92 protein-coding genes, 1 other RNA gene and 1 pseudogene are annotated in these 112,160 nt (G+C 68.7%); 37 read left to right on the top strand and 57 right to left on the bottom strand.

What is annotated here, in order from left to right:
* Positions 1-85: 85 nt before the first annotated feature.
* The 5 genes from NLI01S_RS07980 to NLI01S_RS07960 form a co-directional block, all read right to left on the bottom strand.
* On the bottom strand, positions 86-1,180 hold the full coding sequence (locus NLI01S_RS07980) for an ABC transporter ATP-binding protein (protein ID WP_067601612.1): 1,095 nt from the start codon (positions 1,178-1,180) through the stop codon (positions 86-88).
* Positions 1,177-2,262 (bottom strand): ABC transporter ATP-binding protein, encoded by a 1,086-nt coding sequence (locus tag NLI01S_RS07975; protein WP_067601610.1) that lies wholly within the window; start codon positions 2,260-2,262, stop codon positions 1,177-1,179. The genes NLI01S_RS07980 and NLI01S_RS07975 overlap by 4 nt, the downstream gene beginning before the upstream one ends.
* 2 nt (positions 2,263-2,264) lie before the next feature.
* The gene (locus NLI01S_RS07970) at positions 2,265-3,278 is read right to left on the bottom strand and encodes an ABC transporter permease (RefSeq protein WP_067601608.1); all 1,014 of its coding nucleotides are present in this window, start codon (positions 3,276-3,278) and stop codon (positions 2,265-2,267) included.
* On the bottom strand, positions 3,278-4,282 hold the full coding sequence (locus NLI01S_RS07965) for an ABC transporter permease (RefSeq protein ID WP_067601606.1): 1,005 nt from the start codon (positions 4,280-4,282) through the stop codon (positions 3,278-3,280). The genes NLI01S_RS07970 and NLI01S_RS07965 overlap by 1 nt, the downstream gene beginning before the upstream one ends.
* Before the next feature lie 141 nt (positions 4,283-4,423).
* Positions 4,424-6,091 carry an ABC transporter substrate-binding protein gene (locus NLI01S_RS07960; protein ID WP_067601603.1) on the bottom strand — a complete coding sequence of 556 codons (1,668 nt, stop codon included), beginning with the start codon at positions 6,089-6,091 and terminating at the stop codon, positions 4,424-4,426.
* Positions 6,092-6,416: 325 nt separating this feature from the next.
* Here NLI01S_RS07960 and NLI01S_RS07955 point away from each other — a divergent pair, with 325 nt between their 5' ends.
* Complete coding sequence (locus NLI01S_RS07955) at positions 6,417-6,821, top strand: hypothetical protein (protein ID WP_067601600.1); 405 nt, start codon at positions 6,417-6,419, stop codon at positions 6,819-6,821.
* 79 nt (positions 6,822-6,900) lie between these two features.
* Here the strand turns inward: NLI01S_RS07955 and NLI01S_RS07950 are convergent, their stop codons facing one another.
* Both NLI01S_RS07950 and NLI01S_RS07945 read right to left on the bottom strand, forming a co-directional pair.
* Complete coding sequence (locus tag NLI01S_RS07950) at positions 6,901-7,395, bottom strand: hypothetical protein (protein WP_223809158.1); 495 nt, start codon at positions 7,393-7,395, stop codon at positions 6,901-6,903.
* Positions 7,396-7,490: 95 nt separating this feature from the next.
* Complete coding sequence (locus NLI01S_RS07945; RefSeq protein ID WP_067601597.1) at positions 7,491-8,006, bottom strand: gluconokinase; 516 nt, start codon at positions 8,004-8,006, stop codon at positions 7,491-7,493.
* A 133-nt stretch (positions 8,007-8,139) separates the two neighbouring features.
* On the opposite strand from NLI01S_RS07945, the gene NLI01S_RS07940 reads away from it, so the two are divergent.
* A complete protein-coding gene (locus NLI01S_RS07940; protein WP_067601594.1) occupies positions 8,140-8,850 on the top strand; it encodes a FadR/GntR family transcriptional regulator in 711 nt (236 codons plus the stop codon).
* 39 nt (positions 8,851-8,889) lie between these two features.
* Here the strand turns inward: NLI01S_RS07940 and NLI01S_RS07935 are convergent, their stop codons facing one another.
* Positions 8,890-10,266, bottom strand: a complete 1,377-nt coding sequence (locus NLI01S_RS07935; protein WP_067601591.1) for a GntP family permease — start codon at positions 10,264-10,266, stop codon at positions 8,890-8,892.
* A gap of 239 nt (positions 10,267-10,505) precedes the next feature.
* Between NLI01S_RS07935 and NLI01S_RS07930 the strand changes: the two genes are divergently transcribed.
* The 6 genes from NLI01S_RS07930 to NLI01S_RS07905 all read left to right on the top strand — a co-directional run bounded on the left by NLI01S_RS07930 (position 10,506) and on the right by NLI01S_RS07905 (position 16,969).
* Positions 10,506-11,057: a DUF7010 family protein gene (locus NLI01S_RS07930; RefSeq protein WP_067601588.1), complete on the top strand. Its 552-nt coding sequence runs from the start codon at positions 10,506-10,508 to the stop codon at positions 11,055-11,057.
* A 461-nt stretch (positions 11,058-11,518) separates the two neighbouring features.
* Entirely contained in the window at positions 11,519-12,154 is a 636-nt protein-coding gene (locus NLI01S_RS07925; protein ID WP_067601585.1) for a DJ-1/PfpI family protein, read from the top strand.
* Positions 12,155-12,261: 107 nt separating this feature from the next.
* Positions 12,262-13,266 (top strand): threonine aldolase family protein, encoded by a 1,005-nt coding sequence (locus NLI01S_RS07920; protein ID WP_067601581.1) that lies wholly within the window; start codon positions 12,262-12,264, stop codon positions 13,264-13,266.
* 147 nt (positions 13,267-13,413) lie between these two features.
* Positions 13,414-14,202 (top strand): IclR family transcriptional regulator, encoded by a 789-nt coding sequence (locus NLI01S_RS07915; protein WP_067601578.1) that lies wholly within the window; start codon positions 13,414-13,416, stop codon positions 14,200-14,202.
* 278 nt (positions 14,203-14,480) lie between these two features.
* Positions 14,481-15,977, top strand: coding sequence for a glycerol kinase GlpK (gene glpK, locus NLI01S_RS07910; RefSeq protein WP_067601629.1), 1,497 nt, complete (start codon positions 14,481-14,483; stop codon positions 15,975-15,977).
* 239 nt (positions 15,978-16,216) lie between these two features.
* On the top strand, positions 16,217-16,969 hold the full coding sequence (locus NLI01S_RS07905) for an MIP/aquaporin family protein (protein ID WP_067601575.1): 753 nt from the start codon (positions 16,217-16,219) through the stop codon (positions 16,967-16,969).
* 63 nt (positions 16,970-17,032) lie between these two features.
* On the opposite strand, the gene NLI01S_RS07900 is transcribed toward NLI01S_RS07905, so the two are convergent.
* Positions 17,033-17,887 (bottom strand): helix-turn-helix domain-containing protein, encoded by an 855-nt coding sequence (locus NLI01S_RS07900; RefSeq protein ID WP_067601572.1) that lies wholly within the window; start codon positions 17,885-17,887, stop codon positions 17,033-17,035.
* Positions 17,888-18,267: 380 nt separating this feature from the next.
* Between NLI01S_RS07900 and NLI01S_RS07895 the strand changes: the two genes are divergently transcribed.
* On the top strand, positions 18,268-19,833 hold the full coding sequence (locus tag NLI01S_RS07895) for a glycerol-3-phosphate dehydrogenase/oxidase (RefSeq protein ID WP_067601569.1): 1,566 nt from the start codon (positions 18,268-18,270) through the stop codon (positions 19,831-19,833).
* A 186-nt stretch (positions 19,834-20,019) separates the two neighbouring features.
* Here the strand turns inward: NLI01S_RS07895 and NLI01S_RS07890 are convergent, their stop codons facing one another.
* From NLI01S_RS07890 to NLI01S_RS07840, 11 genes are all read right to left on the bottom strand, one after another.
* Positions 20,020-20,223, bottom strand: coding sequence for a cold-shock protein (locus tag NLI01S_RS07890; RefSeq protein ID WP_067601566.1), 204 nt, complete (start codon positions 20,221-20,223; stop codon positions 20,020-20,022).
* Positions 20,224-20,500: 277 nt separating this feature from the next.
* Positions 20,501-23,011: a glycoside hydrolase family 2 protein gene (locus NLI01S_RS07885; RefSeq protein ID WP_067601564.1), complete on the bottom strand. Its 2,511-nt coding sequence runs from the start codon at positions 23,009-23,011 to the stop codon at positions 20,501-20,503.
* Between the two features lie 53 nt (positions 23,012-23,064).
* The gene (locus NLI01S_RS07880) at positions 23,065-23,976 is read right to left on the bottom strand and encodes an ABC transporter ATP-binding protein (protein ID WP_067601560.1); all 912 of its coding nucleotides are present in this window, start codon (positions 23,974-23,976) and stop codon (positions 23,065-23,067) included.
* A gap of 4 nt (positions 23,977-23,980) precedes the next feature.
* Complete coding sequence (locus tag NLI01S_RS07875; RefSeq protein ID WP_067601558.1) at positions 23,981-24,934, bottom strand: ABC transporter ATP-binding protein; 954 nt, start codon at positions 24,932-24,934, stop codon at positions 23,981-23,983.
* Entirely contained in the window at positions 24,934-25,842 is a 909-nt protein-coding gene (locus NLI01S_RS07870) for an ABC transporter permease (protein ID WP_067601555.1), read from the bottom strand. Before NLI01S_RS07870 ends, NLI01S_RS07875 begins: the two co-directional genes overlap by 1 nt.
* Positions 25,839-26,834 (bottom strand): ABC transporter permease, encoded by a 996-nt coding sequence (locus NLI01S_RS07865; RefSeq protein ID WP_067601552.1) that lies wholly within the window; start codon positions 26,832-26,834, stop codon positions 25,839-25,841. Before NLI01S_RS07865 ends, NLI01S_RS07870 begins: the two co-directional genes overlap by 4 nt.
* Positions 26,835-26,902: 68 nt before the next feature.
* The gene (locus tag NLI01S_RS07860) at positions 26,903-28,594 is read right to left on the bottom strand and encodes an ABC transporter substrate-binding protein (RefSeq protein WP_067601548.1); all 1,692 of its coding nucleotides are present in this window, start codon (positions 28,592-28,594) and stop codon (positions 26,903-26,905) included.
* A gap of 264 nt (positions 28,595-28,858) precedes the next feature.
* Positions 28,859-29,878, bottom strand: coding sequence for a LacI family DNA-binding transcriptional regulator (locus NLI01S_RS07855; protein ID WP_067601545.1), 1,020 nt, complete (start codon positions 29,876-29,878; stop codon positions 28,859-28,861).
* 150 nt (positions 29,879-30,028) lie between these two features.
* Positions 30,029-30,907, bottom strand: coding sequence for an Fpg/Nei family DNA glycosylase (locus tag NLI01S_RS07850; RefSeq protein ID WP_067601541.1), 879 nt, complete (start codon positions 30,905-30,907; stop codon positions 30,029-30,031).
* A gap of 138 nt (positions 30,908-31,045) precedes the next feature.
* Complete coding sequence (locus NLI01S_RS07845) at positions 31,046-34,183, bottom strand: DNA helicase (protein ID WP_067601539.1); 3,138 nt, start codon at positions 34,181-34,183, stop codon at positions 31,046-31,048.
* 144 nt (positions 34,184-34,327) lie between these two features.
* The gene (locus tag NLI01S_RS07840; protein WP_067601537.1) at positions 34,328-35,815 is read right to left on the bottom strand and encodes a PucR family transcriptional regulator; all 1,488 of its coding nucleotides are present in this window, start codon (positions 35,813-35,815) and stop codon (positions 34,328-34,330) included.
* A 171-nt stretch (positions 35,816-35,986) separates the two neighbouring features.
* On the opposite strand from NLI01S_RS07840, the gene gabT reads away from it, so the two are divergent.
* Positions 35,987-37,321 carry a 4-aminobutyrate--2-oxoglutarate transaminase gene (gabT, locus tag NLI01S_RS07835; protein WP_067601529.1) on the top strand — a complete coding sequence of 445 codons (1,335 nt, stop codon included), beginning with the start codon at positions 35,987-35,989 and terminating at the stop codon, positions 37,319-37,321.
* A gap of 13 nt (positions 37,322-37,334) precedes the next feature.
* On the opposite strand, the gene NLI01S_RS07830 is transcribed toward gabT, so the two are convergent.
* Positions 37,335-38,939, bottom strand: coding sequence for a PucR family transcriptional regulator (locus NLI01S_RS07830; protein WP_067601627.1), 1,605 nt, complete (start codon positions 38,937-38,939; stop codon positions 37,335-37,337).
* Positions 38,940-39,056: 117 nt separating this feature from the next.
* On the opposite strand from NLI01S_RS07830, the gene NLI01S_RS07825 reads away from it, so the two are divergent.
* Positions 39,057-40,343, top strand: a complete 1,287-nt coding sequence (locus NLI01S_RS07825; protein ID WP_067601525.1) for an aspartate aminotransferase family protein — start codon at positions 39,057-39,059, stop codon at positions 40,341-40,343.
* 26 nt (positions 40,344-40,369) lie between these two features.
* Positions 40,370-41,878 carry a CoA-acylating methylmalonate-semialdehyde dehydrogenase gene (locus NLI01S_RS07820; RefSeq protein WP_067601520.1) on the top strand — a complete coding sequence of 503 codons (1,509 nt, stop codon included), beginning with the start codon at positions 40,370-40,372 and terminating at the stop codon, positions 41,876-41,878.
* 259 nt (positions 41,879-42,137) lie between these two features.
* Here the strand turns inward: NLI01S_RS07820 and NLI01S_RS07815 are convergent, their stop codons facing one another.
* Together NLI01S_RS07815 and NLI01S_RS26275 are read right to left on the bottom strand one after the other, a co-directional pair.
* Positions 42,138-42,374: a hypothetical protein gene (locus tag NLI01S_RS07815; RefSeq protein WP_067601519.1), complete on the bottom strand. Its 237-nt coding sequence runs from the start codon at positions 42,372-42,374 to the stop codon at positions 42,138-42,140.
* A gap of 239 nt (positions 42,375-42,613) precedes the next feature.
* Positions 42,614-42,724, bottom strand: a pseudogene (locus NLI01S_RS26275) (hydrolase); the annotation flags it as partial.
* A gap of 279 nt (positions 42,725-43,003) precedes the next feature.
* Here NLI01S_RS26275 and NLI01S_RS07810 point away from each other — a divergent pair.
* Positions 43,004-43,858 carry an alpha/beta hydrolase gene (locus NLI01S_RS07810; protein ID WP_067601517.1) on the top strand — a complete coding sequence of 285 codons (855 nt, stop codon included), beginning with the start codon at positions 43,004-43,006 and terminating at the stop codon, positions 43,856-43,858.
* Positions 43,859-43,877: 19 nt separating this feature from the next.
* Here the strand turns inward: NLI01S_RS07810 and NLI01S_RS07805 are convergent, their stop codons facing one another.
* Together NLI01S_RS07805 and rlmN are read right to left on the bottom strand one after the other, a co-directional pair.
* Complete coding sequence (locus NLI01S_RS07805; RefSeq protein WP_067601514.1) at positions 43,878-44,351, bottom strand: hypothetical protein; 474 nt, start codon at positions 44,349-44,351, stop codon at positions 43,878-43,880.
* Positions 44,352-44,358: 7 nt separating this feature from the next.
* Positions 44,359-45,456, bottom strand: coding sequence for a 23S rRNA (adenine(2503)-C(2))-methyltransferase RlmN (gene rlmN, locus NLI01S_RS07800; RefSeq protein WP_067601511.1), 1,098 nt, complete (start codon positions 45,454-45,456; stop codon positions 44,359-44,361).
* Positions 45,457-45,678: 222 nt separating this feature from the next.
* Between rlmN and NLI01S_RS07795 the strand changes: the two genes are divergently transcribed.
* Entirely contained in the window at positions 45,679-46,764 is a 1,086-nt protein-coding gene (locus tag NLI01S_RS07795; RefSeq protein ID WP_067601625.1) for a suppressor of fused domain protein, read from the top strand.
* A gap of 99 nt (positions 46,765-46,863) precedes the next feature.
* Positions 46,864-48,102, top strand: a complete 1,239-nt coding sequence (locus NLI01S_RS07790; protein ID WP_067601501.1) for an MFS transporter — start codon at positions 46,864-46,866, stop codon at positions 48,100-48,102.
* Here the strand turns inward: NLI01S_RS07790 and NLI01S_RS07785 are convergent.
* A complete protein-coding gene (locus NLI01S_RS07785) occupies positions 48,085-48,486 on the bottom strand; it encodes a BlaI/MecI/CopY family transcriptional regulator (RefSeq protein ID WP_067601498.1) in 402 nt (133 codons plus the stop codon). The genes NLI01S_RS07790 and NLI01S_RS07785 overlap by 18 nt on opposite strands.
* Positions 48,487-49,020: 534 nt before the next feature.
* Between NLI01S_RS07785 and NLI01S_RS07780 the strand changes: the two genes are divergently transcribed.
* The 5 genes from NLI01S_RS07780 (at position 49,021) to NLI01S_RS07765 (ending at position 55,201) form a co-directional block, all read left to right on the top strand.
* Positions 49,021-52,653 carry a multifunctional oxoglutarate decarboxylase/oxoglutarate dehydrogenase thiamine pyrophosphate-binding subunit/dihydrolipoyllysine-residue succinyltransferase subunit gene (locus NLI01S_RS07780; RefSeq protein WP_067601495.1) on the top strand — a complete coding sequence of 1,211 codons (3,633 nt, stop codon included), beginning with the start codon at positions 49,021-49,023 and terminating at the stop codon, positions 52,651-52,653.
* Positions 52,654-52,667: 14 nt separating this feature from the next.
* Positions 52,668-52,844, top strand: coding sequence for a DUF6104 family protein (locus NLI01S_RS25980; protein WP_190318387.1), 177 nt, complete (start codon positions 52,668-52,670; stop codon positions 52,842-52,844).
* Between the two features lie 228 nt (positions 52,845-53,072).
* Entirely contained in the window at positions 53,073-53,927 is an 855-nt protein-coding gene (locus tag NLI01S_RS07775) for a DUF4097 family beta strand repeat-containing protein (protein ID WP_067601492.1), read from the top strand.
* Entirely contained in the window at positions 53,924-54,934 is a 1,011-nt protein-coding gene (locus NLI01S_RS07770; RefSeq protein WP_067601489.1) for a PadR family transcriptional regulator, read from the top strand. Before NLI01S_RS07775 ends, NLI01S_RS07770 begins: the two co-directional genes overlap by 4 nt.
* Positions 54,935-55,021: 87 nt before the next feature.
* The gene (locus NLI01S_RS07765) at positions 55,022-55,201 is read left to right on the top strand and encodes a hypothetical protein (RefSeq protein ID WP_067601486.1); all 180 of its coding nucleotides are present in this window, start codon (positions 55,022-55,024) and stop codon (positions 55,199-55,201) included.
* Positions 55,202-55,222: 21 nt separating this feature from the next.
* Here the strand turns inward: NLI01S_RS07765 and NLI01S_RS07760 are convergent, their stop codons facing one another.
* Together NLI01S_RS07760 and NLI01S_RS07755 are read right to left on the bottom strand one after the other, a co-directional pair.
* Positions 55,223-56,701, bottom strand: coding sequence for a serine hydrolase domain-containing protein (locus NLI01S_RS07760; RefSeq protein ID WP_223809157.1), 1,479 nt, complete (start codon positions 56,699-56,701; stop codon positions 55,223-55,225).
* A gap of 260 nt (positions 56,702-56,961) precedes the next feature.
* Positions 56,962-58,155: an NAD(P)-dependent malic enzyme gene (locus NLI01S_RS07755; protein ID WP_067601483.1), complete on the bottom strand. Its 1,194-nt coding sequence runs from the start codon at positions 58,153-58,155 to the stop codon at positions 56,962-56,964.
* Positions 58,156-58,535: 380 nt separating this feature from the next.
* Between NLI01S_RS07755 and NLI01S_RS07750 the strand changes: the two genes are divergently transcribed.
* The 7 genes from NLI01S_RS07750 to NLI01S_RS07720 all read left to right on the top strand — a co-directional run bounded on the left by NLI01S_RS07750 (position 58,536) and on the right by NLI01S_RS07720 (position 64,130).
* Entirely contained in the window at positions 58,536-59,444 is a 909-nt protein-coding gene (locus NLI01S_RS07750) for an ABC transporter substrate-binding protein (protein ID WP_067601482.1), read from the top strand.
* Positions 59,445-59,591: 147 nt separating this feature from the next.
* On the top strand, positions 59,592-60,551 hold the full coding sequence (locus NLI01S_RS07745) for an amino acid ABC transporter permease (protein WP_067601481.1): 960 nt from the start codon (positions 59,592-59,594) through the stop codon (positions 60,549-60,551).
* Entirely contained in the window at positions 60,551-61,363 is an 813-nt protein-coding gene (locus NLI01S_RS07740; RefSeq protein WP_067601473.1) for an amino acid ABC transporter ATP-binding protein, read from the top strand. Before NLI01S_RS07745 ends, NLI01S_RS07740 begins: the two co-directional genes overlap by 1 nt.
* A 221-nt stretch (positions 61,364-61,584) precedes the next feature.
* A complete protein-coding gene (locus NLI01S_RS07735) occupies positions 61,585-62,175 on the top strand; it encodes a class I SAM-dependent methyltransferase (protein ID WP_067601471.1) in 591 nt (196 codons plus the stop codon).
* A 112-nt stretch (positions 62,176-62,287) separates the two neighbouring features.
* Positions 62,288-62,779: a GNAT family N-acetyltransferase gene (locus NLI01S_RS07730; protein WP_067601468.1), complete on the top strand. Its 492-nt coding sequence runs from the start codon at positions 62,288-62,290 to the stop codon at positions 62,777-62,779.
* A gap of 125 nt (positions 62,780-62,904) precedes the next feature.
* A complete protein-coding gene (locus NLI01S_RS07725) occupies positions 62,905-63,330 on the top strand; it encodes an anti-sigma factor (protein ID WP_067601466.1) in 426 nt (141 codons plus the stop codon).
* A gap of 41 nt (positions 63,331-63,371) precedes the next feature.
* Positions 63,372-64,130, top strand: coding sequence for an RNA polymerase sigma factor SigF (locus NLI01S_RS07720; protein ID WP_190318389.1), 759 nt, complete (start codon positions 63,372-63,374; stop codon positions 64,128-64,130).
* A 60-nt stretch (positions 64,131-64,190) separates the two neighbouring features.
* Here the strand turns inward: NLI01S_RS07720 and NLI01S_RS07715 are convergent, their stop codons facing one another.
* Positions 64,191-64,601 (bottom strand): hypothetical protein, encoded by a 411-nt coding sequence (locus tag NLI01S_RS07715; RefSeq protein ID WP_067601462.1) that lies wholly within the window; start codon positions 64,599-64,601, stop codon positions 64,191-64,193.
* 85 nt (positions 64,602-64,686) lie between these two features.
* Between NLI01S_RS07715 and NLI01S_RS07710 the strand changes: the two genes are divergently transcribed.
* Positions 64,687-65,616: a diacylglycerol/lipid kinase family protein gene (locus tag NLI01S_RS07710; RefSeq protein ID WP_067601459.1), complete on the top strand. Its 930-nt coding sequence runs from the start codon at positions 64,687-64,689 to the stop codon at positions 65,614-65,616.
* Between the two features lie 271 nt (positions 65,617-65,887).
* Positions 65,888-66,148 carry a WhiB family transcriptional regulator gene (locus tag NLI01S_RS07705; protein ID WP_067601456.1) on the top strand — a complete coding sequence of 87 codons (261 nt, stop codon included), beginning with the start codon at positions 65,888-65,890 and terminating at the stop codon, positions 66,146-66,148.
* Between the two features lie 152 nt (positions 66,149-66,300).
* Here the strand turns inward: NLI01S_RS07705 and NLI01S_RS07700 are convergent, their stop codons facing one another.
* Complete coding sequence (locus NLI01S_RS07700) at positions 66,301-67,845, bottom strand: sensor histidine kinase (RefSeq protein ID WP_067601453.1); 1,545 nt, start codon at positions 67,843-67,845, stop codon at positions 66,301-66,303.
* 146 nt (positions 67,846-67,991) lie between these two features.
* Between NLI01S_RS07700 and NLI01S_RS07695 the strand changes: the two genes are divergently transcribed.
* Positions 67,992-68,732, top strand: coding sequence for a GntR family transcriptional regulator (locus tag NLI01S_RS07695; protein ID WP_067601450.1), 741 nt, complete (start codon positions 67,992-67,994; stop codon positions 68,730-68,732).
* Positions 68,733-68,763: 31 nt separating this feature from the next.
* On the opposite strand, the gene NLI01S_RS07690 is transcribed toward NLI01S_RS07695, so the two are convergent.
* From NLI01S_RS07690 to NLI01S_RS07675, 4 genes are all read right to left on the bottom strand, one after another.
* Entirely contained in the window at positions 68,764-70,098 is a 1,335-nt protein-coding gene (locus NLI01S_RS07690; protein ID WP_067601447.1) for an HD-GYP domain-containing protein, read from the bottom strand.
* The gene (locus tag NLI01S_RS07685; protein WP_190318388.1) at positions 70,098-71,453 is read right to left on the bottom strand and encodes an HD-GYP domain-containing protein; all 1,356 of its coding nucleotides are present in this window, start codon (positions 71,451-71,453) and stop codon (positions 70,098-70,100) included. Before NLI01S_RS07685 ends, NLI01S_RS07690 begins: the two co-directional genes overlap by 1 nt.
* 790 nt (positions 71,454-72,243) lie before the next feature.
* Positions 72,244-72,552 (bottom strand): mycothiol system anti-sigma-R factor, encoded by a 309-nt coding sequence (gene rsrA, locus NLI01S_RS07680; protein WP_067601442.1) that lies wholly within the window; start codon positions 72,550-72,552, stop codon positions 72,244-72,246.
* Positions 72,549-73,220, bottom strand: coding sequence for a sigma-70 family RNA polymerase sigma factor (locus NLI01S_RS07675; RefSeq protein ID WP_067601439.1), 672 nt, complete (start codon positions 73,218-73,220; stop codon positions 72,549-72,551). Before NLI01S_RS07675 ends, rsrA begins: the two co-directional genes overlap by 4 nt.
* Positions 73,221-73,575: 355 nt before the next feature.
* Between NLI01S_RS07675 and NLI01S_RS07670 the strand changes: the two genes are divergently transcribed.
* Entirely contained in the window at positions 73,576-74,400 is an 825-nt protein-coding gene (locus NLI01S_RS07670) for a class I SAM-dependent methyltransferase (protein WP_067601437.1), read from the top strand.
* Between the two features lie 10 nt (positions 74,401-74,410).
* Here the strand turns inward: NLI01S_RS07670 and NLI01S_RS07665 are convergent, their stop codons facing one another.
* From NLI01S_RS07665 to NLI01S_RS07630, 9 genes are all read right to left on the bottom strand, one after another.
* Positions 74,411-74,944 (bottom strand): hypothetical protein, encoded by a 534-nt coding sequence (locus NLI01S_RS07665; RefSeq protein ID WP_067601434.1) that lies wholly within the window; start codon positions 74,942-74,944, stop codon positions 74,411-74,413.
* A 90-nt stretch (positions 74,945-75,034) separates the two neighbouring features.
* Positions 75,035-76,702, bottom strand: a complete 1,668-nt coding sequence (thiC, locus tag NLI01S_RS07660; protein WP_084392387.1) for a phosphomethylpyrimidine synthase ThiC — start codon at positions 76,700-76,702, stop codon at positions 75,035-75,037.
* Between the two features lie 233 nt (positions 76,703-76,935).
* Positions 76,936-77,787 (bottom strand): SOS response-associated peptidase, encoded by an 852-nt coding sequence (locus tag NLI01S_RS07655; protein WP_067601427.1) that lies wholly within the window; start codon positions 77,785-77,787, stop codon positions 76,936-76,938.
* Positions 77,788-77,943: 156 nt separating this feature from the next.
* Entirely contained in the window at positions 77,944-78,993 is a 1,050-nt protein-coding gene (locus tag NLI01S_RS07650; protein WP_067601424.1) for a DUF3068 domain-containing protein, read from the bottom strand.
* Complete coding sequence (locus tag NLI01S_RS07645; RefSeq protein ID WP_067601421.1) at positions 78,990-83,468, bottom strand: alpha-(1->3)-arabinofuranosyltransferase; 4,479 nt, start codon at positions 83,466-83,468, stop codon at positions 78,990-78,992. The genes NLI01S_RS07650 and NLI01S_RS07645 overlap by 4 nt, the downstream gene beginning before the upstream one ends.
* Entirely contained in the window at positions 83,465-84,796 is a 1,332-nt protein-coding gene (locus NLI01S_RS07640) for a glycosyltransferase family 4 protein (protein WP_067601418.1), read from the bottom strand. Before NLI01S_RS07640 ends, NLI01S_RS07645 begins: the two co-directional genes overlap by 4 nt.
* Before the next feature lie 248 nt (positions 84,797-85,044).
* A complete protein-coding gene (locus NLI01S_RS25975; RefSeq protein ID WP_017542507.1) occupies positions 85,045-85,185 on the bottom strand; it encodes a hypothetical protein in 141 nt (46 codons plus the stop codon).
* A gap of 272 nt (positions 85,186-85,457) precedes the next feature.
* The gene (locus NLI01S_RS07635; RefSeq protein ID WP_067601415.1) at positions 85,458-87,257 is read right to left on the bottom strand and encodes a hypothetical protein; all 1,800 of its coding nucleotides are present in this window, start codon (positions 87,255-87,257) and stop codon (positions 85,458-85,460) included.
* Positions 87,257-89,134 (bottom strand): SGNH/GDSL hydrolase family protein, encoded by a 1,878-nt coding sequence (locus NLI01S_RS07630; RefSeq protein WP_067601405.1) that lies wholly within the window; start codon positions 89,132-89,134, stop codon positions 87,257-87,259. Before NLI01S_RS07630 ends, NLI01S_RS07635 begins: the two co-directional genes overlap by 1 nt.
* A gap of 191 nt (positions 89,135-89,325) precedes the next feature.
* Between NLI01S_RS07630 and NLI01S_RS07625 the strand changes: the two genes are divergently transcribed.
* Entirely contained in the window at positions 89,326-90,231 is a 906-nt protein-coding gene (locus tag NLI01S_RS07625; protein WP_067601403.1) for a hypothetical protein, read from the top strand.
* Positions 90,232-90,314: 83 nt separating this feature from the next.
* Here NLI01S_RS07625 and NLI01S_RS07620 read toward each other — a convergent pair whose 3' ends face one another.
* A complete protein-coding gene (locus NLI01S_RS07620; protein WP_067601400.1) occupies positions 90,315-90,830 on the bottom strand; it encodes an NADPH-dependent FMN reductase in 516 nt (171 codons plus the stop codon).
* Positions 90,831-91,464: 634 nt separating this feature from the next.
* Here NLI01S_RS07620 and nagA point away from each other — a divergent pair.
* The 4 genes from nagA (at position 91,465) to NLI01S_RS07600 (ending at position 94,027) form a co-directional block, all read left to right on the top strand.
* A complete protein-coding gene (gene nagA, locus NLI01S_RS07615; protein ID WP_067601397.1) occupies positions 91,465-92,598 on the top strand; it encodes an N-acetylglucosamine-6-phosphate deacetylase in 1,134 nt (377 codons plus the stop codon).
* Positions 92,599-92,700: 102 nt separating this feature from the next.
* A complete protein-coding gene (locus tag NLI01S_RS07610; protein ID WP_067601623.1) occupies positions 92,701-93,009 on the top strand; it encodes a hypothetical protein in 309 nt (102 codons plus the stop codon).
* Between the two features lie 135 nt (positions 93,010-93,144).
* Positions 93,145-93,651 carry an SRPBCC family protein gene (locus NLI01S_RS07605; RefSeq protein ID WP_067601394.1) on the top strand — a complete coding sequence of 169 codons (507 nt, stop codon included), beginning with the start codon at positions 93,145-93,147 and terminating at the stop codon, positions 93,649-93,651.
* Between the two features lie 97 nt (positions 93,652-93,748).
* Positions 93,749-94,027, top strand: a complete 279-nt coding sequence (locus NLI01S_RS07600) for a type II toxin-antitoxin system Phd/YefM family antitoxin (protein ID WP_067601392.1) — start codon at positions 93,749-93,751, stop codon at positions 94,025-94,027.
* 147 nt (positions 94,028-94,174) lie between these two features.
* On the opposite strand, the gene NLI01S_RS07595 is transcribed toward NLI01S_RS07600, so the two are convergent.
* The 3 genes from NLI01S_RS07595 to NLI01S_RS07585 all read right to left on the bottom strand — a co-directional run bounded on the left by NLI01S_RS07595 (position 94,175) and on the right by NLI01S_RS07585 (position 96,489).
* Positions 94,175-94,891, bottom strand: coding sequence for a DUF2812 domain-containing protein (locus tag NLI01S_RS07595; RefSeq protein WP_067601390.1), 717 nt, complete (start codon positions 94,889-94,891; stop codon positions 94,175-94,177).
* Entirely contained in the window at positions 94,888-95,220 is a 333-nt protein-coding gene (locus NLI01S_RS07590) for a PadR family transcriptional regulator (RefSeq protein ID WP_067601385.1), read from the bottom strand. The genes NLI01S_RS07595 and NLI01S_RS07590 overlap by 4 nt, the downstream gene beginning before the upstream one ends.
* 66 nt (positions 95,221-95,286) lie before the next feature.
* A complete protein-coding gene (locus NLI01S_RS07585) occupies positions 95,287-96,489 on the bottom strand; it encodes an MFS transporter (RefSeq protein WP_067601380.1) in 1,203 nt (400 codons plus the stop codon).
* 58 nt (positions 96,490-96,547) lie between these two features.
* On the opposite strand from NLI01S_RS07585, the gene NLI01S_RS07580 reads away from it, so the two are divergent.
* Positions 96,548-97,528, top strand: a complete 981-nt coding sequence (locus NLI01S_RS07580) for an ArsR/SmtB family transcription factor (protein WP_067601620.1) — start codon at positions 96,548-96,550, stop codon at positions 97,526-97,528.
* A gap of 141 nt (positions 97,529-97,669) precedes the next feature.
* On the opposite strand, the gene ssrA is transcribed toward NLI01S_RS07580, so the two are convergent.
* The 10 genes from ssrA to NLI01S_RS07530 form a co-directional block, all read right to left on the bottom strand.
* Positions 97,670-98,041, bottom strand: a transfer-messenger RNA (tmRNA) gene (gene ssrA / locus NLI01S_RS07575).
* A 386-nt stretch (positions 98,042-98,427) separates the two neighbouring features.
* Positions 98,428-100,380, bottom strand: coding sequence for a penicillin-binding transpeptidase domain-containing protein (locus NLI01S_RS07570; RefSeq protein WP_067601377.1), 1,953 nt, complete (start codon positions 100,378-100,380; stop codon positions 98,428-98,430).
* Between the two features lie 38 nt (positions 100,381-100,418).
* The gene (gene smpB, locus NLI01S_RS07565) at positions 100,419-100,883 is read right to left on the bottom strand and encodes an SsrA-binding protein SmpB (protein ID WP_067601371.1); all 465 of its coding nucleotides are present in this window, start codon (positions 100,881-100,883) and stop codon (positions 100,419-100,421) included.
* Positions 100,884-100,964: 81 nt separating this feature from the next.
* Entirely contained in the window at positions 100,965-101,876 is a 912-nt protein-coding gene (gene ftsX / locus NLI01S_RS07560) for a permease-like cell division protein FtsX (protein ID WP_223809155.1), read from the bottom strand.
* Positions 101,877-101,964: 88 nt separating this feature from the next.
* A complete protein-coding gene (ftsE, locus tag NLI01S_RS07555; protein ID WP_067601365.1) occupies positions 101,965-102,654 on the bottom strand; it encodes a cell division ATP-binding protein FtsE in 690 nt (229 codons plus the stop codon).
* A 373-nt stretch (positions 102,655-103,027) separates the two neighbouring features.
* Positions 103,028-104,140 (bottom strand): peptide chain release factor 2, encoded by a 1,113-nt coding sequence (prfB, locus tag NLI01S_RS07550; protein WP_067601363.1) that lies wholly within the window; start codon positions 104,138-104,140, stop codon positions 103,028-103,030.
* A 92-nt stretch (positions 104,141-104,232) separates the two neighbouring features.
* Entirely contained in the window at positions 104,233-109,107 is a 4,875-nt protein-coding gene (locus NLI01S_RS07545) for an NAD-glutamate dehydrogenase (protein ID WP_067601361.1), read from the bottom strand.
* Between the two features lie 527 nt (positions 109,108-109,634).
* Positions 109,635-110,330 carry an HAD family hydrolase gene (locus NLI01S_RS07540; RefSeq protein WP_067601359.1) on the bottom strand — a complete coding sequence of 232 codons (696 nt, stop codon included), beginning with the start codon at positions 110,328-110,330 and terminating at the stop codon, positions 109,635-109,637.
* 129 nt (positions 110,331-110,459) lie between these two features.
* Positions 110,460-110,918: a DUF6912 family protein gene (locus NLI01S_RS07535; protein WP_067601357.1), complete on the bottom strand. Its 459-nt coding sequence runs from the start codon at positions 110,916-110,918 to the stop codon at positions 110,460-110,462.
* Between the two features lie 79 nt (positions 110,919-110,997).
* Complete coding sequence (locus tag NLI01S_RS07530) at positions 110,998-111,657, bottom strand: HAD family hydrolase (protein WP_067601355.1); 660 nt, start codon at positions 111,655-111,657, stop codon at positions 110,998-111,000.
* Positions 111,658-112,160: the final 503 nt, after the last annotated feature.

Below are 112,160 nucleotides of genomic sequence, written 5' to 3'. Positions count from 1 at the left end.
ACACCACCCACCTGCCGGAACCCGCCGCACACGCGAACGCGCGGGCGCCCCCACCACGCCAGGACATCCGCGCGTTCGCGTTCACTCAACTCGCGCCGTGCACGATCCGATCCGCCCGTTCCTCGCTGGGCTGGATCTCACCGGACAGGATCTGCTCGGCGTAATGGCAGGCCACCCGGTGGGTGCCGCTCTTCAGCAGGCGCAGCTCGGGCCGCTCGGTGTCGCACAACTCCTCCTGGCGCCAGGGGCACCGGGTGTGGAACCGACAGCCGGTCGGCGGGTTCGCGGGCGAGGGCAGGTCGCCGGCGAGCAGGATCCGCTCGCGGGAGTCCTCGACCGTCGGATCGGGGACCGGCACCGCCGACATCAGCGAACGGGTGTAGGGGTGCATCGGGGTCTCGTACATCTCGTCGCTGGTGGCCTCTTCCACCAGCGCACCCAGGTACATCACTCCGACGACGTCGCTGACGTGCCGCACGACCGCGAGGTCGTGGGCGATCACCAGGTACGTCAGTCCCATCTCGTCCTGGAGTTCCTCCAGGAGGTTGAGCACCTGCGCCTGGATGGACACGTCCAGCGCGGACACGGGTTCGTCGCAGATGATCAGGTCCGGTTGGAGGACCAGCGCGCGGGCGATACCGATGCGCTGGCGCTGGCCCCCGGAGAACTCGTGCGGGTAGCGCTTGAGCGCCTTGGCGGACAGGCCCACCCGTTCCAGTGCGTCGACGATGCGGGCTCGCCGGTCCTCCCGGATCAGTCGCCGGCGTTCCTTGGCGCCGATGCCTTCGGAGATCTCCTCGGGCCCGCCGATGCCGTGGGTCTCCAGACCTTCCATGAGGATGGCGCCGACGGTCTGCCTCGGGTTGAGGCTGCCCAGCGGGTCCTGGAAGACCATCTGGAGGTTGGCGCGTTCGCGGCGCATGGACTCGGGGTCCAGTCCGGCGAGGTCACGCCCACCGAACCACACTTCGCCCTCGGTGATCTCGTTGAGGCGTAGGACGGCCCGGCCCAGGGTGGTCTTGCCGCAACCGGATTCGCCGACGAGGCCGTAGGTCTGGCCCTTCTCGACGTTCAGCGACACCCCGTCGACGGCTTGGACGTGCCCGATGGTGCGGTCGATGAGCACGCCGCGCTTGATCGGGAAGTGGACCTTGAGGTCCTTGATCTCCAGCAGGCTCATCCCCGCTCCTCCTCGTCTTCGTCGGCCACGGTCGGGCTGTCCAGGACCGCCCGGTCCGCCACCGCCGCGTGGTCGATGGGGTTGACGCAACGGTGAACGTGTCCGCCGTCGTCGCCGCCGTCACCCTTCTCCACGCTCACCAGCGGGGGCGGTCCCTGGAGGCACTCCATCGTGTAGTGGTCGCAGCGGGGCGCGAACGCGCAACCGTCCACCCAGGCGATGTTGTCGTTGGCCGAACCGCGCACCGGGGTGAGCGATTCCCCGCGTGGGGCGTCGAGTCTCGGAATGGACCCGAGCAGCCCCACGGTGTAGGGGTGCGTGGGGTCGGCGAACAACGGTTCGCGCGGCGCGGTCTCCACCGCCCGCCCGGCGTACAGGACGTTGATGTCGTCGCACAGCCCGGCCACCACGCCCAGGTCGTGGGTGATCATGAGCAGGGCGGTGCCCTCCTCGGTGACCAGGTCTTTGAGCAGTTCCAGGATCTGCGCCTGGATGGTGACGTCCAGGGCGGTGGTGGGCTCGTCCGCGATCATCAGGCGGGGCTTGCAGGCCACCGCCATGGCGATGAGCGCGCGCTGACGCATTCCACCGGACAGCTGGTGCGGATACTCGTCGAGCCGTCGGGTGGGGTCGGGGATGCCCACCCGGTACAGCAGGTCGGCGGCCTCCTTGCGGACGGCGACCCCGCGCATCCCCCGGTGCCGCTTGAGGATCTCGGTGACCTGCATGCCGATGGGGACCACCGGGTTGAGCGAGCTGAGCGGGTCCTGGAAGATCATCGCCATCTGGGATCCGCGCAGGTCCCGCAGGCGGCGCTGGGAGAGGCGAAGCAGGTCCGCCTCACCGTCGGGTAGCTGCATGACGGCGCTGCCACCGACCTTGACCCCGCGGTCCGGAAGGAGCCCCATCAGGGCCAGGGAGGTGACGCTCTTGCCACAGCCGGACTCGCCGACCAGACCCGTGACGCGGCCTTCCTCCAGGCTGAAGGAGACTCCGTCGACGGCGCGCGTTTCACCGGACCCGCGCCGGTGGAACACCACGGACAGCTCGTCCACCGCCAACAGCGGCGTGCTGGAACTCATGGTCACTTCCTCAACTTCGGGTCGAGCGCCTCACGCAGGGACTCTCCCAGGAGGGTGAAGCCGAGCGCGGTGATGATGATGCCCAGGGCCGGGTAGACGGCCAGGGCCGGAGCGCTGGACAGGAACCGTTGGGCCTCGGAGAGCATCGTGCCCCACTCCGGGAAGTTCGCGTCGGGGTTGCCCAGACCCAGGTAGGACAGGGCGGCCGCGTCGATGATGGCGGTCGCCAGGGTGAGCGTGGACTGGACGAGCACCGGCCCCATGGAGTTGGGCAGGATGTGCGTCAGGGCGATCTTGTGGCTGCGCACGCCCATGGCCTGCGCGGCCAGTACGTACTCGCGGTTGCCCTGGGAGATCATCGCGCCGCGCAGCAGCCGGGCGAAGATCGGGATTTGGGCGATACCGACCGCGAGCATGACGGTGGTCAGGCTGGGTCCGACGAGCGCGGCGACGGTGACGGCCAGCAGCAGGGACGGCAGCGCGAGCATCATGTCGATGACGCGCATGATGACGTTGTCGACCTGGCGCCCCCACCGGCCACCGAGGACCGTGCAGCCGCCGGCGACGCCGCCGAGCAGGGCACCGAACAGGAAGCCGACGAAGGTGGCGACCACACCGACCATGAGGGTCTGGCGGGCTCCGATCACCATGCGGGAGAACATGTCGCGGCCGAGGTGGTCCAGGCCCAACCAGTTCTCGGCGCGTGGTCCGACGAACTCGTTGCGGTTGGGGAAGACCTCGCTGCCCCAGGCCTGTGAGGTCGGGCTGTAGGGGGCGATGAGCGGTGAGAACAGCGCCACCAGCAAGAACATGACGACGATGATCGCGCCACTGATCGCCATGGGGCTGCGCCGCATGCGTCCGAAGGCCTCGCGCCAGACCCCGGCACCGTGGCCGTCGTCGCCCCGGTCGCCCATGAGTTCGGCGAGCCGGTCGACCTTGGCGGCCTTGCGCTTGTGGAGGGGCGTCTTCTCTTCGGTCTCGGAAGGGCTTTGGGAGCTCGGTGTCGTAGGCATCACTGGGCCCGCACTCTCGGGTCGAGGAGGCTGTACGAGATGTCGACCAGGAGGTTGATGAACACGTACATGGTGGCGATGAGCAGGATGAACCCGGTCAGGACCGGATAGTCGCGTTCCTGGGTGGCGATGTACACGAACGAACCGATGCCCGGGAAGGCGAACACGCTCTCGGTGAGGACGGCCCCCGCGAAGAGGCTGCCGGTGAGCAGACCGACGGCGGTGACCACCGGCAACAGGGCGTTGCGCAGCACGTGGCGGGTGCGGACCGTGGTCCGGTGCAGACCCTTGGCGTTGGCCGTGCGCACGTAGTCCTCTTCCATCACCTCCAGGACGCTCGCCCTGGTCATACGGGTGATGACGGCCAACGGGATGGACGCCAGCGCCAGCCCCGGCAGGGCCAGGTGGGCGAGCGCGTCCCAGACCACGTCCCATTCACGGGTCATGACACCGTCCAGGACGACGAATCCGGTGATGTCGGTGCGGGTGAGCCCCGGGGAGAGCCGGAAGGCCGAGGGGAACCACCCCATGCCCTCGGCGAAGACCACCTTGAGGATGAACGCGAGGAAGAAGACCGGGGTGCAGATGCCCAGGAGGGAACCGCCGACGGCGGCGAAGTCCAGGATGGTGCCGCGGCGGCGCGCGGCGAGGTAACCGAGCGGAAGTCCGATGATGACGGCGATGAGGATCGCGGTCACGCCCAGCTCGAACGTCGCCGGGAACCTGAGGAAGAACTCGTCCAGGACCGGACGTGAGGTCTGGAGCGATGTCCCGAGGTCGCCTTGGGCGATTCTGCGCAGGAAGGCCAGGTACTGAACCATGAGTGGTTCGTCCAGGCCGAGCGACCGCCGCAGCATCGCACGCTGTTCAGGGGTCGCGTCGTCGGGGAGGAGGGCGTACTCCGGCCCGCCCGGCAGCCGTTGGAGCCAGACGAACAGCAGGATCGACAGGCCACCCAGTGTCGGGATGAGCTGTAGGAGTCGCCTGACGATGAATCGCAGCACCTTCGCCGCCTTTCGCCAGTGGTGGAAGGTTCGGATGATCGGGGGATCGCCCCAGGGGAGGTGCGGCGACGGGGGGACACCGCCATGGGGCACCCGTGGTGCCGGGCCCGACCGGCGTGGCGGTCGGGCCCGGCGGAGGTACTACTTCCAGGAGGCTTCGCCGAAGTTCTCCTGCGTCAGCGGGCTGACGTTGGGCGGCTCGACGTCGGGCGAGAAGGCGATCGAGGGCGGGGAGCTGGAGATGGGCAGCCCCGGCAGGGCGTCCATGACCATCTCGTTGAGCTCCTGGTAACCGGCGACGCGCTCTTCCTCGTCGGGGTTGGTGCTCACCTCGGTCATCTTGTCGAAGAGCTCTTCCTCGTCCATGCCCCACGCGTCGTTGTGGGTGGAGAACCAGGTGCCGATGAAGTTGTAGGCGTCGTTGTAGTCACCGGTCCAGCCGAGCAGGTACATCGGGCAGTTGCCGCTGTCGACCTGGCCGGAGTAGACGGACCACTCGTAGGGGGTGGCCTCCACGGTGACGCCGACCTCCTGGAGGTCTTCGGTGATGACGTCGAAGATGTCCTTGGGGGCGGGCATGTACGGGCGGGTGACCTCGGTCGGGTAGCAGAACTCGACGTCGAAGCCGTCTTCGTACCCGGCGTCGGCGAGCATCTCGCGGGCCTTGTCCGGGTCGTAGTCGAAGGTCCGCACGTCCTCGGACCAACCGTCGAGGGTGTCCGGGTGGAACTGCGTGGCGACCTCGCCACCCTCGGGGAGGATGGTGTCGACGATGCGCTGGCGGTCCACCGCGTGGGAGAGGGCCTCACGGACCTCCATCTCGGCGAGCGCCTCGTGGCTCTCCTGCTGGTAGGCCATGTACAGGACGTTGAACACGTCACGGGTGGGCACCTGGAAACCGGCGTCCTCCAGCGGCGCGACGTCGGCCGGGGCGACCAGGTCGTAGCCCTGGATGTCACCGGCCTCCAGCGCCTGGCGGCGGGCGGTCTCGTCGGGGATGCTCCGCAGGATCATGGTCTCGAAGCCCGCCGGGTCGCCCCAGTAGTCGTCGTACCGGTTGAGGGTGACCTCGGCCTGGTCCTGGTTCCATTCCTCGACGGTGAACGGACCGGTGCCGGCGAGTGAGCCGGCGCTCTGGGCGAAGTCGGGGAGGCTCAGGTTGCCCTCTTCACCGGTGACCTCCTGGCCCTCCATGGTCTCCAGGGTGGTGGGGCTCATGATGCCGAAGGCGGCGAGGCTGAATCCACCGGGGAAGATCGAGGAGTACTCGGAGATCTCGATGACGGCGGTGAGCTCGTCCTCGGCGTCACAGGAGACGTAACGGGATTCTCCGGTGCTGTAGTCCTCGTCGGGCTCGGCGAATCCACCGAAGATCGACTGCCAGTAGTAGGACAGGTTGGAGCTCTGGTAGGCACCGGTCAGATTGTTCCAGCGATCGAAATTGGCGCAGACGACCTCGGCGTTGAATTCGTCGCCGTCGTGGAAGGTGACGTTGTCGCGGAGGTTGAAGGTCCAGACGGTGCCGTCCTCGGACTGATCCCAGGTCTCGGCGAGACCGCCGACGATTTCCGAACCACCGGATTCGTGGTCGAGAAGGGTTTCGAAGACCTGCCGGCTGTAACGGTAGGTCTCGCCGTCGTTGGTGAGGAAGGGATCCAGTGACGTGATGTCACCGGCGGCCCCGAAGACGAACGGCTGCTCGCCGTCGCCGGAGCCGCGGTCACTCTCCGCACAGGCTGTCGCCACCAGGGTGAGCGACGCCGCGACGGCCACGAGACCGAGCGGCTTTCGGGAAGACTTCGTGAACATGTGGTCCACCTCAGGGGGACGTGGGGTTGAGGCCCAGAACGATTGCTGTGGACCCTAAACCGGTTCACGAGCCCCTGGGAAGATAGACGGCTGGGTATTAATACAACCGTTTCAGATCTGTGCCGTGATCCATAGCTCGGTTTTTCGCGTCCAGGTGTTCAACTGTTCGGGATCTTAAAGGGTGCAACGGAAACCCGAATCCCATGACCCTGAGTACTCGCTTCAGTACATTCCCTCAAAGTTATCCGGTCATAGGATGATTTAACTTTTCCGACATGGTGTCCGTTTCGGACCAAGGACCCTTCGAGCGTCCTATGATCTGCGAATGGACACACCCCTGGACGACGCGTCCCTCACCGCGTTCCTCGAAGGTCAGGACAGCGCCTGGCTCACCGAACAGCTCATGCTGATCGCCGACGAGGACCCCATCACCCGCATCCGCCTGAGCGGTGCCGCCGGCGCGGAGAGCGCGGTCGAGGAGGCACGCGCCGTCGTGCTGTCCCTGGTCAACGCGCACCTGCCCGCCAAGAGCGAGGATGACGACGAGGAGGATGATCCCCTCCATCGCGCACTCGATCTCCTGGACGACCTCATCGACTACGGCTTCGAGGACGAGATCGGCGACGTCGCGGACGAGGCCCGGGAGGTGTACGTCGCCCGTCACGGCGAGGACGACGGCGAGCACTTGGCCCGACTGCACGTCCTGGCCGATGGCGAAGAGGACGACTGACCGGACATGGGGAAGGCCCGGCGGGGAACGGTTCGTTCAAAACCCGCCGGGCCCTTTGTCGAAGTGGAGTGGCCTGGTGCTACTCGTGGCACCAGCGACGCACGTTGGTGCTCCACAGCGCGATGTTGAGGACGATCGCGGAGAGCGCCGCCACGGTCCCCGCCAGCATCAGCGGGGTGTCGGCGAGCCAAGCCGCCAGGAACAGCGTGAACAGCGCGGTACCGAAGGCGAACAGTGAACCGATCTGGGAGGCCCGCCAGAGCACGTGACCGGCTCGACGGACCGGCAGTGCCAGCGCGACCAGGCCGAGGCCGACCAGGGCCGCCATCACGAGCAGCAGCCACAATTCGGTCGTCACGCTCGCGTGGACGCCTTCGGAAAGCATGCTCCCGACCAGGTAGGCGAGCAGGCCGTACAGGGCCGCGGCGACGAACATCAGGACACAGGTCTGACGCACGTCCAGCGGGGGACGCACTCCCGGGTGGGCCGGGGCCAGAAGGCTCTTCCGGGGCGGGGGCACCACGCTGAAGGGGCGGGACGCGGTGGCGGTGGGGGACGGTTGGGAGTCTTGCATGACGAACAGGGTCGCGTGCCGCGCCCCACTGCACAAGTGGAGTAATGCCACACAACGGACCGTGGCCGTGGCATGACGTAACGGAGCGGGACGGATCAGACCCCCGTGGCCCCCATCCGCTCCCCCACGTACTCCAGGGCCTGCGATGTCAGCGTGTCCAGGTCCTCGCGCACGTCGAGTTCCCGGCCGGCCTCGTCCGGGCCGAGCCGTTCCAGGGTCTGCATCTGGGAGAGCAGCAGCCCCGACGGCATGAAGTGGTCCTCTCGGGCGTCGAGCCTCTCCCAGATCACCTCCTGTGTTCCGTGCAGGTGGAGGAAGTGCACATCCGAGGCCCCGGCCCTCAGCAGGTCCCTGTAGTCGCGTTTGAGCGCCGAACAGGCCATCACGGTGGACTCGCCCAGGGCGTCGTTCGCACCGATCCAGCGGGCCAGTTCACGCAGCCATGGCCCACGGTCCTCGTCGGTCAGGGGCACCCCCGACTCCATCTTGCGGATGTTGGCCTCGGGGTGGAAGTCGTCGGCCTCGGCGAAGGGCAGCCCGAGACGGACCGCGACCCGCTGGGCCACACTCGTCTTGCCGCTACCGGACACACCCATGAAGACAAAGTGCATGGTCTCTCCGTCTCGTGGCCCGCCACTCGGCGGCACCACCAATAGTGTTATCAATCGTTCCCGTTAGGCTTCAGGCTGACCCCCGGCCCATAGCGGCCGAAGCAGCAGAACCGGGAAGTACGAGGGACCGCCGATGGGCACGACGCACCGCACGTTGCACAACCGGGTGCTGGCGGTGCTCGGCCCGGCGATCGCCGCGGGCGAGTACGCCTGCGGTCACACCTTCACGCTGAGCGGGTTGGAAGATGGATTCGGGGTCTCTCGGACGGTCGCCCGCGAGGCGGTGCGGGTCCTGGAGTCCATGGGCCTGGTGGTCAGCCGCCCCCGCACCGGCATCCGGGTCCGGCCCCGGCGCGACTGGAGCGTGTTCGACCCGCAGCTGATCCGCTGGCGCCTGGCCGGAGACGCCCGCATGGACCAGCTGCGATCCCTGAACGAACTGCGCGCGGCCGTGGAACCGGGCGCCGCGGCCCTGGCCGCCGAACGCGGCCCCGCCGACGAGCGGGCCCGGCTGGTGGTGCTGGCCGAACAGATGACACTGACCGGTCGGGCCGGCAAGCTCGACACGTTCATGGACCTGGACGTCACGTTCCACCGGCGCATCCTGGAACTGTCCGGCAACGAGATGCTGGCCGGGCTCTCGGACGTGGTGACCGAGGTCCTGGTCGGCCGCACCTCCTACGACCTGATGCCGCACCAGCCGCGCCCGGAGGCGTTGCGCCTGCACACGGCGGTGGCGCAGGCCATCCGGGACGGGCTGCCGGACGTGGCGGAGGCGGCGATGCGGGCCATCGTCACCGAGGTCTCCGACGCGTTGAAGGACACCCGCCCCCCGCAGGGGTGAGCCGCGTTCGGGTCGCCCGGCGACCATGGCCCGTTCCACCTACAGGACCAGGGACAGACCGAAGGCGAGCCCGAAGCCGATGAAGCCGATCAGGGTCTCCATCACGGTCCAGGTCTTGAGCGTGGTCTTGACGTCCATGCCCAGGAAGCGGCCGACCAGCCAGAAGCCGGAGTCGTTGACGTGCGACAGGGCCGTGGCTCCGGAGGCGATGGCGATCACGATCAGGGCCAGGTCGATGGAGCTCAGCCCCGAGGTGGCCTGCACCGCCGGGGCGATGAGGCCCGCGGCGGTGGTGATGGCGACGGTGGCCGAGCCCTGGGCGACGCGCAGGGCCAGGGCGATGATGAACGCCGCGAGGATGACCGGCATGCCCGTGGAATCCAGGCTGTCGGCGAGGGCGTCACCGATACCGCTGGTGCGCAGGACCCCGCCGAACATGCCGCCGGCGCCGGTGATGAGGATGATCGCGCAGACCGGGCCGAGCGCCCCGCCCACGATCTCCTCCACCCTGGTACGCGTGAAGCGGCCCTTGCTGAGCACGACCATCGCGTAGACGACGGTGATGAGCAGGGCGATGGGGGTCTCACCGACCAGGCGCATGACCTGCACCCACGTGGCTTCCTCGGGCACCGCGCCGGTGGCGGCGACGGTGGTGATACCGGTGTTGGCGAAGATCAGCAGCATCGGCAGGAGGAGGACGCTGATGACGGTCATCAGGTGCGGCGGGTTCTCGTGCTTGACCTCACCGTCGGACATGATGTCGTCCGGGACGGGGAGCTCCCAGCGCTTGCCCGCCCACAGGCCGAACAGGTAGCTGGCCAGGTACCAGGTGGGGATGGCCAGAAGGGCACCGATGAGCAGGGTCAGCCCCATGTCGGCGCCGATCTCGACGGCGGCGGTGACCGGACCGGGGTGCGGCGGGACGAACGCGTGCATCACCGCGAAGGCGCCGGCGGTGGGCAGGGCGTAGAGCAGCACGGAGCCGCCCACGCGACGGGCGACGCTGAAGACGATCGGCAGCATCACGACGAGGCCGACGTCGAAGAAGATCGGGAAGCCGAACAGCAGTGAGGCCACGCCCAGCGCCAGCGGGGCCCGCTTCTCGCCGAACAGCTTGATGAGGGCACCGGCCAGGACGGCCGCGCCACCGGTGATCTCCAGCAGACGGCCGATCATCACACCGAGGCCGACCAGGAGGGCGACGCTCGCGAGTGTTCCGCCGAAGCCGTCCAGGAGGGTGGGCACCACCCCGGCGACCGGGATGCCGGCGGCGAGCGCGGTGATCACGCTGACCAGCACGAGCGCGATGAAGGCGTGCAGTTTGAATCTGATGATCAGGAACAGCAGGAGCGCGATGGCGCCCGCCGCGATCCCGAGGAGGGGACCCGTGCCGTACACGGGTTCGAAGTTCTCCACGACGGAGCCTTCCACTGGGCGGGGTGGGACGTGGCGGACACCGAGTACCGCCTTGACCTGCTCTTGGACCAGGCTCCGAGAATGGTAATACCATTTGTGAGGTCCTGTGAACACACAGGTGAGGTTCTGTGACGGAGACGCAGGTCACAGGCCTGAAATCGGTGCTCGCGGGACGCGCCGGCCGGAACCGGCCCTGCTCACGGCAATGAAACGACACGCTCCGCCCGTAGGGTGATCGCGTGCCTGCGACCACAGAACCTCAGCTCCTGGACGACCGGATCCGACGCCAGGGGATCATCATCCTCAGCGTCTTCGCCTTCATCTGGGCTGTGGCGGGATGGGGGAACCTGAGTCAGGCCCCGCTCCTGGCCATGATCGTGTCCGCGTTGGTGTCCCTCCTGGTGATCCTCCAGGGGATTCGCTACGCGAGCCAGGGTCATCGACGACGCGAGCGCGTCCTTCCACGTTCGTGGAACCGCTGGGTGGGCGTGGTCAACATCACCCAGATCGTTCTGATCGCGGCGGCGGTGTTCGCCCTGGTGCGCACCGACCAGCTGATCTTCCTGCCGCCCACGATCGCGCTGATCGTGGGACTGCACTTCTTCCCCCTCGCCCCACTCTTCGATCAGAGGCAGTACCTCTGGACGGCGGCGGCCCTGTGCCTGCTGGCGATCGCCGGTTTCGTCGCCGTCCTCACCGGCGCGGCCCTGGAAATGGTCATCGCGGGCGTCTGCGTGAGCGCCGCCGTCGCCCTGTGGACGAGCGCGATCCTCATCGCCATCCGCAACTGACCCCTCAGCCGGCCACGCGCTCCCGCGACAGCGGGACACCCTCGCCCTCCAGGATTCGTCATTGATCCTGCTTTCTTAGTAATCGCAGCTTGGAATTCAGGGCGTGTGGGGCTCAGGAGACATTGCAGCGTCTGCTGAGCCCTTTTTCGTGTGCGCGACCGGAAAGGTCAGAGACTCGCCCATGGGTTGTCGTTCAAATCGGCGGCCAGGAAGAACCAGAAGAGCCCCGACATCCGCCGAAGCACGCATGCACCACGCGCTCACGGCCGGGCGTTTCCCCTACCGGCCTCCACCTCATCCCTACTTCCTCACCCTCCGTCATCTGGACAAGTTCCCACCCGAACCACCAGACCGGTATTTTCACGGCACCCACGAATAAAACCGAAAGCGAGCGCAGCCGCCACCAGAACCCTGGTATCCGTAAATTGACACCCCGCCCTTCCAGACTTCAACCTCTTGCCATGAACGCAGAGCTCCGCACCTCCCTCCACCTCGCTGTTTACGACCAGATGGCCGACTGGCAGTACGGCCACGCGGTCGCGCACGTGCGTTCGGGGTTGGGTCCACTCGGGCTCGGGAGCCGCGAAATCGTCACCGTGGGCCTGACCGGAGCGCCCGTGACCACCGCCGGTGGCCTCACCCTCCTGCCCGACCTCACGTTGCCGCAGCTCATCCCCTCCGCGAGCGCGATGCTGGTGCTCCCGGGATCGGAAGCGTGGGACCACTCCCCCGAGACCATGGCCCCGTTGGCCTCCGCCGCCGGCATCTTCCTCGACGCCGGGGTTCCGGTCGGGGCGATCGGATCGGCCACGGTCGGCCTCGCACGCGAAGGCCTCCTCGACTACCGGGACCACACCGGGGTGTGCCGACAGGATCTGGTCACGACCACCGGCTACGCGGGCGGTCACCGTTACCTGGCCCGACTGGCCGTCACCGACGGTGACCTGGTCACCGCCGCCGCGACGGCACCGGTCGAGTTCACCCGCGAGATCCTGGCCCGGCTGGACGGCCACGGCACCCGGACCTTGAACTCCTGGTACCGCCGCTACGCCCTGCACGACGGCGACGCCTCCCTGAGCCTGGCGGATGAGGGCTGATCCACACCGGGTGGGCAGGCCACCGCGACGGGGTCCCCAGTATCGTCATGGCCGTACCCACCTCTTCCGCGTCGCCGCGCCCACCTCAGCCACCCCGGGGGACCCTCATGATCGACCTGCGCTCGGACACCTTCACCCGCCCCACGAAGCGGATGCGCCTGGCCATGGCCGAGGCGGAGGTCGGCGACGACGTGTGGGGCGAGGACCCCACCGTGCGTGAGTTGGAGGAAGAGACGGCCGCCCTGCTCGGCAAGGAGGCCGCCCTCTACGTCACCTCCGGTCACATGGCCAACCAGCTGGGACTTTGGGTGTCGACCCGTAGCGGCGAGGAGGTGTGGGCGCACGAGAACCACCACCTCATCGGCGACGAACAGGGCGCGGCGGTCGTACTCTCCCGGGTCCTGCCGAGGCTGTACTCGGGTGATCCGTTCCCCGCACGGGAACTCCTCGACGGTTGGATCACCGGGCTGGGCGACGTGCACCGCGCGGATCCCGCACTGCTGTGGCTGGAGAACACCTTCTCCGGCCGGGTGGTGCCGTTGGCGGAACAGCGGCGGATCACCGGGTTCGCGCACGCCCACGGGTTGAAGGCGCACCTGGACGGAGCGCGACTGTGGAACGCCGCCGCACACCTGGAGGTGGAGCCGGCCGTGGTGGCAGAGGGCTTCGACACGGTTTCGGTGTGCTTCTCCAAGGGACTGGGCGCACCGGTGGGTTCGGCGGTGGCAGGCGACGCGGACACGATTCGGCGGGCCCGACGCGGTCGAAAGCTGCTCGGCGGCGGTATGCGTCAGGCGGGCGTCATCGCGGCGGGCGCCCTGTACGCGCTGCGCCACCACCGTGAACGCATGGTGGAGGACCACGAGCGGGCCACTCGCCTGGCCGAACTCCTGAGCGAGCTGTCCGGCCTGGAGGCGGTGGCGCGGACCAACATGGTGTTGGTGACCACCCCCGGGGGCGAGGCCGGCCGGTACGTGGAGGCGTTCGCCGCACAGGGGGTGCGCGCGTTGGGCGGTGGTGACCGGGTCCGGATGGTCGTGAGCCTGGAGATCACCGACAGCGACATCGAGGACGCGGCGAAGGCGGCAGCGAAGGCCGTCGCCGAGCTCTGATCGGAACCGACCGCAGGTCAGCGGCCCGGCCCCTCGGTACACTTGCCCGAATCCGCCGTGCACCCGGGGCCGGCAGGTGTCGAGCGTCACATCGCGTAGTAGCATCTGGCGTATGACATTGTCGTACTAGAGAGTGGTAGCACCGCAATGCCGGGAAGAATCCAGTCCATCGAACGCGCCGCCGCGATCCTGCGGTTGCTGGCCAGTGGAGCCCGGGGACTGAGCCTGGCCGAGATCTCCCGATCCCTCCAACTTCCCAAGGGCACGGCCCTGGGCATCCTTCGCACCCTGCAACACGTGGGGTTCGTGGAACAGGATCCGGAGTCGAGCCGCTATCGCCTGGGCGGGGGCATGCTCAGTCTGGGCACCCGCTACCTGGACGGCAACGAACTACGTACCCGGGCCCTGAACTGGGCCGACACCCTGGCCTCCCGCAGCGGGGAGAGCGTGCGCATCGGCACCCTGCACAAGCACCAGGTGCTGGTGGTGCACCACGTCTTCCGCCCCGACTCCTCCCGCCAGATCCTGGACGTGGGCACGTTGCTGCCGTTGCACGCGACGGCCATCGGCAAGGTCCTGATGGCCTTCGATCCCTTGGCGGCTCCGGAGGAGGTGGCCGCGGTGGAGACCGACTCCCCCGTGGAACTCACCGCCTTCACCCGTCACACGATCACCACCATGGCCGACCTGGAGGCGGGTCTGGACGAGATCCGAGAACAGGGCTGGGGATGGGAGGTGGAGGAACTCGTCGACGGCGAGGTGTCCATAGCCGCGCCCATCCGCGACCGGCGCGGAGTGACCGTCGGCGCGATCGGAGTGCGCGGCGCGGTCGAGCGTCTGCGTGACGAGACCGGTCGCCCCGACATGGAGCAGGTCTCCTACATCCGCGACGCTGCCCGAGCGGTCTCCCGCGACCTGGGTGTGACCCCGTACTGAGGTCCGGCACGAGCGCGCTCGCGGCCCCGTCGCACGAGCCGCGCTCACCGTGGTTTCCGGAGTGGTGTTCTTCTGGTGTCCGCCTTCGCCTGAGATGGTGGGTCTAGAGCTTGTGACTCACGCGACACGATTGCGTCACGTGCTCTTGACATGGGAAGGAAACACAGTCGAAACTAACGCCTAATCATACGTCATTGTCGTACGTCATGCGGGAATGGCCGCTGTAACGCATGTTCCGACCCCCCGTCCCCATCCACGTCCATCTGAAGGCGAGACCGATGAGCCAGCAGTACATCGCCGCGATCGACCAGGGCACCACGTCGAGCCGCTGCATCCTCTTCGACCAGGACGGGCGCATCGTCTCGGTCGATCAACGTGAGCACCGCCAGATCTTCCCCAAGCCGGGTTGGGTGGAGCACGACGCCCTGGAGATCTGGGACAACGTCGAGGCCGTCGTCCAAAAGTCGCTGGAAAAGAGCGACATCACCCCCGACCAGATCGCCGCCATCGGCATCACCAACCAGCGTGAGACCACGCTGATCTGGGACAAGGAGACCGGTGAGCCGGTCTACAACGCGATCGTCTGGCAGGACACCCGCACCGACGAGCTCGCCCGTGAACTCGGCGGCGAGGAGGGCCAGGACCGCTTCCGTCCCAAGTGCGGTCTGCCTCTGGCCACCTACTTCGCCGGCCCCAAGATCCGCTGGCTCCTCGACAACGTCGAGGGGGTCCGCGAGCGCGCCGACCGCGGTGAGCTGCTGTTCGGCACCATGGACACCTGGCTGATCTGGAAGCTGACCGGTAAGCACGTCACCGACGTCACCAATGCCAGCCGCACCATGCTGATGAACCTGGAGACCCTGGCCTGGGACGACGAGATCCTGGCGGCCATGGACATCCCGGCGAGCCTCCTGCCGGAGATCCGGTCCTCCTCCGAGGTCTACGGCGAGTCCACCGGCTACCTGGCCGGCACCCCGGTCGCCGCCTCGCTGGGCGACCAGCACGCAGCGCTGTTCGGTCAGACCTGCTTCGACCCGGGCGACGTCAAGGGCACCTACGGCACCGGCACGTTCCTGGTCATGAACACCGGTACCAAGCCCATCAAGTCCGAGAACGGGCTGCTCACCACCCTCGGCTACAAGATCGGGGACACCCCGGCGGTGTACGCGCTGGAGGGCTCCATCGCGGTCACCGGCTCCCTGGTTCAGTGGCTGCGCGACAGTCTCGGCCTGATCTCCTCCGCCCCGGAGATCGAGACCCTGGCCCGCACCGTGGACGACAACGGCGGTTGCTACATCGTTCCGGCCTTCTCCGGTCTGTTCGCCCCGCACTGGCGCAGCGACGCCCGCGGCGTCATCGCCGGTCTGACCGGTTACGTGAACAAGGGTCACATCGCGCGCGCCGTCCTGGAGGCCTCGGCCTGGCAGACCCGTGAGGTCGTCGACGCCATGAACGCCGACTCGCAGATCGATCTGACCACCCTGAAGGTCGACGGTGGCATGACCGCGGACAACCTGCTCATGCAGATCCTGTCCGACGTGCTCGACGCCGAGGTGGTGCGTCCGATGGTCGCCGAGACCACGTGTCTGGGCGCGGCCTACGCGGCCGGTCTGGCCGTGGGCTACTGGCCCGACATCGAGACGCTGCGCGCCAACTGGCACAAGGCCGCCGAATGGAACCCGAAGATGGATTCGTCGGTTCGTGAACGCGAGTACCACAACTGGAACAAGGCCGTTGAGCGCACCCTGGGTTGGGTCGAGCACGAGAACGCCTAAGCGTACGGGCGGACGCCCGTCGTCCCGCACCTCACGTATGACCGCGCCCCAAGGGGACAGAGCGAACTGGAACCCTTGGGGCGCGGATCCGGGACACCGACCAGGTGCCCACTCCCCATTCAAATGTGACGGGTGTGTCCGATTATGCCCGTGTCGGCGCGAATCCGCTGCGGTTCCCGCCACACCGGCCAGGTGACACCCGTGACCCGGCTGCCCCCGTCAAGGGGGCGGAGATCCCCATGGTCTATCTCGCAGAATTCATCGGAACAGCGATCCTCACCCTTCTCGGATGTGGTGTCGTCGCGGGCGTATCCCTCGCCCGGTCCAAGGCCCTGGGCGCGGGCTGGATCGTCGTGACCTTCGGCTGGGGCATGGCGGTCACGATGGCCATCTACGTCGTCGGCACCACCAGCGGCGCCCACATCAACCCGGCGGTCACGCTGGGCATGGCCAGCATCGGCGACTTCGAGTGGGCGCTGGTGCCCGGTTACATCGCCGCACAGATCGCCGGTGCCTTCGTCGGTGCCGTCCTGGTGTACCTGGCCTACCTCCCGCACTGGGAGCACACCGATGACCAGGACTCCAAACTGGGCGTGTTCGCCACGGCCCCGGCGGTGCGCAGGCCGCTCCTCAACCTGACCACGGAGATCATCGGCACCGCTCTGCTGCTCCTGGGCATCCTCGGCATCGGCGCCAACGCCGACGCCGTGTCCTCGGAGGGCGGCGTCATGCTGTCCGACCTGTTCGCCAACGGTCTGGCCCCGCTGATGGTGGGTCTGCTCGTGTTCGCGATCGGTCTGTCCCTGGGCGGCCCCACCGGGTACGCCATCAACCCGGCCCGTGACCTGGGCCCGCGTATCGCGCACGCCCTGCTGCCCATCGCAGGCAAGGGCCCCTCGGACTGGGGATACTCCTGGGTCCCGATCGTCGGCCCCATCATCGGTGCCGTGATCGGTTCCTGGATCTGGAAGCTGACCGGCTTCGGCGGCTGATCCCCAAGGGGGACCTCGACCGAAACGCCAAGGGGCGTCCGACCGCGATCGGGCGCCCCTCCCTCATGGGTCCAGGTGCACGTCGCGCAGGTACTCCAGGGTCTCCGTCGGGCGTAGGGCCACCAACCGTAGGTGGTCCACCAGGTTCTGGTAGCGGACCACCTCATCCGGTTCCTCCAGGTAGATGCCGTCGGTGACGGTCTCCAGAAAGACGACCGTGGGGTCGATGGGGTCGGGGAACTCCAACACCACGCACGATCCGCCGCTTCCGGGGTTGAGCCGGTCCGCGCGGGTCATCTGCACGGTGACGTTGGGGCGCCGCGCCATCTCCAGGAGGTGCTCGACCTGAACGTGCTTGGTCCGCGGGTGGTCCTTCAGCCGCAGCAGGGAACCCTCGTCGAAGATCGCCCACAGCCGGGGAGGATCCTGGTCCTCCAGGATTCGCTGACGGGTCATGCGGGCGTCGATGGCCCGCCGGATCTCCTGGGGTCCCGCCAGGCAGGCCTGGGCGTTGACCTTCATGTACTCGGGCACCTGGAGGAGCCCGGGGATCATGATGGGCTGCCAGGTGGTGATCGCGCTCGCCTCGGTCTCGAATCCGACGAAGCGTGCGGCCAGGACGTCGCGGTAACGGGTCCACCAGCCGCGTTCCAGGGACTGGCGGCACAGGTCGAGAATCTCGTCGTACTCGCGCCCCGGGCGGACCCGGCAGGCCTCCAGGACCGCCTTGACCTCGGTGACCGTGGGCCTCTTCTTCACCCCCGACTCGATGTTGGAGTAGGTGGACTTGGACAGACCGGCGTCGGCGGCTACCTCTTCGCCGGTCTTGCGCGCGGCGAGCCGGATCCGGCGGAGTTCGGCGGACAGGCGGCGTCGCCGGATGGTGGGAGAGTACCTAGTGGCCATGATGGGGCTCATCGTAGAACCGGGAACGCCCGCCCTGTAGGGCAATCCGCGGAACCCGGAATCCACGCTGTCATTCCGCTCCCGAAACCGGGATGTCGTCCTTCGAGAGGTTGGATTCCAGAACTCGAACCCGCGGAGGCCCTACAGGCCTCCAGTGTGCGACAATGTCGCATACCGTGCACCACTGGCGACACCCCCACTCCACCGTGTCACCTCAGCCTCTGGTGCAGCACCCCCCAACACCGCCGGGAAGGCGGAATTCAGAACAAGGGGCGGTCAACCTTGGGCGTCGTTCGGCATTGTCGTATTATGCAGTCGACACCAGCCTGAAACGCGGAGTCCGTTCAGGTACGTGCACCAGCCACCCCTCCCCAACGGACGGAGCACCAGCCATGAAGGCCGACACCCACCGCGCCACACCCGCATACCGGGCCCATACCCGCGAGGAACTCTCCCGCGGCACCTTCGACCTCCTGGTCATCGGCGGCGGCATTCTCGGGACCTCCGTGGCGTGGACCGCCACCCAGGCCGGACTGCGTGTGGCCATGGTCGACGCCGGCGACTTCGCCGGTGCCACTTCCAGCGCCTCCTCCAAGCTCGTGCACGGCGGACTGCGCTACCTTCAGACCGGCAACGTGCGCCTGGTCGCCGAGAACCACCGCGAACGTCGCTCGCTGGCCTCCGACATCGCCCCGCACCTGGTCAACCACCGCCCCTTCCTCGTGCCCATCTACAACGACGGCCCGCACGGCGCCGCGAAGATGGGTGCGGGCGTCTTCCTGTACTCAGCGCTGTCGGCCTTCGGCGACGGCATGGGCCGGCTGCTCTCCCCCAAGCAGGCCAAGCGCCTGGCACCGGGCCTGCGCACCGACGGGCTCAAGTCGGTGGCCGCCTACAGCGACCACCAGATGAACGACAGCCGCATGGCCGTCATGTCGGTGCGCGCGGCCGTGGACGCCGGTGCCGTGGTGCTCAACCACGCCGAGGTGCAGGGACTGCGCACCACCAGCGGACGTGTCACCGGCGCCGAGCTGCGCGACCGGGTCTGCGGCGAGGAGTTCGGCGTGGACGCGCGTCTGGTGCTCAACGCCACCGGCCCGTGGGTGGACCACCTGCGTCGTATGGAGGACCCGAACGCGGCTCCCAGCGTGCGCCTTTCCAAGGGCGCCCACCTGGTGCTGAACACTCCGGACCCGTGGCGTGCGGCGCTGACCATTCCCGTGGACAAGTACCGGGTGTCCTTCGCGATCCCGTGGGAGGGTCACCTGCTGCTCGGGACCACGGACGAGGCCTACGAGGGCGATCCGGCCGACGTGGGCGTGGTGCCCTCCGACGTGGACCAGATCCTGAGCGAGGCGTCGATGGGCATCGACCCCTCCTACCTGGACCGGGACCGGATGACTTACTCGTTCGCCGGTCTGCGCGTGCTGCCGGGCGGCCCCGGAGACACCAGTTCCGCCAAGCGGGAGACCGTCGTCTCCCAGGGTCATGGCGGGATGCTCTCGGTGGCCGGCGGCAAGTGGACCACCTACCGGCACATCGGTCGGACCGTGGTGGAGGAACTGCGCAAGGTGTCGTCGGTGCCGCTGGGCGAGGGCATGGCCGATCCGCTGCGGACCGTTCCGTTGCCCGGCCTGGCCAGCCCGGACGCGGTCACCCAGCGACTCATCATCGACCGTGAGCCGGGGGCGCGCGTGGACCCGCTCGTCGCCCGACACCTGGCCACCCACTACGGGAGCCTGGCCATGGACATCGCGGCCCTGGTCCGCGACCGGCCGGAGCTGGGCGAGCGCATCCACCCGGACGGCCCGGACGTGTGGGCGCAGGTCGTCTTCGCCCGTGACCACGAGTGGGCGGTGACCGTCGACGACGCGCTGCGCCGCCGCACCACGGTGACCGTGCGCGGCCTGGACACCCCCGAGGTGCGCGAGCACACGGAGCGCCTCCTGGCCGGTTGATCCGAACGTCGAACGCCCCGGCCGTCTTCCCCACGGCCGGGGCGTTCGTGTGTCCGACGCCGTGCGCGACACGCGGAACCGACGGACACAAGAAGAACACCCCCGGCGGGTGATACCCGTCCGGGGGTGTTCGGCGACGTTCACGCCCCTGCTGAGCGGGGCGACGACGCTACGTCTGTGCGATCGTTAGATGGCGACGACGTTCTCGGCCTGCGGGCCACGGGTGCCCTCGACGATCTCGAACTCCACGCGCTGGTTCTCCTCCAGGTTACGGAAGCCCGAACCCTGGATGGCGCTGTAGTGAACGAAGGCGTCGGGGCCGCCGCCGTCGGGGGAGATGAAGCCGAAGCCCTTCTCGCCGTTGAACCACTTCACAGTTCCCTGAGCCATGTTCTCTCCTTCAGCTCGGTGTAACACGGACGCATACTCACGCCCGATAATTGCCGCGAGCCGACTCCATGAGAAACCGCCCGCCGGTCACAAACTCCGCGGGCAAGACACCAACTGCGAAATTCAACGACTAACAATCACCTTGAAGGTACCACAGACGGCGCCCGAGGTGAGGGTTTCGAGTGTGGCAACACGCACGGCCCGCCGAGGAATATCGGCGGGCCGTGCGGGGAACCCGTGTTATTCGGGTGACGATCACCGCAACGTCACGTGTTGCTCACGAAGAGGCCACAAGGGTGTCGTTGACGCACCTCAGGACAGGTGGCGCCGCCACCTTCCCCGGGTCGAGGTCGGCACCGCCGTGAACGGTGAACGTGTGCTCCTCCCCCGGCAACAAGGTCACCAGGGCGCTGTCCACGACGGCGTCCGGGGCGATCCTGTCGACGTTCAGGACCAAGTCCCGCAAGAGCACTCCGGCTCGCACCTTCACCCGCAAATCGGAACCAATGGCCTGGGTTTTCACTTCGAATTCCGGTTTTTCGTACGCGATCTCGTGATCTCGAGCGAAGAACCACCACGCGCGCTCCTCCGCCCCGTCGACGGTGACCACCTCACCACTCGGCTCGCCGGCCCGGGACACCTCCTCGGGCACCGGGACCCGCAGCGCACCACGCGGCGCCACCCGGACCGGATGCGAGGAGGCCGCCAGTTCCGAACCCGTGGCGATGTCACGACGCGTAACCGTCACCTCCGTCACCCACTCGGTGTCGGTGTCGTTGCCCAGCACCACGGTCAGCCCGTCGTCGACGGGTTGGACCGTGACGACCCGATCGGCGTACACGCGGCGCAGCGCGTACCACAGGGGTTTGCGCCTGCCCGCGCCGTCCACCGCCGCCCAGGAGGTGACCGGCCAGCAGTCGTTGATCTGCCAGACCACCGTGCCGGTGCAGTAGGGCCAGGTGGAACGGAAGTGCTCGATGCCCACGGTCAGCGCCCTGGCCTGGTTCACCTGGGTGAGGTAGTGCCAGTCGTCGTAGGACCACTCACGGTCACCGAAGTGCAGAGCGAGCCCGCGAGCGAGCTTGCCGTTGCCGTCGATCGCCTTCTGGTGGTGCAGCACACCCGGTGAGGTGGGGGTGAGCGGATCGTCCGACACGGCCGCGCGCAGGGTCGAGTGGTTCGCCGGTGCCTGGTATCCGAACTCGGCCGCGAACCGCGGCCTGCGGTCCCGGTACACCGTGTAGTCCAGGTCGTTCCACACGTCCCACAGGTGCATGGTGCCGTGGGCGGGGTCGTTGGGGTGCACGCCCTCGCCCTCCGAGTACGGGCTGCCCGGCCAGTAGGGGCGGGTGGGATCGAGTTCGGCCACCACCCGAGGCAACAGATCCAGGTAGTACCCGGCCCCCCAGGACCGCCCCGCCAACTTCTCCTTCCAACCCCAGTCCTCGTGGCCCCAGATGTTCTCGTTGTTTCCGCACCACACCGCGAGCGAGGCGTGCGGGGACAGACGGACGACCGCGTCGCGGGCCTCCGCCTCCACCTCCGACCACAGGGGCTCGTCCTCCGGGTAGGCGGCACAGGCGAACAGGAAGTCCTGCCAGACCAGGACGCCGCGCTCGGAGCACACGTCGTAGAAGTCGTCCGCCTCGTAGATCCCGCCGCCCCACACGCGCAGCAGGTTCATCCCGGCCGCGCAGGCCTGGTCGATCGCCTCCGCGTAGCGGTCCCGGTCCAGCCGGGAGGGGAAGGTGTCGTCGGGGATCCAGTTGGCGCCCCTGACCAGGACGTCACGACCGTTGACGCGGACCGCGAAGGCCGCCCCGTGCTCGTCGGGGACGCTGCGCACCGCCACGTTGCGAAACCCGATCCGGCGTTCCCATTCGTCCAGGACGACATCGGGCGCGGCCAATTCCACCGACAGGTCGTACAGGGGTTGGGCGCCGTGGCCGCGTGGCCACCACAGGTCGGGGCCGTCCACCTCCAGGTCGAGGGCGACCTCGTCCTCGCCCGCCGGGATCGTGACGGTCCCGGTGACCCCGGCGACCGACGCGTTCACCGTCAACACGGTGTCGTGCCCCGTGTCGGTACGCTCCACGTTCAGCCGCAGGGAGACCCGCCCCCGGGAGCCGTCCTCGGACACCGAAACCAACGGCCGCACCGACGCCAGGCGCGCCGTCGACCAGGCGTGCAGGCGGATCGGCCGCCAGATCCCGGAGGTGACCACGGTCGGCCCCCAGTCCCAGCCGAAGTTACAGGCCATCTTGCGGACGTACTGGTAGGGCTCGTCGTAGGCGGCGGGCAACGGGCCCAACCGGTCGCGCTCGGCCTCGGCGTGCCGGTAGGGGGCGTCGAAACGCACCTCCAGCCCGGGGCTCGCCCCGGCCTCGCCCAACGCCTCGGTGACGTCGAACCGGTACGACCGGTGCATGTTCGCGGTACGCCCCACCTCGCGGTCGCCGACCCGGACGGTGGCGAAGGTGTCCAGTCCCTCGCACACCAGGTCGACGCGTTCGGCCGGAGCACCATCGGCCAGGGCCTCGACCTCCGCGGACAGGGAGCGGGTGTAGCTCCAGTCGGTACGCCCGATCCAACCCAGACGGGTCTCGTTGTCGTCGAGGTAGGGATCCTCGATCAGACCGTGGTCGAGCAGGTCGGTGTGGACGCAGCCCGGCACGGTCGCGGTGAGCCCCCCGGCCCCATGAAGCGCGGCGGCCGGCTCGGTGAGCGCGCCCTCATGGGGCGTCGCGGCCAGTGTCCAGCCGTCGTGCAGGTCGAACCACGCGGTCATGCGTGCTCCTCATTCCCTTGGTGTGGTGCTTCCCCCGTCAGTGCTACGGGGGTTCAGCGCTGGTCGATCCCGACGAAGTGGCCCTCTTCGGCCTCCACCAGCGGTGCGGAGTCGTCACCTTCGGAGACCGTGGGCAGGACGACGTCCTCGGGCGGGTTGGCCGCCAGTTCGGCGTCCACCTCGGCCCAGGTGCGATGCAGCTGGGGAACGCACGAGAGCAGGTGCCGGCTGTAGGGGTGCAGCGGGTTCTCGAAGACCCTGCGGGTAGGTCCCAACTCGGCGATGGCGCCCTTGCGCAGGATCACCGACCGGTCGCTGACGTAGTTGCCCAGGGACAGGTCGTGGGTGACGAACAGGATCCCCAGGCCGCGTTCCTTGAGGTCGGCGAGCAGGTTGAGCACGTCGATACGGGTCGAGGCGTCCAACATGCTGATGATCTCGTCGGCCACCAGTAGGCGGATGTCCAACAGCAACGCCCGCGCGATGAGCAGTCGCTGCAACTGTCCACCGCTGAGCTGGTGCGGGTACTTGTTCAGGACGTTGGCGGGGTCCAGACGGACGGTACCGATCACGTCCAGGACCTTCTCCCTCCAGTCGGCGTCGGAGACGTCCGGGAAGTAGGAGGAACGGATCATCTCGAAGACGCGGTCCGCCTTGAAGATGGGGTTGAAGGAGCTGAAGGGGTCCTGGAAGACGCCCTGCACGTGGCGGTAGTACTCCTTCTTCTCACCGAACCCACGCAGTCGGGTGACGTCCTTGCCCTCGAAGGTGATGGTGCCCTGGCTGGGCTTGGTCAGGCCGAGCACCATCTTGCCGATGGTGCTCTTACCGCTGCCGGACTCACCGATCAGCGACACCACCTCACCGGGCTTCACCACGAGGTTCACGTCGCGCACCGCACGCAGCGTCGAGCCGCCGAACGCGCCCACCCGATACACCTTGTGCACATGGCTCAGTTCCAGCACGGCGCTACCTCCCCGTCTTCCAGCAGGCGGCCCAGTGGCCGGGTTCGATCTCCACCAGCGGCGGGGTCTCGGAGCACTCCTCCGAGGCGATGGGGCATCGGGCCTTGAACCGACAGCCGGTGGGCGGATGGAGTAGACCGGGCGGAGTTCCCGGGATGCCCTCCAGCCGAGCCTCGTCGGTGGTCGCGCCCACCTCGGGAAGGGCACCGATGAGCATCTTGGTGTAGGGGTGCTGCGGATCGTTGATGATGGTGGAGGCCGGAGCCTTCTCCGCGACGCGTCCCGCGTACATCACCATGACCGTGTCGGCCATCTGGTAGACGAGCGAGATGTCGTGGGTCACGAAGATCATGCTCTTGACGTAGCCGCGGTCGCGGAATTCCACCATGGACTCGACCACCGACCGCTGGGTGGACACGTCCAGGGCCGAGGTCGCCTCGTCCGCGATGAGCAGGGACGGGTTGAGCAAGGTGGCCATCACCATGACCACGCGCTGCTTCATGCCGCCGGACAGCTCGATGGGGAACCGCTTGAGCACGTCGGGGTCGAGTCCGACCAGCTCCAGGCGACGATTCAGTTCCTCGGTGACCTCGCTCGGTCGCACTCCGCGCGACTGGAGCAACTCGTTGATCATCCGCCCGATCTTGCGGGTCGGGTTGAGGGCGCTCATCGCGTACTGCGGGATGAGCGAGATCTCGTGGTACCGGAACCGGTTCATCTCCCGGTCCTTGGCGATCGGGACGTCCTCGCCGTCCAGTTCGATCGTGCCGTCCACGTGGCGCATCCGCGAGTCCAGGCGGATCAGGCTCTTGCCAAGGGTGCTCTTGCCACAGCCGGATTCCCCGGCCAATCCCATGATCTCGCCGTCGGCGAGCTCGAAGTCCACCCCGTCCAAGGCGTGGACGTCCCCGCGCAGGGTCTGGTAATAGACCTTCAGGTCTTTGACGCGGAGTGTCATCACAGCTCCCGCAGCTTGGGGTTGAAGATCTCGTCCAACCCGACGTTGAGGATGTACATCGAACCGACGATCGCGGTGATCCCGGCGCCCGGCGGAATGAACCACCACCACATGCCCAGGTGCAACGCGCTCCAGGTGAAGGAGTTCTGCAACATCAGGCCCAGGGAGACACCGTCAGTGGGACCGAGACCGATGAAGTCCAGGCCCGCGGCGATGAGCACCGCCCCGCCGAACAGCAGGATGAAGGACATCACCAGGTAGGAGCTCATGTTGGGAGCGATCTCCGTGGTGATGATCTTTCCGGTACGTCGTCCGCTGAGCCGCGCCAGGTCCACGTAGTCGCGCGTGGCCAGGGACAGCGCCTGGGAACGGACCGCGCGGGCGGCCCACGGCCAGGAGGTCATCCCGATGAACAGAGACTGGACGAACACACCCTTGATGTCCAGGTAGGCGACGGCCACGATCAGCACGACCAGGGCCGGAAGGACCAGCACCACGTTCGTGAGCATGTTGAGGATCTCGTCGACGATCCCGCCCTTGTACCCGGCGATGAAACCGATGGCGGTGCCGATCACGAAAGCGATGCCACCGCCAAGGAAACCGACCATGAAGGTGGAACGCAGCCCGTAGACGAACTGGGCCCAGATGTCCTGGCCGAACGTGGTGGTGCCCAGCCAGTACTCGGCGCTGGGCGGCTGACTCTGCGGACCGATGTAGACGTTCGGCCCGTGGTCGACGAAGAGTGGGCCGATGAGCCCGAGTAGCAGAAGGATCAGGACGATCCCCGAACCGATCAACAGCTTGGGGTTGCGCTTGGCGAAGTGCAGCGTCTCGGAGGTCCGACGCTCCACCGCAGGTTGGGGCTCGGTGGTTCCGTCCGAGCCCGGCGCGCCCGCAACGTTGCTCAAGACGAGCCTCCAGTCATCTGGACCCGCGTCCGCGGGTCGACCAGGACGTAGATGATGTCGATGATGAAGTTGGCGATCAGCACACCGATGATCACGAACAGGAAGGTGCCTTGGAGCACGAAGTAGTCGTTGTTGTTCAGGGCCCGGAGGATCAGGCTTCCCAGGCCGGGGTAGTTGAAGACGATCTCGGTGAGCAGCGCGCCGGCGATGACGGTACCGAGTTGGACGGCCAGACCGGTGATCTGCGGCAACATCGCGTTACGGAAGGCGTAGCGGCGGATCAGACGACGCGGCGCGCCGAGGGCCTGGAGGTAGTTCGAGTAGTCCGCCTCCAGTTCGTAGATGATCATGTTGCGCATACCGATCGCCCAGCCGCCCAGAGCCACGATGAACATGGACAGGAACGGCAGGAACCAGTGCGTGATGAGACTGGCTATGAACTCCCACGAGAACGCGGGGATCAGCGCCAGGCTGTAACCGCTGGAGGTCGGGAGGAAACCACCGACCACGCCGACCGACCAGGCCAGGAGGAGTGCCAGCCACATGTACGGGGTCGCGGTCAGGATGTAACCGACCGGCAGGACGGTGTTGTCCAGGATCTTGTTACGGGCCGCGAAGGCGCCGAAATGGTTCCCCACGATCCAGCTCAGGATGATGGCGGGGAGCAGCAGTCCCAGGGTGAAGGGGACCGCGCGCAGGATGATGTCGGTGACCGGTTCCGGGTACTGCATCGAGCTGATCCCCAGATCACCTCGGAAGAGCCCGGCCCAGAACGCGAAGTACTGCTGGTGGATCGGTGTTTCGAGCCCGAAGACCTCGTTGTAGTAGTTGGTCATCCGCTCCATGGCCTCCGGGTCGGAGACCGATGCCTTGTTGAGCATGCTCCGGACCGGATCGCCGGGCATGAAGCGCGGAATCATCCAGTTGATGGTGACCGCGATCACGAATGTGATCGCGTAGATGCCGAGTTTGCGGCCCATGTAACGCCACACGGGTGTCCTCCAGATGTGCAGCCGAAGGCGGAGCGCCCCCGTTCAGGGGAGCGCCCCACCCGTGGTGACTATTCGGCCAGTTCGATCTCGGCGAGGGTGCGGATGGCACCGAGTTCGAACCATCCGTCCCACATCGTGGCGTAGCCGGGAGTGCCCTGTTCACTCGGCCAATTGGTCCAAACGCTGTTGCTCTGCTGCGACCAGAGGCCGTTGTACCAGAGCGGGATCGCCGGCAGTTCGGCCAGCTGGATCTCCTGGATCTGCGAGGTGATCTCCGCGGCGCCCTCCACGTCGTCGGCCGGGACGGCGGCGAGCTGCTGGACCAGGTCCCAGACCTCTTCGTTCTCGTAGCGACCGAAGTTCGCGGTCGTCTGCGTGTCACGAACCGGCATCTGGAACAGGTAGTCGTAGTAGCTCCACGGCGTGTTGCTCAGCTGACGCTCGTTGTTGATGACCAGGTCGAACTCACCGGAGTTGCGATTGTCGGTGAGCAGGCCTTCGTCGGGGAAGTCCGTCCCGATGTTGATCCCGACCTCCTGGGCGTTCTCGGAGATGACCCGGGCGGCCTCCTCCCAGTCGCTCCAGCCACCGGGGACCTCCAGGGTGAGGTTGATCGGCTCACCGTCCGGGCTCTCGACGTAGCCGTCACCGTCCTCGTCGAGATAACCGGCCTCCTCCAGGATGGCCACCGCTTCGTCCGCGTTGTAGGAGAAGCCCTCCTCCTCTACCAGCTCCTGGTCGATGTAGGCGTCCCACTGGGGCAGCAGACCGGTGGGGTTGGCACCATCGACCAGGTCCGAGTAGGGGCCGCTGATGATCTGGTTCAGGTCGATGGAGTGGGCCAGCGCCTGTCGGAACTCCGCGTCGCCCAGCACCGGGTGGTCGTGGTTGACCACCAACCAGGCGGTGTTCGCGGACTGCATGTAGGGAGGGCCATCGTAGAAGCTGGTGAGACGCTCGCCGTCGAGCGACTTTTCGATGCCGGGGAGGAAGTTGTTCGAGACGTCGACCTCGCCGTTGCTGAGCATGTTCATCGTCACCTCGTTGGAGGCGTTGACGACGTCCACGATGTAGGTCGGCTTCATTTCCAGGTCGAGGGCCTCGGTGCCCCACCACTCATCGTTGCGCTTCCAGACCATGCGGTCGTCGGCGTGGGTCTCGTAGGCGTAGGGGCCGCTGCCGACCGGATCGTTGTTGGGGTCGTCGGTGAGCTCGGCCTGGCCCTTGTCGGCCCAGATGTGCTCGGGAACGATGGGGTTATTGAAGGCCCAGTTCATCCATTCCTGGGGCCGGGAATCGGAGAAGGTGACCGTCACCTCCCGCTCTCCGGTGGCCTCGACGCCCTCGATGTAGTCCCAGATGTTGCTGTAGGAGACGTCCATCTGTCCGAGTTCGATGGTGGCGACGACGTCCTCGGCGTCGATGGCCTCGCCGTCGGTCCACGTCATCCCTTCCCTCAGGGTGATGACGTGGGTGTTCTCGTCGGGCCACTCGTCGCTCTCCGCGAGCCAGTGGACGTACTCGTTGGCCTCCGCGTCGTAGTGGAAGAGCGGCTCGTAGGCCAGCCCGAAGGTGCCCACCGCGTACTGGCCCCGCATGATCGGGTTCCAGTTGGTCGGCGGGTTCCAGGCCGTACCGGTGGTGTACAGGGTCTCGTTGCGGGGATAGCTCCCGCTTCCGGTGTCTCCGCCTTCGCTGGAACACGCGGTGGCGATGAGCACCACCGCCGCCAGCACGGCGGGAAGCCTCAGAGTTTTCATCTCGACTCCTCCTTCGACCCGGTCGGCCCTTTTCAGGGGGGAAGCCGATCCCTCAGAGGAAGGCTGGGAGCGCTCCCAATAGTGAGCGCGAAGGGCCGTTACTGAACCGGGTAAGTGAGGTCCACAACAGCATGCCCGGATAGACCCCGTCAATCCCCGACACTTCGGCGTTATCCGCTTGTAACAGGCATGTCGACCCGAAGACACACCGAGAAGACCGGTACTGAACCGGTTCCGCGCACGCCGACGGGTCGCCTTCCTCGTTCAGGGCGTCAAGGGGCCCGTGCTCCCCCGGGGCTGGAGCTCGCCCACCGGGGTCTCCCGGTCCTCGACGTGCTCCCCCGCCAGGAGGCGGTTGAGCATCCCGGCCACTATGCGGCCGTGGCCGAACACGTCACGGCTTATCGCGGTGAGCGAGGGGCGCACCAGGCGACACAGCGCGGAGTCGTCCCAGGCCACGATGGACAGCTGCGAGGGCACCTTCACACCCATCTCCGAGGCCACGCCCAGGCCCGCCAACGCCATCAGGTCGTTGTCGTAGACCAGCGCGGTGGGCGGCTCGGCCGCGGCGAGCAGTCGACGCGTGGTGCGCCCGCCGGCCTCCCCGGTGTAGTCGGCGTGCACCGTGCGCGCCTCCTCCAGGCCCGCTCGGCGAGCGGCCTGCTGGAAGGCGAGGGTGCGGTCGCCCGTGTGCACGAAGTCCTCGGGGCCGGCCACCCGAACGATCCGGCGATGGCCCAGCGCGGCCAGGTAGTGCACGACCTCGCGCACCGAGGCTCCGTCGTCGGTGTACAGACACGGAAGCCCGCCGGTGTCGCCCGGCCCGCCCAGGACGACCGCGGGCAGCGGTAGGACGCCCATCGCCTCGGGACGGGGATCATCCACCCGCAGGTCCACTATGACGACGCCGTCGACTCGGCGCTCGGCGGCCCAGCGGCGGTAGACCGCGAGCTCGGCGCCGATGTCCTCGGCCACCTGGAGCATCAGGTCTATTCCGGCGGCCGCGAGCTCGGTCTCCACCCCCGAGACCAGTTGCATGAAGAACGGTTCGATCCCGAGGGATCGGGCGGGCCGGTCCACCACCATGCCGATCGCGCCCACCCGCCCTCCCGGGGCGAGCGCGCGGGCGGGGTTGCTGGGAGCCCAACCGAGGTCGCCGGCGATCGAGAGGATCCGCTCCCGCGTGGTCTCGGACACTCCTGGGCGGCCGTTGAGGGCGTAGGAAACCGCCCCTTTGGACACGCCTGCCGCCTTGGCGATGTCCATGATCGTCGGGCGCCTCATCACAGACCCCAAGCCGCCTCCCCATTACTTCACGCACTGAACCGGTTCAGTCACCGAGAGGGGATTGTAACCTACGCGCATACGGCGTGGTCCAGGGAGTTTCCCGAGTGTGACGGGTGTGACGGGTGTGACGGAGGATTCAGGAGAGGCTCAGGGCTGACATCCGGGACACCAGTACAGGGTGCGTCCGGCCAGTTCCGAGGAGGCGATCGGCGAGGAGCACACCCGGCAGGGTTCACCGGTCCGGTAGCACACGTAGAGGGTGTCGGGTCGGGGCACGGGGTGGGCGTCGGGATCGGGACGGTCCTCGGGCCGGGTGGTGATGATGTAGCCGTCCCGTACCCCGTCGCGCAGCAGGCCGGACAGGTCCTCCCACAGGGTCTCCCACCGTTCCCGACCCAGTTCTCGGCCGGGGGTCAGGGGATCGATCCCGGCGCGGAACAGGGATTCGGCGCGGTAGATGTTGCCGACGCCCGCGATGACGTCCTGGCGCATCAGCAACGCGGCGATGGTCGTACGCGAGCGCGAGATCATCCGCCAGGCCTGGTCGGGGTCGGCGTCGGAACGCAGGGGGTCGGGGCCCAGCCGGTTCTGGACCGCGTGCTTGTCGTCGGTGGTGATGACCTCGCAGGCCGAGGGACCGCGCAGGTCGGCCCAGCCACCGGTGTTGACCAGTCGGGCTCGGACGGCCCCCACCGGTGTGGGCGCCACGACGAAACCGTCGGGGTCGCGTTCCAGTTCGAGCCGATCCGCGCCGGGGGTCCGCGGTGCGCCCAGGTGACGTTCACCGTCGACGTCGCCGAAGGTCCAGGCACCGTAGAGACCGAGGTGGACGCGGAGCCACTCGCCCGAGTCGAAGCCCAGGAAGAGGTGCTTGCCGTGGGCCTCACCCTCGACCAGGACCCGCCCGTCGACGCGTGCGGCCCCGTCGGAGAACCTGCCTTGGGGGCTGGTGGCGCGCACGGCGCCGCCGCCGAAGGTCTTGTCGAAGTGCGTGGCCAGCCGATGCAGTGTGTGTCCCTCGGGCACCCGAGTCTCCCCTCCTTCGCCCGCGGCATCGCCTGGCCTGTCGGGCGAACCAGGGTGATTCGGGCACGTGCGCGTGGCCTCCCAGGATAGGTGGGGCGCGGGCCGGGGCGGACCGGGGTCGGGACGAGGGGACCGGGGTCAGCAGGCGGAGAGGATCTCCTCGACCAGAGCGCGCGGGTCGGCCAGGCAACGCCAGGCGGGTACGACCACGACGAGGTCGTCGGTGGCCCCGTTGAGGGCCTCGCCGCGGGCCAGGAGCCGGCGTAGGGCGGGACCATCGGGTTCGCGGTCGAGCAGGAGCACCACCCGGCGGGCCCCGTAGCGAACGAGCAGGTCGGCGGCGTGACCGTGCAGTCGTGGTGCGACGGTGACGTCGGTGCCGGCGGCGCGTAGGGCGTCGACCAGGGCGGCGCCGGCCGGATCGACGGGTGTGCCCACGGTACCGGTGGCCGATGCCCCGGCGATCAGGTCGGCGAGGGGCCCGTCGCCCTGGGCCCAGTGGGAGCGGTCCCCCACCACCACGAGCCGACGTCGGGTCCGGGTGAGGATCGACGCCCACAGGTGGCTCATCCGGCGCACCCGACGTTCGGCGATGGCGGGCCCGCCGGCGGTGAGCATCGGGGACAGCAAGGTGACGTCGTTCGTACCGGCGCCCTCCGCCAACAGATCCGGACCGCCGACCCGGACGGACCGGCGCAGGACGCGTTGGCGCAGCAGCCGGCGGACCAACGCCACCTGGGGTTGCAGGGGTGCGACCACGGCCAGGGTGTGGCCTTCGGGGAGTTCCTGGTCGAGCTCGTCGACCACCACGGCGACCCGATAGGCCTCGTCACGATTGATGTAGGAGGATCCCGGCGCGGCCTCGCATTCGCCGGTGACGTCACGCCAGTCGAAGACGGGACCTCGGGCGGGTTCGGGTTCGGTGATCACCGAGATCCGTCCCCCGTAGCAGTGGCGTGCGGCGGCGGTGGCCAGGGGGTCGGGGGCACCCCGGTGCTCGTCCAGCCACAGCATGGGCGGAGCGGCCTTGTAGGCGGCGCGCAGGGCCGATCCGGCACCGTAGCGCAGGGCACGGTCGTCGAGCAGGTCGGGAACGAGCCCTGCGGTGGCCAGGGCCCGGCGTTCCTCCTCGGGTTCCAGGACGGTGAGCGGACCGGGGTGCGCGGGGTCGCCGACGACGACGGCGCGGTCGGCCCGGTAGAGGACGGGCAGGAGTTCACCGACCCGGGTTCGTTCGGCTCCCGCCACGATCACCAGGTCGAACAGGCCGGCGTGCGGGGGCAGGGCGCGGACCTGATCGGTGCGGCAGACCCAGGCGGGCAGGGCGCCGAGGAGTCCGGTGAGCCCGGTTCGGCCGCCGCCGTGGTGCCAGTTGAGGGTCTCCAGACGGTTCTCGATGGCGGCGCGACCGCGCCAGAGCCGGGGTTCGGTGATCGCGGTGAGACGCTGCGCCCCGGCTCGCCGGTGGTCGTCGAGGGCACGGGCGAGGTCGTCGGTGAGTTCGGCCAGGGGCGCGCTGCGGGTACGGCGGTCCACGGCCTCGCGCCAGTCGCTCTCCAGACGGGCCACGGCGCACAGCCTGGCCAGACTGTCGGGGTCGGTGTTCACACCGAGCTCGCGGCGGACCGCGGCACGGTGGAACAGACCGCCCGGCCCGCCGGTGGCCGCGCGCTCGGCCCGGTGCAGCCAGTACTCGGGGCCGCCTCGTTCGGGAGTGAAGAAGGTGTCGGGGTCCCAGCCGCGGGCGATGCTGCGGCCTCGTTCCTCGGCCAGGTGGGCGAGGGCGTGGCCGCCGGAGGCCATGGTGTCCATGGCCTCCCACACCCGGCGGACCCGGTTCCAGGCGTCGGTGAGGGCGTCGGGGCGGTCCGGATCCTCGTCGTCGGGGGTCATCGTGACGGGGATGGCCCCTGTGTGCCGGCCCAGGACCCTGGTGAGCAGGCGTGCCTCGGTGGCGCGTCGTTCGGGACCACCGGCCCGGACCACGGGGTGGCCGGGGTCGGTGTCAGCCCGGCGCAGGACCGCCTCGACACCGGCTTCGGTACTCGCGCACACCAGGACGCGCTGCCCGGCGGTGACGGCGGTGCGGACCATGGCGTCCACGAGGTCGTAGGCGCCGGTGCCGGGCGGGGCGGCGACCACGGTGAGCTGCTCGCGCATGGCCGAACTCAGCGCCCGGTATCGGGGCTGGGACAGGGCTGTGACCGAGATCGGTACGGGCACGGTGGAAGCGGTGGCCTCCGCGGCGCCTTGGGCTCGCCGACCGGTGGCGCGACGCCGTCGCCCCCGGGCCGGTCGCCCCCCGCCCGTTCCCTGGTCACGGTCGGACCTGCCACCGAAGGGGCGTGCGCCGAGGAGGGATTCCAGTGCGGTGCCACCGATGGCGTCGGGGTCCAGACCGTCCCGGTCGGTGGGGTCCAGGTCGGCCAACAAGCCCTCGACGCTGCCGGGTTCGGGTTCCTCGGTCTCGGGTCGGCCACCCGGACCGGCACGGAAGAGCACCGCGGTGTTGTGCGCGCCGACGTCCAACGTCCGGGGCAGGCCACGGGTGCCGAGCGGGGCGATGTCGTCGACGCGCTCGATCTCCAGGCGGGTGAGCAGGACGCGCACCTTCGCGGCGAGGTCGGCGACGGCGGCCGGTCGGTGGACCGTGTCGGGCGCCCCGGCGCGCAACCTGGTGCGCAGCTCGAAGAGGTCCTCGGGGTCGGTGATGCCCAGGCGGGCCAGCAGGGCGATGTTGACGTCGGGCGGACCGAGGGCCCGGACCAGGGGCACGTCACCGACCCCGAGCCGCTCGCCGGTCCCTCGGGCGTCGTACTCGTCGACGAGCCGGACGTCCAAGGTGAGCAGCGGCAACGTCACCCGCGCGTCGATCTCGTCCGCCGGTTCAGCGGGCAGGACGACCAGTGGGTAGCCGTAGCGCAGGGCCTGACCGTAGCGACCGGCGAGTCGCGTGACGCGTGCGCTCTCGTGGTGCAGGGGCAGGGTGTCCCTGGCCCCGCTCAAGAGCAGTTCCGGACCGGCCGGAAGGCAGGAGCAGGTGTCGGACTCCAGGTGTTCGGCGCGCACCACGTGGCCGTGGACCGCCTCCCGGTGCAGACAGGAGCGCAGGTAGGCCAGGAACGAACGGACCTCGCCCCGGTCGACGGGGGGCTTCCAGCGCAGCGAGGCCGTTCCCACCCCGACACCCTGCACACCCGTGTCGCCGACCGTTCCGCCCACGGTGGTGTGGGTACCGGTCGGTCCGCTCCGTGCCTCGTCTCGCAGTGATCTCACAGCGTCCCCCCGAACACCCGACCACCATGTGATCAGATGACTACTCCCCGCTATCGGGCCCCATTGTGGTGCATTCCGCGCGCGTCCACCCCCGGAACGATCGAACCCGCGACGACTATCACCCAGGGTGACGCACCCGGTCGTTCAGGGCCGAGCTCGCCCTTGGCGGACACGAAGGGAGATCCACAGTTCCGTGCGGTGATCGGGGTCGTCGAGGTCTCCCGGGAGCAGCTCCCGAATGCGTTTCATCCGATAACGCAGGGTGTGCCGATGCACACCCAGTCGTTCGGCCGCGGCGTCCCAGCGGCCCGAAGCGGCGAGGTAGGCACGGAGTGAGGCGAGCAGTTCGGCGGCGTTGCGCTGACGGTCGAGGGGAGCGAGGAGGTCATCGGCCAACCGGGCCCCGGCGGGGGTCTCCAGCAGCCCGAGCAGACCACCGGGCAGGTCCCCGGAGCGCACCGGACCACGTCCCTCGTCCACCGACACGGCCAAGGCCCGTTCGGCCTGGGCGCGGGCCACGGCCAGCTCGGCGTAGGACACCGGCCCGCTCAACCCCGCGCCCCCGTCGAAGAGTTCGTCGAACACCTCGGGAAGCCGGTCGAGGTTCTCGGCCGAGGCCAGCAGCAGCGTGCCTGTGGCCGGGTCGGCGGAAGGGACGTCCCCGGCGTCGGTGATCAGGACCCCGTCCGGGAACGGACCCTCCGGCGGCGGGCCCTGCACGGCGGCCACCACCACCGGTTCGTCGGGAAGGGCTCGGCGCAGGGCCGCCGCACCCGCGTGCGCGGGATCCAGGGCCCCGTCGAACAACGCGGCCACCACCCCCGGCGTGATCCCGGACCCGCCCTCCGTGGTCGGGCGTTCCAGTTCCAGGGACAGCAACGACACCGCGGCGTTGACCAGGGTGCGGTCGTGCGACCCGAATCCCCTGCGGGAGCCCACGGCGAGGAAGCCCCGCACCCGACGACCGATGGCCAGGGACTGCAGAGCCACGTGCTCGTCGCCGGAGATCACCGAGACTCCGGCGCGGGGCCCGGCCCCGCGCAGCCGGGGCAGTTCGGCGGCCGACCGGCGGGCGTGCTCGGCGGCCCGGGCGGGGGCGGCGTGTCGAACCGAACCGTCGGGCTCCAGCAACAGCACCCACCCGTCGAGTTCGCGGGCCAACCGTTCGACGACGGCGCCCGCACCGCGCAACGCGGCCCGGGCGAGTTCCCGTTGAGCGGCGAAGGCCCTGGTCAGACCCTCGTACTCCTCTTGGGCCAGCAGCCGAGAGACCTCCTTTCCGACCGCGATGAAGGGTGTCTCCTTGGCCACCTCCACCAGGGTCACCCCGAACTCCTCGGCGGCCGCGCGCAGCTCGTCGGGGGTGTGATCGAAGACGACGTCGGCACCGAACCCGAGCCCGGCGATGTCACGCTCGGCCAGGCGGCGCACGTAGTCGCGCAGGTCCCGTGGGTCCTCGACCCAGCCCACGCCGGTGGTGAGCACCAACTCTCCCCCGGCCAGGTACGGGGTGGGGTCGGTGAGTTCGCTGACCGCGACCCACTCCACCCTGCGGTGCAGCCCCTCCTGCCCGGTGAGCAGGCGCAACCGCAGTTTGGGCGTGCGCAGCAGGGCTCCCAGTGTCGGTGGCATCGCGCCTCCCCCTCGTTCGACCACCCCATCGATCCACGCCTCTCCGTAATGGCACAGGGCGGCGTTTCGATTATCCACTGTGTCCATGTGTGTCGGGTTCCACGCGGCCTAGTGTCAGGCGAGTCACCGGGGTCCACCCCGTAGAACCGACCCCCGCAAGGAGGCAGCCGTATGGCCACGACCGAGGTCGTCCAGTCCCGTCGGATCGTCACCGAGATCCCCGGCCCCGGGTCCAGGGCCGTCCAGGAGCGTCGTAGCGCCGCCGTCGCCCAGGGTGTGGGCAGCACCCTGCCCGTCTACGTCGAGCGCGCGGGTGGTGGGATCATCGAGGACGTCGACGGCAACGCGCTCATCGACTTCGGCTCGGGCATCGCCGTCACCAACGTCGGCAACGCGGACCCGCGCGTGGTCGAGCGGGCCACCGAACAGATGAGTCGGTTCACCCACACCTGCTTCATGGTCAACCCGTACGAGGCCTACGTCGACGTGTGCGAGGCCCTCAACCGGGTCACCCCGGGTGACCACGAGAAGCGGTCCATCCTGTTGAACTCGGGCGCCGAGGCGGTGGAGAACGCCGTGAAGATCGCGCGCAGCGCCACCGGACGTCAGGCCGTCGTGGTGTTCGACCACGCCTACCACGGTCGCACCAACCTCACCATGGGTCTGACCGCCAAGAACATGCCGTACAAGCACGGGTTCGGTCCGTTCGCCGGCGAGATCCACCGGATGCCCATGGCCTACGCCTACCGTTGGCCCACCGGCCCGGAGAACTGCGGACAGGAGGCGGCCGCCGCCGCGATCGACCAGATCACCAAGCAGGTCGGCGCCGAGAACGTGGCCGCGATGGTCATCGAGCCCATCCAGGGCGAGGGCGGGTTCATCGAGCCGGCGCCCGGTTTCCTGCCCGCGCTGGTGGAGTACTGCCGCGCCAACGGGATCGTGTTCGTGGCCGACGAGGTGCAGACCGGTTTCGCGCGCACCGGGGACATGTTCGCCTGTGACCACGAGGGGATCGTCCCGGACCTGATCACGACGGCCAAGGGCATCGCGGGCGGGCTGCCGCTGGCCGCGGTGACCGGTCGCGCCGAGCTGATGGACGCCGTGCACGGCGGTGGCCTGGGCGGCACCTACGGCGGCAACCCGGCGGCGTGCGCGGCCGCCCTGGCCTCGCTGGAGGCGATCGAGTCCGGTGACCTGGTGGGGCGAGCCCGCGAGATCGGCGAGCTGATGCTGGATCGGTTGAACACCCTCGCGCGCGAGTTCGACGTGGTGGGCGACGTGCGCGGTCGCGGTGCCATGATCGCGATCGAGCTGGTCGAGGACGGCAAGGAGCCGAACCCGGAGGCGGTCGCGAAGGTGCTGAAGCACTGCCACGCCCGCGGCCTGGTGCTGCTGAGCGCCGGCACCTACGGCAACGTGATCCGGATGCTGCCGCCCCTGGTGATCGGTGACGACCTGCTCCACGAGGGCCTGGACCTGCTGGAGGAGGCCCTGGCCGGCCTGTAGGGGCTCGGCGAGGTCACCCCTGGTCGCGGACCGAGTCCAGTGACAGCAGGGCAACGTGCAACGACAGGCACGTCTCCACCGATTCCAGATCGGCGTCCAGCACCGAGGAGATCCGCCGTAACCGCTCGTAGAAGGCGGGCCGGGACAAATGCGCCCGGCTCGCCGCCAGCGCCTTGTTGCGACCCGCGCCGAGGTAGTGGCGGAGCATGTCGGTCAGGTCGTCCCCGCGACGGGCGTCGTGGTCCAACAGCGGCCCCAGCTCGCGTTCCACGTAGGTCTGCAGACGCTCGTCGTCGCGGAACAGGTGCAGCAGCCCGCGCAGGTGCAGGTCGGGAAGCCGGTGGAAGGGACGCCGCTCGCTCTGTTTGAGGGCCACGTCCCCGACCTGTCGGGCCTCCAGGAAGGATCGACGCACCGAGCGGATGTCGTCGGTCTCCGACCCCACGGCCAGTACCGCGGCGTCGCCCAGCCTGGCGTGCACCCGGTCGGCCAGTCGGCTCAGGGTGGTGTCCAGCCGTTGTCCGGAGGGCAGTGCGAGCAGGATGCCCACCCGTACGTCGTCCAGGGAGCCGACCAGCACGGGCAACCGCAGCTCCCGACAGGCCCGGGCGGCGCCCTCGGCGGTCTCGGACAAGCGGGCCTGTGCGGCCAGCCCGGTCCCACCGTCCCTCAGGCGCAGCACCAACCCCACGAGTTCGCGTCCGTTGAGCGGCACCCCCACTGCACGGGCGCGTACCAGGGCCTCCTCCGGGTCGGAGTAGGAACGATCGATGATGCCGGCGATGATCGTGCGGTGGGTCTGGCGTTCCAGGCTCTCCTGGTGGCGTTCCAGTAGGCGGCCCAGGGCCAGGGTGGTGGCGGCGCGTTCGATGAGCATGGTCTGGTGGGCCGTGGGGGCGGCGCCGACGATGAGGATCAGTCGCCCCCAGTCCTGTCCGCGCGCGCCCACGGTGGTGACCAGCCAGCCGGTGGTGGGCGCGTGCACGGTGCGGTCGCCCGAACGGACCGACCGTGAGCGGCTCTCCCAGGACGTGAGCAGGGTGCCGGGTTCCTCGCCGTTGAGGTCGCAGGCCAGGACCTGGTGGGTGAGGTTCTCCAGGACGACCGGGCAACCGGAGAGCCGGCCGACCTCCCGCAGGATCTGGACGGCGTCGGCGCCCTCGACGGACAGCCGGGTGAAGACCGAGTGGAGCCTCTCGGACTCGCGCAGTTCCTCCACCTGTTCGTTGACCACCCTGATGTGCACGGCCTCGGTGATCTCGACGAACCGCGCCTCGCGGTCGAGCAGGACGACGGGGACGCGGGCGTCCTCCGCCGCGTCGAGGAAGGCCTTGGGGAGTTCGGCGTGGTACTTGCGGCCGAGTTCGACGGCGAGACCGCTCACCCCGGCGTCGGCGAGGTCCTCGATGTAGCGGCGCAGGGCGGCGGGGTCGTCGGGCATGGCGATCCCCGTGCTGAGGACGAGTTCACCGCCGCGCAACAGGTGGGCCAGGTCGGTGACCTCGGCGACGTGGACCCAGCGCACCGGAACGTCCAGGTACTCGGAGCCGGTGACCACTCGGGGGCGTGCGCGCTGTAGGGCCGGGAGCCTCAGTACTTCGGCGAGGGTGGGGAGCACGTCGTCAGTGTAGAACGTGGGCCACACCCAGGGCGGTTTACACTATGTAAAGCCGACCATCATGTTGTCAACATGCTGATCCTGGTCAATCCCGTGGGTGCTGGGAAGACTGAGGGCATGTCGGAACTCCTTGCGCGCCACCGCGCGGTCATGCCCTCCTGGATGCCCCTGTACTACGAGAACCCGATGGAGATCGTCGGAGGTAAGGGCGCCCGTGTCACGGACGCCGAAGGCCGTACCTACCTGGACTTCTTCACCGGCATCGTGACCAACATGCTCGGCTACGACGTCCCCGAGGTCCGCGAGGCGGTCGAACGGCAACTCGCCAAGGGCGTCGTGCACACGTCCACGCTGTACCTCATCCGCTCCCAGGTGGAGCTGGCCGAGAAGATCGCCCGTCTGTCCGGCATCCCCGACGCCAAGGTGTTCTTCACCAACTCCGGCACCGAGGCCAACGAGACCGCCCTGTTGCTGGCCACCCACGCTCGTGGCAGCGACGAGGTGCTGGCCCTGCGCGGCAGCTACCACGGCCGGTCCTTCGGCACCGTGGCGGTCACCGGCAACAAGGCGTGGAAGAACTCCTCACTGTCCCCGCTGAACGTGCACTACCTCCACGGCACCGACCACGCCTCCCCCGCCTTCCGGCACCTGACGGAGCGGGAGTACATCGACGTGTGCGTGGCGGACCTGCGCGACGTCCTCGACACCACGGCGCCCAACGTGGCCTGCCTCATCGCCGAACCGATACAGGGAGTGGGCGGTTTCGCGATGCCGCCGGACGGCCTGTACGCGGCGTACAAGGAGGTCCTGGACGAGCACGGCGTCCTGTTCGTCTCCGACGAGGTACAGACCGGGTGGGGGCGCACCGGCACGAGCTTCTTCGGGATCGGGAACCACGGGGTGACCCCGGACGCCATGACGTTCGCCAAGGGCCTGGGCAACGGGTTCGCGGTGGGCGGCGTGGTGGCGCGCGGTGATCTCATGGACGGGCTCCCGGCGCTGGGCGTGGCGACCTTCGGCGGCAACCCGGTGTCCATGGCCGCGGCCGGCGCCACCCTCGACCACGTGCTCGAACACGACCTACAGGGCAACGCGCTGCGGCAGGGCGGCACCATCATCGAGGGGCTGCGGGCCCTGCGCGAACTCCCCTGCGTGAAGGACGTGCGCGGCAAGGGTTTGATGTTCGCCATCGAGATGGTCGACCCGGCCACCGATGCGCCCTCCTCCGTCCTGGCCGGGAGGGTACTGGAGGCCGCCCGCGAACGCGGACTCTTGGTGGGCAAGGGCGGCGTGCGCGGCAACGTGCTGCGAATGGCCCCGCCGATGAACCTGTCCACCGAGGAGGCCGCCGAGGGACGCGACATCCTGCTGGACGCCGTCCGCGCGGTCGCCGGCCAGGCCTGACACGACCTCCGAGAGGAAGAGGAAGCATGAGCGAACACGTCACGCACTGGATCGGCGGGGCCGCCCACGAGGGTCCCGCGGAGCGGACCGGGGACATCTACGACCCGGCGTCCGGGCGGGTCGTCGGCACCGTGGACCTCGCCGGTTCCGAGGAGGTCGACGCGGCGGTCGCCGCCGCCAAGGAGGCGTTCCCCGGTTGGCGGGACACCTCGCTGTCCAAGCGCGTCCAGATCCTGTTCCGGTTCCGTGAGTCGCTGCGCGCCGGCTCCGACGAGCTGGCCCGTCTGGTGAGCACCGAGCACGGCAAGGTCTTCTCCGACGCCCAGGGAGAGGTGGCCCGCGGCCTGGAGGTCGTGGACTTCGCCTGCGGCATCCCCCACCTGCTCAAGGGCGGCTACTCCGAGAACGTGTCCACGGGTGTGGACTCCTACTCGATCCTGCAACCCCTGGGAGTGGTCAGCGGCATCACCCCGTTCAACTTCCCCGCCATGGTGCCGATGTGGATGTTCCCGGTGGCGATCGCCTGCGGCAACACCTTCGTGCTCAAGCCCAGCGAGAAGGACCCGTCGGCGGCTTCCTTCGTGGCTCGACTGTGGCGGGAGGCCGGGTTGCCCGACGGCGTGTTCAACGTGGTGCACGGCGACAAGGTGGCGGTGGACGCGATCCTGGAGCACCCGGACGTGGCCGCGGTCAGCTTCGTGGGCTCCACCCCGATCGCGCGGTACGTCTACCGGACCGCGGCCGAGCACGGTAAACGCGTGCAGGCGCTGGGCGGGGCGAAGAACCACATGGTGGTGCTGCCCGACGCCGACCTGGACCTGGCGGCGGACTCGGCGGTCTCCGCCGGGTTCGGCTCGGCGGGCGAACGGTGCATGGCCATCTCCGCGGTGGCGGTGGTGGACTCGGTCGCCGACGAGCTGTTGGAGCGGATCAAGGAGCGTGTGGCCCGGCTTCGGGTGGGGCCCGGCGACGACGAGCGCAGCGAGATGGGTCCGTTGGTGACCCGTGAGCATCGGGACAGGGTCGCCTCGTACCTGGAGTCGGGGGTGCGAGAGGGTGCGACCCTGGCGATCGACGGTCGGGCGCACCCGGTTCCGGACGGTCACGAGGACGGCTTCTGGTTGGGACCCTCCGTGTTGGACCACGTGAGGCCACGGATGACCTGCTACCGCGAGGAGATCTTCGGTCCGGTGCTGAGCGTGGTGCGCGTGGCCGACTACGAAGAGGCCGTCGAACTGGTCAACGGCAATCCGTACGGCAACGGGACGGCGATCTTCACCAACGACGGGGGCGCCGCGCGACGCTTCCAGAACGAGATCGAGGTCGGCATGGTGGGCATCAACGTGCCCATCCCGGTGCCCATGGCGTACTACTCGTTCGGGGGTTGGAAGCAGTCGCTCTTCGGTGACTCGCACGCCCATGGCACGGAGAGTGTTCACTTCTACACGCGAACGAAGGCGGTCACCGCCCGTTGGACGGATCCGAGTCGGCGTCCCGAAGGAGGCGTCGACCTGGGCTTTCCCATCAACGGCTGAGGAAGTTCACCGAAATACCGCATGGAAGTTTCTCACTGACCGTCGGCGATGGGCGACACGGAGTATCGTTGGGCCCGACGCCCTGCGGGGAACGTGGCCATCGGGCCACGTGTGTCACGAGAACCATCATGGAGAAGGCGCGCTCAATTCCCCTCCTCCCCATGGAAGCGGGCGCGTCGACGGACGCGCCCCGGGTCCTACTTCTCCCCCTGGACCCGGGGCGCGACCGTCAGCCGACCGCCCGCAGGCGAGACACCGATCAGTGTGCGGCGAACAACGGCTCGGAGACGGGCTGGTGCCCGATGATCCCCGCGCATTCGTCGCACCCGAACACCCGGGCCCCATCCGGCAGCTCACCGAGCTCCCGACGAGGCCGAGGCCACTTGACGTGGCAGACGACGCAGGCATCCCCCATGCACTGCGCCAGGCTCAGCCAGGCCGGATCGTAGACGTAGCTGTCGGGTGCGGCAGCGGTCTGCATGACTGGCTCGCACATCGTGCTCGTTCCGCGCAATGTCCTTGCTCCCCCCGTGGTTTAGGACAGTCTGGCGGGCCGATAGTTACCGGCTCTTAATTGAATCAGAAGCTCGCGGTGTCCGGAAGGGCCCGGACCGATCTAAATCACTCCGTGCAGGTGAATCATAACCCTAAGTGATCAACCTTGTGAAGCCCCAAGGCGAGAGCTGGACATTCATACGTTCTGCCCGAAATGTATGTGCGCGCTCGTGGGTGTGCTCAGGCCTGCGCGCCGAGGGACACCGAGAATCGGCGCATCGCGAGGGCAGGATTGCTGACACGGACCGCTTCCACACGCCCGGCCGAAACCCCGGCGGTGGCGACCTCGAAGGGCGTTCCCCTGATCGCTCCGTCCCGTTCTCGCTCATCGGAGCGAGGGCCCGCGCCGGCGGACGGTGATCCAGCGGCCCGTTCACGACGAGGACGAGCCCCGCCACCAACGGAGCCGTCACCGGATGCTCCCGCTCGATCGGGTGGCCCCGAAGGCGTGAGAACCCCCAGCGAGAGCAGGGTGAAGGCGAGCACGATCGCGGCGCCGATCAGGTAGTGCCACCGGGCAGCGGGTATCCCGCACGGCGAGGAACCCGTACGTCTCCGGAAGGAAGCACCGTGACCGGCACCGACGCCCGCTCCCCCACGAGCCGAAGGAGACGCCTCTTGATCGTGGTCGCGGTGGCGGCCCTGGCGCTCGCGGTCCTGGTGGGGCTCCTGTGGGTGATGCAGCGTTCGGTTATCTACGTGCCCCTGATCGGCGAACCCCCCACCGCATCGGAGGTGGTCGAGGGCGCCGAGGACGTGCGGCTCGCCACCGAGGACGGCCTCGAACTCGACGGCTGGTTCGTCCCGCCCCAAGGCGAGGATCGTGAGGCCGCCGTGTTGGTGACCAACGGCAACGCGGGCAACCGCGAGAGCCGGGCACCCCTGGCCCGAGCACTGTCGGCGGAAGGGTTCTCGGTACTGCTGTTCGACTACCGCGGCTACGGCGGCAACGAGGGTTCCCCCTCCGAGAAGGGGCTGATCGCCGATGCCCGGGCCGCCGCCGACCACCTGTCCGGGCGGGGGTTCACCGCCGACCGCACGCTCTACTTCGGCGAGAGCCTGGGCGCGGCCGTGGCCACCGGCCTGGCCGTCGAACGCCCGCCCGCGGCGCTGTTCCTACGCTCCCCGTTCAGTTCCCTGGCCGACATGGGCGGCCACCACTACCCGTTCCTGCCGGTGCGGCTGATGTTGTGGGACCGCTACCCGGTGGCGGAGCAGGTGGCGCGGGTGGAGGTCCCCACGAGCGTGGTGATCGGTGACGTCGACGCGATCGTTCCGGCGGAACAGAGCCACACGGTGGCGGAGGCGAGCGCGAACCTGTTCGAGGAGGAGGTCCTGTCCGGGGTCGGCCACAACGACGCCGAACTGGTCCATGGCCCCGAGGTCATCGAGACGTTCGTCCGCCTCGCCGACCACGCGCTCTGACCGGTCCCGATTCGTCCGATCAGCCCGGCAGGTGGCTCAGGGCCCAGGTGGGGGCCAGGACCAGGATGAGGAAGCGCGCCAGGCGGGTGACCAAGGTGACCACGCAGAACAGGACCAGGTTCATCCGGACCACCCCGGCCAGGACCGAGACCACCATGAACGGCGGGATGCTCGCGAAGGAGCTCAGGGCCAGCAACCCGGCGCCCCAGGTCGGGCGGGCCTCGGCCTTGGTCCGCCAGTCGGCCATCCGCGCGGCCCATTTGCCCGGGGTGGCCGCCTTCCGCTTGAGCCAGGGCGTGGTGATCGTCCCCTTGCCCACGTAGTAGTAGGGGATCTTGCCGAGGGTCTGCCCCACCGCGGCGGCCACCGCCATCGCGACGAGGGCGCCGTCGTCCAAGGTGGCGACGGCGCCCAACAGGTAGACCTCGATGTTGAGGATCGGGACCAACCCGCCCGCCGTGGCGACCACGAAGGCCAGGAGGGTCTCGATCACGTCGGCGCTACTTCTCGGCGGCGGCGAGCTGTCCGCAGGCGCCGTCGATCTCCTGGCCACGGGTGTCACGGACGGTGACGGACACCCCATGCGATTCCAGGCGCCGCACGAACTCACGCTCGTCCTCGGGACGCGAGGCGGTCCACTTCGATCCCGGGGTGGGGTTGAGCGGGATGAGGTTGACGTGCACCAGGTGCCCCTTGAGGAGCTTGCCGAGCAGGTCGGCCCGCCAGGCCTGGTCGTTGATGTCCTTGATCAGGGCGTACTCGATGGACACGCGACGGCCGGTGGTGCCGGCGTAGCGCCAGGCGGCGTCGAGGACCTCGTCGACCTTCCAGCGGGTGTTGATCGGCACGAGTTCGTCGCGCAGCTCGTCGTCGGGGGCGTGCAGGGAGATCGCGAGGCGCACCTGCATCTTCTCGTCGATGAGCTTGTTGATCGCCGGGACCAGGCCCACCGTGGAGACGGTCACGCCGCGCTGGGAGATGCCCATGCCGTTCGGGACCGGGTCGGTGATCTGGCGGACGGACTGGAGCACCCGCTTGTAGTTGGCCATGGGCTCGCCCATGCCCATGAACACGATGTTGCTGATCCGACCCGGACCGCCGGCGACCTCACCGCGGGCCAGGTCACGGGCGCTGGCGATCACCTGCTCGACGATCTCGCCGGTGGACAGGTTGCGGGTCAGGCCCGCCTGTCCGGTGGCGCAGAACGGGCAGTTCATGCCGCATCCGGCCTGGGAGGAGATGCACAGGGTGACGCGGTCCGGGTAGCGCATCATGACCGACTCGAACATCACCCCGTCGAAGGCCTTCCACAGGGTCTTGCGGGTCATCCCCTTGTCGGCGGCCATGTGTCGGACCGGGGTGAGCAGCGTGGGCAGCAGCGCCTCGCCGAGCCTGGCCCGGGAAGCCTCCGGCAGGTCGGTCATCTTGGCCGTGTCCGATTCCAGGGCGCCGTAGTAGTGCTTGGCGATCTGCTTGGCCCGGAAGGGCTTCTCGCCCAGCTCCTTGACCACGTCCTGGCGCTCCTCCAGGGACAGGTCGGCCAGGTGCCGGGGCGGCTTGGCGCGGCGGGGTGCGACGAAAGTGAGCTCGGCGGGCATAAGTATCCGTAACGAGTGGAGTCGATGGACTGCGCCCGGCGCGGAAGGGGTGTGGCGCCGCGGGTCGTTATACGACTTATACGCGGCTGCGGCATTGCTCCGCCTGTCAGGGCACTACCGTCGAGTCTACGCGCAGTGTGGACAGCCCGGACGGGTGCAGGCCCCTTCGGTGACCACGACAACACGACCACCCCCTGGGTCGACACACACGTGGGAGAGCCGGTGACCGAGATCGACGTCCTGCTCGACGAGATCAGCCCGTACCAGAGCCGCCGCGTCGTCGTCGAATGTGATTCCCACACCACCGCCGCGTACCTGTTGGACGCCCGCGAGCGCATCCGTGTTCCGGTGTGGCTGGCCAACCACGAGAGCGCGCCGACCGAGGTGCAGCCCGGCGACCTGTACCAAGGGCGGGCCCCGCTGATGCCGGAGGCCTACACCAAGCATCCTCAGGGCCGTCCCCGTTTCGACCCGGACTCCTTGCGAGCGGTCTGGTTCGAGGAGGGCGACGGCGTGGCCCTGATCGACGAGGAGGGGTTGCTGGCGGTCATCCCCGGTTGGGCTGACGCCGACAGCGGACTGCCCGGATACGCGCGTGAGGCCATCGGTCGCAGCGCGTACGCGTGGGAGCTCGACTCGGTCAAGCGCCGGCTGTGGCCGCGGGTCGTGCACGCCGAGGCCTACTGGGACTGGCGTCGTGCCTCCGGCGCCTGGCGTAGCGTGCAGCGCACGGTGCTCGGCCACCTGAATCGACGGGTGGGCGAGGCCGGCCACTACTGGGACGTGTCCGACGGGCACCCGCCGTTGCTGCGACTGTCGGAGCGCCCGCCGACGGGGGAACGGCCGTTCACGATCCTGTCGACCGTCGGCATGTGCGGTCAGCGGATGCCGACCCTGGACCGGTACATGGCCGACACCTCCCATCACGCCCGGGTGGAGTTGGCGCTGGCCACGACGTTGCCGGCGCACCACGCGGCACGCGTCTTCCGGTGGATCGGGGCGTTCCCCTGGCGAGCGGTCACCTGGTTCGGCACCGGCCACACGGTCAAGTGGCTGGACAACCCCGAGGACCAGGCGATGCGTCGGGGCGCGGGCGCCGTGCTGCTGTTGGAGGATCCGACCCCCTTGGTCACCGATCCCGACCACCGGCCACCGGACACCTCGGGGCTGAACTTCCAGGGTGACCCGGTGAAGTGGTTGTGGATCGTACCGATCACCCGCCCCGAGCACCTGTTCGCCAAGGAACACGACAGCGCCACCCTGGTGGAGAAGCTCGCGGCCGAGGGTCGCAGCTGGGTCCTGGGCTGAGGGACCCCGCCCACGCGCACGAAAACCGGTTGACCGGCTCTGTCCGCTCCACGAGCATTCCCCGGTCGGGACGGTTCGAGGCGGGGAGGGGTACGAGGCATGGACCAGGCGTGGAACACCGGCGCGGAGCCGCGGGCGGGGATCACGGCACCGCTGCGACACCCGAACTTCCGCGCGTTGGCGTTGGGCCGGGTCCTGATGATGTTCGGCAACGGCATGGCGAACGTGGCGTTGGCCTTCGCCGTGCTGGACGTGACCGGATCGCTCGCCCAGGTGGGTCTGGTGGTGGGCGCCCGGTCGGTGGCGAACGTGTCCCTGTTGCTGTTGGGCGGGGTCGTCGCCGATCGGCTGCCGCGTGCCCTGGTGCTGCGGGGGGCCTGTGTGCTCGCGTCGCTCTCCCAGGGGCTCCTCGCGTCGGCCCTGCTCACGGGGTCCGCGACGTTGCCGCTGATGATCGTGTTGAGCCTGGTGAACGGGGCCGCGGCCGCCGCCAACCTGCCCGCGGCCGCGGCACTCACCCCGCAGACCGTGCCGCACACGCTGCTGCGTCAGGCCAACGCGCTGGTCGGGATCGCCAAACAGCTGGGCCTGTTCGCGGGGATGTCGATGGGCGGCGTCGCCGTGGGTCTGCTGGGTCCGGGGTGGGCGGTCGGCGTGGACGCCGTGATGTTCGCCGCGGCCGGGGTGGCCTTCCTGTTCCTGCGGGTGCCGTCGACGACGCCGGCGGAGCGCGGCAACGTGCTCCGCGACCTGGTGGAGGGCTGGAGCGAGTTCGTGGCCAGGCCCTGGGTGTGGATCATCGTGTTGCAGTTCATGGTGGTCAACGCCGGTTGGTCGGCGACCACCTCGGTGCTGGGCCCGGGGATCGCCGACGAGACGTTCGGGCGAACCACGTGGGGGCTGGTGATGGCGGCCAACAGCGTGGGGCTGTTGGTGGGCGGCGTCCTGGCCGCGCGTTGGCAGCCGCGAAGGGCGCTGTTCTACGGAACCGCCCTGGTCACCGTGCAGACCCTGCCGTTCTTCGTGCTGGCGGATCCGTCACCGATCGTGCCGTTGCTGTTCGCGGCGATGTTCGTGGGCGGGGTCGCGGTCGAGCAGTTCACCGTGGCCTGGGAGGTGTCGGTACAGGAGAACATCCCGCCGGACCGGCTCTCGCGGGTGTACTCCTACGACGCGTTGGGGTCCTTCGTGGCCATGCCGGTGGGACAGATCGCCATCGGGCCGCTCGCCGAATCGATCGGCGCGGATCGGTCCCTGCTGATCGTCGCCGGGCTGACGGTCATGGCGACGTCGGCGGCGGTCGCGGCGCCGAGTGTGCGTTCATTGCGCCGCCGGTGACCGGTAGGGCGAGACGGACCCGGTGCGACGGTCGCGGACCTGCCGGAACGCGTGGTGCAGCCGGACCATGTCCTCGTCGCTGAAGCGTTCGACGAAGCGGAGCAGGGTGAGGCCGGAGTCGGGGCCGGTGCTGAGCACCTCGCCCATGACGCGCGCCGTGTACTCGGCGTGGGTCTCCCTGGGCCGGTAGGTCCAGGCCCGACCGGTCTTCTCGCGTTCCAGCAAGCCCTTCTGATGCAGGATGTTGGCGACGGTCATGACCGTCGTGTAGGCGAGGTCGCGGTCGTAGACCATGCTCGACCGGATGTCGCGGACCGGCAGCGGCCCCTCCGCGCGCCACAGGGCGGACATGATCGCCGCCTCCAGTTCCCCCAGACCCCTCATGGGTTCTCCCTCGCCCGGTGTTCCCGCTGTACGTAGGCGCATCGTAGGCAGGATGGTGGCGACGCGGAGGAGGAATCGGAGAGAGCACGTAGATCCGTGTACCCAGGGCCGCCGGCACATGCGTTTCGCGGTCCGGAGCAGCGTTTCCACCATCGGCTCGCGGTTCCCCTCGGCCGAGCCCACGGAAACGTGTGTCGTGTCACATTCCCATCGACCACGGGTGGTCACGGCGACACGAACCGAAAACCCTTACGGACATGGACAAACAGGACATCAGCATCACGCAGGGCAAGGACGAGACCACGGAAAGCCAAGGTTTGTGTGAAAGATTGTTAGCTATCTCCCAGTTTCAACAACCGCAGCGTTCCCGTCCGGGAGGTCTGTACAAGTAGCCTTGTACGCGACGAGTGCCGGCCTGGTCAGACACTCCCCGTACGGGGAGCGACTCCATGCTTCTTTGAGCCCGCCTTGCCGGCAGCCACCCGTCTTTCCTGAACATTCACAAGCGAGCAGCGGAAGTGGGCGATCTCCGCCGTGTCGTCTGAGGCGTCTCAACCCCTGACAGATTTCGGCCCGAACGAGTGGCTGGTCGAGGAGCTTTACCAGAAGTACCTCACCGACCCGAATTCGGTTGACAAGGCTTGGTGGAACTTCTTCGCGGACTACAAGCCCGCGGACTCGGGCGGCGGGAAGGGTGGGGCCACTGCGACCGCTAAGGCGCAGACCGAGAAGGCCCCCGCAGCCCCCGCTCCGAAGAAGAAGCCCACTCCGGCCGCACCCAAGAACACCGACAGCGACGATGGGCTCCAGGTCAAGGAGGAGCGGCTGCGTGGCGCGGCCGCCCGTACCGCGACCAACATGGACTCCAGCCTGACCATGCCCACCGCGACGAGTGTGCGCGCGGTGCCGGTCAAGCTGCTGTTCGACAACCGCATCGTCATCAACAACCATCTCCGACGCAGCCGCGGGGGGAAGGTCTCCTTCACCCACCTCATCGGCTACGCCATGGTCAGGGCGCTCGAGTCGATGCCGGAGATGAACCACTCCTACACGGAGGTCAACGGTAAGCCCGGCGTCGCCAAGCCCGAGCACGTGAACTTCGGCCTGGCGATCGACCTCCCCAAGCCCGACGGCTCACGTCAGCTGGTCGTGCCCTCCGTCAAGAAGTCCGAGGAGATGGACTTCGCCGAGTTCTGGAGCGGCTACGAGGACCTGGTCCGCAAGGCCCGCAACAACAAGCTGGCCGTGCCGGACTTCCAGGGCACCACGATCAGCCTGACCAACCCCGGCGGCATCGGCACCGTGCACTCCGTGCCGCGTCTGATGCCCGGTCAGGGCACCATCCTCGCGGTGGGCGCCATGGAGTACCCGGCCGAGTTCCAGGGCGCCTCCCAGGACACCCTGAGCGAGCTGGGCATCAGCAAGGTCATGACGATCACGTCGACCTACGACCACCGGATCATCCAGGGCGCCCAGTCGGGCGAGTTCCTGCGTCGGATCCACCAGCTGCTGCTGGGCGAGGACGGTTTCTACGACGAGATCTTCAACGCCCTGCGGATCCCCTACGAGCCGGTCCGCTGGGTCCAGGACATCCACGTCAACCCGGCCACCCAGCTCGACAAGACCACCCGGGTCCAGGAGCTGATCCACGCCTACCGCGTGCGCGGCCACCTGATGGCCGACACCAACCCGCTCACCCACGAGCAGCGCAAGCACCCGGACCTGGACGTGCTCGAGCACGGCCTGACCCTCTGGGACCTGGACCGCGAGTTCCCCACCGGGGGCTTCGGCGGCAAGCAGGTCATGAAGCTTCGCGACGTCCTGGGCGTGCTGCGCGACACCTACTGCCGCACGGTGGGTATCGAGTACATGCACATCCAGAGCCCGGAGGAGCGGGAGTGGATCCAGTCGCACGTCGAACGCGAGCACGAGAAGCTCGACCGTGACGAGCAGCTGCACATCCTGCACCGGCTCAACAGCGCGGAGGCCTTCGAGACCTTCCTGCAGACCAAGTACGTGGGTCAGAAGCGCTTCTCCCTCGAGGGTGGAGAGTCGCTGATCCCGCTGCTGGACGGTGTGATCTCCAAGGCCGCCAAGGCCGAGCTGGACCAGGCCGTCATCGGCATGGCCCACCGTGGTCGCCTGAACGTGCTGGCCAACATCTGTGGCAAGTCCTACGGACAGATCTTCGGTGAGTTCGAGGGCAACCTCGACCCGCGCAGCGCGCACGGATCCGGTGACGTCAAGTACCACCTGGGCACCGAGGGGACCTTCGAGACCCGCGAGGGCGACAAGATCCAGATCTCGCTGGCCGCCAACCCGTCCCACCTGGAGACGGTCAACCCGGTCGCCGAGGGCATCGTCCGCGCCAAGCAGGACGTGCTGGACAAGGGCCCGCACGGCTTCACCGTGCTGCCCATCCTCATCCACGGTGACGCGGCGTTCGCCGGACAGGGCGTGGTCGCCGAGACCCTCAACCTGTCCCAGCTGCGCGGTTACCGGACCGGCGGCACGGTGCACGTCATCGTGAACAACCAGGTGGGCTTCACCACCTCGCCGTCCGACAGCCGCTCCAGCGTGTACGCCACCGACGTCGCGCGCATGGTGCAGGCTCCGATCTTCCACGTCAACGGGGACGACCCCGAGGCCGTGGTCCGGGTCGCGAACCTGGCCTTCGCCTACCGTCAGGCGTTCAACAAGGACGTCGTGATCGACCTGGTCTGCTACCGGCGTCGTGGACACAACGAGGGCGACAACCCCGCGTTCACCCAGCCGCTGATGTACGACGTCATCGACGCCAAGCGCTCCACCCGCAAGCTGTTCACCGAGTCCCTCATCGGCCGCGGTGACATCACGGTGGAAGAGGCGGAGTCGGCGCTGCGCGACTACCAGAGCGAGCTCGAACGCGCCTTCACCGAGACCCGTGAGGTCGAGAAGAGGCCGATCGAGCCCGGTTCCGTGGTCAAGCCCGAGGTGTTCACCGAGTCCCGCCTGGATCACTCCAAGATCGAGACGGCGATCTCCTCGGAGACGGTCAAGCGGGTCATCGACACCCAGGTGAACCTGCCCGAGGGCTTCAAGCCGCACCCGCGCCTGGCCCCGCAGCTGAGCCGTCGAGCGACCATGGTCGAGAGCGACGCGATCGACTGGGCCACCGGTGAGCTGTTGGCCTTCGGTTCCCTGCTGCTGGACGACCACCCGGTCCGTCTGGTCGGTCAGGACAGCCGACGCGGTACCTTCGGCCAGCGTCACGCCACACTGATGGACCGCGAGACCGGCGAGACCCACACCCCGCTGAAGGCCTTCGACAACGGGACCACGAAGTTCCTCGCCTACGACTCGCTGCTGAGCGAGTACGCGGCGCTGGGCTTCGAGTACGGCTACTCGCTGACCCGTCCGAACGCCCTGGTGATGTGGGAGGCGCAGTTCGGCGACTTCGTCAACGGCGCCCAGACCATCATCGACGAGTACATCAGCGCGGGCGAGCAGAAGTGGGGCCAGCGCTCCAGCGTCACCATGCTGCTGCCGCACGGCTACGAGGGCCAGGGCCCGGACCACTCCTCGGCCCGCATCGAGCGGTTCCTCCAGTCGTGCGCGCAGGAGAACATGACCGTCGCGATGCCGAGCACCCCGGCGAGCTACTTCCACCTGCTGCGTTGGCAGGCCAAGTCGCCGCTGGAGCGCCCGCTCGTGGTGTTCACGCCCAAGTCGCTGCTGCGTCTGAAGAGCGCGACCTCGGCGGCCCAGGACTTCACCTCGGGTTCCTTCCAGCCGCTGATCGGGGACGACTCGATCGCGCCGGAGAAGGTCCGTCGTGTGGTCATCTGCTCCGGCAAGATCTACTACGACCTGGACGCGGCTCGCCGCAAGAGCGGGGACAAGCACACCGCGATCATCCGCGCGGAGCGGCTGTACCCGCTGCCGATCGAGGAGATCCGCGAGCAGCTCAAGGCCTACCCGAACTCGGGCGAGGTCCTGTGGGTCCAGGAGGAGCCGGCGAACATGGGTCCGTGGCCCTTCGTCGCGCTGGTCTTCTCCGAGCAGCTCGACCGCCCGTTCACCCGGATCTCGCGTCCGGCCTCCTCCGCGCCCGCGGCCGGTTCGGCCAAGCGCCACGAGGCCGAACAGCGTGCCCTGGTGGACACGGTGTTCCCGCCCGCGGAATAGCGACGGAAGAAACCATGTACTTCACCGATCGAGGAATCGAGGAGTTGGAGAACCGCCGCGGCGACGAGGAGGTCAGCTTCGCCTGGCTCGCCGAGCAGCTGCGGGTGTTCACCGACGTCAACCCCGAGTTCGAGACGCCCGTCGAACGGCTGGCCACCTGGTTGGCCCGGCTTGACGACGAGGAGGAGTAGCGACGAGGCATCGCGCTGAGCGATGTACCGGCCGAGGGGCCCGGGTCCACGTGGACCCGGGCCCCTCGCTTGTGTTCGGGGCCGCTCCGGTGGGTCGGCCGCGCACACCTGGCTCAGGGTCGTCCCCGAGGATCCCCCGATTCGACCCCCGAAATCCACGACATATCTTGAGTTCGCCGAAGACGCGACATATCGTGAAGACATCGAGAGCGAACGGAAGGGTTCACGATGGCAAGTTGGACCATCGACAGTCCGATGACGCACACCTTGGACGGCATCGTCGCCCTGAAGGTACGAATCGTCGGCGGACAGGTCAACATCATTCCCACCGACGACCCGGTGACCTTCGAGATCACCGACATCGAGGGCGAGCCCCTGGAGGTCACCCAGGAGGCCGGGATCCTCACCATCCACTACCGGGACCTGACCGGCCAGGGGTTCCTCGACCGGCTCAAGCCCCTCCAGCTGACCGGCTACAAGAACGTGCACTCGCGTCGGGTCACCGTGAACCTCAGGGTCCCCCGGGACTGCCCGGTGGAGGTGTCCACGGCCACCGCGCCCGTGGTGGCGGCCGGGCTCAGCGCCCGCACCAGGATCAGGACCGCCACCGGCGAGATCACCCTGGACGAGGTCTCGGGCGAGACCGACCTGAACACCGCCGACGGCAGCGCCTCGGTACGCGGACCGGGTGGCACCCTGGGCTTCAACAGCGCCACCGGGCAACTGGCCGTGGCCGGCGGCCGGCTCTCCGAGCTGCGGGCCAAGACCGTCTCCGGATCGGTCCTGGTCGACACCGACCTCTCGACCTCGGCGCGGGTTCGGGTGACGACCGTGTCCGGCGAGGTGGCCCTGCGGGTCCCCGCGGAGAGCTCCGCCAACGTCGAGTTGCGCACCATGACCGGTGGGGTCGACTCCGACTTCGGGTTGGACCGCAACACCGCGCCGGCCCGCAACACCCTGAGCGGGAAGATCGGCGTGGGCGTGGACCCCGCCACCATCAGTGTCAACACCGTGTCCGGTCGGACGGCGCTGCTGCGTCGTGCGCCCGAGGCTCCGGCCGCGATCCCAGAGGGGGCCTCATGAGCACCATCTTCGGCCACGGCAGACTGCGCCTGTACCTGCTCAAGCTGCTCGACGAGAGCCCACGCCACGGCTACGAGATCATCAGTCTGCTGCGCGACCGCTTCCTTGGCGTGTACTCGCCCTCTCCCGGCACCATCTACCCTCGGCTCGCCCGGTTGGAGGAGGAGGGCCTGGTCACCCACACCGAGGAGGGTGGCCGCAAGGTGTACAGCCTCACCGACAAGGGACGTGAGGAGCTGCGCGCCCGCGAGAGCGACCTGGACGACCTGGAGCGGGAGATCACCGACTCGGTGCGCGACATCGCCCGCGCGGTCAAGCAGGACGTGCGCGCCACCATCGGCTCCCTGCGCGAGGAACTGAAGTTCACCGCGGGCGGCGCCCGCCGTGAGGGGACCGAACGCGCCGAGGGGACCAAGACCTCCGAGGACGCGGGGGAGGCGGAGGACCAGGACCGTCGTGGGCGGGGCCGCCCCCGGGACTGCGGGGACGGTGGCGTGTGGGCTCGTGAGTGGGATCGGTTCGCCCAGGGCTTCGGGGCGTTCGGTGCCGCCTGGGGGCGCACCGAGTCCGAGCGTCGCGGTGAGGGCTCGGCGGAAGGATCCGAGCGCGACGAGGCCGAGCGTGATGACGCGGGGCGCAAGGGGAGCGGGCACGAGGGGCCGGAGTTCGAACACGCCCTGAAGGACTTCTCCGTTCGGGTTCGGGACATGCTCCGGGGCGCCGGTCAGGTCGGCGGGTCCGCCGCGAACGACCTGCGCCGCATCCTCGACGACACGGTCGAGGTGATCCGCCGCGACGTGGGCCGGTGGGGGCCGGCCGAGGGGGAACGCGCCGGGTCCGAACCGACGTCGGGCAAGAGTGAACAGACCACCGAGAGACCCGCCGGGCAAGGGTCCGAGCCGGGGGACGCGGACCCCTCACAGGAGCCGAAGGCTCGGCCGATGCCGCCCTCGGGCGGTGATCCCTGGTCCACCGCCACCGGTGAGGGCCAGGAACGGCGCGACTGAGTCGACGCCGGAGGGGCCCGGGAGACCACACGGGGGCGTGGTCTCCCGGGCCCCTCGTCGAATCATCCGATCCAGAAGGAAGAAGCGGTGCTGGTTCCGTACACGATCGAGCAGGACGCGGACGGCGTGTGGAGTGCCCACGCCCGTCTGTCTTCGGGGGCTGCCACCCGTGGCGAGGGTGACACCCCGGACGCCGCCTTGGCCGAGCTGCGCAGGGCGTTCGATCTCCTGAAGGAGGAGTTCGACTCACCAGCGGAGCTGATGTGATCGTTCCGACGACGCACGGTGTCAGAGCATGGCAAGACCCACCAGGAGCGTGAGACCGGCGAAGGCGACGAGGCCGGTCAGCGCCCGTCTGAGCCAAGGCGTGCCGCCCCTGGTGGTGGGCAGGCCCGACCATCGTCGGGCCCCGACCACGGCCGCGGCCCCGGCCAGGAACACCCCGGCCGCCCACACCCCCGGGGAGACCAGGTGCCAGAAACCGGCGAGGTGGACGTACCCGAGCAGCGCGACCGTGAGCGTCCCGTAGGCGACCAGACCCGCCCGGTCCGTGGGCCGACGCATCATTGGCCGGGGGCGACGCCGGGCGGCGAAGCCCAGGAACAGGGCTCCGGGCAGCAGTGCCAGGATCACCGTCACGGTGGCGTACAACCGCTCTCCGGCCACGTTGTCCGGGCTGGGTTCGTCGACCCCGAGCAGGCGGATGCCGATGTCCTCGCTGTACCGGTGCGTGTTCGACAGGACCACGGCTCCCCGGTCACCGGAGTAGCCGATCCAGGCGGTGTGGCCGTTGGTCGTGGCGTTGCCGCCGTGCGCGGTGATCTCCTTGCCGCCGAGCGTCTCCACGTACCAGCCCAGTCCCTGTTCCCGGCGGGCGACGTCACCCGTGGCCACGGGTTCGGCCGCCCAGGATCCCGGCGCCGAGCCGTCCAGCATCGCCGCGAGGAGCAGTCCGAGGTCGCCGGCGGTCGTGGTCACTCCACCCCAAGGCCCGGAAGCGACCGTGCGATCCAGGTCGATGGCCCGGCCCCGGTCCGCGTCGTGCACGACGGGGTCGGCCCCGTCCTGGTCCGACCACACGTGGGTGTGCTCCATACCCAGCGGTTCCAGGAGGCGTTCACGGACCAGATCGGCGTAGTCGGTCCCGGACCGGGCCGCCAACGCGTGCCCGAGCAGGCCGAAACCGGTGTTGGAGTAGACGTTGGTCCCCCGCAGCTCGGGGTCGACGCGCGCCCGCGTGGCCACCTCGTCGAGGAAGTCGTCGACCGATCCGGCGGGGTCGGGGTGGCGTTTGGCGACGAACTGCCAGAGGGTCTGGGGCAGGGTCGTCTCCTCCCGGGACAACCCCGAGGTGTGGGTGGCCAGTTCCTCCACGGTGATGTCGGCGATGGCGGGATCGACGGGGTCCAGGTCCGGCAGCAGTTCCCCCACTCGTGTGTCCAGGTCGAGTTCGCCCCGATCCACCATGTCGGCGAGCAGCATCCCGGGCAGCACCTTGGCCACCGAGGCGGACCCGAAGGGGGTGTCCTCACCCACCCCTTCCCCCTCGTCTCCGACCGAGCCGAGCCCCGCCGAGCGGACGCGGTGTCCGCCCTCGGGATCGGGTTCGACGAGGGCCACGGAAAGTCCGTGGTAGCCGGTGGTGTCGCCGATCCCCTCTCGTACCGACGCCGCTATCCCACGGTCGCCCTCGACCCGGTCGTCGAGTTCGTAGGGGCGCGGAACCATGGTCACCGCGCCTACGGTGGCCACTACGAGCAGGGACATCGCGATCCATCGGCCGGTTCTTCGGGGCTCGCGCGCGGGCGGGGAGGTCGGTTCCATGAGGGTCGTCCCAGGGGTCTGAGGCCGTTCGAACGGCGTGATTCCAACCCTGGAAAACCTACGAGCGCAGCCCCTCACGGAGCACTACGTCCATCCCCCGAACCCGTGGTGGCCCTACTCCCCCGGGGATGGTGGCCCCGTCCCTACCCCGGCGTGGAAAAGGCCCGCGCGACCGTGTGGATCGCGCGGGCCCTGGAGCCGCGTCAGCGGCGGGCGACGCCGTCCTCACGGGCCTGGGCGGCGACCGCGGCGGAGACCGCCGGGACCACGCGCTCGTCGAACGTGCTCGGGATGACGTAGTCGGCGCTCAGGTCGTCACCGATGAGGTCGGCGATGGCCTTGGCCGCGGCCAGCTTCATGTTCTCGGTGATGTCGGAGGCCTGGACGTCGAGGGCTCCCCGGAACACGCCGGGGAAGGCCAGGACGTTGTTGATCTGGTTCGGGAAGTCGCTGCGCCCGGTGGCGACGACGCTCGCGTGCTTACGGGCGACGTCCGGGTGGACCTCCGGGTTGGGGTTGGCCATGGCGAAGATGATGGCGTCATCGGCCATGGTGGCCACGACCGCCTCGGGGACCTCACCTGCGGACAGACCGACGAACACGTCGGCGCCCTCCAACGCGCTCTCGATGGAGCCCTTCAGGCCGGCCTTGTTGCTGATGGCGGCCAGTTCCCGCTTGACCGGGGTCAGGCTCTCCCGACCTTCGTAGATCATGCCCTTGGAATCGGCGACGGCGATGTCGCCGATGCCTCCGTCGACGAGCATCTTGGTGACGGCGACGCCGGCGGCGCCCGCACCGGAGACGACGACCCGCAGGTCGGCCAGGGTACGGCCGGTGAGGCGGGCCGCGTTGTGCAGCGCGGCGACGGTCACGATGGCGGTGCCGTGCTGGTCGTCGTGGAAGACCGGGACGTCCAGGCGCTCACGCAGCTTGTCCTCGATCTCGAAGCAGCGCGGAGCGGAGATGTCCTCCAGGTTGACGCCACCGAAGGACGGCGACATGCGCACGACGGTCTCGACGATCTCGTCGACGTCGGTGCAGTTGAGGGCGATCGGCACGGAGTCGACGTCGCCGAACTGCTTGAACAGCAGCGACTTGCCCTCCATGACCGGCAGGGAGGCCTCCGGCCCGATGTTGCCCAGACCCAGAACGGCGGTGCCGTCGGTGACGACGGCGACCAGGTTGCTCTTCCAGGTGTAGGTCTCGACCAGCTCGGCGTCCTCGGCGATCGCGTCGCAGACGCGGGCGACACCCGGCGTGTAGGCCAGGGAGAGTCCCGCGTGGTCGCTGACGTCCACGGAGGAGGTGACATGGAGCTTGCCACCGCGATGCATGGCGAAGGCCGGATCCTTGTCCAGCTCGGACGTGTCCTGGGTACGCGAAGTAAAGGTGGTCACTGCTCAAACCCCTCGGTCTGCTTCTACGTCCGCGTCGGCCATGACGAGGACGATGGTCGACGGATCGCGCGCGAAGACGTAAGGGTGCTAGGGGGACCCCCACGGCGCCGGTCGGCCATGACCGGTGGTGTTCGCCGGAAGGGACAGTCTTCGCCGGACTCTTATAGGAGCACAGCGCGTCCGCATCTCACGGGGATGACCCGTTACGCAATCCTCTCACAACGGTGACCGCGGGAAAATCGCGGGGGCGTCAGGATGGAGCGTTACCGACTTAAAGCACCATGCAGCATAATGTCCGTGTTGTCGTTCCAGGCCTGCGGAACGGATCCGCGAACAGGCCTCCGAGCAGGCATGATTCGTGCCCTTGAAGGAGACCTCACATGCCCCTGCGCAAGTCCCTCCCCTACTTCACGGCCCTCGCCGCAGCGGGTGTCCTGACCCTTTCCGCGTGTGGCGATGGTGACGGCGCCGAAGACGACGCCGCCCCCGAGGCGCCGGAGGTCTCCGTCGACGAGGAACTCGCCGCGCTGCTCCCCGCCGACATCGCCGAAGCCGGTGTCGTCAGCATCGGTGTCGAAGCCGAGTACCCGCCCGGCGAGTACCTGGACGACGACGGCGAGACCGTCCTCGGCTTCAACGTGGACCTGGTGACGGCCGCCCTGAACAAGCTCGGCCTCGAGGTCGAGTGGGTCCCCGCCAACTTCGACTCCATCATCATCGGCGTCGACAGCGGCAACTACGACCTCGGTGCCTCCTCCTTCACCATCACGGAGGAGCGCATGGAGGCCGTCAACATGGTGAGCTACTTCTCCTCCGGGACGCAGTGGTTCGGCCTCGCCGGGAACCCGGAGGGGGTCGACCCCGACAACGCCTGCGGTATGCGCATCGCCGTGCAGACCGGCACCACGCACGACACCGACATCGAGGCCCGCAGCGACGCCTGCGTCGAGGCGGGTGAAGAGGCCATCACCATCGAGAAGTTCCAGAACCAGCCGCTGGCGACCTCCAGCGTGGTCTCCGGACTCAACGACGCGTCCCTGGCCGACCTGCCCACATCCCTGTTCGCCCTACAGGAGACCGGCGACCAGCTCGAGTTCATCGACGACCAGTACTCCGCCGCGCCCTACGGCGTCATCACACCCAAGGACGACGCCGAGATGGCCGAGGCCCTGGCCGCCGGGTTCAACGCCATCATCGAGGACGGCACCTACGGGAACGTCCTGGAGGAGTGGGGCATCGAGGTCGGTGCCGTCGAGGCCTCCGAGGTCAATCCCTCCGTCGACGAATAGACCCACCGGGTCCCCCAGCGTCGCACCTCCGCACGCCGAGCTCACCAGGGCCGGCGTGCGGCTGTTTCACCAGAACGTGTCCGGGCGTCCGTTCCGGTCGCCACGACCGCCCGCCCTGTTCGCCCGCCACTAGCGAAGGTCTGATCCGTGACGTCACCGAGTGCATCGGCGGACGGTCCGGGGTCGAAGGAAGCGACCCCTGACCGACCGGCCGACCCGATCTCCGCAGTCCCCGTCCGCTACCCGGAACGCTGGGTCGCCGCCGGGGTCGTGCTGGTCCTCGCCGCGATGTTCGTGAACATGCTGCTCACGAACCCCGCGTTCAACTGGCCGTTCATGTTCGAGCACATGTTCTCGGATCCGGTCGTGAACGGTGTCTGGGTGACCCTCAGCGCCACCGTCCTGTCCATGGTCATCGGTATCCTCCTGGGCATCGTCCTGGCGGTGATGCGTCTGTCCGGGAACCCGGTCCTGGTGTCGGTCGCCTGGCTGTACACCTGGTTCTTCCGCGGTGTGCCCCGGTTGGTCCTGGCCGTGCTCTTCGGCAACATCGCCATCCTGTACTCGACCATCCACATCGGGCTCCCCTTCGACAACTACTGGATGCCCATGCTGGGCCTGGAGGGCGACGCCCGGTTCTTCGAGATCGACGTCCGCACCCTCCTGAGCGGTTACATGGCCGGTCTGCTCGCCCTGGCCCTGTCCGAGGGCGCCTACATGGCCGAGATCATCCGCGCCGGCCTGCAATCGGTGAACAAGGGCCAGACCGAGGCCGCCCAGGCCCTCGGTATGGGCCGGGGCAAGATCATGCGACGCATCACGCTGCCGCAGGCGATGCGGGTGGTCATCCCGCCCACGGGCAACGAGACCATCGCCATGCTCAAGGACACCGCCCTGTTGGCGTACGTGCCGGTGACCATCGAGCTCTTCTACCAGCTCCAGGCCATCGGAACCCGCACCTACCAGATCTTCCCGATGCTGGTGGCCGCCTGCCTGTGGTACCTGGCGATCACCAGCGTCCTCATGGTCGGCCAGTACTTCATCGAGCGCAGGTTCAGCCGCAGTGAGCGCGGCGTCGAGAACCGCATCGTCGGAGGGACGCACTGATGGCCGAGGAGAACCACATGCCCGCTGACGACATGGCCGTAGAGACCGCCGACGCGCTCGTCGTCGCCGAGGACGTGCGCAAGAGCTTCGGCCGCTTGGAGGTCCTCAAGGGCATCGACCTGGAGGTCCGCCGTGGCGAGGTCATGTGCGTGGTCGGCCCCTCGGGGTCGGGCAAGTCCACGTTCCTGCGTTGCGTCAACCACCTGGAGAAACTCACCGCCGGCCGTCTGTGGGTCAACGGTGAGCTGATGGGATACCGGCAAAGGCGTGGACGCCTCTACGAGCTGCGGGACAGCGAGATCGCGGCCCAGCGCAGCGACATCGGGATGGTCTTCCAGCGGTTCAACCTGTTCCCGCACCTGACCGTGCTCGGCAACATCATCGAGGCACCGACACAGGTCAAGCGCACCCCGAAGGCCCGAGCCACCGAGCGGGCCATGGAACTGTTGGATCGGGTGGGCCTACCGGACAAGGCGAACGCCTACCCCGAACAGCTCTCCGGCGGTCAGCAGCAGCGTGTGGCGATCGCCCGCGCGCTGGCCATGGAACCGTCGCTGATGCTCTTCGACGAGCCCACCAGCGCGCTGGACCCGGAGCTGGTCGGCGAGGTGCTGGACGTCATGCGCGACCTGGCCAGGGGCGGCATGACCATGGTGGTCGTCACGCACGAGATGGGCTTCGCCCGTGAGGTGGGCGACTCGTTGGTCTTCATGGACGACGGCGCCGTGGTGGAGGCGGGAACGCCCGCCGAGGTGCTCTCGAACCCACGGCACGAACGCACCCGTGCGTTCCTGTCCAAGGTGATCCAGTAATCCGCCCGTGGGGTCCGCGCACCACGGGTGCGCGGACCCCACGGCCCTTACCTCATCGAATCGGTTCCACACGCACACGGCCGGAACCGGACCGTATCCACCCGAAACCGCACGTGGGTCCGTGGTGAGCGGGAAACACCCCGCCTCACCCCTTGACCGGCCGGCCTCCTGGTCCCAGAGTCTTTTCCCAGGGGCACCCCGAACCTGTCCCGGGGAGAGGCATGGACTCGCGTACGGAAAAGGCACGTCGGCTCTGGGAGCACCGCGCGGGCCGATACGACCTGGGAGGCCACTGCGAACACGTGGCCATCCGCGACACCCGGGAGCTCCTGTGCACCGGCGCGCGCGGACGCACCCTGGAGGTGGCCGTGGGGACCGGGCGGAACCTGCGGTACTACCCGCCCCAGGTGGAACTCACCGGATTGGACCTGAGCCCCGCGATGCTCGCCAAGGCCCGGGAGAAGGCCGATGACCTGGAAAGGTCCATCACCCTGGTGGAAGGCGACGCGCAGGACCTGGCCTTCGCCGACCATTCCTTCGAGACCGTGGTGTGCACGCTCTCCCTGTGCGCCATCCCCGACCAGGAACGTGCCCTACGGGAGATGCACCGCGTCCTGGTGCCCGGTGGCCGGCTGCTCCTGGTCGACCACATCGAGTACACGCGGATGCCGTTGCTGTTGCGGGAGCGCCGACGCGAACACCCGCGCAGACTCCCCCGGGAGGTCGCCCGAGAGGTCGGTTTCGAGGTGGGCCACCACGACCGGCTGTTCTTCGGACTGGTGGAACGCGTGGTGGCGCACCGGCCGCACTGAGCGACACGCGGGCACCCCATCACCACACGCCGACCATCGGCCCCACATTCCCCTTACGTCGGACGCATACCCTGGGAGCATCCGTTGTCCCCGACCCGCCCGAGGTGGTCCGATGATCCGTCCCGCCCGCCCCGACGACGTTCCCGTCATCAACCGGATGATCGGTGAACTCGCCGAATACGAGAAGGAACCCGAGGCGGCGGTGGCGACGGAGGACGACCTCCACCGAGCGCTGTTCGGCCCGGACGCGGCGGTGTACGCGCACGTCGTGGAGCACGAGAACGCCGACGGCACCGTCGTGCCGGCGGGGTTCGCCCTGTGGTTCCTCAACTACTCCACCTGGACCGGCAGACACGGGATCTACCTGGAGGACCTGTACGTACGGCCCGAGATGCGCGGCCACGGGTACGGCGGTGCCCTGCTGCGCGACCTCGCGAGGATCTGCGTGGAACGTGGTTACACACGCCTGGAGTGGTCGGTGTTGAACTGGAACACCCCCGCGATCGGGTTCTATGAGTCCTTGGGCTCCACACCCATGGACGAGTGGACGGTCCGTCGTCTGGACGGCGACGCGCTGGTCGCTGTGGGTTCCACGCGGACCTGAGTCCGACCATTCGTCTCGGGTTCGGCCATCACCTGCCGGACACGATCTCACTTCCCTGCGTCAGTGGCAGGGTGAAACGAGATACATTGCATTCAAGCGGCAACCTCGCCCCCCGAAGGAGGGACGTGACCGAAGAAACCGCTGTGCCCACGGCCGACGCCACCGGTGTACGCGACGCCGTCACCGTCAACATGCCAGCCGACAGTGCCTACCTGTCGGTGCTGCGGACGGCCACGGCCGGCTTGGCCGCGCGACTCGACTTCACCCTCGACGAGATCGAGGACCTGAGGATCGGTGTCGACGAGGCCTGCGCGATGCTCCTCTCCCAGGCGCTGCCCGGCACAGAACTGACCACGGAATTCGAACTCACCCCCGATGGAATGCGCATCTCCGTCTCGGTGCTGACCGCGGACGGGCGCCTTCCGGCCCGCGACACCTTCGCGTGGACCGTCCTGTCCGCGTTGGCGGGGGACGTGGACGCGGGGGTCGGACCGGACGATCGCGTCTACATCGTCCTGTACAAACGTCGCGGCACGCTGGAGCCGGCGTGAGCGAAAGGGGGCCCGCTCTGACAGCGAAGACCGAGCACGCGGTGCCCGACCGGGCGCGCGCGAGAGCGTTGTTCGAGCGCCTTGACGAACTCGACGCGGACTCGCCCGAACGGCGCTCCATACGTGACGAACTGGTGGAACTCCACCTGCCGTTGGTGGAGTACCTGGCCCGCCGGTTCCGTAACCGTGGTGAGTGGTTGGACGACCTCACCCAGGTGGCCACGATCGGACTCATCAAGTCCATCGACCGATTCGATCTGGAGCGCGGGGTGGAGTTCTCCACCTACGCGACCCCGACGATCGTCGGTGAGATCAAGCGCCACTTCCGGGACAAGGGCTGGGCGGTCCGGGTTCCCCGTCGCCTCCAGGAGCTGAAGCTCTCGCTGACCAAGGCGGTCAGCGACCTCTCCCAGCGGGAGGGGCGCTCCCCCACCGTCGCGGAGTTGGCCCAGCACCTACAGATGACCGAGGAGGAGGTGCTGGAGGGCCTGGAGTCCGCCAACGCCTACTCGACGGTGTCGCTCGACGCCCCCGACAGCGGTGACGAGGACGCACCGGCCGTCGCGGACTCGCTCGGCATCGTGGACGAGTCGCTGGAGGGCGTGGAGTACCGGGAGTCGTTGAAGCCGCTCCTGGAGCAGCTTCCGCCCAGGGAGAAGCGGATCCTGCTGTTGCGCTTCTTCGGCAACATGACCCAGTCACAGATCGCCCAGGAGCTGGGGATCTCGCAGATGCACGTGTCCCGTCTGTTGGCGAGGACCCTGGCCCAGCTGCGCCAGGCGCTCACCACCGACGACTAACGGTCAGTTCGGGCGCCGGCGGGTTCCACCCGCCTCAGGCGCCCGAACACCGCCTCATCGCTACTTGCGCTCGGTGCGACCGGGCGGTGTCTCGTCGGGGTACAACGCGGCGGTCGTGGGCGGCGCCAGGACGGCGGCGGCCGTGATGACGGCCGTGCCGAGCATGACCCCGCCGATCACGTACTGCTCGCCGGTGAACATGTAGTACGCCACCACCGCCAGGAACAGCTGGGTGACCACCACCGGGGTGCGCGACCACTCGCGTAGTCGGAGCAGTCCTCGGGCGACGAAGACCAACAGGCCACCGACGCCCAGGCCGATGACGGTGAGCGGGATCGCGGAGGAGACCACGTCGGTGGCCTCGCCGACGATCGCCGTGTACAGGCTGTAGAGGCCGCCGACGGCAACGACCAGCCCGATCAGGGCCTCCAGCACGGCGGCGATGACGAGAGTGATGGGACGCGAAGACACACGTCAAACCTATACGGGTCCATCATCCTCCCCGGCCCCGCCCCTGACACGGTCCTCCGTGTCCTCGACCCCCTACACTGGCCGGGTGCGCGCCCTCTTCATCGTGAACCCCAAAGCGACCACGACCACCGATCGCACCCGCGAGGTGATCCTGGGCGCGTTGCGGTCGGAACTGGACGTCACCGTCGTGGAGACCTCCTATCGCGACCATGCCCAGAAGTTGGCGCGAGACGCCGCCGAGGGCGGTTTCGAGCTGGTGCTGAGCCTGGGCGGCGACGGGACCGTCAACGAGGTCGTCAACGGACTCCTGGCCGTGCCCGAGCGGAAGCGCCCCAGTTACGCGGTTATCCCCGGGGGCAGCGCCAACGTGTTCATCCGGGCCCTGGGGATCTCCGGAGATCCGGTGGAGGCGACCGGGCAGATCCTCGCCGCGATCCGTTCCGGCCGTGAGCGGGAGATCAACCTGGGCCGGATCACCAGCCACCTGGACGACCGCTACTTCACGTTCTGTGCCGGGTTCGGGTGGGACGCCGACGTGGTGCAGCAGGTGGAGCACGAGCGAGAGAACGGCCGGAAGGCCACTCCCGCCTTGTACGCGGAGGTCGCGGTAAAGCTGTTCTTCGGTGGGGATATACGCGACCCGTCACTTACCGTGTCGACCGACGGAAGGTCCCTGGGGGACGTCTATTTCGCCCTGGTCACCAACACCACACCATGGACGTACGCGGGTTCCCTACCGCTTCAGCCGACCCCGTCCTCCCGTTTCGAGCTGGGTCTGGACACTTTCGCGCTGACCCGCTCCTCGTACTGGTTGACCGGCTGGGTGCTTTCGCAAATGTTCCTACCCAAAGGACTTCCCGGCCGGGGCGAAGGCTACGTGACCTGGCACGACCAGGGTTCACTGCGGATCACGTCGAACCACCCGAGGGCCTTCCAAATCGACGGTGAATACCTGGGAGAGCGTGAAGAGGTCAACTTCCAGTCGGTACCGAAGGCATTACGAATCTTCTGTTAATTTCGGCGAATGAGCCATTCCGTCCGACTGTGACGCACCCGACACGTCGATCAGGACCTTTGACCTCGGGAACTCTTGCGTGCCTGTCGTGATCCTGTCACGCTCAAGATATCGCCGCGAGTTACGGGCGAGTTAATACGAGCCCTTCCCACATGGCTGTGGGATGAAGGCTCGACCCTCCCGGCCGGAGACCCGTTTCCGCTGAGCCTCTCGCCGGGTGCCCTTGCACAGCGATCGTGAAAAGCTTCACAATCTGTGAGGAGTGGACCGCATGGACTGGCGCCATGACGCAGCCTGCCGTGACGAAGACCCCGAACTCTTCTTCCCCATCGGCGACTTCGGGCCCGCACTGATCCAGATCGAGGAGGCCAAATCCGTCTGTCAACGCTGTCCGGTGAGCTCCGCCTGTCTCAAGTGGGCGCTGGAGAGCGGCCAGGACGGTGGGGTCTGGGGTGGCACCTCCGAGGAGGAACGCCGCCGGATGCGCAAGCGCAGTGGCTCCACTCAGCGCACCATGGCCCGTAGCCACTGAATCGTGTCCCGTCCCGGGACCTGCCCTTCGAACGACGAACGACGCCGAACGATCCCCGCCGGCGCGGGCGGGGACCGGCGCGCCTCCCACGGGACCACCCCGTACGGGAGCAGAACCCCACTCGCCCGCCTCCACCCATCTCCCCCCGACCTCTAGGGGAGCGCGCCCTCGGGATGTTCCAGCGGCAGGCCGATCGCGATCTCCGTGCCGCCGCTCTCCTTCGGCTTGATCGCCAAGGTGCCACCGAGCTCGCCCACGATCAGGGTGCGCACGATCTGCAGACCCAGACTCGTGGCGCCCTCTAGGTCGAAGTCCTCCGGCAGGCCCCCACCGTCATCGGAAACGGCCAGCTCCAGGCTGCTCGGCCCCGGGAACCCGGGTCCGGTGTCGAAGCGCTGTACCCGCACCTCGATCTTGCCCGGCCCCTGGCCCAGCCCGTGTTCCACCGCGTTCTGCACCAGTTCGGCCAACACCATCGACAGCGGCGTCGCCACCAACGCGTTCAACAGACCGAACCCACCGATCCGGCGCGGGACCACCACGTCGCCGGTGGAGGACACCTCCGCCGCCATCTGCATGACCCGGTCGGCGATGTCGTCGAAGTCCACGACCTCGTCGGGCGTGTGCGAGAGCATCTCGTGCACGATCGCGATCGAGCCCACCCTGCCCACGGCCTCGTCCAGCGCGGCCCGCGCCTCCGGCACGTCCAGGCGCCTGGACTGCAGACGCAGCAGCGCCGCGACGGTCTGTAGGTTGTTCTTCACCCGGTGGTGGATCTCCCGAATGGTGGCGTCCTTGGTCATGAGCTCTCGCTCGCGCCGACGCAGCTCGGTGACGTCGCGGATCATCACCAGGGCCCCGATGCGCACCTCGTCGATGATCAGCGGGATGGCCCGTAGCTGGACGGTGACGCCGCGCGCCTCCACCTCGGCCTCCTGCGGCGCCCGACCACTGGCGGTGTAGGTGAGGTTCTCGTCGCGCGCCTCACTCTGCGCGGCCAGTTCCAGGGTGGTGCGGTCCAGGCGGGCTCCGACCAGGTCGGCGGTCAGGCCCAGGCGCCGGTAGGCGGACAGCGCGTTGGGGCTGGCGTAGACCACCTCCCCGTTCTGGTCCAGTCGCAGCAGACCGTCGCCGACCCTCGGGGAACGCACCATGAGCGGCCCCTGGTCACTGAACGGGAAGGCGCCCTCGGCGATCATCTGCGCCAGGTCGCCGGCGCTCTGCAGGTAGGTGAGCTCCAGCCGGCTGGGCGTGCGCGCCGAGCTGAGGTTGGTGCTGCGTTGGATGACGGCGATGAGGTTGCCCTGGCGACGGACCGGGATGGTCTCCTCGCGGACCGGCACCCCGCCGGACCAGTCGGGGTCGCCGTCCCGACAGATCCTTCCCTCGCTCCAGGCCCGGTCGATGAGGGCGCGGCGGCCGACCACCCTGAGCCCGGAACGGGAGGTGACATCGGTCATGTCGTCCCGTAGCACGGTCTCGACCAGGTCGTCCTGGAAGGCGGTGGGGCCGGTGGTGGGTCGCATCTGGGCGATCGCCACCCAGCCGTCGTCCTCGCGCAGACGCACCCACAACACGAGGTCCGCGAAGGAGAGGTCGGCCAGGAGTTGCCAGTCCGAGACCAGGGAGTGGATCCACTCCAGGTCCGCCTGTTTGAGTGACGTGTGACGGCGAATGAGGTCGCTGAGGTGAGGCACTCACAAATCATCCCATGAAGCCGTGCATACTCAAGGGATACGCACTCGACCAATGGTCCACACCAATCGGCGGCCGGAAGGGCCGGCCACCGGCCATCACGGCACGGGATGTGCGTGGCGAACACCGGACGTGGCGGAGGAGACTGATGACGGTTCAGCGGGCATTGGAAGGCAACCCCCGGGTGCCCAAGTACTACCAGGTCAAGAAGCAGCTACTGGAGCTGATCGAGGCGATGCCGGCGGGCAACCCGGTCCCGCCGGAGCGTGCCTTGGCCACCCAGTTCGGCACCTCGCGCACCACCGTGCGACAGGCCCTGACCGAGATGGTGGTCGAGGGTCGCCTGCTGCGCATCCAGGGCAAGGGCACCTTCGTCGCCAAACCGAAGGTCGCCCAGATCCTTCAGTTGACCAGCTACACCCAGGAGATGCGCGCCCACGGTCTGCACCCGGCCACCCGCATCCTGGACGTCAGCTACATCAACGCCGACGACCAGCTGGCCGAGCTCCTGGCGATCCGCTCCGGCGGTCGTGTGCTGCGGATCGAGCGGCTCCGTTTGGCCAACGGCGAACCCATGGCGGTGGAGACCGCCCACCTGGCCGCGCGACGCTTCCCCGGGCTTCGACGGCAGCTCGACCGCTACGCCTCGCTCTACGAGGCTCTGGCGAGCGCGTACGAGGTGTCCCTCGCGGAGGCGGAGGCGTCCATCGAGACCGTGCTGGCGACCCCGAACGAGGCCCGACTGCTCGGTGTGGACGTGGGTCTGCCGCTGGTCCTGCACTGCCAGCACAGTTTCGACGGTGACGGCCACCCGGTGGAGTGGGTGCGCTCGCTCTACCGCGGTGACCGGTACAAGTTCGTCACACGTCTGCGTCCCCCGATGGACTGACCCCGGGGGCGACCGCCCGCGGCCGACGGTGTCAGCCGCGGGCGAGTACTCGGTCCAGGGCGTCGACCACGCGGGGGTCGTACTCGCTTCCGGTGTCCATCCGCAGTCGTTCGATCACCGCGGTGCGGCGTTCGTCCTCGCGCGTGTCACCGACGAGGTCGTCGAAGGCGTTGGCGACCTTGATGATGCGGCTGCCCAGCGGGGGCACGCCCTCGTCGCCGTCACCGGCCAGCGGCTCGCACTGACGGCGGACCAGTTCGGCGACGCTGTCCAGCACACCGGTCTCCCGGATGATCGCCGATCCCAACTCGGCGATGCGGCGCTGCTCGCGTGGCGAGGACAGCACGGTGGCCCCACCCGCGATGGGTTCGCGCAACGACAGCTGGCCGATGTCGTGCATCAGCGCCGCGTACTCCAATTCCAACAGCTCGTTCTCGGCCAGACCGAGCTCGCAGGCGATGCCGTGGGCGAGTCGGCTCACCCTGCGTGAGTGCCCGTTCTCGACGTAGCCGCCCACCTCGGTGACCCGGGACAGCGCTCGCACGGTCTCCAGGTAGGTGCGGCGCACCTCGGCGTGCCTACGGAAGGCCACCTGGGAGACCAGCAGCGGGGCGCTGAACACCAGCAGACCGACCAGGCCGGTGATGGTGCAGGCCAGCGCTATGAGCACACCGCTGGAGGCGATCGCGACACCGGTGGCGACCTGGGCCCTGGCCTCGTCCTCGGCGGCCACCAACAGGCGGGTGCGCAGTCGTTCCGCCCGCAGCAGCGCGGAGATCGCCACGTCCACCGACCAGGCCGCCAGGATCAGCCCGATCATGATCAGGGCGAGCAGGATCGACGGTTCGGTCAAGGACAGGTGGTCGGCCAACGGCCGGAAGGCCGCGGCCAGCAGCAGGGCGGTGAGCACCCGGCGGGCGACCCCCTCCACCCTGGGGCTGCGCCCGACGGCCACGTGCGGGAGTTCGCCCAGGGCCACGCCCAAGGCCACCACCGCCACGACCTGACCGACGCCGTGGTGGACCGGATCGCCGCCCAGACTGATCAGGTACGCGTAGGCGATCGCGCCGGACAGCGCGATCGGCGCGGACTCCCGCTGCCCGGGCAGGTTGATCCTGGCCAACTCGCCCGCGGCGATCACCAGGCAGAACGCCAGGGCGACCTCCGGATCGACGACCCCGTTGACCGCGGTACCGACCAACGCGGTCAGGGACGCGGCGCCCACCCCCGCCACGAGCAGGGCCCGTAGGGGACGTGAGGTGCGCCAGAACGGTTCGCGCCGACGCTGGTGCTCCAGGGCTCCGCCCTCGGGTCCACCACCCTCCGGTCCCGCGGCCGCGGGTCCGTCCGACTGCTGTTGTGTCATCACCGGTCCTGACCACCCGTCACGGCTCCGGCCGAGGTGGACTCGGCGACCGTGGCCGTGCCACCACCCTTCTTCGCCGGGGCCGGTACGGGTGCGCCGGTGGCGGGAGCGGGGTCGGCCTTCTCGCAGGAACCGTAGCGGCCACCCGGAGGTTCGGTGATGTCCGGGGTCTGCCAACCCTCGCGACTGACCGCGCGGACCATGGCCTCGACCATCCGGGGGTCGAATTGGGTGCCCGCGCACCGACGGAGTTCGACGATGGCCTCCTCCACCGACCAGGCCTTGCGGTAGGACCGTGTGGAGGTCAGACAGTCGAAGACGTCGGCGACGCTGATGATGCGGGCGGACTCGGGGATCTCCATCCCGACCAGACCCATCGGATACCCGCGTCCGTCCAACCTTTCGTGGTGGTGGCGGATACCGGCGAGGGCCTCGTCGAGGAAGCTGATCTCCCGGACGATCTCGTAACCGCGGGTCGGATGCAGTTTGATCGCGGCGTACTCGTCGTCGGTGAGCTTGCCGGTCTTTTGGATCACCTTGGTCGGTACCCCGAGCTTGCCGATGTCGTGGAGCATCCCGGCGTACCGGATCTTCTGCACCCGCTCCGCGGACATGCCCAGTTCGGCGGCGATCATGGCCGACCCCTCGGCCACACGCATGCAGTGCCCGCGGGTGTAGTAGTCCTTGGTCTCCACCGCCTGGCACAGAGTGGCCAGGGTGGCCTCGTGCGCACGCGCCTCCGCGGTCTGCTGCCCGAAGGTCCATCGCGCGATGAACAGGGGCAACAGGATCAGCAGCGTCGCGACGACACCGACCGCGCCCCAGACCGCGGCGATCGCCAGTCCCAGCATCTGGTAGCCGATGGAGGAGAGCTCCAGGGCGACCAGGGGACGCCAGCGTTGGGGCCGACCACCCGAGACCTGACGGGTGGCGCCCAGGCACCACATGAGGATGGCGATGAGCGCCGAGTTGAGCACGGTGTAGGTCAGGACCGCCGCGACGTACGGAAGCACGATCCCGGGAAAGTGCGACTGGGTCGGTACCCCGACGATCCCGCCGAGTAGGAGGTAGACGTGTCCGGTCGCGTAGCCCGCGATCGCGTACTGGGCCCCGTTGAAGGCCCGCTTGACCACGGCCTGTCGGCGAAGGGCCAGGGCGCAGGAGAACCCGACGACGGCCGCGCCGACCGGACCGACCAGAACGACCGCGGCCAGCGCCACGGCCGAACTGGGCGAGATGCCGGCCTCTTTGACGTCGACGAGGACGTGTGTACTGATCGACTCCGCGACCACGAAGAGAACCACCATGAGCGCCAGAGTCCCCGTGTCGATCCCTTGATAGGGACCGATGAGCACAATGGCCACGGCGCAGACAACGATGATCCCTACGTAGACACGCGCGCCCCCTGGAAGAGCCCGCACCCCCGTTCACCCCCCACCGACGACGACCGGACTGTCATGGTTTCACCGGTTCTGTTCTACCACCAGGTCCATCCGGTAAAAGCGGAAGCCATGAAAATTCCGTACATCGCAGCCACGTACATGCCAGCGAACATCGCTGTCCCCTCTCCCCATGGCGACGCCCCGCTCATCCCCGAGCACGCCGCACAAATTACCCCATTCGTTGGATAAGGCCTTCAGTTTAACGGGCCTCGAGACCCACATGATTACCCACAGCCCGAACTGGGCAGCCCGAAAGACACTTTCGGATGATCGACTTCCGAAGCGTGGAATTACTAATTCAATTAGAAACACAAGAAGACTACCCAGGGTAACCGTACGCTTTTGTCCGGACACGGAAGATCCACGTGTGATTCGACCGTCCGCCCACAACACACCCCAGACCCCAGCAGTGATAACTACTCCCCGCAACCAACCGAAGTGCGCTGATTCGGACCTCAGGAAAATCATTCCGACTCGATCACGACCGAAAGAACCTCGAACCGATCGGGCGTGTCGACCACTCCCCGAACCATCCGACAAGGCGTCTGGTGACCAAAACCCTCATACCCAAGGGAGGTAAAGCGACACAACGCCACAAAGGCATATGAACAGAGCAAAACAGAGCAGAGAACATCGTCCTCATCCGGGCACAAAAAATGGCGAAGGCTGGAATTCCAGCCTTCGCCGAGTAGGGGACGAGCCCTCAGCCTGGTGGGGTACCGGCGGCCTTCGCCTCCCGGGCCAACTGCTCCTCGCGAGCGCGCGCCAACCGACCCAGCACCTTGTCCCGCAGGTCCAGTGGGACCGGATCACAACCGCAGTGCTTGGCCACGAGCTTCTTCACGGCCTCCTCCAGGCCGTACTCGTCCAGGCACGGGTTGCATCCGCTCAAGTGCTCACGGACCTGTTCGCAGTCGCCCTCGCCGAGCTCACCGTCGATGTAGACGTAGATCTGATCGAGCATCTCACTGCACGGGGTGTCCTTCTCGGGTTTGTCGTGGCCGCCGCTCATCGTCGATCTCCTCGATCCGACCCGCTCCGTGTCCGCCCTCCGGCGGAAGAACCAGTGGCGCCCACTCCGGCGGCCTCGGCCGCCCGTGTCGCCGGGAGGAACCCGCGGTCCACCGCGTACTCCTCGAGGTAGGTACGCAGCTGGCGCCGCCCCCTGTGCAGACGCGACATGACCGTCCCGATGGGGGTCCCCATGATCTCGGCGACCTCCTTGTACGCGAACCCCTCGACGTCGGCGAGGTAGACCGCGATACGGAAGTCCTCCGGAAGATCCTGCAACGCGCGCTTGACGTCACTGTCGGGAAGGTGTTCGAGCGCCTCGGCCTCGGCGGACTTCAGCCCGGCCGCGGTGTGCGTCGCGGCCCGCGCGAGCTGCCAGTCCTCGACGTCCTCGGTGCCGGCCTGCTTCGGCTCCCGCTGCTTCTTCCGGTACGAGTTGATGAAGGTGTTCGTGAGGATGCGGTACAGCCACGCCTTGAGGTTGGTCCCCTCCTTGAACTGGTGGAAGGAACCGAACGCCTTCGCGAAGGTCTCCTGAACCAGATCCTCCGCGTCCGCCGGGTTACGGGTCATGCGCAGCGCCGCCGAGTAGAGCTGGTCGAGGAAGGGGAGCACGTCCCTCTCGAACCGCTCGTCCCGTTCCTCGGCTGTCTCCTGGCTCTGTTCCAAGCCCTTCGGCCTCCTCGCGCTGGTCCCTGGTGGGGTGTCCATATCCAAACGATACGGTCCCACACCCCGGACCCCCACATCGACGTGGCCTGACGTCGACACCACTTCCTCGCGTTCCAAGCACGCGCCGGCAGTCGGCATGGTTCTCGTGTTCCTCCCTCGCGAGTGACGAATACGGCGAACACCCCCCGGGCACCCGCACTTTCCGGTCAGGTCTCGTTGACAACAACGGGTTCCGCCCACTGATTCCGCCGAGCCGACGACCGACGACCCTCGAAAGTTCGACGATTGGCCCCGTCGGTAAAGGTGAGGCATGGCAGAGTGCGGGTAGGACACCTGAAGGATTGGGAGAGGAGTGCACGTGCGACCGTCCCCGACCCCGGCCTCCGATCGCCCCCGATCGCCCGCGGCGCAGTTCGCCACCACCGACCGACTGTCGGACTACTGGCGTTTCTACTGGGCCGTCGCCGAGGCGCAGATCAGCCGCTGGCTACCGGCCACGCCCTCCCGTCTGCTCGACCTGTCCGGTCCGGACTTCCAAGGCACCTCCCGAGCCGTGGCCGCGGGACACGACGTGGTCACCCTCCTGCCTTCCGTGGACGCGGCGAGACGGTGGCCGCTCACCCTGGTCAACGGTCGGGCCGCGGTGGTGCCCCGGCCGGCCCGCCGGGGGCGGCTGCGCCACGTGGTCGGCGACTCCGCGTTCCTGCGTTCCTTCGCGGAGGGTTCCTTCGACGGGGTGATCGCCGACAACCGGGTCCTCTCCCGGCACCTGGCCACGGAGGGCTCCGTGGCCGAGGTCGCCCGGGTCCTACGACCAGGCGGGCGGGCCCTGCTGTGCGTGGACTCCGTGGTGCTGGGCATGGCACTGCTGGCCGAACAGGACTACTGGCCCGAACTCAGTCACGCGCCCAGCGCGGACGTGTTGTTGGTGCCCTGGCCGGACGGTTCCATCACCCGTTGCTTCACCGCCGAGCAGCTCACCGAGTTGGTCACCGACTCCGGGATGGAGCTGGAGTGGATCCGGCCGCGCACGGTGCTGTCCGCCTCCACCGTGGAGATGATGCTGGCCCGCGACCCCCGGTCCATGAGCCGTCTGGTGGAGATGGAGATGCACGCGGCCGAGTCCGACGACTACGTGGGCGTGCACCTGATCGCGAGTGTCGTCAAGCCCTCCTGAGCCCGGCCGCCTACACGCCGATGAGGGTGAGGGCGAGGACGACGCCGAAGAACAGCAGGCAGACTCCCGCGCCGACGCCGGTGGCGAAGCTGATCGACACGTCACGGCGGTGTGCCCCCCGCACGGCGAGGAACGGCCAGGCACAGAGCAGCACGCCGACCAGGTAGAGGATGGGCTGGTTCAGCAGCGAGGCCAGCGGGAAGAAGTGCGCCCCCACCACCAGACAGATCCAGGCGGAGGTGTACTCGGAGCGGTCGACGACCCGTAGGACGATGGCGCCGACCAAGGCGAGGGCGAACTCCGGCCCCACCACGATGAGGTACGTCCCCAGGTCGTCCCCGGCGGCGATGGCGCCCTCGCTCCGGGAATCCAGGGCGCGCATCACGCCGTACACCGTCGGGCCGAGCGCCAGGAGCGAGCCCGCGCCCAATGCCCAACGGACCCGGTCGGCGGGCGGCCGTTCCTGCGCCCACCCGAACCACGCGAAGGAGAAGAGCCCGAAGACGGCCGTGGTCACCGCCAGGTCGAAGTCGACGATCTCCAAGAGGACCTCCTGTGCACCGGGGCTCTTGCGCTCACCCTGTCACAGGGGCCGGTGGGCCGCCAGAAACGGTGGCCCACCGGTGCTTCCGTGTCAGTCGGCCAGGGGCAGGTAGACGCGGTTACCGCCCTGGGCGAACTCTTCGGACTTGTCGGCCATGCCCCTCTCGATGGCCTCGACGGTGTCCAGCCCGTTCTCCTCGGCGTACCTGCGCACGTCCTGGGAGATCTTCATCGAGCAGAACTTCGGGCCGCACATGGAGCAGAAGTGCGCGGTCTTGGCGGGTTCGGCGGGCAGGGTCTGGTCGTGGAAGGACTGGGCTGTCTCGGGGTCCAGGGACAGGTTGAACTGGTCCCGCCAACGGAACTCGAAGCGCGCCTTGGACAGTTCGTCGTCCCACTTCCGCGCCCCGGGGTGTCCCTTGGCGACGTCGGCTGCGTGCGCGGCGAGCTTATAGGTGATGACCCCGGTCTTGACGTCGTCCCGGTCGGGTAGCCCCAGGTGTTCCTTGGGGGTGACGTAGCAGAGCATCGCGGTGCCGTGCCATCCGATCTGCGCGGCGCCGATCGCGGAGGTGATGTGGTCGTATCCGGGAGCGACGTCGGTGGCCAGGGGGCCGAGCGTGTAGAACGGCGCCTCGCCGCACAGCTCCTCCTCCAGGCGGACGTTCTCCGCGATCTTGTCCATCGGCACGTGGCCGGGTCCCTCGATCATCACCTGCACGTCGTGGGAGCGGGCGATGTGGGTGAGTTCGCCGAGGGTGCGCAGTTCGGCGAACTGGGCCTCGTCGTTGGCGTCGGCGATGGATCCGGGGCGCAGCCCGTCGCCGAGGGAGAAGGTGATGTCGTACCGGCGGAAGATCTCACAGAGTTCCTCGTAGTGGGTGTAGAGGAAGCTCTCCTTGTGGTGGGCCAGGCACCAGGCGGCCATGATGGAGCCGCCTCGCGAGACGATGCCGGTGACTCGGCGGGCGGCCAAGGGCACGTAGCGGAGCAGGACGCCCGCGTGGACGGTCATGTAGTCCACGCCCTGTTCGGCCTGTTCGATGACGGTGTCCCGGTAGACCTCCCAGCCGAGCCTGGTGGGGTCTCCGTCGACCTTCTCCAGCGCCTGGTAGATGGGGACGGTGCCGATGGGCACCGGAGAGTTGCGGATGATGCGTTCGCGGGTCTGGTGGATGCGCTTGCCGGTGGACAGGTCCATCACGGTGTCGGCGCCCCAGCGGGTGGCCCACACCATCTTCTCCACCTCCTCGGGGACGGACGAGGTGACGGCGGAGTTGCCGATGTTGGCGTTGATCTTGACCAGGAACCTCTTGCCGATGATGGTCGGCTCGGACTCGGGGTGGTTGCGGTTGACCGGGATGACGGCCCGGCCGATGGCGACCTCGTCGCGGACGAACTCGGGATCGACCCCCTCGCGCGTCGCGACGAAGCGCATCTCGGGGGTGATGGTCCCGGCCTTGGCGTAGGTCATCTGGGTGACCGAGCCGTCGATCGGGTCCAGGGCCCAGTCGGCACGGGTGCGGGGCAGGCCCCGGTGGACGTCGATGTCGGCCGTGTCGTCGGTGTAGGGGCCGGAGGTGTCGTACAGATCGAAGTGGCTGCCGTTGGTGAGTTCCACCCGACGTCGCGGAACGCGGAGCGTGGGGCCCTCGGGGGTCTCGGTCTCGCGGTACACCTTGCGAGATCCCATGATGGGGCCGGTCGTCACGCGATGCGTGTCGTCGGTGGAGAGATCACGGCTTTCCATAGCCGTCATGGCAGGCCTCCCTACGTCGGAATTACCCGAACAGGTTCTGCGGTCGGCGACACCGATGAGTCGCCCTCTCAGCCCGCCATGGCGCGAGCTCCCGCGTTGCGTATTCACATGTCGGCACGGCGAACGTGCCCTGGGACGCGTCGATCACGTCGTCCCGGCCGGGGGAAGGTACTTCCCTGTGGCCCCGGACACCATACACAGGGCCGGCCCCGCCCTGTCCACCCTCTCCGGAGTCAGAAGAGTGTGTCCGCCTGTTCTCCGTCACCGGCCGGCAGGGGTTCCAGCAGGTCGGGGTGGTTGTTCTTGATGCTGTTGACGTCGGTGGAGACCTCGTCGACGGAGAACCGGTCCACCGGGGTCGCTTCCAGCAGGTGGGACAGGTCGTCGGGGCCGGAGGTCGGGTCGAGCCAGGTCGCCCAGTCGTCGGCGGGCATGATCACGGGCATGCGTTCGTGGATGTGCGCTAGTTCGGGGGCGGCCTCGGTGGTGATCACGGCGCACGACCACACCCAGGCGGCGGGGTCGTCCTCGTCGGCCTCGGGGTCGCGCCAGCGCTCGAAGATCCCGGCCATGGCCAGCGGCTCGTCACCCTGGTAGTGGATGGAGAAGGGCTTCTTGGCCGCCTTGGCCTTGCGCTTGCGATGCCCGGGGTCGGTGGCGGGCGAGGTACTGGCCTGGGCCGTGCCGTCCTTGTTGAGCAGTTGCCACTCGTAGTAGGCGTCTGCGGGCAACAGGCAGCGACGGTGGCGAAAGGCCGACCGGAAGGCGGGTTTGTCGGCGACGGTCTCACCACGGGCGTTGATCATCCGGTAGCCGATGTTGCGGTCCTTGGCCCAGGAGGGGACCAGTCCCCAGCGCAGGGTGTGCAGCGAACGCGGCCCCGGAACGCCGGAGGCGCCGCCCTGCGGGGGCGGGCCGAGGACCGCCTGGACCGGGCGGCCGGGTGAGATGTTGTAGTCGGGGTCGAGTTCCTCCAGCGGTGGCCACGCCCGTGGGTCGGGCTCCTCCCCCAGCGCCTGTTCCGGCAGGCCGAAGGCGAGTTGGAGCTGGTGCACGTTCCGTGACTGGGCATATCGACCGCACATGTGTCCGATTCTACGCCCCGGGACCGCTCACGTCCCCGTTGTGGCCCCGGTCTCCGTGGGTACCGACCGGCTCAGGAACCCCACGAAGAAGGAGTCGTCGGCCACGGCCCCATGGGCGCGGGGGCGCGGACCCGTCCCATGCCACACCCGTGTGGCTCAGGCCCTCCCGGTCGGGTCGGGCGCGGCCACGCTCTCGATCACCGTGCCCTCTCCGGAATCGTTCGGCTCGTCCTCGGGGCGGGAGCGCAGCGCCTGGACCAGACCGGCGAGGATCGCGACCACGCCGAGCGGTCCCAGGGTCCAGGGCACCCACACGTCCAGCCCACGCAGGATCAGCGAGCGGACACGGGCCTGTTCGGCCAGCGAGGACACCTGTCCCTCGGCGAGGGAGAACTCGGCCTCCAACAACGAGACCTCCCCCGAACCGTTCTGCGGGCGCAGGGTCTCGGTGCGTTCCTCGGTCATGTGGACGACCTTGCCGGTGATCGGCTCCACCCAGAAGGTCCGTTCGAACTCCAGCCAACGGGTGGCCGTCACGGTCCCCGTCGAGTCCCCGAACAGGGCCGCGGGCACGCCACGGGCGGATTCGGGCACCTGGGTCTCGGACAGCCCCTGGACGTAGCGACGCACCGACAGGCCGGCGACCTCGTCGTTCTCCTCGAAGACGACCGCTGGGGCGGCCCGCACCTCGGCGTCGTAGAAGGAGTGGTCGCCCTCGGGCACACCGGCGGGCCAGTCCAGGATCAGTCCGGCCTGACGGACGGCACGGTCTCCGTTGACGTGCTCACCGCAACAGTTGACCGCGCGCCCGGTCTCCCGGTCCACGATGACGCGACGGCTCCAGTGGTCGATGACCCGGTCGGAGTCGGTCGTGTCGACGGTCATCTCCCAGGCCGACCAGTCCGTCCCGTGGGCGGTGCCCTCGATCCGGGTGGTCCGGTCCAGGTCGACGCCCTCCCGTCGAGTCCAGGTGGCGGTGTCCAGGTAGGTGGCGCCGGGGGCGTCCATCCGCAACCGGTGGGAGACGTCCCCGGGCATGAGGGCGATCCGATCCTGCACGTAGAACGGCAGTAGCAGCGCCATGGTCACCAGGAAGGCCCCCACCGCCACCAGGAGGGTGCCCTTGGGCAGCCGTCGGCCGGGTTCGGGGAGCAGCGGGCCGGGGCGCGCTTTCGGCACACGTCCCATCTGGGAGAACACGCTCACCTATGGGCCTCCTCGACGTCGTGCGTGGTCCCGGTCAGGGCGGACCCGGGACCATCACCGCCGGGTGTGTCCCGTCCGTCGCCGGGGTCACCGCCGGGTTCGCCGTCCTGGTCTGAGGCCGTGGGCCCTTCGAAGGGCGGCGCGTCCGTCGGCCCGGACACGGTGCCCTCCTCCGACGGGGTGTCGGCGGGCGGTGGTTCCGCCGCATCCCCGCGCTGGCCCAACGCCAGGACCAGACGGGCCATCGCGGGCAGACACAGGGCCTGCGGCACCCAGCCGCGCAGCGCGGTACCGAACGTCTCGGTGACGTCGTGGAAGGGCATGTACACGGACAGGTGGGTCCCGACCGCGGTCGTCAGGCCGGCCAGGGCCAGCGACACCGTGACCACCCAGGGCCCGGCCAGGTGCGGCAGCGCCCGGCCGCCCATCGAGGGTCTTCCGGGTTTGGCGTGGCGCAGACGTTTGGGCGCCCGCCGGGCCAGCCACCAGATCACCAACAGGATGGCGCCGACCACGGCCGCGCCGGCCCAACCGGCGATCCACACCCCGTAGGCCAGTCCGAGCGGCAGGACCACCGGACGCGGCAGCCAACCGGGGCCGGCGGCGGGCAGGGCGCGGCCGCCACGCGGTGGTTCGGTGGCCGAGCGTCGGCCACCGGGCAGCAGGCGGCGCGGCCACAGGGCCAACAGCACCAACAGCCCGGCGAGCGCGCCGCCGACGGCCAGGACCCGGTGGTAGACGGCGTCGGGGGTGTATTCGAGCGTGACAGTGCCCGCGGTGCCCTCGGGCAGCACCCAGGCCTGCTTCCACCCCTCCAGGCGTACCGGCTCCAGCGGCCCGTCGACGCCCTCGACCCGGGCCTGCCAGCCCTCGTTGAAGTTCTCGTTGACCACCAGCAGGCTGTCCTCGTCGACCGACACGTCGAAGCTGCGCTCACCGGGCCCCCAGGAGTGCAGGGTGTCGACCTCCGCCGTGGTGACCTCGGGTGCGGGGGCGTCGGCCAGGTCGGCGGTCTCGACCAAGGCCGAACGGACCTGGTAGCGGTTGCCGGGATCGACCACGACCCGGTTCTCGCCCTCGACGAGGTCGAGGTCGGTGCAGGTCTCGTAGCTCAGCGGACGTCCGGTGAGCTGGTCGCCGAGGGTGCCCTCGCTGATCCGGGTCTCCACGCGCCGATCGTTGACCCTCAGGTTCGGTCCGAGGCCACAGGTGGTGGAGGCGTCGACGTCGGCGTCGGGGATCGGCTCGACCGGTGCCACGCCGGGCAGGTCGACGGTGCCGATCTCCAGAGCCTGGCCCTCGGGACGTTCGAAGGTGACCTTCAGCGAGGAAGCGGTGAGTTCGGCGAAGTCCACACGCCCACTGCCGTCCAACCAACCCTCTCGGACGGTGTCACCACCCTCGATGGTGACCTTGATCGGGCGCATCACGGTGTCGGCCCGGGGGAACTCGACCTTCATGTGGTCCAGCGTGGTCCGGCTGCCGAGGTCGATGTCGAGCGAGGGCCGCTTCTCCTCGGGATCCGGGTACCAGACGGTGCTCTCGTCGTCGTCCAGCGCTCCCCTGCCCATGGCGGCGGGATGCTGTACCGCGGTGGAGGAGCCGGTGACGCGGGGGTATCCGCCGGCCCGGTTGGCGGCGTTCTCCGCCTCTCGGGGGTCGGTGAGGACCACTTCTCCGGAGATCCGGTGCGGGGAGCCCGCCGACTCCTCCGACAGGGTGAACGTGCGGTCCAGCCGGTCGGCGTCCTCTCCGCTCACCTCCAGGTCGGGGTTGCACACCCACGCGTGCGAACCCTCCATGCAGCCCGGAGCGGTACCGGTGGAGCCGGTGAAGAGCAGCGTCCCCGCCTCGGACGGGCCGGGCACGTCCAGGGTGCGCGCGGTCTCCAGGCCCGGGATCGAGATGGAACTGATCCCCACCCGGGTACCGAAGCGGTACTCGGGTTCCCACGCGAGTTCGTCGATCCGTACCCGGAGGCTGGTGGTCTCCCCCGGCGGGGCGTTGAGCTCTTGGGGTTCGTCCGTCTCCGCGACGGCCACCTCGGACTCCCCGTTGTCGGTGATGAGGGCGACCCGGGAGGGCGGCGGTTCGCCGGGCAGTTGTTCGAAGGCGATGTTCAGCCCGTCGAGGCTGCGAGGCTCGGTGAACTCGACCTCCAACCACTGGCCCAGGGAACCCTCGAAGGCGCTGGAACGCCAGGCGGTGCCGAGGTCGTCGTCGAGGGCGGCGTGCGGCGCGTGGCCCGGGTCGCGGTCACCGGGCCGGGCCTCGACCCCCGCCTCGGAGGTGGACGCGGTGACCTCGGCGATGCCGATGTCACGGGCGTGGGCGACGTACTCCTCCCAGGCCGGTTCGATGACGTCCGGGGCCGGTACGTCGCGCTCGTACTCCTGGTCCTCGGTCATGGTGGCCGAGAAGTTGCGGCGTACGTCGGAGTAGACGACCTCGCGGCGGCGCACCGTGTCGGTGACGATCGTGTTCGCACCGTCGATGGCGTCGGCGCCGGGGTCGTCGCCGAGCAGGATCGGCCGGTCGTCGTCGACCAGGCCCTGTTCGGCCAGGTGCAGGACGGACTCGGGGCCGCCGGTCACTCGCAACATGTCGGCGGAGGGCACGGTCCCGACCTGGGGAGCGGCGTCCTCCACCTCGTAGACGGTCAGCGACGGGTAGGGCTGGTCGAACCACTGGGACGCGGAGCGGTGGTCGAGGGAACCGATGACCGGGCCGAACTCGGCGGCCTCGGTGATGCCGGGCGAGTTCTGGAGGGTCTGGTGGACGCGGGCCGGCCAGCCGCCGTTGTTGCCCACGCGCTGAAGGTCGTTCCTGACGATGAGGTGGGTGACCCCGAGCCGTGCGAAGGTGTCGGACAGGCCCTGCGAGCCCCGCCCGGAGGAGACCCTCTGGTCGATCTCGTGGGTGATGCGGGAGGCCCCGGAGGAACCCCAGGGGATGATCTGGTGGTTGGTCCACGCCCCGGACAGCAACGGCTGCATGGGTTCGTCGAGGGGACGCCCCCACTCGTACTCGCCGCGGGCGGAGCCGGGCAGCGCCATGGTCATGCCGCGTTCGTCGGAGCGCTCCTCCAACCAGTCGACCGCCTCGTACCAGTAGTCGGGGATCTCCTCGAAACCGCCCTTGGGCGCGATGCCGACCGTGGCGATGGGCACGAGCGTGACCAGGAAGACCGCGGCGGATCCGCCCGCGACGGCACGGCGCACCTTCGCCGAGACCACCGCCCCCGAGCGGTCGGCCCGGTCCCGGGCGACCACGACCGGCAGGTGGGCCAGTCCCAGGACGATGGGCAGCCGGATGAGCGCGTCGAACTTGTGGACGTTGCGGAACGGGGAGAGCGCGCCGTCGAACAGCTCCCGCATGGACGCGGCGAAGGGACCGGTGAGGTCCCCCGTGTGGCCGGCGACCACGATGGCCGTACCGACCAGGAGGCTGCCGATGAGGAAGAGGCGTTCGGGGGTGCGCCGGTTGATGAGTCCGGCCAGTCCGAGCCCGGCCACCAGCGCGGTGACCGCCACCAGCCATGGGGTGAGCGAGAGCTCCGCCCCCGAGGGTAGGGCCGTGTTGCCCATGTCGGGCAGGAAGCCCATCCAGTTCGAGGTGCCGCGCAGCGCGTTGAACAGCGAGGTGATGCCGGTGGTGACACCGGCGTCCTCGGTGTAGGGCATGAACGAGTACACGTACCGCGACATGATGAGCAGCGGCGCGATGTACCAGAACGAGGCCAGGACCAGACCGAACGCCCACCACAGGATCAGCCGCCACTTGCGCCGGCCGTTGGCCCTGGTCAACAGGTACAGGCCCGGAACGACGAGGACGGCCAGTTCGGAGGCGGCGTTGGTACCGCCGCACATGAGGAACGCCAGCCCCGACAACAACGCCATGCGCGCCGGTGGGTACCGACGTTCGGCCCCCAGGATGAGCGGCAACAGGATCCACGGCATGAGCAGCATGGGCTGTAGCTCGGCCGAGTTGTACGACAACAGCGTGAGCACCCGCGGCGCCAGCGCGTAGGCGATGCCGGCGATGATGCGGGTGTTGACGGTCCCGAGTCCCAGGGCCTCGGCGACCTTGTATGTGCCGAGGAACGCCGCGATGAGCAGCACCGCCATCCACGAGCGCTGGATGAGCCACTCGGGCATGCCGAGCACCTCGAACAGCAGGTGGAAGGGGCCGTTGGGGAAGAAGTACCCGAAGGCCTGGTTCTGGAGCTGCCCGAAGTAGGAGGCGTCCCACAGGTGCAGGGCGCGCTCCATGAACCCCAAGGGGTTGATCGTCAGGTCGATCTTGGTGTCGCTGACGATCCGGCCGGGGTCGATGCTCGCCGCCAGCGCGCCCAGGAGCACGCACACCGCGAGGACCTTGAGGCGCGCCAGCAGCCTCTGGTCCAGCCCGCCGGGGGCGGACGGTGTCGTGGAATCCTCCGGTTCGCGCCTGGCGGTGGATTCCGCCGAAGTCACATCTTCGCTTTCTTGCCTGCTGCCGGGTCAGGGGGTGTCACGGGGGAATCGATACCGAGTTCCGCGGCGACGAGGCGGGTCATCCGCGCGCCGCTCGCGTCCCAGGTGAACCGGGACGCCCAGGCGCGACAGGCGCGGCGGACCTCCTCGGCGCGCCGGGGATCGGACAGTTCCTTCAGGGCCCGTGAGACGACGTCCTCCAGGGTCTCGCCCTCACGGACGAGCCATCCGGTTTCTCCGTCACGGACCGAATCGCGCAATCCGTCCACATCGTAGGCCACCGTGGGCACTCCGAGCCGTGCGGCCTCGACGACCGTCAGGCCCCATCCCTCGAACTCGGAGGCGGTGACGTGCAGGTGGCAGGACGACAGGACGGCTTCCTTGTCCTCCTCGGAGAGGAATCCGTGCAGGTCGACTCGTCCCCGTAGTTCGTCGCGCACGATCTGTTCGGCGAGGTGTTCCCCCTCGGGGCCGCGGCCGATGATGTGCACGCTCAGCCCGGGGTGGTCGTCGGCCAGCGAGCGGGCCAGGTCGACCACACGGGACACCCGCTTTTGCACCACCAAGCGACCGAGGCTGACCAGGGCGGGAGCGGTTCCGGGCTCGGGCGCGGGGGGCAGGGGGCCCAGGGCGGGCCCGCCGTTGTGGACGACCTCGATGGGGGAGCGCCAGGCGAGTTTGTCGCGCATGGCGGACCGGGAGGACTCCGAGACGGTGACGGTGGTGCAGTTCCGGTAGACCCGGGAGGCGACGGTGGACTCCACGAAACGCCCGAACCAGGCCAGTGGCGCCGAGAAGTAGGCGTTGAACTGGAGGTCGTGGACGTGGTGCACGACGCTGACGACCTTCGTGCTCCGGCGCAGGACCAGGCGGGACAGGAAGGGGATGCCGTTCATGCAGTCGAAGGCCAGGTGGTATTCGCGCCGCCACAGGGCGAGCCAGGCCATCACGCGGGGATAGACGGTGAACTTGCCGCCCATGCGGCGGATGACGATGCCGTCCTTGGTCTCGACCCGGGCCTGGTGGGGTTCGCGGCTGGTCAGGAAGGTGACGATGGCGCCGCGTTCGGCCAGGTGGCGGCTGATCCGCCAGGCGTACTCCTCGGCGCCGCCGGCAGTGGACTGCCAGGGGTCGCGCCAGTTGATCATGACGATCCGGACACCGTCGAGACGGGGACCGAGGTCGGTGGGGGCCGGGGGGCCGTCGGTCGTGACCGGTTCGGCCGTCGCGGACTCTTCGGCCTCCGCCGGGGCGGGGATGGTGGTCGTACCCGTGGCGACCGTGACGACTCCGGGCTCCACCCGGCGGGGGACCTTCTGGAAGACCACACGCTCTCCTTCCGCGCGGTGCCCGACCCGGGCCTGCTTACGCCGAGCGAGCGAAATATCGCTCTGAGCGAACACTCAGGGGCGGGGAGTGCAGCCGAACAGGCCCAAGGACCGGACGTCAGTGGGGTGGGGCGACCATCGTGATCGCGAGGGGACGGCGGCGTGTCGGGTTCGAGTCACCGGGGACCGGGGGCGTGGGGCGCCCCGCAGGTTGCGAGGCGCCCGCCGGACCTCGCGAACCCGAAGACCTAGCGGTCGCCGTAGTTGTAGAGGGTTTCGTTCACCGGTTCAGCGGTCGCGGTCGACTCGGTGGCGAGGTTGGTGGCCACCACGGTGGCACCTCCCGCCAGAGCCGCGCCGATCACGCAGGCGGCGATTACCTTGATCACTTGAGGATCTCCTTCCGCACGCTCCGAGCCGTTCTGGCCCGGGGCGCTGGAAACCGAGACTAGAACCTGATCTAGCTATAGACCAGATGGTTGCCCCAACTGTAACTAACCCTCCGGTAACTTCCAACCCCGAAATGTGCACTTTGGACGCATCCATATGCTGGTCAGGGGCGGCCAGGTGGCCTGGATCACCTGGTGAGAACAGGATCGACGATGAAACCAGAACCCGTTTCAAAGTGACCGAAAAAGCGAGTCCGTACCTCGCGTGAGGGTCAGTTCCCGGCCGTGGATCCTCCGACCGGATCACCGTGGCGGGGTTCCCTCCGGGCGACCGTGAACACCGCCCAGACGACGGTCCCCAGGCTGGTCAGAGCGCCGGTGACGACCGGAACGGACACACTCTCCGGAGTCGCTTCGACGTACTCGTCGTCGACCTCGAACAGGGCCATGTCACTCCCCTCCACCACGGGGGACAGCCCATCGGTGTCGGAGAGGCCGTGGTCGACCGGGGCGGACACCGCCACGTACCGGACGCCCATCGACCCCAGGAGTTCGGGGAGTTCGGCGGGTTCGATCCGCGGCATCGCGGTCTCGGGGTCGATGTCGAGTGATTCGGCTGTCCGCCGTGCCCGCAGGTCCTCCCCCGTCACCACCACGGTCCCACCGTCCGGGGTGCCGACCCTCAGGTCGTCGTTCCAGAGCGTGCGCCGGTCGAACAGTCTGGTGGCCGGGTCCAACACCACCACCGGTTCTCCGGACCAGTCCGGTCCCCGGTAGGCGCTCCAGGGCAGCACCAGGACCGCGCCGGGACGTTCGTCGGCGGACACCGCGACCTGTGCCCCACGCCAGGCCGGCGGGTACTCCACGGGCGCGAGCCCACCACCGGCACCCCACGACAGTCCGGGGAGCACCACCACCGGCGACAACCCCAGGACCACCACGGTCACCATCCGCCTCATGCCGGGCACGGGCGGCCCTTCGGCCGACGTCGTCTCGGGCAGGGCCCGGAGCACCCACAGGACGATCGCTCCCAGCCCCAGGGACTGCAGCAGGGCCAAGGGCGCGACGTACAGCTGTCCGTCGCGCAGCGGCCCGAAGCCGGGCCACAGGTCGATCAGCGCGGCCAAGGGCCCCGGGGCGATCACGCCCGTCAGGGCGATCACCAGGCCCAGCGCCGCCGACACGGACAACCCCACCGCCACGACCGGACGCGCGCGCCGCCACCACCAGACCCAACCGAGGAGCGCCACCGTCACCACCAGGGCCCGGAGAGCGGCCGTGAGCGGCTCTCCATATCCGGGCGGCACCGCCCCCGCGTTCCACACCCCCCCGAGCAGCAGGAGCGAACCGAACGCGCCGAACGGGGTATCGGAGCGGGCCGCGAAGGCCGCGACCCCGGCCGGGTCGGTGGCGGCGCCACTGACGAGCGAGGGGATCAGCCAGGGCGAGGACAGCAAGAGCAGCGCCAGGAGCAGCAGGCCCGCGTCCCGCCACCGGCGCAGCGCGGTCGGACCGGCGGTCAACGCGCTCAACAGCACCGACGAGAACCCACCGATCGCGGCGGGAACCAGGGCGCACACCACCCCGGCGAAACCTCGGGTGGGCCGAAGCGACGCCATACGGACCACCCCCGCCAGGACCCACGGCGACCCCGCGTATCCCAGCAGGACCGCCCACTGTCCCAACAACAGACGCTCGGCCACGAACGGGTTCCACACGTAGGCGGTTCCGGCGACCGCGCCCGCGGCCAGGCCGGCCAAGGGGACCGTCCCCTTCCCGTACACCAGGCCGGTGAACAGCCGGAACGCGCCGGCCACTCCCAGGACGAACACCGCGGCCAGCACCAGCCCCTGCACCACGTGGCCCGGCAGGACCACGGACAGGGCCGCGACCACCGCGTCACTCGGGATCGCCCGGGGGAAACCGTCCGCGCCGGTCAGCACGGCCCGCAGGGACAGGTCGGGCACGAAGACCATGTCGTATCGCAGGACGAGGCCGGGACCCAGCGCGGGCCCCAGGGCCAGGAACGCCACCAGCGTCCCCAGTCCCCAGGGCGCCAGGCGAAGGGCCATCAGTGGTCCACCAGCGGAAGACTCGCGGAGTAACCGCCCTCCACGTAGTCGCGGTAGGAACGCACCACGACCTCGTAGGGGCCCGACACCGTGACCCGCCATCGTGCCCGGTCACCCGTCGAGCCGAGCGAGCGCCAGCCCTCGCCGTCCTGCGGCCCGCGGTCGTCGCGCGGCGAACAGGTGGAACCCGGCGCGGGTGGTGGACTCGACGGCGGTGGCGTGGGCGCGGGGTCCGGTTCCGGGTCCGGGCGCGAGGTGGGCGGTGGTTCGGAGGGGCTGGGCCGCGGCCGATCCGGTTCTCCGCCCCCGGCGTTCTGGTCGTCATCGATGGTCGTGGTGGTGTCCCCGACCGCGGGCAACGTGTCCCGGGAACGCCGCGAGGAGTCCCGCGGGGTGCACTCCAGGAGACGGACCCACACCTCGTAGTGGCTCGCGTCCTCGACCTGGTCCCACACGAGCAGCGCCCCATCGTCCCGCGGTTCCAGTCCGGTCGGGCCCGGCGGTGGGTCGTCGTCCCAGACCAGCCGGAGCGGTTCGGAATCCACTCCCTCGTCGCGGCCCTTGACGGGTCGTACGACGAACTCGTAGCGGGCACCGCTCAACAGCGAATCGACGGTGACCGAGCCTCGTTCGTCGTCGACGTCCACGTCGAAGGGGAGCACGAAGGGGTCGTCCGGGGCGGGTTCGATCCGACGCTGCACCACGCGGTAGTCGGTGGCTCCCGGAACGTTCTCCCAGGACAACAGGAGACCGTCGTCGGTTTCCTCGTAGTCGGGTTCGGGTGCGGTCAGCGGCCCGGTGGACAGGTCCGGGAAGGGTCGGGGGAAGTCATCGCCCACTCCCAGGGGCCGGGCCAGCGCGTCGGCGAAGGCCGCCGCGATCTTGAGTTCACCGCGAACGTTGGGGTGGGTGGCGTCCCAGTTGTCGAAGGCCGGGGTGTAGTCCCGGGCGGTCTGGGCGACCACCACGGGCGAATCGGTCGAGGTCAGCTGTTGGGCGAGGTCGACCAGGCCCATGTTGAACCGTGTGATCTCCCGGTTGACCCGACCGTCGTCGTCGGTGCCCTCCACTTCGGGCAGTTCACCGACCACGAAGCGGGCGTCACCGAGCACCACCCGCACGGTGGAGACGATCTCGGCGACGCCGTCCAGCGCGTGATCGGCTTCCCCTCCGTTGAGGATGTCCTCGGTCCCGGCCAGGAGAAGCAGGTAGTGGGGGTCGAACTCGGCGGCGACGCCGGCGACGTCGGTGGCGAGTTCCTGGGCGGTGGCGTCCCAACGGGCGGCGTGGTCGGTGTCGAAGTCGGGGTCGGCGTAGTCGTGTGCGCCGAAGTCCTCGTCGGCGAGGGAGTAGAGGTCGTCGTTGGGTCCGACCAGGTCGAAGTCGATCTCCTGGTCGGACAGGTGGGACCACAGGTGGTAGCGCCAGGTGTGGTCCCCGCTGCTGCCCTGGGTCGCGGAGTCGCCGATCGGCATGATCCGCAACTCGCCGTCGGGCGGGCCGGGCACGGCGACCGGTTCCTCGGCCCGCTCGTCGCCTTCGATTCCGAGGCCGCCCGAACCGGTCTGTAGGAGCAACATGGTGACGGCCATGGCGGCGAGCATGACGCCGAGCAGCCCCAAGGGGCCGGGTTCGAAGCGCGAACCTCCGCGCTCCCACAGGCCGCGGAATCGGCTCGTCGACGGACCGGGACGAAGGAGGTCTCGCCAGGTGGACCCGCGCCAGTACTCGCGGCTCGTCCACGTGGGGAGCCGGTCCCGCCAAGCGCTCGGGCGAGGACTCTTCGTCTCGTTCTCGGATGCCCGGCCCTGGGGGGTCCCGGGTGCCTCGGTCACGTCCTCTTCCTGGGGGATGTCGTCGTCGCCCGGGTCCTGCACCGTGCCCCATCTCTCGCCGCGGCGCTTAGCGGTAGTTACAGGTTCCTATTCGACCCACGAGTGACATCCACCCTGTTGAGACAGGAGATCAGGTGTCACTCGCCAGACAAGACTAGAACTGGTTATATGGAGGCCGTCAACCTTCGGGCCCGTCTGGGTCACGGAGCGCCGAGCCGAAAGGCCTCCTCCTCGTGGTCGGACTCCTGGTCGCGCTGTTCTCAGCGGTGGTCTACACGATCGGACTGACCGTGGAGCAGCGCGCGTTGCACGGCTCCGAGTCGATCTCGATCAACCGTCCGCTTCACCTCGCCAGGGTACTGCTGGGTAATCCGAAATGGGTTCTCGGTTGTGTGTTCGCCGCGCTGGGGAGCGTCGGCCTGATCGTCTCCCTCGGTCTGGCCCCGGTATCGGTCTCCCAGCCCGCCTTCGCCGCCGGTGTGGCCACGACGCTACTGGTCATCACACTGGTGCGCGGTGAGCGGATCACCCGGGGCGAGTACGTCGCGCTCGGCGTGATGCCTGTGGCCCTGGGCCTGCTGAGCCTGTCCACGGTGGACGGCGCGGAGACCGGGACGACCGCGGACACGCCCCTGTTGGTCGTGGTCGGCGTGGGCACCGTGTTGGCCTGCGTGGCCGTCATGAGCGTGGTCGGGGGGCGAGGGAAGTACGTCTCGGCCGCCGCCATGGGCGCCGCGGCCGGCCTCGCCCAAGGCAGCGCGGGGCTCCAGGGGAAGGGCCTCGGCGGCCTCCTCGCCGACCACGGGCCGTGGGCCGCGATCGGCCCCGCCCTGTTGTCGCCCTACCCGTACCTGTACGCGCTGGGCTGGGCCGTGGGCATCGTGCTCTTCCAGACCTCCCTGCAACGCTCCCGGGCTTCCATCACCGCCCCGGTCGCCAACGTGGTGGGCAACGTGTTCACCGTGGTGGCGGGCACGCTCCTCTTCGGAGAGAGCCTGCCCGAGGACCCGCTCACCATGGCCCTGCGGGTGGGCGGGTTCGCCCTGACCCTGGTCGTGGTGGTGTTGGTGCGCGGCAACGTCGCCCAGGCCGAGGCCGACACCAGTCGGTTGCGCGGCGAGTCCACCCCCGGCGCGTGAGGACGAACGTCCCTTCCGCCCCCGGTCGGTGACCGAACGTCAGAGGGCCCCGCCACGGGGCGGGACCCTCATCGCGTCGTCGCTCAGACGGCGACGGAGACGGCCTGACGCAGACCGGGAGCGGCCACGTCGGCCCAGGCCCGAACGACGTTCTCGGGCTCGCCGGTCTCGTCACTGGACAGGATCAGGCCGGGCTCGGCGACCCAGGCACCGAGGTCGGCCAGGAGGACCCGCAGGTCCTCCTCGATGCCGTGGCCGTTGCGCAGGTCCTCGACGACCGCGAGCGGGATGGCGACGGTGTGGCCCAGACCCAGCTCGGGCAGGCGGTCCAGGAAGACCTTGAGCAGTCCGGTGTAGGTGCCGTGCACCTGCGGCGAGGCGACGAGGAGCACGTCACCGGCACCGACCTTCTCCAGCGCCTCGGAGACCGCGGCGGAGGAGTCGTCGAGCAGGTCGGCGCCGAGGTCGGCCAGGTCGACGACATCGGGCGTGGTGGTCACGCCGGCGCGAACGGCGACCTCGGTGGCGGCGCGCAGCGCGGCGGAACGGACGGAGGAACGGGAACGAGGTGCGGCGACGAGCACGGTGAAGCGAGTCATACGGAGAACTCCTGGGTTCGGTCTGAACGAGCCGGGATCGACCGGAAGGGAACGCGGGGGGCGGTGATCGGAAGCGGGACACCGGAGTAGAACCGTGTTCCTCGTGAGTCGGCGCGCGGCGCGGGACCTGGTGGTCCGGCGTCGGGGTTCGCGTCCGCGTCACGTGGGGGTGCTCATTCGGACCTCGAAGATCCGTGGACCCATGGAGTGGGAGCCGAGCGTCCGGTGTCTGCGTAGGGGCACAAGGGCACGGGATACACCCGTGGCGCGGGGCACGGGCCCCGCAAGGCGCTAGCTACGACAGAGCGCGCTCGCCTGCTGTCGAAGGTCGACGTGCAGGCGCTGGACAAGCAGCTCACCGGCGGACATGTCTCCATCATGAGGTGAGTCGACCACTATCGTCAATGCGTGCCGGTGCCTCTCCCGAGGGGACACGGGCCCCACGAGCGCCGGTCCACCTCTCGGACACTCGTCCCAGAATGCGGAATCACCCCGCGTTCCCTGGGAAGACGTCGCCCGAAGGAGGTGCCCACGACCCCCTGAGAACCTCGCGGTCACACGAATGTAATTTACGACACACAGCGCCCGTCGCACCCGTCGCGACGGAGCCCGCACAGGAGGAGAAGCCCCACCCATGGCCCACACACCCCTGACCCTCACCGGCGCGCGCGTGGTGACGTCCGACGGAACCCATGACGGCTGGGTCCGGATCGAGAACGGTCGGGTGACCGAGCTCGGCACCGGCGACCCCGGCCCGGGTGAGCGCCACGACCTCGGTGGACGACTGGTCGCCCCGGGACTGGTCGACACCCACATCCACGGCGGAGCGGGACACGCCTTCCCCGAAGCCGACCCGGAGGGTGCGCGCGAGATCGTCGCCTTCAACAGACGGTCGGGGGTGACCTCCGTGGTGGGCGGGTTGGTCGCGGCCTCGCCCGGGGAGACACTCCGTCAGGTCTCGGCGTTGGCCGAGTCGTGTGAGGAGGGCACGCTGGCCGGGATCTACCTGGAGGGGCCGTTCATCGCGAAGTCGCGGTGCGGCGCCCACGACCCGGACCTGCTGCGCGACCCGGACACCGCGGAGCTCGACGCCTGGGTCGAGGCGGGGCGTGGGCACGTCCGGATGATCACGGTGGCCCCGGAACTGCCCGGTGCCCTGGAGTTGATCCGCGCCGCGGTGTCATCGGGCGTGGTGGCGGCCGTGGGGCACACCGAGGCCACCTACGAGCAGACCCTCGCCGCGATCGACGCGGGGGCGACCGTGGCCACGCACGTCTACAACGCGATGCGACCGCTCGGCCACCGCGACCCGGGGCCGATCGCGGCGGTGCTCGGCGACGAGCGAGTGACGGTGGAGCTGATCCTGGACAACGTGCACGTCCACCCGGGGGCGGCGCGCCTGGTCTTCGACGCCGCCGGTCCCGAACGGGTGTCGCTGGTCACCGACGCGATGTCGGCGACCGGCCTGGGCGATGGCGAGTACACCCTGGGCGATCTTCGGGTCCGGGTCCAAGGCGGAGAGGCGCGCCTCGTCGAGAACGGGGCGATCGCCTCCAGCACCATCGTGCTGCCGCAGGCGGTGCGCAACACGGTCGCGTTGGGGGTGCCGGTCGAGGATGCGGTGCGTTCGGCCTCCTCGGTGCCGGCGGCCGCCTTGGGACTGGACGAGGTCGGTCGGGTCGAGACCGGTGGCCACGCCGACCTGCTGGTGCTCAATGAGGATCTTTCGGTCGCGGACGTGATGTATCGGGGCAGGTGGCTCGGCTGACGGCGTGTCGTGAGCACGGTACGGATGGGTAACTTGCCTCTGAGCGACAATTGTCAACAGGGCATCGAGGAATGCGCCGTGCTCGTCACGAAAGGATCCGTCATGGCCCAGTCGAGACAGGTGAACGACCAGGAGCCGACCCAAGCGCCCTCCGAAGAGCGAGACCACCTCGGCAGGCTCGCCGGTGAACTGTCCCGTTACGAAGTCCGCGCGGAAGTGGTGGAAGGGTCTGGGTTGTGCCTACGCGTCGACAACCCGGAGTCCGCCCACGCGGTCGAGGACGTGATCTGTGAACGCCGAGAACACGACTACGCGTTCATCGCATCGTTCGGGGTCCACCTGGGCAACAGCGGCAGCCTGTCGCTCACGGCCCACAAGATCGCGTGGCTGGTGGGGGCCACCAAGGAGTGACGGACCCGGACCCGACGGGGACGGTACCGGGCGGTACCGTCCCCGTCGGGTCCGACCGAGGAACTTTCGGCGGGGCTCCCCACCCGAGGGAGTTGGTACCTTCACCGGAGGAACCCCGGACGAAGAGGATGCCCCGTGAGCGCCTTCCGCTACGAGCTCGAACCCGTCGACGAGAGCTACTTCGAATCCGCCCCGATGCGCTGGCGGGTCGGGCTGGAACTGGCCGCCGGGCCCGACGAGGTCTGGGCCGAGCTCACCTCGCCCCGGCCCCTGTCCTGGTGCCGGGCCCTGGGAGACGTGCACTACACCACCGAGCCGCCCCACGGTGTGGGCACCATCCGCCAGGCCCGGATCCTCGGCGCCTACCGGATGCTCGAGCACTTCTTCCGCTGGGACGAGGGCGAACGCCGCAAGTCCTTCTACGCCACCGAGGGCACCCTCCCGCTGTTCGGATCGTTCGCCGAGGACTACCACGTACTGCCGTTCGCCGGCGGCAGCAAGCTCGTGTGGTCCTTCGCGTTCACCCCCTGGCAGGGGCTGGACAGCGCCCTGCAGTTGGGGCGTCCCCTGACCGAGAGCATGCTCGCCTCCCTGGTCAAGGACACCCGCGCCCACTTCGGCCCCCTCACCGAGGTGCGCTGACCCCAGGAGAGCGCTCACCTCGCCCCTTCCTGTCTCCGGCCGAGATTCCGGACTCGCACCCTGGGTGTGTACACAATTCCTTGTACACACAGCTGGCATGAGTGACGAGAACATGAGCGTCCGCGACGCGCGAGCACACCTACCCGAACCGATTTCCAGAGCCCAGCAGGGCGAGCCGACCATCATCACCCCCAACGGCGCTCCCGTAGCGGCGATCGTCCCCATCGAGGACTTCGAAGCCCTTGAAGACGCCATGGACGTCTATCCGGCGAGGGAGGCCGATCGTGCCCTGGACCAGGACGAGGGCGGGCCTAGGGTCGGCATGGCCGAAATGGTGGCCGAGATCTTAGAAGAGGACCAAGGAAACGCCGCGTGAAATGGGAGTTCGACTTCCGGCAGTTACGCAAGCAGATTCGCGCCCTCCCCAAGGAGGACGCGATGGACATCCACCGAAACCTATGAGCTCGGAGCACTCGATCCATGCCCCGGGGCGTCCGGTGGCGTTGGCGCCCGGGTAGACCCGTCAGCGGTTGCGGACCCTTGCCACCAGCCAGAACACGCCCAGGACCGCACCCACACCGACGAGCGCCCCGACCCCGGCGCCCGCCATGGTGGCCACCCGATCGGCGAAGTCGCCCTCCCACAGGGTGCCGCCCAGGCTGTACAGGGAGATCACCAGGACCACCAGCGCGATCCCGACCGACAGCAGGCCGGGCAGGCTCCAGAAGAACCGCTTCCGGGTGGGCTCGGGGCGCTCGTCCAGCTCGGCGGCCGGCCCGACCAACGCGGCCCTGGCCCGCTTGAAGTAGGCGTAGGTGAAGTAGTGCCCGGCGAGCTCCCAGCCCTCCGGAGCCAGACGCTCGGTCAAACGCGTCCGTTCACGGCGTCCGGGGGCGATCTCCTGGCGATACTCCCAGACCTGAGGGTCCGCACCACGGTGGCTGACGAACCGGCCGAACCGATCCACCCGTTCGACCTCCCAACCCTGGGCGCCCATCTCGTTGAGCCGCTCTGTGGCCGCGAAGGAGTCCGCCGCCCACACCAGGCTCTCGGGGTCGGGCTCGGGGCCCTCCTCACCCACCAGGTCGTCGGCGAACTCTCTCACCGGACCGAACTCCTCCGTCGGGTCCAGGTCGCCGTCGGCCAGGAACGCGGCGAGGTCGTCGATGGTGCTCTTGAGACGTTGCTCGGGGACCCCACGGGCCCGTAGCAGTGTCGCCAACTCGTCGAGGTAGCTCATCGAACCCCGCCCTTCTTCAGAACCTCGCGTACCGATGTGTCGAACTCCAACCAGGCCGCGCCCTGATCCGCCAGGACCTCCCGGCCCTGGTCCGTCAGGTGGTAGTAGCGCCGCCCGGGCCCCTTCTCCGCCGCGCGGAACTCCGCGTCGACCAGGCCCGCCTCCTCCAACCGGTTGAGCACCGGGTAGAGGGTGCCTCCCTTGATCCGGCCGAAGCCGGCCTCGTCCAAACTCGCGGCCAAGGCGTAGCCGTAGCTCTCGCCGTCGGTCAGTGCGGCCAGCACGAGGAGGTCGAGCACCCCCTTCAGCCAGCTCGATCGTCGATCCATTCATCGCCCCTGGAACTAGGTCCGGCATCTACCTAGACGGTAAAGCAACCTAGTTAGGATCGCAACCTAGATAGCCGTACGGACTTCCCTCGATCGAAAGAACCGGCGGCCGAACAACGCCACCGACAGCACGCCGCCCGCCCCCGCCATGGCCACCACCAGGTGCGTCGGCAGGAACTCCGCGACCGCCCCGGCCAGCGCGAACCCCACCCCCTGGGTGATCATCAGCCCGGCCGACCCCAGCGCGAACACGCGCCCGCGCAACTCCTGCGGGGTCTCCGCCAGCAGCAGCGCGTCCAGCGCCAACGTGTAACCCCAGCCCAAAGCGCCCAGCCCCAGGACGACCACCGCGAACGCCGGACCCGGGTCCAAGGCGAAGAACATCATCGGCAGGAAGGACACGAAGGCCAACGGCAGCATCCACCTGCGGCGCGCCTCGGCCGTGAGCAACGACCCGGCGGCGAGCTCACCCACGACCGTCCCCACCGGCCCCGCGGTCAACAACAGCGCCACCAACATCGGGCCACCGCCCATACCCGCCGCCAACGGTGCCGCCAACGCCTCCGGCCACACGAACAGCGCCGTCGGCACCCAGCTCAACAGGAAGACCGCGCGCAGCCGCGGCAACCGCAACGCGTCGCGCACCCCTCCCAGCGAGGAGGCGACCAACCCACCCGAGCCCCCGCCCCCGGGACGGTATTCGGTGCCGACCGCCACCAACAGGGCGGACCCGATCATCAACCCCGCCGCGACCAACAGCGCGGTCGTGGGCGAGGCGACCAACATCAGGGCGCCACCGAACGAGAACCCACTGATCTGAGCGGTCTGCGCCGCGATCCGCAGCAGTGAACGCCCCAGGGGAAACCCCTCCCCGCCCAGCACGTCCGCCAGGGCGGACGAACGCGCCCCCGAGTACACCGGGGCGATCGTCCCGCTCACCACCAACAACGCCAACATCACCGGCACCGGCGTCCCGGGGACCGCCATGCACGCCATCACCGCGCCGCTGATCAGCTGTGTTCCCACCATCACCCGCCTGAGCGGAAACCGGTCTGCCACCGACGACAACAACGAGGCGCCCAACAAATGCGGCAGGAACCCCAACGCGAACGCCAACGAAGACAGCAGCGGCGATCCCGTCCGGTCGAAGATCAGGACGGACAGGGTGATCTGCACCGCGACCAGCGCGAGGATCGACAGGATCTCCGCGAGGAACAGGGCGCGGAACTCGGGCACGGCGAGCACCCGACGGAAGGAGGTCTGCGACATGCGCCCAGCCTCCGCCCGATGAACAGGCCCTTCAACGGATTCGGGTATGTTCGAATCCATGCCGGGACAGGTGGTCTTCGAACACGAGGACCTGCTGCGTTGCAGGTTCGCCGTCTCTCCGCTCTGGGAGACCCTGGCCGCCCTGCACACCCTCTTCGAACCCCACCGTCAGGGCTTCCACCTGCCGTGGGTCCGCACCGCCCGGCTCCCCGACCACGTCGACCTGTCCCCGGCACGTCTGCTCTTCCCCCGCCCCGGCTACGTGCCGGACTTCCTGAGTCCTCCCCCGGCCGGTCCGCTCACCTCCTTCGAGGATGGACTCACCCAGGTCAGGTCCACCCCGACCGACCGGGTGGCGAGCGAACTGCGCGCCTGCCTGCTCGACCCCCGCCGCGGCCTGCCCGCGAGCATGACCGATCCGCTGTTGGCCGACCCCGGAGACACCCGGGACACGCTGGCCGACCTCTTGGCCACCTGCTGGGAACACCTGGTCCGGCCCTACTGGCCGCGTCTGCGCGCCCTCCTGGACGCGGACCTGTCCCTGCGGGCCCACACTCTGGCCCGGAACGGCCTGGCCGCCCTCATGACCGACCTGGACGGGCGGCTCGCCTGGGACGGCCACACGCTCCACGTGGCGGGGCCGTCCGCCGCCGAACGGCTGCGCCTGGGCAACCGCGGGCTGCTGCTGATGCCGAGCGCCTTCGTTTGGCCCGAACTGATCCTCGTCGGTGAGGAGCCGTGGCAGCCCACCCTGATCTACCCGGTGCGGGGGGTGGGTGAGCTGTGGTCACCCGGAGAGCCTTCCGCCGAGGCGTTGTCGGCGGTCCTGGGACGCACCCGCGCTCGGATCCTGACCCACCTGGTCGTCCCCGAGACCACCCGGAACCTGGCCGCGCGCCTGGGATTGGCTCCGGCCACGGTGTCGGTCAACCTGTCCGCCCTGCGCGACGCGGGCCTGTTGGAGTCCTGGCGCGCCGGCCGCGAGGTGTTCTACGCCAGGTCTCCCCTGGGCATCGCCCTCGCCGCTCAGGACCCCTGAACGCGAAAAGGCCCCCGGACCACGCCCAAGCGCGGCCCAAGGGCCAAAAGGTCGGGCGCCCCCGCACAGTCAGGGGTCCCGAAAAAACGAAGGACGACCCGGCGAGGAAGCCGAGGGCTTCCGAGCAGGGTCGTCCTGAGTCCGTGGAGGTGGCGGGAATCGAACCCGCGTCCTTCAGCAACGAGCCAGGGCTTCTCCGGATGCAGTCTGTGGTGTCGTTCTACTCGGCCTCAGCGCTTGCACAGACACATCGCTGACAGGCCCAGCCACGTGAATGTCCCGCTCAGGCCCCGTGGCCTGATCTGAGCGGTGAGTCATCTGAATGGTGCCGGATCCCGAGCCGATGACGAGCCCGGACCGACAGAGTCACAATCGCTTAGGCAGCGAGAGCGAACTCAGTGCGCTTAGAATTGGCACTTGAATTTATGCGAATGCAGGATTAACGAGGTCACAAACGCAATCCTCGACCCGCTTCCCCTGGAACGACTACCGAAGTCGAAACCGATCACCCCCTGTGAAGTTGTCAAAGCCGACGTGGACCCCGTCTGCACGGGTCCGGTGTCGACCGACATGCGAGCGGCGAACCACTCGCGTGTTCGTCACTCTATCGGGTCAACGTTCGCGGGGCCAAGCTGATTCCCGGTTCGACAAGCCGATTCCCGGTTCGTTCGGGGACCGGGTCAGGGAGAAACCCCCGTGAGGCGGACTCAAGATCTGGTCGACGCGACTCACGGGGGCGGTCGGCAGGGTCTGGCCGACCTTTGGAACCGGCAGGGTCTCCCCCGAGACGAGATCCTGCCTCATCGAACTGGTCCGCTACCCCCTGATGCGGTCCCAGTTACCCATGAAGACGCCGCCGGAGCGCCCGTGGGTTGCTCCGGCGGCGTCCTTTTTTCGTGTTACTCGTTCAGGCCGGGGTCGGACTCCGGCATGGCGCCGGCGAGCGGCTGGTCGTCGTTCAGCGGCTGCTGCCCGCCTTCGGCGGTATCGCCCGCGAGGAAGCTCGTGGCGGCGGTGACGGCGTACTGCTGCCACATCGTCATCTCCGGATCGACCTCGGCGAGGACCGCGAAGGCGACGTCGCCCCGGTAGCCGACGAACCAGTGCAGGGCGGTGTCCTCCTGTTCGGCCCTGGCGGCCTGCCCGTACACGGGTTCCTCACCCACGCTCACCTCGGGGAAGCGGTTGACGACGGCGTCGCGCATCCCTTCGCGGATCACGTCGAGGTGGGCCTCGTTCAGCTCACCGGTGCCGGCCGGGGCCGGCCCCTCCTCGGGAACGAGGGTCGGGGGGTTCCAGGTGCCGTCGGCGATCGCGCCGGCGGCCAGGGCCATGGCGAGCGGACTCACCTGGACCCCGTGCTCTCCGACCATGGCGGCGGCCACGTCGGCCTCGTCGTCGTTGATGTCGACGACCCCGGAGTCGGCCGGCAGGGACAGCTGCCAGTCGGCGCCCACCCCCAGGGCGGCCGCGGACTCGGTGATCTGCTCGCCGCCCACCTCCGAGGCGATGTCGACGAAGCCGACGTTGCACAGGAAGGACAGGTTGCGGCTCAGATCCGGTTCACCGGCCAGGAAGCCGCTGCTGGGGTTGGTGAAGGTCCGGTCACCGATGTCTGACTGGTAACCGCAGGGCATCGGACTGCCCGGGCTTACGGCTCCGGAGTCCAGGGCGGCCAGGGAGGAGACCAGGGTGAAGGTTCCGCCGGGCGAGTAGCTCCCGGTGAACGCGCCATCGTCGGAGGCCTGGCCGGAGGCGTTCGCGGCGGCGAGCACGTCTCCGCTGCCGGTGTCGACGGCCACGAGGTAACCGTTGCCCGGCAGGTTCTCCAGGGCGCCTTCCGCGGCGTTCTGGAGTTCGAGGTCCAGGGTGGTCTGCACTCCGCTGCTGCGCACACCGTCCCACGACTCCAGGACGGCGGTCTGCCGTCCGTCCTCGCCGAGGGTGACCACCTGCGTGGTGGCGGTCCCGGCGAGCTCGTGCTGGAAGATGTTCTGCAGACCGCTCAGGCCGACGGTGTCCCCGGCCTGGTAGGCGCCGGCGACACGGGAGGACACCCGGTGCTCGGCGGTTCCCGCGACATCGCCGAGGAGGAACGGCGCCACTCGCGGCGACAGGTTGATCTCGACCTCTTCGGTCTGCACCCCGGAGATCTTCCCCGCTTCCTCCAGCAAGGTGCCGTCGACGCTGCCGCCGCGCATCAGCACCAGCGGCTGGAACTGCTCGGGCGGAGCGGAGCGCACCCGGTTGAGCAGCGGGTCCGGGTCCTCGTCGAGAAGCTCGGCGAGTTCGGTGACCCCGGCCTCCTTGTCGTCCATCTCCGCGGGGAGGACACCGAAGGCGGTGACGCTGTCGGACGAGACGAGGGGTTCGCCCTCCCGATCCAGGATCTGGCCGCGTTCCTCGATCTCGTAGCTGACGGCGAGTCGTTCGCCGTCCTCCAGGTCGGGGTGGATGACGCCGGGCGACCAGTCGATCCGCCAGCCCTCGGGACCGTCCGTCAACGGCATACTGCCGGTGTAGGTCCACACCGGGTCGCCGATGCCGAGGTCGGCGGAGGCCTCGAACTCCGCCGTGGCCTGATCGCCGTCCTGGGTGATGCCGCCCAGGTTGAACCGGATCGAGGCCAGGTCGAGTTGGTCGTGTACGTCGGCGAGCGCCGCCTCCACCTCGGCCGGGTCACCGGTGGTGAACCTCGCGGCGTCGGCGTGGTTCCCACCCTGCCAGGAGAGCAGGAAGGACCTGACGGCCACCTCCGGGCTGGGGTGGGTCGTGCAGGCCGCGAGGGTCAGGGCGACGACCAGGCCGCTGCTTGCGGCCGCGATCTTGCGGCCGAGGGGACGGGGGGACACCTTGTGTGTTCCTTTCAGGCGCCTCAACGAGGAAACCGCTACCGCCGACGGCGAAGCGCGCGTTCCATGTCGCGCTTGGCCTCACGTTCGGCGAGGGCGTGGCGCTTGTCGTATTCACGCTTACCGCGGGCCAGAGCGATCTCGACCTTGGCCCTACCGTCGCTGAAGTACAGGGACAGCGGAACCAGGGTGCGCCCGGGCTCCCGGGTCTTACCGATCAGCCGGGAGATCTGCTCGCGGTGCAGGAGTAGTTTACGTGATCTGCGGGCGGAGTGGTTGGTCCACGTCCCTTGGGAGTACTCCGGGATGTGCACGCCCTCCAGCCACACCTCACCATCGTGGATGTGCGCGAAGCCGTCCACCAACGAGGCGCGCCCCTCCCTGAGGGACTTGACCTCGGTCCCGGTGAGGACCAGGCCCGCCTCGTAGGTGTCGTCGATGTGGTAGTCGTGCCGCGCCCTACGGTTCTGGGCGATCATCTTGTGCCCGGTTTCCTTGGCCACGGATGGATCCCTTCATCAGTCCGGGGGGCCAGTGGCCCCCCGGTGTCCCGCGCCCGCCGGTCCCTTCCGACGGTGGTGCCGTCAGACCTTGAGGTAGCGGCGCAGGGTGAGGAACGAGGTCACGGTACACAGGAGCACACCGAGGATCATCGAGACACCGATGACGTACAGCAGCGCCCCCGCGCCCAGGGCCACGTCGAACTGGAACCACTCCTCGATCCGGGTGAGCAGCGTGTACCTGGTGGCCACGATGAACCCGGACGCGATCAGACCACCGATGAAACCGGCGATGGCGCCCTCGAGGAGGAAGGGCAGTTGGATGTAGAAGTTCGACGCGCCGACCAGGCGCATGATGCCGGTCTCCCGACGACGGCTGTAGGCCGATAGCCGGATGGTGTTGCCGATGAGCAGCGCGGCGGCGGCCAGCTGCACACCCGCGACCATCAGGGCGGCCCACTTGAGCCCCTCGAGCAGACCGAAGAACTGCTCCAGGACGCGCTGGTCGTTGGAGACGGAGTCGACGCCGTCGGCCCCGTCCACGGCCGCGCGCACCGCGTCGTAGTGGTTCGGGTCGGTGAGCTGCACCCGGTAGTTGTCCGGGATGTCACCTTCCTGGGCGGCCTCGGCGAGGGCCTCGTTGGAGGAGCCGATGCGCTCCTGGAAGTCCTGCCAGGCCTCGGCCTCGGTCAGGTACCGAAAGCTTTCGACCTCGTTGAGCGATTCAAGCTGCTGTTCGAGGGCCTCACGGTCGCCCTCGCCCGCGGCGCCGTTCTCCTGACACGTCGAGGTCGGCGAGATGTCGTTGCACATGTAGATGGTCAGCGTGATCCGCTGGTCCCAGTAGTTGCGCATCTCGGCGACCTGTTGGTTGACCAGTAGACCGGCACCGAACAAGGTGAGAGAGATGGCCACCGTCGTGATGACGGCGATGGTCATCGTCAGGTTGCGACGCAGGCCGATCCACGTCTCGGAGAGAACGAATTGTGCTCGCATGATCTGTTAAAGGTCCATCCTTCGGGGCTTCGCCATGCCGGTGGTCTCGGGGTCGCCGACCGAGGCCCGGCGACGAACGTACCAGGGGTCAGTACGCCTGGCCGTAGACGCCACTCATCTGGTCGCGCACTACCAAGCCCTCTTCAAGCTCGATCACACGCTTGCGCATGGAGTCGACGATGGCGGCGTCGTGCGTCGCCATGACGACGGTCGTTCCCGTGCGGTTGATTCGGTCCAGCACCTTCATGATGCCGATGGAGGTCGCCGGGTCGATGTTTCCGGTGGGCTCGTCGGCCAGCAGGATCTGCGGGCGGTTGACGAACGCGCGGGCGATGGCGACACGCTGCTGCTCACCACCGGAGAGTTCACCCGGCATGCGACCGGCCTTGCCCTCGAGGCCGACGAGTTCGACGACCTCGGGCACGACCTTCTTGATGAACCGCCGTGGCTTACCGATGACCTCCAGGGCGAAGGCGACGTTCTCGAAAACGTTCTTGTTCGGCAACAGGCGGAAATCCTGGAAGACACAGCCGATGCGGCGGCGCAGGTGCGGGACCTTCCAGTTGGACAGTCGCGCCAAGTCCTTGCCCGCGACGTGCACGCGGCCCTTGTCGGGCCTCTCTTCCTTCAGCACCAAGCGCAGGAAGGTCGACTTACCCGAGCCGGATGGTCCGACCAGGAAGACGAACTCGCCCTTGTCCACGTCGATGGAAACACCGTCGAGCGCGGGGCGCTTCTGAGTCGGGTACTGCTTGGTGACGTTATCGAAGTGGATCACAGGCGCATCACAAGGCTCTCGAAGGTATGGGCACCCGGCGGAAGTGCTCCGCGCGGGATCGTACCGGCCGCATGGCCACCGACAGTTTAGAGGGGACAGGGGCCCGGATTGTCCAGGTCCCGTCTCGCCCAAGCGATCTGTGGAGATCAGCGCACTATCGGACAACAGCCACGAGCATATCGGAGGTGTCAACCGATGATAACGTTCACATATAGCAGTTCCGGTAAAACTGCGGCGTCGTGACCATCACCTTTGGGACACGTCACCCCGGACCCGCCGAATTCGGCGACCCGGGGTGATCGGTCCACGACCGTGCGCATCCCCGCCCAGGTGGCGGAGGAGCACCGGTCGGTGTTCGGGGCGTGCCTCGCCCCTACTCCTGCTTCTCCTGGTTGCGCATCCAGCGGATCTCCGAGTCGATGAAGGCGTCGATCTCACCGTCGAGCACCGCCGACGGGTTACCGGTCTCCATACCGGTGCGCACGTCCTTGACGTTCTGGTACGGGTGCAGGACGTAGTTGCGCATCTGGGTACCCCAGCTGCTCACCGAGTCACCACGGATCTCGTCCAGGGCCTCCTGCTCCTCCTGGCGCTTGCGGGCCAAGAGCTTGGCCTGGAGCATCGTCATCGCGGTCGCCTTGTTCTGGAGCTGGGAACGCTCGTTCTGACAGGAGACCACGATGCCGGTCGGCTGGTGGGTGATGCGCACCGCCGAGTCGGTCGTGTTGACGCCCTGACCACCGGGACCGCTGGAACGGTACACGTCCACGCGCAGCTCGGTCTCGTCGATATCGATGTGGTCGCTCTTCTCCACCATCGGCACCACGTCCACACCCGCGAACGAGGTCTGGCGCCGGTTCTGGTTGTCGAAGGGCGAGATACGCACCAGGCGGTGGGTACCGTGTTCCCCCCGCAACGTGCCATAGGCGAAGGGGGCCTTGACCGCGAACGAGGTGGACTTGATGCCCGCCTCCTCCGCGTAGGAGGTCTCGTAGACCTCCGTGGGATAACCGTGACGCTCCGCCCAACGCAGGTACATGCGCTGGAGCATCTGCGCCCAGTCGGCCGCGTCGACACCACCCGCTTGGGAGTTGATGCTGACGATGGCCTCGCTCTCGTCGTGCGGGCCGTTGAGGAGCGTACGCACCTCGAGTTCGCCGATCTCCTTACGGAGTTGCTCTAGTTCGCGGTCCGCCTCGGCGCGGGTGTCGGGGTCGTCCTCGGCCTCGGCGAGCTCGTAGAGCACTCCGAGGTCCTCCAGACGCTGCCCGATGCCGTCGACCTTGTTGACCATGGACTCCAGTGTCGAGAGTCGACGCGTCACCTTCTGCGCGTTGTCCTGGTCCGACCACAGTTCGGGGTCGGCGGACTGCTCGCGCAGTTCGGCGATCTGCGTCTGCATCGCCTCCAGGTCCAACACGGCGGTCACACTCGCCAGGGTCGCCGCGAGTTCCTTGATCTTCTCTGCCGGGTCCAGTTCTGCCACGCACCCAGTGTAGGACCCAACAAAGGGGTGGGCCCCACACCTGACGGTGCGAGGTCCACCCGGGACACTCCACGTGCCCCATTCCGGTCTCCCTAGACGACCAGGGAACGGATGGAGCGCAGGGCCACCGACAGGGTGGCCAGGTCGAAGCGCTCGTTCTCCTGGATCTCCGACAGGGTGATCCCGGACCGCTGAACGGCGCTCTCGTTGGCCTTCGTCCAGTCGGCGATGAGCCCACCGACGGACGTGGAGTCACCGGACTCCAGGACCCGCGCGGTCAGGTCGGCGTGCGCGGCGTACAGGTCGTCGCGCAGTGCGCCTCGGGCCATGGTCGCCCAGCGGTCGTCGCGCGGCAGGTCGATGATCCGCTCACGCCACCAGCTGAGGTTGAACCGGTCGGCCAGCTCGAAGTAGAGCGCGGCCACCTCTCCCACCGGACGTCCGGTACGGTGCGCGATCTCCACCAGGTCCAGCGTGGAGTAGGCGGGCACCATGACCGCGACGCGCTCGGCGAGCCCGGTGGGCACCCCCCGGGAGACGTACCGGTCGCGACGCTCCTCGAACGCCTCCCGGTCACGGCCGCGCAGCAGGTCGACCAGCTGTGGCAGCACCTCGCCCACACCCTCGGCGAAGAAACCGATCTCGGTGCTGATGTCGAACGGGAAGCTGCGGTTGCGCAACAGCCACCGGGTGGAACGCTCGGCGAGCTTGCGGGCCTCCAGTAGCAGGACGAGTTGGTTGTCCACGGTGATCTCGTGGTCGAGGTCCTCCAGCTCACCCCACAGCTTCCGCAGTCCCAGGACCTCCTGGGTCACCAGGTAGGCCCTGGCGATGTCGGCGGCGCTGGAACCCAGCTCCTCGTTGAGACGGAACGCGTAGGTGATCCCGGACCTGTTGACCAACTGGTTGGTCACCTGGTTGACGATGATCTCCTTGCGCAGCGGGTGCGCGGCCACCTCGTCGGCGAAGGCCTGCACGCGCAGCGGCTTCGGGAAGTAGTCCGTCAGGGTCGGCACCAGGTAGGGGTCGTCGGCCAGGTCCGAGAGCGCGATCTGCTCCTTGAGGCTCATCTTGGTGTAGGAGAGCAGCGTGGCGAACTCGGGACCGGTCAGCCCCTTGCCCGCGGCGCGGCGCTCGGCGATGGCCTTGTCGGAGGGCAGGTCCTCCAGCTTGCGCTTGAGGACCTTGGCGCGCTCCAGGTGACGCATGTAGCGGCCGTGGACGTGCAGCATCTCGTAGCTCTGCTTGCGCGCGGCGGCCAGCACCGTGTTCTGGGCGTAGTTGTTGTCCAGGACCAGCGAGGCGACCTCGTCGGTCATGTCGATGAACAGCCGGTCGCGTTCGTCCTTGTCCAGCTCGCCCGCCCGCACCTCGCGGTCGAGCATGATCTTGATGTTGACCTCGTGGTCGGAGGTGTCCACACCGGCGGAGTTGTCGATGAAGTCGGCGTTGAGTCGGCCGCCGTTGCGGGCGTACTCGATCCGGGCCGGCTGGGTCATGCCCAGGTTGCCGCCCTCCCCGACCACCTTCACCCGTAGGTCGGCCCCGTTCACGCGCACGGGGTCGTTGGCCTTGTCACCGACCTCCGCGTGGCTCTGGGAGCTCGCCTTGACGTAGGTGCCGATGCCGCCGTTCCACAGCAGGTCCACCGGTGAGGTCAGGACGCGCTGGATGAGCTCGTCCGGGGTGAGTTCGGTGACGTCCTCGTCGATGCCCAGGACCTCGCGGACCTGTGGGGTGATCGGCACGGACTTGGCCGAGCGCGGGTGCACGCCGCCGCCCTCGGAGATCAGGTCCGTGGAGTAGTCCTCCCAGGTGCTGCGCGGCAGCTCGTACAGGCGCTTGCGCTCCACCCAGGAGGTGTGCGGGTCGGGGTCGGGGTCCAGGAAGACGTGCCGGTGGTCGAAGGCCGCCACGAGCTTGGTCCGCTTCGACAGCAGCATGCCGTTGCCGAACACGTCACCGGACATGTCACCGATGCCGACGGCGGTGAAGGGTTGTTCCTGGACGTTCACGCCCAACTCGCGGAAGTGGTACTTGACCGATTCCCAGGCGCCACGGGCGGTGATGCCCATGCCCTTGTGGTCGTAGCCCACCGAGCCACCACTGGCGAAGGCGTCGCCGAGCCAGAAGCCTCGCTCGGCGGAGATGCCGTTGGCGATGTCGGAGAAGGACGCGGTGCCCTTGTCCGCGGCCACCACCAGGTAGGAGTCCTCACCGTCGTGCCGGACGGTGCGGTCGGGGTGCACGAGCCGACCGTCGACGAGGTTGTCGGTGATGTCCAGCAGGGCGCTGATGAACTGCTTGTAGCAGGAGACGACCTCGGCCATCACCGCTTCACGGCCGCCGCCCGAGGGCAGGCGCTTGCAGACGAACCCGCCCTTGGCGCCGGCGGGCACGATGATGGAGTTCTTCACCATCTGGGCCTTGACCAGGCCGAGGACCTCGGTGCGGAAGTCCTCGAAGCGGTCGGACCAACGCAGGCCACCGCGTGCGACGGTACCGAAGCGCAGGTGGACGCCCTCCACGCGCGGCGAGTAGACGTACATCTCCAGTCGGGGCCGCGGCTGGGGCAGGTCCGGAATACGCTGCGGGTTGAGCTTGAACACCAGCCGCCCCTCGGAACCGTGCCGGTAGTGGTTGGTGCGCAGGGTGGCCCGCATGACGGCGAGGAACGAACGCAGGATGCGGTCGTGGTCCAGGCTCGCCACGCCCTCCAGTTCGGACTCGATCTTGGCGACCAGCGTGTCGGCGCGTTCCTCGCGCCCCTCGTCGGGCCGGTCCGGGTCGAAGCGGGCCTCGAAGAGCTCCATCAGGAGGTTGGTGACCCCGGCGTTGGCGACGAGGACGTCGGCCAGGTAGTCGGGGGTGAAGGTGGAGCCGGTCTGACGCAGGTACTTGCCGTAGGCGCGCAGGACGGTGAGCTGACGCCAGTCCAACCCGGCCCGGACGACCAGGGCGTTGATGCGGTCGGACTCGGCCCGGTCGCGCCAGGAGGCGTCGAACGCTTCCTCGAAGAGGGCCCTCATGCGCTCGGGCGGCAGGTCCGACGCGGGGAACTCCCCGAGTCCGAAGTCGTAGATCCAGATCCTGCCCACGTCCTCCACTTCGAGGGAGTAGGGACGTTCGTCCACCACCTCGACGCCGAGGTGTTCCAGGACCGGGAGGACGCGGGAGAGCGAGAGGGGCTCGTCCAGGCGGACCAGACGGAACCGCCAGGCGGTGTCGTTCGTCTCGTCGTCCCGGTAGAGCGCGACGGAGAACTCACCGCTGCGCTCATCGGAGGGGAAGCGCTTCAGGAGGTCTTCGACGCGCTCGATGTCCTTGGCCGCGGTGACCGGGGTGTTGTCGACCTTGTAGGCCTCGGTGAGGCCGGCGCCGTAACGCTCCTTGAAGCCGGTGGCGCGGGTGGGACCGAACTCGTCCACGAGTGCGTCGTCGAAGTCGACGTCCCAGGACCTGGCGGCCTCGCGGACCTTCTCCTCCAGTGCGACCTGGTCGATGTCTGCGAGGGTGCGCCCGTGTTCGGCTCGGGCCACCAGGTACAGGCGCGCCAGTGGCGCGGCACCGATCATCACGTGGTGGTCCATCGTGGCGCCTTGGAAGGCCTCGGTGAGCACTTCCTGGATGTCCAGACGCACGCGGGTGCTGTACTGGTCGCGCGGCATGTACACGAAGCAGGACATGTAGCGGCCACCGTAGGGGTCGCGGCGCATGAACAGCTTGGTGCCGCGGCGCTCGCGCAGGCGCAGGACGCCCCGGACGATGCTGTAGAGCTCGCCGACCGGAATCTGCAGGAGTTCCTCGCGGGGGAAGGTCTCCAACAGCTCGATGAGGTCCTTGCCGTTGTAGCTCTCGGCGTCGAACCCGGCCTGGGACAGCACCTCGGCCCGCTTGCGACGCAGGATGGGGATCTCCCCGATGCCCGTGTTGTCGGCCTGGGAGGTGAACAGTCCGAGGAAGCGGCGCTCACCGACGATGTTGCCCTGGGCGTCGAACTTCTTGACGCCGATGTAGTCGAGGTACTTGGGGCGGTGGACGGTGGCGCGCGAGTTGGCCTTGGTCAGGACCAGGATGTAGGGCTCGCGGGCCTTGGCCCGGATCTCCGGCGGCAGGGCCGCGAATCCGGTGGAGGCCGGCGGGTCCATGCGCAGGATGCCCAGGCCGGTGCCGGGTTCCGGACGCAGGGAGTCGTCCCCGTTCTCGTCGGTGACCAGGGCGTACTCGCGGTACCCCATGAAGGTGAAGTGACGGCTTTCGAGCCAACGCAGGAAGTCGACGCTCTCGCCGACCTCGCGCGGGTCGACGCCTCCGGCGACCAAGGGGTCGGGGTCGACGGAGAGCTCGTCCGCGATCCGGCAGATCCGGTCACTCATCTTGGCGGCGTCCTCGTCCACCTGGCGGACGTCGCCGAGGACGTTCTCCAGACGGGAGGTGATCTCCTTGACGCGCTCGGGATCGCCCTGCCGGTCGATCTCGATGTGCATCCAGGACTCGTCGACGGGCAGCAGGCCGTCGCCGCCGATCTCCGGGTCGACCTCGATCAGGCGGCCGGAGAGGTCACGCCCGACGGTCATCTGGGGGTGGATGATGGCGCGTACGCCCGCACCGAGGTCGGCGAGGGCCATGGTCACCGACGAGACGATGAAGGGCGCGTTGTCGGTGATCACCTCGACGACGCTGGACTGCTGTTCCCAACCGTCACGTTCGGGGTCCGGGGTGTAGACGCGGACCTTGGCGCGCCCGGGTGTGCGCTCGGCGCCGAAGGAACGGTGCGCCTCGGCGGTGCCGCAGATCTGTTCGGGGGAACGATCCGCGATCTCTTCGGGGTCCGTGTGGCGGTAGTAGAGGGGAAGGAAGCGGCGGACCGTGTCGGCGGCCTCGGGGCTCAGGCGAGCCCCCGGTTGCCACCGAGAGGCCGCGTCGTTGAGCAGCTTCTGGAGAATGACGTCGGATTGCCCGGACATAGGGATCTCACTCCTTTGTGAGCGGCGTCGGACGAGCGTCGCGAAGGACAGCGGGTCATGTGACGTGTCGGCCGGTCGTCCCGCCGAACCGTCGGATCCGTGAACTTCCGTGTTCGACTGTGGGTTTCCGTGACCCCCTTGGGGCGCCAGGGAACCGGAGTCGTCGTGGTCGGGTCGGTACCTGTGCGCACAGGTGACGTGAAGCGAGGTCGGGAACACCGTTGTTCCCACCTCTGGGCACCCCGAGAGCGGGGGCCCGGCCCCCACCGTAGCGGGGACCCCGACCAGGCTACTGGTTTCGCCCCCCGAGAACAGTACCGACACCGATACACGGTGCTTCGCGTTGATGTGGACGGAATCGCGGTGGTTCACACCAGTACACGAAGGAGAAACGACCTTCTCGCCGACGGCGCCCGCTGTCGTTACGAAGACGTCGCCGAACCTCGGAGCGGTGTATCCGACCGCCGTCTCGTGGACCACGGCGCCCGAACACGCCGAAGCGAAACGGGGGCGCCGACCAACACCGCCTAACTCGTGGTGGCCTGGTGGACGGCGGTCATCACGGCCCGGGGGTCGCTCAGGTCGGGCAGGATGATCTGTGCCCCGGCGTCCCGCAGCTGCCCCTCGGTGGAGGAGTCGCTGAGGACACCGATGGGGGTGGCCCCACCGATCAGCGCGGCCCGCACGTCCGGGACGGAACCGGCGATGAACGCCGTCTCCTCCTCCGTGTAGGCTCGTCCGCCCTCGCCCGAGGCGTGGAGGCGGATGGACTGGATCAGGCTCGCCTTGGGGTAGTTGACCGACCCGAACCCGCCCACGGCCAGGTCGAGGTAGGTGTCCAGACCGAAGGCCACCAGTTTGGCGGTGGCGTTGGCCCGGGTGCTGCCGCTGACCACCGTCTGGACGGTGTCGGGCATGGACGCCACCGCGGCCAACGACGCCGAGGCGCCGGGCAGGACACGCCCCTTGGCCAACAGTTGGTCGCCACGGGAGACGAACGACGTCTCCAACGCGGCCAGGAAGTCGGCCAACGTATCGGTGTCGGCTTCGAAGTCGACGTAGTTGCGGGCGCAGAACTCGAAGAACATCTCCGAGTCGGTGCGGCCCGCGGCCGACGTCAGGTAGACCAGCGGTTCACCGGTGACCTTCTCGAAGGCCTCCGCGTAGGCGACCCGCATGACCTGACCGACGTCGAGGAGGGTGAGGTCGATGTTCCATAGCACCAGGCGGCTGATGGCTTACTCCTCGGCGTTCGGGATTTCGGGACGCCACCCATTGTGCCGGATGGCCTCATAAGGGGGGAATCCGCGTCCGGGTCCGACCGGAACCGCCCCCGTGCCCTACCCCGAGCGTCAGCCGTGGAGGTCCTCGACCACGTAACGGATCTCCTGGACGGCGAACCACAGCAGTTCGTGGTCGTCGGCGGCGCCGGACCCGGGGTCCTCCACCGCCTTGGTGACGTCCGCGACGGCTCGCTCGTCGTCCACGTGTGCCGCCTTCAGCTTCTTGTAGGGGATGCTCGCCCGAACGCTCACCCGCGCGACGCCGTCACCGTGCCGGTCCTGGTGTTCGACGATGTGGTCGGGCATCTCGGCGGTCAGGACCACACGTCGGCGCGGGGCCCGCGGGTCGGCTGCCAGCAACCGCAACGATTCCTCCGCGGCCGCGTACATGGCCTCGTACTCGGCCTCCTCCGGGTCACCGCCGGGCTCCGGTTCGGCCGTGAAGGCGGTCAGGGGTTCGCCCTCCAGGCGGCCCTCGTCGAGGAGGGCGGCCAGTGCGGGGACGGTGCTGGGCAGGAAGACGTACATCGAGACTCCAGGGCGCGATCGGGTTCACTACGAGTTTCCCAAAGGACCCGAGGTGACCGGACCCGCGCCCCGGTGTGGATCAGGCCGGCTGGCGTTGGTGGTCGCCCTCCGGGACCAGGAAGCGGGTCAGCGCCGCACGGGTGCTGTCCACGTCCGTGTGCAGGATGCCGGTCATTCCGAGGGACTCGGCGGTGGTGACGTTGTGTTCGAGGTCGTCGATGAAGACGCACTCCTGGGGCGCGAGCCCCAACCGTTCACAGGTGTGCAGGTAGATGCGCTCCTCGGGCTTGCGCATGCCCACCTCACCGGAGATGACGACGGTGTCGAAGGTGGCCGCGAAGCGCTCACGCGGGTAGCCGTTGCCCCAGGAGTTGGACAGCAGCGCCGTGGCGTGCCCGCCGGTCCGGGCCGACCGAAGCGTTTCGTACATGCCGTGGACCGGATCGAAGCGGGAGAACATCCGGTGGATGAGTCCCTCGGCCTCGACCGGGCCACCGTGGGTGGAGCGCAGCAGCGCGGCCAGGTCCCGTTCGAACTCGGCGGTGTCGATCTCGCCGCGCTCCAAGGCGTGCACGGGGTTGTCGGCCAGGCTGCCGTCGAAGTAGGGCCGGGTGACCTCGTAGTAGTGGTCGACGTCGATCGCGTCGTCCTGGAGCCAGCCCCGGATCCCGTCGATCAGTGGCGGCGTGAGTACACCGCCCCAGTCGGAGATGACCCCTCGTCGGGTGGTGCGGTTCATCCGATCGCCTCCTCAGGTGGGCCGTAGGAACCACCCGCCCGGCTCCTCCAAGGCCGAGGAGTCGGGCGGGGAACCGTTCTTCCCGTTCCCCGCACGACTCAACCTCGCGAACCGAACGACTCGCCCCGAAGATTCCACCGCCGACCCGGGTCCGGTTCGGTGAACCACGGGGGATTACCCGTTCGGGCGCCGTCAGGCCCTGTTCTTCGGCAAGCCGGGGAGGTGCCTGCGGTGGGGTAGCACGCTTTTTCGCTATCACACCAAAGGTGCCGAAGGTTCCCGACTCCCAGGCGCCCGAACAAGGCAGGGCCGTCGGCCGCCAGGCCGTCCGTTGAGGGTCGTGGCGGGCGACGGGTGGGCCAAAGCGAAGCGGAGGCGCTGAAAAACACTGCCTGGACGGGTGATTCCAAAGGGGTGGGTGTGGGGTGTGGGGTGTCGGGTGTCGGGTGTGGCCGGTGGGAAGCCTGAGGTCGGGAGCCTTGGGGTTGTCGGGCGTCGCTCGG

It is taken from the genome of Nocardiopsis listeri NBRC 13360, from assembly GCF_001570765.1.
Taxonomy (GTDB): domain Bacteria; phylum Actinomycetota; class Actinomycetes; order Streptosporangiales; family Streptosporangiaceae; genus Nocardiopsis; species Nocardiopsis listeri.
Note: the sequence above shows the minus strand (reverse complement) of the source record. Positions and strands in the feature narration are given on the sequence as shown.

Coding starts and splice junctions, on each gene's coding strand:
- NLI01S_RS07980 (WP_067601612.1), bottom strand. CDS start 1,180: ATGAGCCTGCTGGAGATCAAGGACCTCAAGGTCCACTTCCCGATCAAG.
- NLI01S_RS07975 (WP_067601610.1), bottom strand. CDS start 2,262: ATGAGTTCCAGCACGCCGCTGTTGGCGGTGGACGAGCTGTCCGTGGTG.
- NLI01S_RS07970 (WP_067601608.1), bottom strand. CDS start 3,278: ATGCCTACGACACCGAGCTCCCAAAGCCCTTCCGAGACCGAAGAGAAG.
- NLI01S_RS07960 (WP_067601603.1), bottom strand. CDS start 6,091: ATGTTCACGAAGTCTTCCCGAAAGCCGCTCGGTCTCGTGGCCGTCGCG.
- NLI01S_RS07955 (WP_067601600.1), top strand. CDS start 6,417: ATGGACACACCCCTGGACGACGCGTCCCTCACCGCGTTCCTCGAAGGT.
- NLI01S_RS07950 (WP_223809158.1), bottom strand. CDS start 7,395: ATGCAAGACTCCCAACCGTCCCCCACCGCCACCGCGTCCCGCCCCTTC.
- NLI01S_RS07945 (WP_067601597.1), bottom strand. CDS start 8,006: ATGCACTTTGTCTTCATGGGTGTGTCCGGTAGCGGCAAGACGAGTGTG.
- NLI01S_RS07940 (WP_067601594.1), top strand. CDS start 8,140: ATGGGCACGACGCACCGCACGTTGCACAACCGGGTGCTGGCGGTGCTC.
- NLI01S_RS07925 (WP_067601585.1), top strand. CDS start 11,519: ATGAACGCAGAGCTCCGCACCTCCCTCCACCTCGCTGTTTACGACCAG.
- NLI01S_RS07920 (WP_067601581.1), top strand. CDS start 12,262: ATGATCGACCTGCGCTCGGACACCTTCACCCGCCCCACGAAGCGGATG.
- NLI01S_RS07915 (WP_067601578.1), top strand. CDS start 13,414: ATGCCGGGAAGAATCCAGTCCATCGAACGCGCCGCCGCGATCCTGCGG.
- glpK (WP_067601629.1), top strand. CDS start 14,481: ATGAGCCAGCAGTACATCGCCGCGATCGACCAGGGCACCACGTCGAGC.
- NLI01S_RS07905 (WP_067601575.1), top strand. CDS start 16,217: ATGGTCTATCTCGCAGAATTCATCGGAACAGCGATCCTCACCCTTCTC.
- NLI01S_RS07900 (WP_067601572.1), bottom strand. CDS start 17,887: ATGAGCCCCATCATGGCCACTAGGTACTCTCCCACCATCCGGCGACGC.
- NLI01S_RS07895 (WP_067601569.1), top strand. CDS start 18,268: ATGAAGGCCGACACCCACCGCGCCACACCCGCATACCGGGCCCATACC.
- NLI01S_RS07890 (WP_067601566.1), bottom strand. CDS start 20,223: ATGGCTCAGGGAACTGTGAAGTGGTTCAACGGCGAGAAGGGCTTCGGC.
- NLI01S_RS07885 (WP_067601564.1), bottom strand. CDS start 23,011: ATGACCGCGTGGTTCGACCTGCACGACGGCTGGACACTGGCCGCGACG.
- NLI01S_RS07875 (WP_067601558.1), bottom strand. CDS start 24,934: ATGACACTCCGCGTCAAAGACCTGAAGGTCTATTACCAGACCCTGCGC.
- NLI01S_RS07860 (WP_067601548.1), bottom strand. CDS start 28,594: ATGAAAACTCTGAGGCTTCCCGCCGTGCTGGCGGCGGTGGTGCTCATC.
- NLI01S_RS07855 (WP_067601545.1), bottom strand. CDS start 29,878: ATGAGGCGCCCGACGATCATGGACATCGCCAAGGCGGCAGGCGTGTCC.
- NLI01S_RS07840 (WP_067601537.1), bottom strand. CDS start 35,815: ATGCCACCGACACTGGGAGCCCTGCTGCGCACGCCCAAACTGCGGTTG.
- gabT (WP_067601529.1), top strand. CDS start 35,987: ATGGCCACGACCGAGGTCGTCCAGTCCCGTCGGATCGTCACCGAGATC.
- NLI01S_RS07825 (WP_067601525.1), top strand. CDS start 39,057: ATGTCGGAACTCCTTGCGCGCCACCGCGCGGTCATGCCCTCCTGGATG.
- NLI01S_RS07820 (WP_067601520.1), top strand. CDS start 40,370: ATGAGCGAACACGTCACGCACTGGATCGGCGGGGCCGCCCACGAGGGT.
- NLI01S_RS07815 (WP_067601519.1), bottom strand. CDS start 42,374: ATGTGCGAGCCAGTCATGCAGACCGCTGCCGCACCCGACAGCTACGTC.
- rlmN (WP_067601511.1), bottom strand. CDS start 45,456: ATGCCCGCCGAGCTCACTTTCGTCGCACCCCGCCGCGCCAAGCCGCCC.
- NLI01S_RS07790 (WP_067601501.1), top strand. CDS start 46,864: ATGGACCAGGCGTGGAACACCGGCGCGGAGCCGCGGGCGGGGATCACG.
- NLI01S_RS07785 (WP_067601498.1), bottom strand. CDS start 48,486: ATGAGGGGTCTGGGGGAACTGGAGGCGGCGATCATGTCCGCCCTGTGG.
- NLI01S_RS25980 (WP_190318387.1), top strand. CDS start 52,668: ATGTACTTCACCGATCGAGGAATCGAGGAGTTGGAGAACCGCCGCGGC.
- NLI01S_RS07775 (WP_067601492.1), top strand. CDS start 53,073: ATGGCAAGTTGGACCATCGACAGTCCGATGACGCACACCTTGGACGGC.
- NLI01S_RS07770 (WP_067601489.1), top strand. CDS start 53,924: ATGAGCACCATCTTCGGCCACGGCAGACTGCGCCTGTACCTGCTCAAG.
- NLI01S_RS07760 (WP_223809157.1), bottom strand. CDS start 56,701: ATGTCCCTGCTCGTAGTGGCCACCGTAGGCGCGGTGACCATGGTTCCG.
- NLI01S_RS07750 (WP_067601482.1), top strand. CDS start 58,536: ATGCCCCTGCGCAAGTCCCTCCCCTACTTCACGGCCCTCGCCGCAGCG.
- NLI01S_RS07740 (WP_067601473.1), top strand. CDS start 60,551: ATGGCCGAGGAGAACCACATGCCCGCTGACGACATGGCCGTAGAGACC.
- NLI01S_RS07735 (WP_067601471.1), top strand. CDS start 61,585: ATGGACTCGCGTACGGAAAAGGCACGTCGGCTCTGGGAGCACCGCGCG.
- NLI01S_RS07730 (WP_067601468.1), top strand. CDS start 62,288: ATGATCCGTCCCGCCCGCCCCGACGACGTTCCCGTCATCAACCGGATG.
- NLI01S_RS07705 (WP_067601456.1), top strand. CDS start 65,888: ATGGACTGGCGCCATGACGCAGCCTGCCGTGACGAAGACCCCGAACTC.
- NLI01S_RS07695 (WP_067601450.1), top strand. CDS start 67,992: ATGACGGTTCAGCGGGCATTGGAAGGCAACCCCCGGGTGCCCAAGTAC.
- NLI01S_RS07690 (WP_067601447.1), bottom strand. CDS start 70,098: ATGACACAACAGCAGTCGGACGGACCCGCGGCCGCGGGACCGGAGGGT.
- rsrA (WP_067601442.1), bottom strand. CDS start 72,552: ATGAGCGGCGGCCACGACAAACCCGAGAAGGACACCCCGTGCAGTGAG.
- thiC (WP_084392387.1), bottom strand. CDS start 76,702: ATGACGGCTATGGAAAGCCGTGATCTCTCCACCGACGACACGCATCGC.
- NLI01S_RS07655 (WP_067601427.1), bottom strand. CDS start 77,787: ATGTGCGGTCGATATGCCCAGTCACGGAACGTGCACCAGCTCCAACTC.
- NLI01S_RS07635 (WP_067601415.1), bottom strand. CDS start 87,257: ATGGCCCTTCGCCTGGCGCCCTGGGGACTGGGGACGCTGGTGGCGTTC.
- NLI01S_RS07620 (WP_067601400.1), bottom strand. CDS start 90,830: ATGACTCGCTTCACCGTGCTCGTCGCCGCACCTCGTTCCCGTTCCTCC.
- nagA (WP_067601397.1), top strand. CDS start 91,465: ATGGCCCACACACCCCTGACCCTCACCGGCGCGCGCGTGGTGACGTCC.
- NLI01S_RS07610 (WP_067601623.1), top strand. CDS start 92,701: ATGGCCCAGTCGAGACAGGTGAACGACCAGGAGCCGACCCAAGCGCCC.
- NLI01S_RS07600 (WP_067601392.1), top strand. CDS start 93,749: ATGAGTGACGAGAACATGAGCGTCCGCGACGCGCGAGCACACCTACCC.
- NLI01S_RS07595 (WP_067601390.1), bottom strand. CDS start 94,891: ATGAGCTACCTCGACGAGTTGGCGACACTGCTACGGGCCCGTGGGGTC.
- NLI01S_RS07590 (WP_067601385.1), bottom strand. CDS start 95,220: ATGGATCGACGATCGAGCTGGCTGAAGGGGGTGCTCGACCTCCTCGTG.
- NLI01S_RS07585 (WP_067601380.1), bottom strand. CDS start 96,489: ATGTCGCAGACCTCCTTCCGTCGGGTGCTCGCCGTGCCCGAGTTCCGC.
- NLI01S_RS07580 (WP_067601620.1), top strand. CDS start 96,548: ATGCCGGGACAGGTGGTCTTCGAACACGAGGACCTGCTGCGTTGCAGG.
- ftsX (WP_223809155.1), bottom strand. CDS start 101,876: ATGCGAGCACAATTCGTTCTCTCCGAGACGTGGATCGGCCTGCGTCGC.
- NLI01S_RS07545 (WP_067601361.1), bottom strand. CDS start 109,107: ATGTCCGGGCAATCCGACGTCATTCTCCAGAAGCTGCTCAACGACGCG.
- NLI01S_RS07535 (WP_067601357.1), bottom strand. CDS start 110,918: ATGTACGTCTTCCTGCCCAGCACCGTCCCCGCACTGGCCGCCCTCCTC.
- NLI01S_RS07530 (WP_067601355.1), bottom strand. CDS start 111,657: ATGAACCGCACCACCCGACGAGGGGTCATCTCCGACTGGGGCGGTGTA.